Source organism: Nocardiopsis sinuspersici (assembly GCF_001998325.1).
GTDB lineage: Bacteria > Actinomycetota > Actinomycetes > Streptosporangiales > Streptosporangiaceae > Nocardiopsis > Nocardiopsis sinuspersici.
Genome location: NZ_MCOK01000001.1, coordinates 1 through 115,343, shown reverse-complemented (window position 1 = coordinate 115,343; position 115,343 = coordinate 1). Strand labels below are relative to the sequence as shown.

The 115,343-nt window shown below is 69.2% G+C and carries 103 protein-coding genes (1 of these 103 running past the window's edge); 45 read left to right on the top strand and 58 right to left on the bottom strand.

From position 1 onward, the window contains the following. Together NOSIN_RS00495 and NOSIN_RS00490 are read left to right on the top strand one after the other, a co-directional pair. Nucleotides 1-720, top strand: the 3' portion of a protein-coding gene (locus NOSIN_RS00495; RefSeq protein ID WP_077688845.1) for a class II fumarate hydratase. The gene continues 669 nt to the left of window position 1, outside the view; only the last 720 of its 1,389 coding nucleotides appear in the window; its start codon lies off the left edge, out of view; its stop codon occupies nt 718-720. Nucleotides 721-972: 252 nt separating this feature from the next. Continuing rightward, on the top strand, nt 973-2,913 hold the full coding sequence (locus NOSIN_RS00490; RefSeq protein WP_077688844.1) for a serine/threonine-protein kinase: 1,941 nt from the start codon (nt 973-975) through the stop codon (nt 2,911-2,913). Nucleotides 2,914-3,001: 88 nt separating this feature from the next. Here the strand turns inward: NOSIN_RS00490 and NOSIN_RS00485 are convergent, their stop codons facing one another. The 9 genes from NOSIN_RS00485 to NOSIN_RS00450 form a co-directional block, all read right to left on the bottom strand. Beyond that, on the bottom strand, nt 3,002-4,162 hold the full coding sequence (locus NOSIN_RS00485) for an IS30 family transposase (RefSeq protein ID WP_171986642.1): 1,161 nt from the start codon (nt 4,160-4,162) through the stop codon (nt 3,002-3,004). A 258-nt stretch (nt 4,163-4,420) separates the two neighbouring features. Then, nucleotides 4,421-5,389 carry a ParB/RepB/Spo0J family partition protein gene (locus NOSIN_RS00480; protein ID WP_170293756.1) on the bottom strand — a complete coding sequence of 323 codons (969 nt, stop codon included), beginning with the start codon at nt 5,387-5,389 and terminating at the stop codon, nt 4,421-4,423. Continuing rightward, a complete protein-coding gene (locus tag NOSIN_RS00475) occupies nt 5,386-6,543 on the bottom strand; it encodes a ParA family protein (RefSeq protein ID WP_077688841.1) in 1,158 nt (385 codons plus the stop codon). Before NOSIN_RS00475 ends, NOSIN_RS00480 begins: the two co-directional genes overlap by 4 nt. Before the next feature lie 733 nt (nt 6,544-7,276). After that, entirely contained in the window at nt 7,277-7,498 is a 222-nt protein-coding gene (locus NOSIN_RS00470; protein WP_077688840.1) for a type II toxin-antitoxin system HicA family toxin, read from the bottom strand. Then, nucleotides 7,495-7,731: a type II toxin-antitoxin system HicB family antitoxin gene (locus NOSIN_RS00465; protein WP_077688839.1), complete on the bottom strand. Its 237-nt coding sequence runs from the start codon at nt 7,729-7,731 to the stop codon at nt 7,495-7,497. The genes NOSIN_RS00470 and NOSIN_RS00465 overlap by 4 nt, the downstream gene beginning before the upstream one ends. Nucleotides 7,732-8,066: 335 nt before the next feature. Continuing rightward, nucleotides 8,067-8,228 (bottom strand): hypothetical protein, encoded by a 162-nt coding sequence (locus NOSIN_RS27070; RefSeq protein WP_170293755.1) that lies wholly within the window; start codon nt 8,226-8,228, stop codon nt 8,067-8,069. 152 nt (nt 8,229-8,380) lie between these two features. Next, the gene (locus NOSIN_RS00460; protein ID WP_077688838.1) at nt 8,381-9,829 is read right to left on the bottom strand and encodes a DUF2637 domain-containing protein; all 1,449 of its coding nucleotides are present in this window, start codon (nt 9,827-9,829) and stop codon (nt 8,381-8,383) included. 98 nt (nt 9,830-9,927) lie between these two features. Beyond that, entirely contained in the window at nt 9,928-12,063 is a 2,136-nt protein-coding gene (locus NOSIN_RS00455) for a tetratricopeptide repeat protein (protein ID WP_077688837.1), read from the bottom strand. 2 nt (nt 12,064-12,065) lie between these two features. After that, nucleotides 12,066-12,638 carry a hypothetical protein gene (locus tag NOSIN_RS00450; RefSeq protein ID WP_077688836.1) on the bottom strand — a complete coding sequence of 191 codons (573 nt, stop codon included), beginning with the start codon at nt 12,636-12,638 and terminating at the stop codon, nt 12,066-12,068. 601 nt (nt 12,639-13,239) lie between these two features. Here NOSIN_RS00450 and NOSIN_RS00445 point away from each other — a divergent pair. The 5 genes from NOSIN_RS00445 (at nt 13,240) to NOSIN_RS00430 (ending at nt 16,121) form a co-directional block, all read left to right on the top strand. After that, nucleotides 13,240-13,773 carry an RNA polymerase sigma factor gene (locus NOSIN_RS00445; RefSeq protein ID WP_170293728.1) on the top strand — a complete coding sequence of 178 codons (534 nt, stop codon included), beginning with the start codon at nt 13,240-13,242 and terminating at the stop codon, nt 13,771-13,773. Beyond that, the gene (locus tag NOSIN_RS00440; protein WP_077688834.1) at nt 13,770-14,285 is read left to right on the top strand and encodes a hypothetical protein; all 516 of its coding nucleotides are present in this window, start codon (nt 13,770-13,772) and stop codon (nt 14,283-14,285) included. Before NOSIN_RS00445 ends, NOSIN_RS00440 begins: the two co-directional genes overlap by 4 nt. A gap of 42 nt (nt 14,286-14,327) precedes the next feature. Beyond that, nucleotides 14,328-14,705: a hypothetical protein gene (locus NOSIN_RS26565; RefSeq protein ID WP_143832822.1), complete on the top strand. Its 378-nt coding sequence runs from the start codon at nt 14,328-14,330 to the stop codon at nt 14,703-14,705. Between the two features lie 593 nt (nt 14,706-15,298). Continuing rightward, nucleotides 15,299-15,499 (top strand): antitoxin VbhA family protein, encoded by a 201-nt coding sequence (locus NOSIN_RS00435; protein ID WP_077688833.1) that lies wholly within the window; start codon nt 15,299-15,301, stop codon nt 15,497-15,499. Next, entirely contained in the window at nt 15,486-16,121 is a 636-nt protein-coding gene (locus NOSIN_RS00430; RefSeq protein WP_077688832.1) for a Fic/DOC family protein, read from the top strand. Before NOSIN_RS00435 ends, NOSIN_RS00430 begins: the two co-directional genes overlap by 14 nt. A 161-nt stretch (nt 16,122-16,282) precedes the next feature. Here the strand turns inward: NOSIN_RS00430 and NOSIN_RS27550 are convergent, their stop codons facing one another. Further along, nucleotides 16,283-16,744, bottom strand: coding sequence for a tyrosine-type recombinase/integrase (locus NOSIN_RS27550; RefSeq protein WP_236743273.1), 462 nt, complete (start codon nt 16,742-16,744; stop codon nt 16,283-16,285). A 51-nt stretch (nt 16,745-16,795) separates the two neighbouring features. Then, entirely contained in the window at nt 16,796-17,044 is a 249-nt protein-coding gene (locus NOSIN_RS27545; protein WP_227015098.1) for a hypothetical protein, read from the bottom strand. Nucleotides 17,045-17,405: 361 nt separating this feature from the next. On the opposite strand from NOSIN_RS27545, the gene NOSIN_RS00420 reads away from it, so the two are divergent. Further along, complete coding sequence (locus NOSIN_RS00420; protein ID WP_236743272.1) at nt 17,406-18,419, top strand: tyrosine-type recombinase/integrase; 1,014 nt, start codon at nt 17,406-17,408, stop codon at nt 18,417-18,419. 38 nt (nt 18,420-18,457) lie between these two features. Here NOSIN_RS00420 and NOSIN_RS00415 read toward each other — a convergent pair whose 3' ends face one another. The 20 genes from NOSIN_RS00415 to NOSIN_RS00325 form a co-directional block, all read right to left on the bottom strand. Next, entirely contained in the window at nt 18,458-20,782 is a 2,325-nt protein-coding gene (locus NOSIN_RS00415) for a tetratricopeptide repeat protein (protein WP_077688831.1), read from the bottom strand. 366 nt (nt 20,783-21,148) lie between these two features. After that, entirely contained in the window at nt 21,149-23,113 is a 1,965-nt protein-coding gene (locus NOSIN_RS00410) for a tetratricopeptide repeat protein (RefSeq protein WP_077688830.1), read from the bottom strand. A gap of 495 nt (nt 23,114-23,608) precedes the next feature. Beyond that, nucleotides 23,609-25,228 (bottom strand): sel1 repeat family protein, encoded by a 1,620-nt coding sequence (locus NOSIN_RS00405; protein ID WP_193371938.1) that lies wholly within the window; start codon nt 25,226-25,228, stop codon nt 23,609-23,611. Nucleotides 25,229-25,546: 318 nt separating this feature from the next. Beyond that, a complete protein-coding gene (locus NOSIN_RS26560; protein WP_143832820.1) occupies nt 25,547-26,167 on the bottom strand; it encodes a hypothetical protein in 621 nt (206 codons plus the stop codon). A gap of 217 nt (nt 26,168-26,384) precedes the next feature. Then, nucleotides 26,385-26,948: an NUDIX hydrolase gene (locus NOSIN_RS00395; protein WP_077688828.1), complete on the bottom strand. Its 564-nt coding sequence runs from the start codon at nt 26,946-26,948 to the stop codon at nt 26,385-26,387. A gap of 146 nt (nt 26,949-27,094) precedes the next feature. After that, nucleotides 27,095-27,589, bottom strand: coding sequence for a hypothetical protein (locus NOSIN_RS00390; protein ID WP_193371939.1), 495 nt, complete (start codon nt 27,587-27,589; stop codon nt 27,095-27,097). A 204-nt stretch (nt 27,590-27,793) separates the two neighbouring features. Beyond that, nucleotides 27,794-29,992 carry a hypothetical protein gene (locus NOSIN_RS00385; protein WP_077688827.1) on the bottom strand — a complete coding sequence of 733 codons (2,199 nt, stop codon included), beginning with the start codon at nt 29,990-29,992 and terminating at the stop codon, nt 27,794-27,796. Nucleotides 29,993-30,268: 276 nt separating this feature from the next. After that, nucleotides 30,269-30,616 (bottom strand): hypothetical protein, encoded by a 348-nt coding sequence (locus tag NOSIN_RS00380; protein ID WP_077688826.1) that lies wholly within the window; start codon nt 30,614-30,616, stop codon nt 30,269-30,271. Nucleotides 30,617-30,685: 69 nt separating this feature from the next. Next, on the bottom strand, nt 30,686-31,402 hold the full coding sequence (locus tag NOSIN_RS00375; protein WP_077688825.1) for a hypothetical protein: 717 nt from the start codon (nt 31,400-31,402) through the stop codon (nt 30,686-30,688). A gap of 8 nt (nt 31,403-31,410) precedes the next feature. Next, nucleotides 31,411-31,827, bottom strand: a complete 417-nt coding sequence (locus NOSIN_RS00370; RefSeq protein ID WP_077688824.1) for a hypothetical protein — start codon at nt 31,825-31,827, stop codon at nt 31,411-31,413. Nucleotides 31,828-31,860: 33 nt separating this feature from the next. After that, a complete protein-coding gene (locus tag NOSIN_RS00365) occupies nt 31,861-32,523 on the bottom strand; it encodes a hypothetical protein (protein WP_077688823.1) in 663 nt (220 codons plus the stop codon). Between the two features lie 32 nt (nt 32,524-32,555). After that, nucleotides 32,556-32,744 carry a hypothetical protein gene (locus tag NOSIN_RS00360; RefSeq protein WP_077688822.1) on the bottom strand — a complete coding sequence of 63 codons (189 nt, stop codon included), beginning with the start codon at nt 32,742-32,744 and terminating at the stop codon, nt 32,556-32,558. Beyond that, a complete protein-coding gene (locus NOSIN_RS00355) occupies nt 32,741-33,157 on the bottom strand; it encodes an RRQRL motif-containing zinc-binding protein (RefSeq protein WP_236743271.1) in 417 nt (138 codons plus the stop codon). The genes NOSIN_RS00360 and NOSIN_RS00355 overlap by 4 nt, the downstream gene beginning before the upstream one ends. Nucleotides 33,158-33,481: 324 nt before the next feature. Then, nucleotides 33,482-34,753: a helix-turn-helix domain-containing protein gene (locus NOSIN_RS00350; RefSeq protein ID WP_077688821.1), complete on the bottom strand. Its 1,272-nt coding sequence runs from the start codon at nt 34,751-34,753 to the stop codon at nt 33,482-33,484. Further along, nucleotides 34,750-34,911 carry a hypothetical protein gene (locus NOSIN_RS27065; RefSeq protein ID WP_170293729.1) on the bottom strand — a complete coding sequence of 54 codons (162 nt, stop codon included), beginning with the start codon at nt 34,909-34,911 and terminating at the stop codon, nt 34,750-34,752. Before NOSIN_RS27065 ends, NOSIN_RS00350 begins: the two co-directional genes overlap by 4 nt. Nucleotides 34,912-35,017: 106 nt before the next feature. Then, nucleotides 35,018-35,410, bottom strand: coding sequence for a hypothetical protein (locus tag NOSIN_RS00340; RefSeq protein WP_077688819.1), 393 nt, complete (start codon nt 35,408-35,410; stop codon nt 35,018-35,020). A 96-nt stretch (nt 35,411-35,506) separates the two neighbouring features. Then, nucleotides 35,507-35,656, bottom strand: coding sequence for a hypothetical protein (locus tag NOSIN_RS27060; protein WP_170293730.1), 150 nt, complete (start codon nt 35,654-35,656; stop codon nt 35,507-35,509). A 111-nt stretch (nt 35,657-35,767) separates the two neighbouring features. Beyond that, nucleotides 35,768-36,136, bottom strand: a complete 369-nt coding sequence (locus tag NOSIN_RS00335) for a hypothetical protein (protein ID WP_077688818.1) — start codon at nt 36,134-36,136, stop codon at nt 35,768-35,770. Nucleotides 36,137-36,165: 29 nt separating this feature from the next. After that, nucleotides 36,166-36,543, bottom strand: a complete 378-nt coding sequence (locus NOSIN_RS00330; protein WP_077688817.1) for a hypothetical protein — start codon at nt 36,541-36,543, stop codon at nt 36,166-36,168. A gap of 33 nt (nt 36,544-36,576) precedes the next feature. Further along, nucleotides 36,577-37,167 carry a hypothetical protein gene (locus NOSIN_RS00325; RefSeq protein ID WP_143832819.1) on the bottom strand — a complete coding sequence of 197 codons (591 nt, stop codon included), beginning with the start codon at nt 37,165-37,167 and terminating at the stop codon, nt 36,577-36,579. A 277-nt stretch (nt 37,168-37,444) separates the two neighbouring features. Here NOSIN_RS00325 and NOSIN_RS00320 point away from each other — a divergent pair, with 277 nt between their 5' ends. The 5 genes from NOSIN_RS00320 (at nt 37,445) to NOSIN_RS00300 (ending at nt 43,418) form a co-directional block, all read left to right on the top strand. Continuing rightward, nucleotides 37,445-38,320: a sigma-70 RNA polymerase sigma factor region 4 domain-containing protein gene (locus tag NOSIN_RS00320; protein ID WP_143832818.1), complete on the top strand. Its 876-nt coding sequence runs from the start codon at nt 37,445-37,447 to the stop codon at nt 38,318-38,320. A gap of 1 nt (nt 38,321) precedes the next feature. Next, complete coding sequence (locus NOSIN_RS00315) at nt 38,322-39,143, top strand: protein phosphatase 2C domain-containing protein (protein WP_077688816.1); 822 nt, start codon at nt 38,322-38,324, stop codon at nt 39,141-39,143. A 383-nt stretch (nt 39,144-39,526) separates the two neighbouring features. Then, nucleotides 39,527-41,458, top strand: a complete 1,932-nt coding sequence (locus tag NOSIN_RS00310) for a hypothetical protein (RefSeq protein WP_143832817.1) — start codon at nt 39,527-39,529, stop codon at nt 41,456-41,458. Between the two features lie 1,133 nt (nt 41,459-42,591). Beyond that, a complete protein-coding gene (locus NOSIN_RS00305; RefSeq protein ID WP_077688814.1) occupies nt 42,592-42,930 on the top strand; it encodes a MarR family transcriptional regulator in 339 nt (112 codons plus the stop codon). A 32-nt stretch (nt 42,931-42,962) separates the two neighbouring features. After that, nucleotides 42,963-43,418: a replication/maintenance protein RepL gene (locus NOSIN_RS00300; protein WP_077688813.1), complete on the top strand. Its 456-nt coding sequence runs from the start codon at nt 42,963-42,965 to the stop codon at nt 43,416-43,418. Between the two features lie 383 nt (nt 43,419-43,801). On the opposite strand, the gene NOSIN_RS00295 is transcribed toward NOSIN_RS00300, so the two are convergent. Continuing rightward, nucleotides 43,802-44,944 (bottom strand): C40 family peptidase, encoded by a 1,143-nt coding sequence (locus NOSIN_RS00295; RefSeq protein WP_143832816.1) that lies wholly within the window; start codon nt 44,942-44,944, stop codon nt 43,802-43,804. 254 nt (nt 44,945-45,198) lie between these two features. Here NOSIN_RS00295 and NOSIN_RS00290 point away from each other — a divergent pair, with 254 nt between their 5' ends. From NOSIN_RS00290 to NOSIN_RS00250, 9 genes are read left to right on the top strand one after another with little or no spacing between them, the layout of a single operon-like run. Continuing rightward, entirely contained in the window at nt 45,199-45,759 is a 561-nt protein-coding gene (locus NOSIN_RS00290) for a hypothetical protein (protein WP_077688811.1), read from the top strand. 14 nt (nt 45,760-45,773) lie between these two features. Continuing rightward, nucleotides 45,774-46,088 (top strand): TrbC/VirB2 family protein, encoded by a 315-nt coding sequence (locus NOSIN_RS00285; protein WP_077688810.1) that lies wholly within the window; start codon nt 45,774-45,776, stop codon nt 46,086-46,088. Further along, a complete protein-coding gene (locus tag NOSIN_RS00280) occupies nt 46,088-46,858 on the top strand; it encodes a hypothetical protein (protein WP_077688809.1) in 771 nt (256 codons plus the stop codon). Before NOSIN_RS00285 ends, NOSIN_RS00280 begins: the two co-directional genes overlap by 1 nt. After that, nucleotides 46,840-48,906 carry a phage holin family protein gene (locus NOSIN_RS00275; protein ID WP_143832815.1) on the top strand — a complete coding sequence of 689 codons (2,067 nt, stop codon included), beginning with the start codon at nt 46,840-46,842 and terminating at the stop codon, nt 48,904-48,906. Before NOSIN_RS00280 ends, NOSIN_RS00275 begins: the two co-directional genes overlap by 19 nt. Further along, nucleotides 48,903-50,333: an SCO6880 family protein gene (locus tag NOSIN_RS00270; protein WP_077688807.1), complete on the top strand. Its 1,431-nt coding sequence runs from the start codon at nt 48,903-48,905 to the stop codon at nt 50,331-50,333. The genes NOSIN_RS00275 and NOSIN_RS00270 overlap by 4 nt, the downstream gene beginning before the upstream one ends. Further along, complete coding sequence (locus NOSIN_RS00265; RefSeq protein WP_077688806.1) at nt 50,333-51,847, top strand: ATP-binding protein; 1,515 nt, start codon at nt 50,333-50,335, stop codon at nt 51,845-51,847. The genes NOSIN_RS00270 and NOSIN_RS00265 overlap by 1 nt, the downstream gene beginning before the upstream one ends. Further along, nucleotides 51,837-53,624, top strand: a complete 1,788-nt coding sequence (locus NOSIN_RS00260) for a type IV secretory system conjugative DNA transfer family protein (RefSeq protein WP_143832814.1) — start codon at nt 51,837-51,839, stop codon at nt 53,622-53,624. The genes NOSIN_RS00265 and NOSIN_RS00260 overlap by 11 nt, the downstream gene beginning before the upstream one ends. Beyond that, a complete protein-coding gene (locus NOSIN_RS00255) occupies nt 53,621-54,073 on the top strand; it encodes a DUF4913 domain-containing protein (protein ID WP_077688804.1) in 453 nt (150 codons plus the stop codon). Before NOSIN_RS00260 ends, NOSIN_RS00255 begins: the two co-directional genes overlap by 4 nt. A gap of 9 nt (nt 54,074-54,082) precedes the next feature. After that, nucleotides 54,083-57,949, top strand: coding sequence for a DEAD/DEAH box helicase family protein (locus tag NOSIN_RS00250; RefSeq protein ID WP_077688803.1), 3,867 nt, complete (start codon nt 54,083-54,085; stop codon nt 57,947-57,949). 69 nt (nt 57,950-58,018) lie between these two features. On the opposite strand, the gene NOSIN_RS27055 is transcribed toward NOSIN_RS00250, so the two are convergent. Both NOSIN_RS27055 and NOSIN_RS00245 read right to left on the bottom strand, forming a co-directional pair. Further along, the gene (locus tag NOSIN_RS27055) at nt 58,019-58,180 is read right to left on the bottom strand and encodes a hypothetical protein (protein ID WP_170293731.1); all 162 of its coding nucleotides are present in this window, start codon (nt 58,178-58,180) and stop codon (nt 58,019-58,021) included. Between the two features lie 21 nt (nt 58,181-58,201). Then, entirely contained in the window at nt 58,202-58,717 is a 516-nt protein-coding gene (locus tag NOSIN_RS00245) for an RNA polymerase sigma factor (protein WP_170293732.1), read from the bottom strand. A gap of 462 nt (nt 58,718-59,179) precedes the next feature. Here NOSIN_RS00245 and NOSIN_RS00240 point away from each other — a divergent pair, with 462 nt between their 5' ends. The 5 genes from NOSIN_RS00240 to NOSIN_RS00220 all read left to right on the top strand — a co-directional run bounded on the left by NOSIN_RS00240 (nt 59,180) and on the right by NOSIN_RS00220 (nt 61,050). Next, nucleotides 59,180-59,416, top strand: a complete 237-nt coding sequence (locus tag NOSIN_RS00240) for a hypothetical protein (RefSeq protein WP_077688801.1) — start codon at nt 59,180-59,182, stop codon at nt 59,414-59,416. Nucleotides 59,417-59,908: 492 nt separating this feature from the next. Next, complete coding sequence (locus NOSIN_RS00235; protein ID WP_077688800.1) at nt 59,909-60,253, top strand: hypothetical protein; 345 nt, start codon at nt 59,909-59,911, stop codon at nt 60,251-60,253. Between the two features lie 40 nt (nt 60,254-60,293). Beyond that, nucleotides 60,294-60,596 (top strand): helix-turn-helix domain-containing protein, encoded by a 303-nt coding sequence (locus NOSIN_RS00230; protein ID WP_077688799.1) that lies wholly within the window; start codon nt 60,294-60,296, stop codon nt 60,594-60,596. A 14-nt stretch (nt 60,597-60,610) separates the two neighbouring features. Then, the gene (locus NOSIN_RS00225) at nt 60,611-60,805 is read left to right on the top strand and encodes a hypothetical protein (protein ID WP_077688798.1); all 195 of its coding nucleotides are present in this window, start codon (nt 60,611-60,613) and stop codon (nt 60,803-60,805) included. Next, on the top strand, nt 60,802-61,050 hold the full coding sequence (locus NOSIN_RS00220) for a hypothetical protein (protein WP_077688797.1): 249 nt from the start codon (nt 60,802-60,804) through the stop codon (nt 61,048-61,050). Before NOSIN_RS00225 ends, NOSIN_RS00220 begins: the two co-directional genes overlap by 4 nt. Nucleotides 61,051-61,195: 145 nt before the next feature. On the opposite strand, the gene NOSIN_RS00215 is transcribed toward NOSIN_RS00220, so the two are convergent. From NOSIN_RS00215 to NOSIN_RS00200, 3 genes are all read right to left on the bottom strand, one after another. Then, nucleotides 61,196-61,726: a hypothetical protein gene (locus NOSIN_RS00215; protein WP_077688796.1), complete on the bottom strand. Its 531-nt coding sequence runs from the start codon at nt 61,724-61,726 to the stop codon at nt 61,196-61,198. Between the two features lie 331 nt (nt 61,727-62,057). Beyond that, entirely contained in the window at nt 62,058-65,303 is a 3,246-nt protein-coding gene (locus NOSIN_RS00210; protein ID WP_206057651.1) for a type I restriction-modification system subunit M, read from the bottom strand. A 743-nt stretch (nt 65,304-66,046) separates the two neighbouring features. After that, entirely contained in the window at nt 66,047-67,981 is a 1,935-nt protein-coding gene (locus NOSIN_RS00200) for a pentapeptide repeat-containing protein (RefSeq protein WP_077688793.1), read from the bottom strand. A gap of 223 nt (nt 67,982-68,204) precedes the next feature. Here NOSIN_RS00200 and NOSIN_RS00195 point away from each other — a divergent pair, with 223 nt between their 5' ends. Further along, a complete protein-coding gene (locus tag NOSIN_RS00195; RefSeq protein ID WP_077688792.1) occupies nt 68,205-68,609 on the top strand; it encodes a hypothetical protein in 405 nt (134 codons plus the stop codon). Nucleotides 68,610-68,779: 170 nt separating this feature from the next. On the opposite strand, the gene NOSIN_RS00190 is transcribed toward NOSIN_RS00195, so the two are convergent. From NOSIN_RS00190 to NOSIN_RS00180, 3 genes are all read right to left on the bottom strand, one after another. Then, nucleotides 68,780-69,649 (bottom strand): DUF3800 domain-containing protein, encoded by an 870-nt coding sequence (locus tag NOSIN_RS00190; RefSeq protein WP_170293733.1) that lies wholly within the window; start codon nt 69,647-69,649, stop codon nt 68,780-68,782. 81 nt (nt 69,650-69,730) lie between these two features. Continuing rightward, nucleotides 69,731-70,564 (bottom strand): TIGR02391 family protein, encoded by an 834-nt coding sequence (locus NOSIN_RS00185; RefSeq protein ID WP_227015101.1) that lies wholly within the window; start codon nt 70,562-70,564, stop codon nt 69,731-69,733. Between the two features lie 57 nt (nt 70,565-70,621). Beyond that, nucleotides 70,622-71,548 (bottom strand): tyrosine-type recombinase/integrase, encoded by a 927-nt coding sequence (locus NOSIN_RS00180; RefSeq protein WP_077688789.1) that lies wholly within the window; start codon nt 71,546-71,548, stop codon nt 70,622-70,624. Nucleotides 71,549-71,728: 180 nt separating this feature from the next. Between NOSIN_RS00180 and NOSIN_RS00175 the strand changes: the two genes are divergently transcribed. From NOSIN_RS00175 to NOSIN_RS00145, 7 genes are all read left to right on the top strand, one after another. Next, on the top strand, nt 71,729-72,061 hold the full coding sequence (locus NOSIN_RS00175; protein WP_077688788.1) for a PadR family transcriptional regulator: 333 nt from the start codon (nt 71,729-71,731) through the stop codon (nt 72,059-72,061). Further along, nucleotides 72,058-73,461, top strand: coding sequence for an NB-ARC domain-containing protein (locus tag NOSIN_RS00170; protein WP_170293734.1), 1,404 nt, complete (start codon nt 72,058-72,060; stop codon nt 73,459-73,461). The genes NOSIN_RS00175 and NOSIN_RS00170 overlap by 4 nt, the downstream gene beginning before the upstream one ends. A 177-nt stretch (nt 73,462-73,638) precedes the next feature. Beyond that, on the top strand, nt 73,639-75,234 hold the full coding sequence (locus NOSIN_RS00165) for a Mu transposase C-terminal domain-containing protein (protein WP_077688786.1): 1,596 nt from the start codon (nt 73,639-73,641) through the stop codon (nt 75,232-75,234). Then, entirely contained in the window at nt 75,231-75,986 is a 756-nt protein-coding gene (locus NOSIN_RS00160) for an ATP-binding protein (protein WP_077688785.1), read from the top strand. Before NOSIN_RS00165 ends, NOSIN_RS00160 begins: the two co-directional genes overlap by 4 nt. Next, nucleotides 75,979-77,334, top strand: coding sequence for a hypothetical protein (locus tag NOSIN_RS00155; RefSeq protein ID WP_077688784.1), 1,356 nt, complete (start codon nt 75,979-75,981; stop codon nt 77,332-77,334). The genes NOSIN_RS00160 and NOSIN_RS00155 overlap by 8 nt, the downstream gene beginning before the upstream one ends. Before the next feature lie 22 nt (nt 77,335-77,356). Continuing rightward, nucleotides 77,357-78,085: a hypothetical protein gene (locus tag NOSIN_RS00150; RefSeq protein WP_077688783.1), complete on the top strand. Its 729-nt coding sequence runs from the start codon at nt 77,357-77,359 to the stop codon at nt 78,083-78,085. A gap of 188 nt (nt 78,086-78,273) precedes the next feature. Further along, nucleotides 78,274-81,726: an AAA family ATPase gene (locus NOSIN_RS00145; RefSeq protein WP_077688782.1), complete on the top strand. Its 3,453-nt coding sequence runs from the start codon at nt 78,274-78,276 to the stop codon at nt 81,724-81,726. A gap of 18 nt (nt 81,727-81,744) precedes the next feature. On the opposite strand, the gene NOSIN_RS00140 is transcribed toward NOSIN_RS00145, so the two are convergent. From NOSIN_RS00140 to NOSIN_RS00115, 6 genes are all read right to left on the bottom strand, one after another. Continuing rightward, nucleotides 81,745-82,662, bottom strand: coding sequence for a hypothetical protein (locus NOSIN_RS00140; protein WP_077688781.1), 918 nt, complete (start codon nt 82,660-82,662; stop codon nt 81,745-81,747). Beyond that, nucleotides 82,659-83,234 (bottom strand): RNA polymerase sigma factor, encoded by a 576-nt coding sequence (locus NOSIN_RS00135; protein WP_077688780.1) that lies wholly within the window; start codon nt 83,232-83,234, stop codon nt 82,659-82,661. Before NOSIN_RS00135 ends, NOSIN_RS00140 begins: the two co-directional genes overlap by 4 nt. A 432-nt stretch (nt 83,235-83,666) precedes the next feature. Further along, the gene (locus tag NOSIN_RS00130; protein ID WP_077688779.1) at nt 83,667-84,545 is read right to left on the bottom strand and encodes a hypothetical protein; all 879 of its coding nucleotides are present in this window, start codon (nt 84,543-84,545) and stop codon (nt 83,667-83,669) included. A 108-nt stretch (nt 84,546-84,653) separates the two neighbouring features. Further along, a complete protein-coding gene (locus tag NOSIN_RS00125) occupies nt 84,654-85,823 on the bottom strand; it encodes a zeta toxin family protein (RefSeq protein WP_077688778.1) in 1,170 nt (389 codons plus the stop codon). Continuing rightward, the gene (locus NOSIN_RS00120) at nt 85,820-86,092 is read right to left on the bottom strand and encodes a hypothetical protein (RefSeq protein WP_077688777.1); all 273 of its coding nucleotides are present in this window, start codon (nt 86,090-86,092) and stop codon (nt 85,820-85,822) included. The genes NOSIN_RS00125 and NOSIN_RS00120 overlap by 4 nt, the downstream gene beginning before the upstream one ends. Before the next feature lie 59 nt (nt 86,093-86,151). Then, nucleotides 86,152-87,054, bottom strand: a complete 903-nt coding sequence (locus NOSIN_RS00115) for a hypothetical protein (RefSeq protein ID WP_077688776.1) — start codon at nt 87,052-87,054, stop codon at nt 86,152-86,154. 1,643 nt (nt 87,055-88,697) lie between these two features. Here NOSIN_RS00115 and NOSIN_RS00110 point away from each other — a divergent pair. Continuing rightward, nucleotides 88,698-90,623 (top strand): DUF2075 domain-containing protein, encoded by a 1,926-nt coding sequence (locus tag NOSIN_RS00110; protein ID WP_170293735.1) that lies wholly within the window; start codon nt 88,698-88,700, stop codon nt 90,621-90,623. Nucleotides 90,624-90,902: 279 nt separating this feature from the next. Here the strand turns inward: NOSIN_RS00110 and NOSIN_RS00105 are convergent, their stop codons facing one another. From NOSIN_RS00105 to NOSIN_RS00090, 4 genes are all read right to left on the bottom strand, one after another. After that, nucleotides 90,903-91,739, bottom strand: a complete 837-nt coding sequence (locus tag NOSIN_RS00105; protein WP_077688774.1) for a hypothetical protein — start codon at nt 91,737-91,739, stop codon at nt 90,903-90,905. An 8-nt stretch (nt 91,740-91,747) separates the two neighbouring features. Beyond that, entirely contained in the window at nt 91,748-91,942 is a 195-nt protein-coding gene (locus tag NOSIN_RS00100; RefSeq protein ID WP_077688773.1) for a hypothetical protein, read from the bottom strand. 712 nt (nt 91,943-92,654) lie between these two features. Further along, nucleotides 92,655-93,401, bottom strand: a complete 747-nt coding sequence (locus tag NOSIN_RS00095) for a hypothetical protein (protein WP_077688772.1) — start codon at nt 93,399-93,401, stop codon at nt 92,655-92,657. A gap of 96 nt (nt 93,402-93,497) precedes the next feature. Next, nucleotides 93,498-93,692 carry a hypothetical protein gene (locus NOSIN_RS00090; RefSeq protein WP_143832812.1) on the bottom strand — a complete coding sequence of 65 codons (195 nt, stop codon included), beginning with the start codon at nt 93,690-93,692 and terminating at the stop codon, nt 93,498-93,500. A gap of 513 nt (nt 93,693-94,205) precedes the next feature. On the opposite strand from NOSIN_RS00090, the gene NOSIN_RS00085 reads away from it, so the two are divergent. Then, nucleotides 94,206-95,972 (top strand): hypothetical protein, encoded by a 1,767-nt coding sequence (locus tag NOSIN_RS00085; RefSeq protein WP_077688770.1) that lies wholly within the window; start codon nt 94,206-94,208, stop codon nt 95,970-95,972. An 864-nt stretch (nt 95,973-96,836) separates the two neighbouring features. Here NOSIN_RS00085 and NOSIN_RS00075 read toward each other — a convergent pair. Continuing rightward, the gene (locus NOSIN_RS00075; protein ID WP_077688768.1) at nt 96,837-97,346 is read right to left on the bottom strand and encodes a hypothetical protein; all 510 of its coding nucleotides are present in this window, start codon (nt 97,344-97,346) and stop codon (nt 96,837-96,839) included. A gap of 53 nt (nt 97,347-97,399) precedes the next feature. Next, complete coding sequence (locus NOSIN_RS00070; RefSeq protein ID WP_143832811.1) at nt 97,400-97,777, bottom strand: hypothetical protein; 378 nt, start codon at nt 97,775-97,777, stop codon at nt 97,400-97,402. 187 nt (nt 97,778-97,964) lie between these two features. On the opposite strand from NOSIN_RS00070, the gene NOSIN_RS00065 reads away from it, so the two are divergent. Together NOSIN_RS00065 and NOSIN_RS00060 are read left to right on the top strand one after the other, a co-directional pair. Continuing rightward, nucleotides 97,965-98,555 carry a hypothetical protein gene (locus NOSIN_RS00065; RefSeq protein WP_077688766.1) on the top strand — a complete coding sequence of 197 codons (591 nt, stop codon included), beginning with the start codon at nt 97,965-97,967 and terminating at the stop codon, nt 98,553-98,555. A gap of 104 nt (nt 98,556-98,659) precedes the next feature. After that, entirely contained in the window at nt 98,660-99,250 is a 591-nt protein-coding gene (locus NOSIN_RS00060; protein WP_077688765.1) for a DUF6199 family natural product biosynthesis protein, read from the top strand. Here the strand turns inward: NOSIN_RS00060 and NOSIN_RS00055 are convergent. Continuing rightward, on the bottom strand, nt 99,247-101,079 hold the full coding sequence (locus tag NOSIN_RS00055; protein WP_150285723.1) for a PQQ-binding-like beta-propeller repeat protein: 1,833 nt from the start codon (nt 101,077-101,079) through the stop codon (nt 99,247-99,249). The genes NOSIN_RS00060 and NOSIN_RS00055 overlap by 4 nt on opposite strands. 391 nt (nt 101,080-101,470) lie before the next feature. Here NOSIN_RS00055 and NOSIN_RS00050 point away from each other — a divergent pair, with 391 nt between their 5' ends. Further along, complete coding sequence (locus NOSIN_RS00050) at nt 101,471-102,394, top strand: ADP-ribosylglycohydrolase family protein (RefSeq protein ID WP_077688763.1); 924 nt, start codon at nt 101,471-101,473, stop codon at nt 102,392-102,394. Nucleotides 102,395-102,556: 162 nt separating this feature from the next. Here NOSIN_RS00050 and NOSIN_RS00045 read toward each other — a convergent pair whose 3' ends face one another. Beyond that, a complete protein-coding gene (locus tag NOSIN_RS00045) occupies nt 102,557-105,097 on the bottom strand; it encodes a M48 family metalloprotease (protein WP_170293736.1) in 2,541 nt (846 codons plus the stop codon). Continuing rightward, nucleotides 105,087-105,602 (bottom strand): hypothetical protein, encoded by a 516-nt coding sequence (locus NOSIN_RS27050; protein ID WP_170293737.1) that lies wholly within the window; start codon nt 105,600-105,602, stop codon nt 105,087-105,089. Before NOSIN_RS27050 ends, NOSIN_RS00045 begins: the two co-directional genes overlap by 11 nt. An 806-nt stretch (nt 105,603-106,408) precedes the next feature. Between NOSIN_RS27050 and NOSIN_RS27955 the strand changes: the two genes are divergently transcribed. Continuing rightward, nucleotides 106,409-106,543 (top strand): hypothetical protein, encoded by a 135-nt coding sequence (locus tag NOSIN_RS27955; RefSeq protein WP_255528311.1) that lies wholly within the window; start codon nt 106,409-106,411, stop codon nt 106,541-106,543. 621 nt (nt 106,544-107,164) lie between these two features. On the opposite strand, the gene NOSIN_RS00035 is transcribed toward NOSIN_RS27955, so the two are convergent. After that, nucleotides 107,165-108,295 (bottom strand): coiled-coil domain-containing protein, encoded by a 1,131-nt coding sequence (locus NOSIN_RS00035; RefSeq protein ID WP_077688760.1) that lies wholly within the window; start codon nt 108,293-108,295, stop codon nt 107,165-107,167. Between the two features lie 429 nt (nt 108,296-108,724). On the opposite strand from NOSIN_RS00035, the gene NOSIN_RS00030 reads away from it, so the two are divergent. Then, on the top strand, nt 108,725-109,075 hold the full coding sequence (locus tag NOSIN_RS00030; RefSeq protein ID WP_143832809.1) for a hypothetical protein: 351 nt from the start codon (nt 108,725-108,727) through the stop codon (nt 109,073-109,075). After that, complete coding sequence (locus NOSIN_RS00025) at nt 109,072-109,680, top strand: hypothetical protein (protein WP_077688758.1); 609 nt, start codon at nt 109,072-109,074, stop codon at nt 109,678-109,680. Before NOSIN_RS00030 ends, NOSIN_RS00025 begins: the two co-directional genes overlap by 4 nt. Nucleotides 109,681-109,933: 253 nt before the next feature. Here the strand turns inward: NOSIN_RS00025 and NOSIN_RS00020 are convergent, their stop codons facing one another. Then, entirely contained in the window at nt 109,934-110,341 is a 408-nt protein-coding gene (locus tag NOSIN_RS00020; protein WP_143832808.1) for a hypothetical protein, read from the bottom strand. Between the two features lie 227 nt (nt 110,342-110,568). Here NOSIN_RS00020 and NOSIN_RS00015 point away from each other — a divergent pair, with 227 nt between their 5' ends. Beyond that, nucleotides 110,569-112,656, top strand: coding sequence for a hypothetical protein (locus NOSIN_RS00015; RefSeq protein ID WP_143832807.1), 2,088 nt, complete (start codon nt 110,569-110,571; stop codon nt 112,654-112,656). 3 nt (nt 112,657-112,659) lie between these two features. Here the strand turns inward: NOSIN_RS00015 and NOSIN_RS00010 are convergent, their stop codons facing one another. After that, nucleotides 112,660-113,634 carry an outer membrane protein assembly factor BamB family protein gene (locus NOSIN_RS00010; protein WP_170293738.1) on the bottom strand — a complete coding sequence of 325 codons (975 nt, stop codon included), beginning with the start codon at nt 113,632-113,634 and terminating at the stop codon, nt 112,660-112,662. A gap of 293 nt (nt 113,635-113,927) precedes the next feature. On the opposite strand from NOSIN_RS00010, the gene NOSIN_RS00005 reads away from it, so the two are divergent. Further along, entirely contained in the window at nt 113,928-115,037 is a 1,110-nt protein-coding gene (locus NOSIN_RS00005) for a tyrosine-type recombinase/integrase (protein ID WP_077688754.1), read from the top strand. Nucleotides 115,038-115,343: the final 306 nt, after the last annotated feature.

The window sequence follows — 115,343 nt, the reverse complement described above, 5'->3', positions numbered from 1 at the left end:
ACCGCCGTCGGCACCGGCATCAACACCCCCGAGGGCTTCTCCGCCCGGGTCATCGCCGAGATCGCCGCCAACACCGGCCTGCCCCTGACCGAGGCCCGCGACCACTTCGAGGCGCAGGGCGCCCGCGACGGCCTGGTCGAGCTCTCCGGCCAGCTGCGGACCATCGCGATCGGCTTCGCCAAGATCGCCAACGACATCCGCTGGATGGGCTCCGGCCCGACCGCGGGCCTGGGCGAGATCTTCCTGCCCGACCTCCAGCCGGGCTCCTCGATCATGCCGGGCAAGGTCAACCCGGTCCTGTGCGAGGCCATGCTCCAGGTCTCCTCACAGGTCGTCGGCAACGACGCCGCGGTGGCCTTCGGCGGCGCGACCGGCAACTTCGAGCTGAACGTGCAGCTGCCGATGATCGCCCGCAACGTGCTGGAGTCGATCCGCCTGCTCTCCAACGTCTCGCGCGTGTTCGCGGACCGCTGCGTGGCCGGGATCGAGGCCAACGCCGAGCAGTGCCGCGTCTACGCCGAGTCCTCGCCGTCGATCGTCACCCCGCTCAACCGCTACATCGGCTACGAGGAGGCCTCCAAGGTCGCCAAGCAGTCGCTGAAGGAGAAGAAGACCATCCGCGAGGTGGTCGTCGAGCGCGGCTACATCGAGGACGGCAAGCTCACCGAGGCGCAGCTCGACGAGGCCCTCGACGTGCTGAGGATGACCAACTCCCGGTAGCCGGGCTGCGCGGCGGCCGGGTCCACCGGTCGCCGGCAGTGGTCACGGGGCACCCCGCACGCGTGTGCGGGGTGCCCCGTGTCGTGGGTCGGACGGGGCGGGTGAGGACCGGGCGAAAGCCGGTCGGAGCCGGTCGGGGCGGGGCCGGGCGGAGCCCGGCACGGTCTCCCGCTCCGGGAACCTTCCGCGCACGGAAGGCATCCGACATTCTTGGAAAGAGCACCGAAAAGCCCGCCTTCGAGAGGGCAGTACATGTCGAGCAACAGCGACCCCGAGCGCATCGTCGCGGACCGCTACGTCCTGCGCCGCGAACTCGGACGCGGCGGTATGGGTGTGGTCTGGGAGGCCTTCGACCCGTCCCTGGACCGCGTCGTCGCGGTCAAGCAGGTGCTTCTCCCCGACCACTTCACCGACTCCGAGCGCGCGGACGCGCACGGACGGGTCCGGCGCGAGGCGCGGTCGGCGGCGCGGATCAGCCACCCCGCGGTGATCACCGTCCACGACGTCTTCGAGTACGGAGGCAACCCGTGGGTGGTCATGGAGCTGATCGAGGGCGGATCCCTCCAGGAGCGCCTCGACGAGCGGGGCGCCCTGCCGGTGGACGCCGTCGCGGAGATCGGGGAGGCCCTGGTCAAGGCGGTGCGGGCGGCGAACGCGGCCGGAGTCCTGCACCGGGACATCAAGCCCGGCAACATCATGATGTCCCTGGACGGCCGGGTGGTCCTCACCGACTTCGGCATCGCCACGATGGAGGGCGGGCCGAGCATCACCCGTACCGGTGCGCTCATCGGTTCCCCCGAGTACATGCCGCCGGAGAGGCTGGAGGGCGCTCCCGCGGATCACCGGGGCGACCTGTGGAGTATCGGCGTGACCCTGCTCGCGGCCGTGGAGGGGGTGTCCCCGTTCCACCGGGACAGCCTCACGGCGGCGATCGCGGCGGTGATCTCCGCGCCGCTGCCACCCATGACGCACGCCGGCTGGCTGAAGCCGGTCATCACGGGGCTGCTGGAACGCGATCCGGACCGGCGGCTCACCGCGGACGAGGCGTTGGCCCTGCTGCGCGAGCGCGGCGGTCCGGGAGGCGGAGCCGCCGTGTTCGGCAGCGGTCCGCAGAGTGCCCACCACGCGCCGAGCGGTGGGCACACCGCGTTCGGCGGGCCGCCCGGCGGCCACCCCGGCACGGGGGCCCCTCCGCCGCAGAGTCCTCCCCCCGGCCACATGGGCCCCACCGGCCCCGGCAGAGCGTTGGGAACGAGCGGACCGAACGGGCCGGCGAACCCGGCGGCGCCGTTCCCGCCCGGCCCCGGACACCGGCCGGCGCCGTCCTACCAGCAGCAGCCGATGTACGCCGGAGGCTACGGCGGGCCGGGCGGCCCCGGAGGCCCCCACGCCGGTGGCCCCGGCCACGGTCCGCTTCCCGCCGGTGCGAACGCGCAGTCGGGTTCGGGGACCACCAGGGTCCTGCTCGGTGTGGGCGCGGGCGCGGTGGCGCTGCTGCTCATCGCCACGGTCGTGGCCGTGGTGCTCCTGCGCTCGGGCGGGGAACCCGCGAACGTGTCCGCCACGCCGGTCGACCCGCCCGCGAGCCAGGCCCCTCCGACCGAGTCCTCCGACGGCGAGGAGGCCGACGCCGGAAGCGGCTACGGCGGTGAGAGCGGGGAGAGCGGTGACGGCGGACAGGAGGGCGACGACGGGGAGCCGCCGTCCTACGACGAACTGGAGACCTTCAGCTCGGAGTGGTTCACCGTGGACTACCCGGCGGGGTGGGAGGTGGACGACAGCCAGATCGACAACACCCTGGCGGTGTTCGTCGCCCCCGGCGGCGACCACCAGGTGTGGGTGACCGGATGGACCGAGGAGGAGTTCACCGGGACGAGCGCCGAGTACCTCCGGGAGACCAAGGGCGGCACCGACGTCTCCGGAGACGTCACGACCGGCTTCACGCAGTTGGAGCTGAAGGACTTCGACGAGGACGACTTCGAGGAGGGGTGGGACGTCGCGCTGGTGGAGGCCGACCTCGCCAACGAGACCTGGGCCACCCCGGAGCGGCGCTTCTGGGCCTACGCGGTCAACATGGACTACGAGGGCAACCGGGTGTTCTACCTGGTCAGCGTGAACGTGCCGCGCGGGCAGGCCGACCACTACGACGACCTGCACGAGGACGTCATGGAGACGTTCACCCCGCACCTCTGAGCACGGGCGCCCGTCCGCCGTGTAACCGCCGACGAGGGAACGGCCCCCGCGTGATGGCGAATTCCAGGGGTCGTCGCAACACATGAGGTCAGTTGCTCGCCGCGAGCAGTTTAGCCAGGCGCTCGGCTGGGGTTTCCCAGCCGAGCGTCTTGCGTGGTCGGCTGTTGAGTTCAGCGGCGACGACGTCCAGGCGCTCACGGGTGTGGTCGGACAGGTCGGTGCCCTTGGGAAAGTACTGCCGCAGCAGACCGTTGGTGTTCTCGTTCGAGCCGCGCTGCCAGGGACTGGCCGGGTTGCAGAAATAGACCGGGACGTCGGTGGCGACGGTGAACGCGCGGTGGGCGGCCATCTCCGATCCCTGGTCCCAGGTGAGAGATCGCCGCAGGTGCGGCGGGAGCGTCCCAACGCTCTCGACCAGGGCATCGCGGGTGGAGGCCGCGCTGTGGCCGACGGGCAGATGAAGCAGCATCACGTAGCGGGTGGAGCGTTCCACCAGGGTGCCGATCGCTGACTTGCCGCCCTTGCCGATGATGAGGTCGCCCTCCCAGTGGCCGGGAACGGCCCGGTCAGCGGCCTCAGCGGGCCGGTCACTGATCATGACCATGTTCCTGATCGCGCGGGGCAGGCGCTTGTATGCGTGGCGGTGGGGGCGGCGACGTGTGCGTCCCGTCCGCAGGGCACGGGCCAGCTCTCGGCGCAGTTCACCGCGGCCCTGGACGTAGAGGGCCTGGTAGATCGTCTCGTGGGTCACGCGCATCTCCGGGCGGTCAGGGAACCGTCTGCGAAGAGCGTGGCAGATCTGTTCGGGGCTCCACCGCATCTTCAGGTGGTGCTGGATGAAGTCCCGCAGCTGTGGGCTCTGGCCGATCTTGTCGGGCTTGGGACGGGGTGTGCGCTGATCAGCTCGGCGCTGGGCGGCGTGCGGCCGGTAGGCCCAGCTTCCGTCTGGCAGGACGGTCCGGTTGCGGCGGATTTCCCGGCTGACTGTGGAGGGGCTGCGGCCCAGCTCGGCCGCGATCGCGCGGATCGTGGCCTTCTCCCGTAGCCGGTCGGCTATGTGGATTCGGTCCGCCTCGCGCAGATACCTGGACGGTCCGTCCAGGGGCGTCCCCGAAGGTTTCGGGGACGCCCCTGACGGTTCGATCGGCAATGCCTGGACGGTGCCACCGGACGCGGTACGCCCGTTGCGCCATCGCTTGCCCGTGCGCACGTTGATGCCCACGATCCGGGCTGCCTCTGCGTACCCCACACCTTGATCCACCAGCTGAAGGTAGACCCGGCGTTCTTCCACCAGGGCACGTGTCCCCGCGTTGACCGAGCGGTCCCGGATCTTGAATTCCATCGCTTCCCCTGAGGTGGGGTGTTGCGACGATCACTAGAACTCAAGCGGTAAGACGGGGCCGTTTTACGCGGTAAAAACCGTCGATGCTGTGCGTTCACTACGCCTTGAGGCCGGGCCCAGGGCTTCAGAAGTTTTACCGCGTAAAGCGAGGGCGGCAGGGATCCGCTACAGCCGGTCCAGGAAGGCTTGAGCGAAGCGCTGTAGTTCCTCGGGCCCCAGGCCGGAGGCCAGCTCCTTGTAGACCTGGCCGGCCAACACCTCGGGCTCGTCCCAGGACAGGTCCAAGGTCAGCTGCTCACCAGGCTGGGGCGAGCTCCTCCTGCTCGAGGTGCCCTGCTGCTTCTTCGCTGTGGCCGGTGGCTTCTCCACAGACGACTCCGCCTGTACCGACGGCGATGGAGGAACGGAAGGGCCGGCGGGTTTTACCGCGTAAAACTCTTCCTGCTGTTCCTGGTGCGCGGCCAGTTGTTCTTCGGCCGGGAGCTTGCCCAGCTCCCGGGCCTGAGCCAGCTTCAACTCCCCGTCCTTCAACGCCTGCTGCAGGTCCGGGTGCAGGCCCAGCAGGACGAGGCGCTGGGTGATCCACCCGTTGGATTTGCCCAGGAGCGTGGCCGCCTGCGATCGGTTCAGCCCGTGGTCGAGGAGCTTGCTGATCTCACGAGCTTCTTCCAGGGGGTGCAGGTCCTGGCGGTGGATGTTCTCCGCCAGCACCGCCGCCCGCAGCGCGACCTCGCCGTCGTCCTCCTCACCGCGGGAAGTGCGCACGTGTACCGCCACAGTCTCCAGACCCGCCAGCTGCGCGGCGGCCAGGCGGCGGTTGCCGTTGATCACGACGAAGACCGCCTCGGCCACCGCCGCCTCGTGCTCGGGGTGCACCTGCACGTAGGCGCGGCGGGGAATGACGTGCAGAGGCTGCAGCAGCCCGTGCTCTTTGAGGCTGTGCGCGAGCTCTGAGAGGTCCCCCAGGCTCTCGCGCGGGTTCTCGGGGTTGCCCACCAGCTGTTCCAGCGGCACCCGGCTCGGATCGGCGGGGGCCTCGCCGGCGGCCTGGGAGATGAGTTGGCGGCGGGCGCTGGTGGCCTGCCCGGCGGCACCGAAGGAGGCCGAGCGGCCCAGTTTGTCGGCCTTGCTCACGACAGCGTCCTCGCGATCTGGCGCATGGCAGCGGCCTGGTCGCACTTGGGGTCATACACCAGCAGGCCCTGCTTGCTGCGCACCGCCTCGCGCTGCTCCTTGCGGTCGGGCACCACCGCGACGACCGCCGGATCTCCGATGTCCTCCCACGCCTGCAGCGAGGAGGTGGCGATGAACCCGCGGCGGCTGTCGTACATGTTCACCACCAGCCCCAGGTAGTCGATCTCCAACCGCATGTCCTGGCGCAGGTCCTCGATCTGCCCGGTCAGCAGGGTGAAGGCGTCCGCGCTGGAGTCCTCGGCCTGCACCGGGATCACCACCCCGGAGGCTCCGGTCTTCTCCTCGTCGCGGCGACGCCCGTAGTAGATGGCGCTGTCCATCGACAACCCCAGGCTGGGCGGGCAGTCGACCACGATGACGTCGAAGCCCTCCTCAACCGGTTCCAGGGCCCGCTCCAGCGCCGCTTCGCGGGCGCGGATAGTGGAGAGCTTCACATCCAGGACGAATCCGTCGGCGCACGCCGGCAGCAGATACAACCGGTCGCCGAAGCGCTCATCCTCGATCGGCACGATGAGGTCAGCCAGGTCTCCCTTGGCCTCACCAGTCATGTGCTTGACCAGGCTGTCGCTGTCCAAAGCCAGGTTGTCCACGCCCAGCTGGGTGGTCAGGTGCCCTTGGGGGTCGAAGTCGACCATCAGCACGCGCCGGGCAGGCCCGTCGTGCTCGGTGCCTTCGGCGTAGGCCTGTCCCACTCCGGCGGTCAGGGCAGTCTTGCCCACGCCGCCCTTCTGGTTGGCCATGATCCTGCGCCGGGGATGTGGTGTTGCCACGTGTTCCTCCTGTGGGGAAGGGTGGTCGGCGAGCCAGAGCTCCAATGCCTGTGCCAGGCCCTGGATGTAGGAGACCTTGCGGTCGGCGCAATGCGCCTTGAAGGTGTCGTAGACGCCCAGCGGCAGCCAGGTGCTGAACGGCGGCGCGCCGGAGGTATCCACCACAGCCTGAGACCCGGCTTGTTGCCAGGCCTGGAGCGCTTGGGTCACCACATCCTGCATGTCGAACTGGTGCTCGGCAGCGCGGATTTTCACGCGGGCCCGGAGCTGTCCGGGCAGCTTGGAGGTGACCTTCTCCCTCTCGCCGGAGGTTGGTGATGCCATACGCGTTACCTTACTAACGCATCTGGACTGAGGGAATCTCCTCCCGTCGCGACACGGTCTTTTACCGCGTAAAACGAGAACTGCATGGCGACTTCAAGTGCGGCCCTGGCCTCGCTCGCGTGCTACGCGTACCACCCACGGTCGGGGCGGTAGGTGCTGTCGTTCTCGGCTTCGCGCAACCGGTCCAGCGTCATCTCCACCGGCGCCCGCCGCTCAGGTGCCAGCGCGGCGAGCCAGCTCCGTCCTCGTCCATGGAGTCGATGTACCCGCATCCACCCGCCGACCCCGACTAAGACTGCTCGGGCATGTCCACACCAGGGGTCGGCGCGGAGCGCGGCCACGGAAGCACCATGTCCAACCTCGCGGTTCTTTGGAGGCGCGAGATAGGGCTGAGGAGGCATGAGCGCTTGCTTAGCGTGGTGCGAACTGCTGGGGCCAACAGTGCCGACTCAACGGACCGGCTGCTGCGCTAGGACTACGTGTCTAGGAAGCTGGTCTGGCCGGTGCGAGACCGGCCCAGATGCCGACGGCAGGTGAGGGCCTGGTCGCTGCGCTGAGTCAGAGCGGACCCACCGCGGCGTGATAGGTGACCGCAGGCACCTCGATCCCGGCCTACATGTGACTGGTGAGTCCGTGCACCACCGCGCCCTACCCCATCCGCACCCAGGCTGCGTCGGCCAGATATTCCGTGGCGGAGCCAGTGGGCTCTGCAGAAGCTACTGCTCGGGCTCGCTCACAGCAGGTCGCGGAGTTCGTCGGCGCTGAGTCCAGCCTGCTTCAAGATCGAGGACGTGGTGCCGCGCTTCAACTCCTTGTGCAGCGGCACGATCACGGTTCTCTCCCCACGCCGGAGTTTGGCGTGGTCACCCTTGGTCCGGACGTGCTCGAACCCGACGCGCTTGAGCGCGGTGACGACCTGGGGGCCAGAAGCGATGGGGATGTGGGAAGGACTCACGCAGGCAAGCGTATGTCGATCTCCGCAGCCTTGCTGGGGCCTGTGGACAACCGGTGCACCGCGTCCTCGGCCTCGTCCTCGAAGTACAGCTCCAATGCCTCGGTGAGGGCGTCCAGGGCCTCCTGCTCGGTCTCGCCCTGGGAGGCGACCTCGACGTCCACCGCGCGCGCCACATATCCCCCGACCTCCAGGTCCGGGGTCACGGTGACGGCCAGATGCAGTGTGCGCTCCATGCACACCATCCTACCCAGTCGGACAGGTATGGACAGATCTGATGGCACTCCATGGCGGTGCATGGCACGCCATGGAGCTCTACTGCTGAGATGGCGTGCCCGATTTCCCCGGTTCATACAGACCACACACACCAGTACCCCGGCGTGGGGAAAGCAATGAACCGGCATACCGGCTTACCCGTGTACCGGTACACGGGTAAGCCGCCAGGGGTGTGAACTGCGAAAGGGCCTGTGCGGTCGGCTCCGCGAAGCCCCACAGGCTGACCGCCCATCTAAGCTGTTCAACCGCAGTCGGGGACGCGGACGAGGGTCAAGCCCTGCTCCTTATCCGCGTGCTACGCGTGCCATCCATGGCCGGGGCGGTAGGTGCTGTCGTCCTCGGCCTGACACAACCGGTCCAGCATCATCTCCACCAGCGCCCGCTGCCCGGGCGCCAGCGCGGCGAGCCAGGCTTCGTCGTCGGCGGCCTGGGCATCGGAGACCTCGTCCTCGTCCACGCTGTCGTTGTACCCGCATCTACGTCACCACCGCCCGGCCTCGCCCGGGTGGTGTCCTGCGTCCTGGCCAGGCGCCGCGGCGGTGTCTGCCCCGTGTCCGCGGCGGGGTTGGCCAATGCCCACCGGTGGGCCGGTGGTCCGGCTCTTGCGTGTCAGCGCCCCGGGCGGGCTGTGGCCAGTGCCGGTGCGGTGTCCGCCTGCTGTTCGCCCTCGCCGCGCCGGGCCGGGTCCTGTCCAGGGAGGTGTCCGCGGGTGTCTACCTCCAGGCGCTGGTGGGTGACCTCACTGCGGTAGCGGCGTGCGGTGCGCGGGTGGGCGTTGATGTACCGGGCGAGCTCGGTGTCGGTGATCGCAGGGAAGGCCTGCAGGAGTTCACGCACCCGCTGGCGCTTCTGTGCAGGTGAAAGCGGCTCTGCCGGAGATGCATCCTCCACCTGGGGGGCACGCCGGTCAGGGGAGAAGTGCGCGTCCTGGGCCCGGGGGGCGGGCCGGGTCTGCGGCGGCGCGGTGGCGGGTGTGCCGTCCACTTCTTGGACAGCGTGGGCGGCGGCGGTCTCGGCCGGCGCCGCGCCGGTTGCCGGGCGCCCGTTCCCCTCAACGGTGCCCATGTCCGGGCCCGGGGAGGGCAGGGCGGCGCTGTCGGGGACATGTCCGGGGTTAATGTCCGGGACCGGCGCCGACTCGTGGACAGCCACAGCCGGGGCGGCGGCGGTGGGGCGGACATGGCCAGTGTTGTTGTCCAGGGCCGCCACCTCCGCGGCGGTCATGGCCACCGCGTGCACGGTCATGGCCCGGGTCAGCTCGTAGGCGGTGTCGAGGTCGTAGCCGTTGTTGAGCATCCACCGCAGGTGCCGGGGGGTGTGGCGGCGCCAGGTACGGCCGTGCTGCTCGCGCAGCATGGCGTAGGCCAGCTGGCGGCGCTGCTCGCGCTCCAGGGCCTGGGGGTAGGACGTGATGCCCCAGCCCAGCATGAGCCGGGCCACCTTCATGGTGGAGAGCGGGTGGGCGATCCATCGCCCCACGGGAATACGGTCAGCGGACTGGCCGTGCGCGATCCCGGCCAGATGGCGCACCCAGGCCGCCACCCCCTCGGCGATGAGGATGATGACGATGGGCGGGCCGGCGTGGCCCAGGTAGGAGGCGGTGGAGCCGTCCCCCTGGCTCACGTTGAGGATGATGGTGATGGCCGACAGGGCGTAGGCCGCCCACCGGTTCAGGGGGTGGCGCCGGCCCTGCCACTCCATGAGCAGGTCCATGGCCAGGAAGTAGACGATGACCGCGTCGATGCCCAGCGGGAAGAGGAAGCGCAGGTCACCGCCGTTGATCGCGTCCAACTGGGTGCGGGCCAGCCAGGTGGCCGCCTCGTACAGGGCGGCGTAGCTCATGGTGAACGCGACCAGGATCAGTGCCAGCGCCACCACGGCGATGACGGCGGTGGCCACCAGGTAGCCGCCGTGCAGGGGCGCCGCCCCTGAGTCCCCCCGCACGCGCGCGGGTCTGCGGGAGGCCAGGCGGCGCATGCCCCACACCGCCAGTACCGTGACGGCCAGGGCGGCCGCGGCGATCAGCGACCACAACGGGAGGGGCAGGGACTGGGGCATGGGTTCTCCAGAGCAGGCGGGGACCCGAACGAGTGTGCCAGAGCTTCCTTGTAACCACCCTTCAGCACCGGTGTCTGTTACCCCTGGGAGCTTCGTGTTCAGGTGGCGGCCTCGTCCAAGGCTTGGCGGGCCTGGGCGTGCATGTGGGGGTCGTTGGTGGCTGCCAGCAGTTCGACCGCTTGCTCCAGCAGAGGGATGGCCTGGTCGGGGCAACCTGATCGGTAGTGGACCAGGCCCAGTTCGTAGCACGCTTGGCCGTGAGAGTGCTGATCGTGCTGCTCGGCGAAGAACTCCACAGACCACTCCAGGATCACGGTGGCCTCCTCCCAGCGCTGGATTCTTCCCAACGAGGTCCCCACTCCCGCGTAGGCCACCGCCTCGCCGTGGGCATCGCCGAGTAGGTGGAAGGTGTTGCGGGCATGGGTGTGGGCGTCAATGGCCTCATCGCACCGGCCCGTCTCGCGCAGGGCGAGGCCGAGGTTGTTCCACGCCATCGCCTCGGTGTGGGCGTCGCCCAGCTGCTGGGAGATGTTGCGGGCGCGGGTGTGGGCGTCAATGGCCTCATCGCACCGGCCCATCTCGCACAGGACGAGGCCGAGGTTGCCCCACGATCCCGCCTCGCGGTGGGCGTCGCCCAGCTGCTGGGAGATGTTGCGGGCGCGGGTGTGGGCCTCGATTGCCTCGTCGAACCGGCGCACCTCGTACAGGGCGAGGCCGAGGTTGTTCCACGCCGCCGCTTCGTTGAGGCGGTCGCCGATGCGTTGAGCGGTTTCCAGGGCTAGGCGGGTGATGGTGTTCTGGTCGCGAAACAGCCGACGCATATCCAGGTACTCACGCAGTTTGAGCGGCAGCTCAATGGTGGCGCGAATGTGGCCGGTTTGGTGGGCCAGGTGGGCGGTGTTGATCAGCACCGCCCGCTGGGCGTCCAACCACCCCAACGCCTCCTCCCTGTCGGCGAACGCCTCAGGGGGGTCGTCGCCGGGCAGCGCCTGCAGGTGCTGTGCGGCGGCAGTGACGTGGTCGGTGTAGTAATCGAGCAGACGCCGCCGGGCCCGGGTCAACCGCGAAGCGGGCCGGGGACCAGCCAGAGTGGTGGCGTAGGAGGCCACCAGGTCGTGCATCTCCCACCGGCCCTTGGAACCCGTGAGCAGGTGGGAGGAGGACAGTCCCCGCAAACGGGCCACCACCGTGGTCTCATCCGTCCCGGCCAGGACGGCGGCGGCCGTAGTGGAGATGTCCGGGCCCGGGAGCATCCCCAACAATGTCAGCAGGTCTTGCTGCTCGGCGGGGAGCCGGGCCAGGGAGGTGTCGAAGACCGCGCCGAGCTCGCGGTGGTCGGTGAAGCGGGTGATCCGGTCCGCTCCCTGGGTGAGGGCGTGGGCCAGGGGCTCGGGTTCCAGGTCGGGGGCGTTCTTCAATTGGCCCGCGGCGATCCGCAACGCCAGCGGCAGGCCTGCGCACGCCTTGGCCACCTGGGTGAGCCCTTCCACGTCGTGGGCGCGCTCATCGTCGGGGTCGGTCAGGCGCAGGTCGGTCGCCAACACCCGGAAGGCCTCCGCGTCGTTCAGTACCCCCACGTCCACCCGTCGCGCTGGGAGTCCGCCCAGGCGTTCACGGGAGGTGGCCAGGAGCCGGTGCCCGCCCGGGCCCGGCTCCAAGGGTGTGACCTGGTCAGGGGTGGAGGCGTTGTCGGCCACCACCAGCACAGGCCCGCCCCACTCTTGGCCCCGGGCGGCCAGGGTGGCGCGGTATAGGCCTGCACGGGCGTCACCGTCTTCGGGGATGCGCTCGGCTTCCACCCCCAGGGAGTGCAGGAGGGATTGCAGAGCGCGGTGGGCGTTGACCGGGGTGGTGTAGCCGCGCAGGTCCAGGAACAACGCCTGGGAGAACCACCCCTGGCCCAGGGTCTGGTGGGCTGCGGTCAGGGCGAGTTGGGTCTTGCCGACTCCGCCCATCCCCACCACCGACACCGCCGCCGTTCCCTCGGCGTTGGCCGGGTCCAAGGCGGCCAGAAGCCGTTCTAGGTCCTCTTCGCGGCCGGTGAAGCCCGCCTCCACCGGCGGTAGGGCCGCCGCCATCGACGCCGCACCCTGGGGCGCCGCATCTGCGTAGAAGTAGTTGATGTCGCCGCGGTGGTTACTGATGCCGACCACGTCCCGGTCGGCGTGGGCTCGGTTCTGGCCGACCCGGGTGCGGGGCGAGGGCTTCCTCTGCTTGTTCTTCTTTTTGGGCACTTTCAACTCTCCCGGCCCGAGCCATGGTCGCCGTGGTGGTTGTTCTGTGTCCCGATCACGTCCCGCCCCGCCCGGGCGCGGGATTGGTCCACCCGGGTGTTCTCGTGGCGTTCCACCTTCTTGCCGACGACCTCACCCTGGAAGGTGCCATCGGAGAAGTCGACGTGGTCGCCACCTTCGTGGTTGTGGGTGTTGGTGACCCCGCCGTGGAGCGTGTGGGCCTGCACCGCCGTCCCTGACACGGTCCCGCTGGACTGGTGCGATACTCCCGCCTGCGGGGCATTCGCCCCCAGTTCTCGGAGCAGGGCTTGCAGCCGCTCAGCCGCCTCGGGGTGGGTCCGCAGCAGGCGGCGCAGCTTCGGCTTCCACTCCCCGGCCGCTTCGGCGGCCAAGCCGGGATCGGCGACCACCTTGGCGCGGGAGCGTTCCAGCTCCGCGGCGGCCACGTGCGCGGCGGCGGTGAACAGGGCCGCGAATCCTTCCAGGGCTGAGCGCCACGCGGCCTCATCATGCGTGGTCATCGAACCGGCCAGGGTGGTAGCGGCTCGCTCCACCAGTTGGGAGGTGTCCTTCATGATGGCTGCACCTGCTCCTCACACCAGGGGGTGTGCGCCCGGGTACGGGTCACACACCGATAAGACACGCTAACCCGCGTTCGGGTCCCCCCTCCCCTGGCATCGCAGCGTGCGGACCCAGGGTCGTGCGCACAGGGGTCGCATAGCAGAATTTCTCGGGATGCTGGAGCGCACGCCCTCGCGGACGGAGCCAAGAACCGCACCTGTCTGAATCTCGCGGCCGCCGTTCCGCAGGCGAATTAGCAGCATGAGTTACTTATGTTGCCGATGTGCCCATTGGGTGTTTTGTTCACCTATCCAGTGATCACCGAACAGCGACAACAGCGGCAACGTCGACCGTCTTGCATGGCTCTGACCTGCATGAAGTAACGTTCACCACCGTTTTTGACTCATAATCACTGGAGGCACACCCCGCCTCCTGCCTGCCGTTTTGAGCGGCGCACCCAGATCCTCACCCAGGACTCCTTGCCCCCGAACACAGAGCCACAAGGTCGTGTGCTTGCCACTCCCCACCTCCCCACACCCCGTTTCCTCCCCTTAACACAAGGAAGTGTCTACCTTGCCCGATAACGGCCCCCTTTCCCCCGCCGTGACCTCGGACGTGCCTGAGATCAGGAACGCCCAGGGGCCTGAGGAAGTGAGCTGGGAGTACCTGGTCAAGTTCGAACTGCCCCGCGTCGCCACCCACCTTCAGATCGCCCACCGCGCTTCCCACGAGGAGGCCAAGGAGTGCGCACAAGAAGCCCTGACCACCTGCTGGAGCAACCGCGCCACCATCCAGAACATGAACGCCTACCTGCGCACGGTCGCGGCCCGACAGCTCTACAAGCGACCCGCCAAACCCATGCTCGTCCCCCTGGAGGACGTGGGCGTCGGTGAGGAACCCGTGGCCCACACCCCCTCCCCGGCGGCCGAAGCCGAGAACCGAGAGACCAACGCCGTGATCCTTCAGGCCATCGGCGCCCTCCCCTACCACCAGCGGGTGGCCATCGCCCTGGCCCTGGACGGCTACCAGCCCGCGGAGATCGCCAGCATCACCGGCAGCACCCCCCAGGCCGTACGCACCAGCCTCAGCCGCGCCCGAGCCACCCTCAAGACCAGCCTCGCCTCCCTGCGAAAGAAAGACGGCGCATGAGTCACCCACTCAACGACACAGAACTGGACTCCCTGCTCGCAGAGTTGCACCGCGACGTACTGCACCAGTGGTCCACCGACTTCGCCCAACGCGGACACAGCCGCCCCGAGCGGTGGTCGGACCGCCTCATGAGCGACCTGGACATGACAGACACCGACGGGCTCAACACCACCCGCTTCCTGCAGGTGACCATCGCCGACCTGCTCGCCCGGGTGACCGCGCACCTGGGCGCCGAGGGAGAGTTCGTCGCCCACGAGGCCACCGGGCACCTGTGCCGCCTGCTCACCGGACTCCAGCAGAGCAACCTCACCCTGGAGCAGGCCGATGTCCTGACCGCCGACCTGGCCGAGGCCGAGCAGCACCTACGCGCCATGGTCAACCTCGACTTCGCCGGATCCACGTGCCGAAGAACCCATGAGGCTCTGGATGAGCTCCGCGCCTCCATCACCTACCTGGACCGACACGTGCGTGCTCGCTTGCGGCGCGCCGGCCACGACCTCGCCGGGCGCTGACCCCCGCGCACGCAGGCCCGACTCTTCCTGAGGACGCCACCCATGAGAGCCCCCACCGCACCACTGCCGACCAGAACGGGTGACCTCTGCACCACCGGCTGCCGTTCCCTCCTGCTCGATCTCGACGCCGCCTCCGCGGTGGCCGCGGAAGACCATCACGCCTACACCTGTGCGCGTTGCCGTGGCCTGGTGTGTGCCTTGTGCGGCACCACACCCGTGCGCTGGGCTGGCTACATCTGCCGCCGCTGCGTGGCGCCCGCGCCCGCGCCGCTAACCGCAAAGCAGCTGCGTGCCGCGCTCAGCTGCCTTGCCGACGACGAAGTCGTCCTCTTTCACGCTCACGGAAAGACCTGGGCGGTCGCCGATACTCCCGCAGAGCGGCCCGGTGCACGCGAGGCGATGACCCTCATCGCGACCTGACCCCCTCCCCCCGCAGGCCGCCGGTGGCGAGCACACCACCACGGTGTCCTCGCCACCGGCCGGCCCACCCTGCTTGTGCCCGCACACGCAAGAGCTCCAAGACGTGCCCTGCCCACCGCGGCCGGCACCGCCCGCCCACCCGCACCTGCCGCGCACCCGCCAAGGTCGAGCCCGGTGAACGCTCTGGTTGCTGTGGCCGACGCACCGCCCCGGCGCTGGGCCTGCGCACCCTGCTCAGCGTCGTGCTGCTGTCCGCGCGCTATGCACCGTTGGCGGTACCCGAGTGGGTCAACGACACAATCTGCTTGCTCCTCGCTGGCGGGTGGTGGTAAGCCGGCCGCGCACAGCCCGGGCGGCACACTCTGGTTTCCCAGGTGCACCGGGGCTTCGATGCGCACCGGGTGAGGTCTGGACATGACCAGGGCCCGCATCTGCCAGATGGCAGGTGCGGGCCCTGGTCGTAGGCGGTGGTCGCTTGCTGGCAGACTCACCCCTGCTTGGAGCTGTTCGATGCGGAGCGGGCGCTCTGGAAAGCGGGGGTGATCAGCGGGGCTCAGGGTAGACTGAGACCAGCAGACGAAGGGAGCGCGGACATGGCCCTGACCACGACCGCCGCTATCGGCTTAACCGGTGCGCAGCGCCGCGAGCGTGTCGAGGAGACGATCCATAGCGGCGAGATGGAAGGCTTCACCGTCACTGCGGCGTTTCGTCGTGACGCCGATGCCTACGTTGCGGGTGCCATCGACGTAGACGACCTGGTGGAGCGTACCCGTAGGCGGTATGGCCTCACCTGAGCCCGAGGACCCCTACCTCCAGCCCGATACGGGGCGTCTGCGCAACAAGCTCGGCATCTACGACAAGGCCGCCTTCGACTCAATCGAAGGCGACCTTGTCGGTGTGCGTGCTCTGCAGCTGGAGAAGTATCCTCCTCCGCCCACTGGTGACCTGGCCGAACTGCAGGCCATCCATCGCCACCTGTTCCAGGACCTCTACGACTGGGCTGGGCACCTGCGCTGCATTGATATGCAGAAGGCAGCCGAGGGCGCCGAGATCTTTCTCCCCTTCTCCCAGATCGAGCGGGCCGCGTACTACGGCGCTGAACAACTCCGTTGGGAGAACATGCTGCGCGACCTGCCCATGCGCACGTTCATCGCCCGGCTGGCCTACTACTACGACTGGTTCAACCACATCCATCCCTTCCGGGAGGGAAACGGTCGGACTCAGCGCTTCTTCTGGAACCGGATCGCGCATGATGCCGGATGGGCCCTGAAGTGGAAGCCCGTAGTGGGAACGGTCAACGACCGCGCTTGCCAGCTCGCCTCCGAGGGGGACCTCGCGCCCCTGGAGGCGATGTTCACCAGGGTTGTGGCGCCCAGGACTCTGACCGAGGGAACCTGGGTCAACTTGAACTTCTGAAAGAGTCGGGCTCCACCTCGGTGCGCTCCTGAACCAGCTCGATCAATCGTGCCCAACGCGTGACTGCCAAGGCCGTTCCGACGACCATCGTTCGGGCCCTGGGTATCATGGGGGTTGAGGAACATCGGAACAGGATCCGGCGCTAAGGACGTGCGGCCCGTTCACAGGTCGGTGGTGAGTGCATCCAAGGCGCGGGTCTTGTCCACCTCAGTGGGCAGCGTGTAGCGGCGGGTGGTGTTGAGGCCGGCGTGGCCCATCAGCTCCGCCACCAGCACCACATCGACCGGTGCGGTGGCCACCTCGCCGCGGCCGCGCACGAGGTCGGTGCCGAAGGTGTGGCGCAGCACGTGCGGACCGAACGCCTCGCCGTTATCGGCCGGGCCGATCCCGGCTGCGGCGCCGAGTTCACTCACGGCGGTGTTGGCGGCCCGGGTGGACAGTGCTCCGCCGTCGCGGTTGCGGATCAGCGGCCCCGCGGCGGGGCAGCCGAGTTCGTCAAGCAGTTCCTCGAGGGTGGCGCGGGCCTGGGCGTGCAGGGGTACGTTGCGGTCCTTGCCGCCCAATCGGCCTTTGCCCCGCACTCGCACGCTGCCCTTCCGCGCCGAGAGCCGGATGTCGGCCACGTCCAGGACGACGATCTCCGCGACGCGCAGGCCCGTGTAGTAGCCCAGGTGTCAGATGGCCCGGTCGCGGGGGCCGGCGTCGCGGGCCACGGTGCGCAGGAGGCGCAGCAGGGCGCGCTGGTCCAGGACGCGGGGCGCGGAGGGGCGGGCCAGGTGTTCGCGCACCACGGCGGGCCGCCCTGAGCCGCGCAGGGCGAAGAAGGCATCCACGGCGGCCAGGCGGTTGTTGATGGTGGCCGCGCCCAGGTGAGTGCCCCGCTGGGTGCGGGCGTTCTTCAGGGTGCGGCGCCAGTCGCGCACCGCCCAGTCCCGGGCGTCGGGGTCGGCGAGGGGGTCGCCGTCCAGAGCGCCGGCCTCGCGGGCCTCGGCCAGCCAGGCGAGGAAGGAGGCGGCGCTGCGCCGGTACTTGTCGCGGGTGGCCGCCCCAGGTCGGTGGCCGAAGCCAGGCGGTCGGTGAACGTGGCGAGCTCGTCGGCCAGGTCTCCGGGAAGGTCGTAGGTACGCCGCGGCCGCCCGGTCCGTGTGTTTCCAGAAGTGGTTTCGCAGGGCTGCCGCGGGCCAGGGGTTGTGTTTCCAGAAGTCACCCCGGCAGTCTGCTTCCGGAAATGCTGACTTGCCGCAACCCAGAAACGGACACCAGGCACACGGGAACGAGGCGGGCGTGGCGAACGGATCCGAGCCGGTGATGCTCTTCGACGATGGCCGCACCCAGACCGGGGCTGTGCCCGCGGTGCGCCGCCCGGATCCCCCGGCGCCGGAGGCGGTGTTTCGCGCCCCCGACACCGAGCTGACCGCCTCGGCCGCGGCCCGCGTCGCCGACGGCTGGGCCCCTTCCACCCAGGCCGGCTACGCCCGCGACTGGAACTCCTTCACCGCCTGGTGCACGAGCGCGGGGCGCACCCCGCTCCCGGCCACAGCCGAGACCCTGGCCTCCTACGTCGACCGCTGCGCCACCGCCGGCCAGGCGGTGACCACCAAGGCCGCCCGGATGGCACTGCGCAGCTACTCGCGGGAGTGGGCGAAGGCGGGCGGGCGCCGCCGCCGCGCCCCCGCGCTGAGCGTGGAGGAGCTTCGGTCCATGCTGGAAGCCGCAGGGGAGAGTCTGCGGGGGCTGCGCGATCGCACTCTGCTCCTGCTGGGCTATGCCATGATGGCCCGCCGCTCCGAGCTCGCCGCCCTCAACGTCGCCGACGTGCGCACCGTCCCGGACGGCCTGGAGGTCTTCGTGGCCACGTCAAAGACGGACAAGGATTCCGCCGGTATCACGGTGGCGGTCCCCTACGGCACGCACCGGCTCTCCTGCCCGGTGCGCACGGTGGCCGACTATCTCGCCGCCCTGTCTGAGGGCGGGGTCACCGCAGGGCCACTGCTGCGCTCGGTGGACCGGCATGGCCGCCTCGCCGGCACCCCGGAGGCCGCTGGACGCGGCACGGGACGGATGTCGGGGGCCGGGATCAACCTGGTCGTGCAGAGGCTCGCCGAGGACGTCGGCCTCAAGGGCGTCACCGCGCACTCGTTGCGGGCCGGGCCCGCCACCGCGGCGGCCGCCGCCGGAGCACCACGGGCGTGGATCGCCCGTCAGGGGAGGTGGACGGAGAAGTCGACGGCCGTGGACTCCTACATCCGCCCGGCCGACGCCTGGCGTGACAACCCCATGCGTCGTGTGGGGCTGTAAGACCTGCTCACGACCCTCCCGGGGAGTGAGCCCGGCAATCAGCTCCCGCTGCCAGAATCAGGGGCTTCCTGGACCCGGGCGAGGTTCACCCGCGTGATTGTGGCCAGGTGGTCGTCTCCAGTGGCCTCGAACAACTCCAACGCTCTCGTCAAGGCCTCGACCGCCTCCACGATCTGATCGGCGCTCAGGAGGGCCGCGCCGATCCCCATTAGATTTTGGGCCTCACCATGGGTATCGCCCGCCTGCCGGCAGTAGTCCAGGGCGTGTTGACAGGCCGCGAGTGCTTCCTCAGATCGGCCCATTAGCTGCAGCGCGGAGCCGAGGTTGGTCCATGCCGACGCTTCTCCGTGGGCGTCATCGGTCTGCTGGTAAAGGTCGCGTGCGCGGGTAAGAGCGTCGATCGCCTCGCCGAACCGGCGCACCTGCCGCAGCGCGATGCCCAGGTTATTCCACGCCGACGCTTCTCCGTGGGCGTCATCGGTCTGCTGGTAAAGGTCGCGTGCGCGGGTAAGAGCGTCGATCGCCTCGCCGAACCGGCCCATCTCCTGCAAGGCGATGCCGAGACTGGTCCATGCCGACGCTTCTCCATGAGCGTCACCTATCTGGCGGAAAGCCTCATGTGTGCGGGTGAGGGTGCTGATCGCCTCGCCGAATCTGCGTACCTGCCACAACACGGTGCCGAGGTTGGTCCATGCCGACGCTTCTCCGTGGGCGTCATCGGTCTGCTGGTAAAGGTCGCGTGCGCGGGTAAGAGCGTCGATCGCCTCGCCGAACCGGCGCACCTGCCGCAGCGCGATGCCCAGGTTATTCCACGCCACCGCCTCATTGTGGACGTTTCCGACCTGCTGTGCGCTCTCGAGAGCCAGGGCGTGGACTTCGACGGCGTCGTCTAAGCGGCGCCGCAGGCCCAGGTAGTCACCAAGGAGCGAGGGTAGAAGCATGGCTATCTGTATGCGGCGGGTGTGGTGGGCCGTGCGAACGCAGGCCAGAAGGTTGTCGATCTCGGTGTCCAACCACCACAACACCTCCTTCTTGTCCGAGAACACCTGGAGTGGGGGGCCACCCTTACGCGCCCGCAAGTGCTCACCGGCTGCTACGGCCACGGTCGTGTAGAGAAACAGCACCCGGTCCAGGGCTTGCTGACGAGCATCGGCCGTGGCGTCGTGTCCCTCTCTGCTGGCTTCGTTGTCAATGTCGGGTGGTGTGAGGGTGCAGGCGTGCTCGGCTAGTAGGTCGTGCATCCCCCACCGGCCGGGGCCAGTCGAGGTGATCAGGTGCGCGCCCGCCAACTCCTCCAGCACCCCCTCTACCTCGCCGCTCTTCTCGGCATGTGCCGCGACCATGACAGCTGCCATAGCGGTAGAGATGTCAGGACCGGGCTTGGAGCCCAGCAGAGCGAACGCCCGGACCCGGTCGGCGGGCAGATGCTCCAGAGAAGCGGTGAACACCGCCGACAGGTCGTGCTCGTCATCGGCGAACCTCGACAGCTCTACCAACCGAGCCACTAACCGTTCCGGATCCAAGCGGAGTGGACGGGCCAGTAGAGCGGCGGCAATCTTCAGCGCCAGCGGTAGGTACCCGCACCGCTTTGCCAGCCCTTCCAGCTCCTCCTGCTTGTCCCGGCGGGGGTCGGCCGGGTCCAGGCGTGCCCGGAGCAGCGCCAGGGCCTTGTCGGGGGGCAAGGTGTCCAAGGTCAGAGGACTGTGGCCATCGATGGCCAACGCCTCCCGGGAGGTGACCAGCAAACGGTGGCCGCCCGGGCCAGGAAGCAGGGGTCGTACCTGGTCCAGGCAACAGGCGTTGTCGGCCACCACCAACACCGGACGGTGCCGCTCATCGGCCCGGGACAGGGCCTGCAGCCCGGAACGATAGAAACTCGCCCGCTGGCCTACCTCAGCCGGGATGTCTTCGAGGTCCACACCGACCTGGCGCAGCAGTACGTCCAGGGCGGATGCCCCGGTCAGGGGCGGCGTGTGGGGGGTGTAGCCGTGCAGGTCCACGAAAAGGTGTGCACAGAACCAGTCGGCCTCGGAGGCTGTCTGGGCGGCTTTGAGGGCCAAGGCGGTCTTGCCGACCCCACCCATCCCCGACACTGCGGAGACCACCACCGCACCCGAACCACCATCCTGTGCGACCTCAGGGTTCAGCCTCTTCAGCAGCGCGGCAAGTTCGTCATCGCGGCCCACAAACCCGCTTGGAGGGGCTGGGACCGCGTCCTTCGCCAAAGGCAGCGAACGTTCCTGCTGGACTGTGGTCAGGTGGGTGGTGTTCGTAGTGTTACCGATCCCGCCCTGGACGGTACGGGCCTGCACGGCGGTACCCGAGTTGTTCGGGCCAATCCTGTTAGTCGTGATGTCCTGCACACCGGGCCCTGCGTTACCGGGTCCGCTCTTCTCCGGACCAGGGGAGCACGTGGCCGGGGCGGCTGCACCCAGGAGCCTGGCCCAGATTCCCTTATGTCCCATGGCGAAGATTGTGCCTCGTGCACAAAGGGGACGGACAGGTTCCTGCTAAAAACGGCCACGCCCGTTCACCCCTGGCCATGGCCGCGCACCCGGCGTCTGCTCTTATCGGCGGCCAGAAAACCCTGCTTGACGGACGCGGACACGAGACGACCCCTGGGCAACGCCGCGTTGCGCGGGGGTGTCGTGACCTAGTCATAATGTTCCGGCGGTGGGCGGCTTTCAATCCTGGAGAGCCCCTCTCTAGCTCCAGAAGCTACTCGTGGCTCAGCCGTCCGGTTGTCCGGCCTCCGGAAGAACCAGGTCGGTGGCTTCCGTCTCGGCCACCCGACGCCGCCACATCTCGGCCTCTTCCGACTCACCTCGCTTCTTCAGCAGGATCCTGAGACCGATCATGGCGATGGTGTCGCCCTCTTCGGCACTGCACCGGTACCAGGTCTCGGCTTCCTCTTCCTCACCCCGCGCCACAAGCAGGATTCCTAGGCCAACCATGGCGGTGATGTCGCCCTCTTCGGCGCCGCGACGCCACCAGATCTCAGCTTCCTCCTGCTCACCCCGCTCCTGAAGCAGGATTCCGAGGTTAACCATGGCGCGGATGTCGTTCTCTGCGGCCGCACGCCGGTACCAGGTCTCGGCTTCCTCCTGCTCACCCCGCCCCTTGAGCAGAGCCCCAAGGGCGGCCATGGCGAGGGTGCCGCCCTCTTCGGCGCCGCGCCGGTACCAGGTCTCGGCTTCCTCCTGCTCACCCCGCCCCTTGAGCAGAGCCCCAAGGGCGGCCATGGCGAGGGTGTCACCCTCTTCGGCGCCGCGCCGGTACCAGGTCTCGGCTTCCTCCTGCTCACCCCGCCCCTTGAGCAGAGTCCCGAGGTTGACCATGGCGCGGGTGTCGCCCTCTTCGGCGCCGCGCCGGTACCAGGTCTCGGCTTCCTCCTGCTCACCCCGCCCCTTGAGTAGAACTCCGAGACCGAACATGGCGAGGGTGTTGCCGCCCTTGGCGGCGCGAGACCAAGCGGTTTCCGCGGTGGCCCACAGCTCGGCCCGGTAGGCGGCAATACCGAGGGAAGAAAGGCCGACCGGGTCGGTGGTGTGGGCTAGGGCGGTGTCCCACAAAGGGGCGGGGATGGGGGTGGCGGTATCGAGAAGGTAGTCGAAGGGCCGCCAACGGGTGTTGTCGGTGGTGGTGGGAATCAACAGGCCGCTGGCGCCGAACCGCACCGCGCAGGCCCATTCCAGGGCCCGGGCGAAGGGCTCCGGGCGCGAGGACGCGGGCAGAGGGTAGTGGGTATGGGCCGCTTCGAGCAGGTTCGCGTCGGCCGACTCCACCCCGATGCGGGCCAGGTCCACTGACGCGGCCACCAGACGGTGCCCGCGCGGATGCCCACCCTCGATGCCCAGGCTGTCCCTGGCGCGCTGCCACAGGGCCACCAGGTCGGGGGCCGCCGCCAGGTACTCGGCTACCCCGTGCTCGGCCACCCCGTCTGCGCCACCGCGCAACTGGCGAGCCACGGCGTCGGCCAGCACCACATCTGCTCGCTCGGCTGCGATGCGGGTGCCGTTGGCCAACTCGTCCTGGGTCCACACCCGTTCCAGGCGCACCGCTTCGACGCCGCGCACCAGGTCCTGCCCGGCCTGAAGCCGTGCCAGCTCCTCGGCACCGCCCTGGCCGATCGGGGCGGTGCCGCGGTAGGTGTCGTAGGGTCCCTGGCGTAGGGTCGCCACCACCACGACCCGTTGCTGGGTCAGGGTGTGGACCAGGGCGGCGGTGAGGTTGCGGCCGGTGTTGAGGTAGCGGTCCATGTCGTCCAACCACACCACCACCCCCGCGCAGTCAGCGGCCTCGGCCCGGGCCCGCGCGGGCAGGTGCGCCAGGTCGGCGCCGGCAGCCGGAACAAGTAAGCGGTGGTCGGGTAGCTGGGTGGCCACCGCCTGCCAGGCCGCCCGGGTCTTGCCGGCGGCGGACCCGCCCACCACCAGGACCAGCCCTCCTTCGCGGCCCGCCGCGGCCACTCTCGCGTGCAGGTCCGTGTCGATGTCGCGGTCCACGTAGGCGGTCATAATGTCTGGGTCCTGCGGGCCGTTTGTGGAGCGGGAGCGGTGCACCCCGACCCGGTAGAGGTCGACCTCCGTCACCGGTGCCGCCCACGCCGATGCGCTGCTGGTCGTCTCTAGCTCGCCCTGGTAGATCGTGACCGGGGAGAGGAAGTCCCGCCCCTGCACCGCGATCCCCGGCACGTTACCTGCGACGCTATTGTCGACCTGCGCGCCAGCAGGCACGGGGGCTGGGGCGGGTTGCTCACGGCGTAGCGCCCACACCCACACCGGAGCACCCAGGAAGAGGAAGACTCCTACGGCAGAGACCCACGAGGTGGCCTCCCAGCCTTGCCAGGTGGACACCCCTCCGCCCCACCACAACCCCGCTGCGACCACTGCTCCCAGCAGCACCGTGGCCGCGACTGCGCAGGCAACTTTCCTCGACCGGCTCATAACCTGTCATCCTGACGCAAACCCCGGCTCAAAAGGGCTTTGCGACTGGTCCGATGGCCCCGACATGGGGTCCGAACAAGGTAAGACCGGAAGGGGCAACGGGCCTTCGTCAGATGAAGTCAGGTGCCCTGAGGGCTTCCCCCTGACCACACTGATGGCCCACTTATCGGAACCCAGAAACCCCGGTTCAGGGCGAGAACAGCACCGGCCAAGCGCCGTCTTGCGACCGAGCCGCGGCGGCACTCACTCAGACCCCACGGCATCCCGGTACCGCTTCCACCATTGTTTGGCTTCCTGGACCCGGTCCTCCTCCGCCAGCAGGTTCCCGAGGTTGTACATCGCGCCGAGGTTGCCTTGACCGGCGGCCTTGCGGTACCAGCCTTCGGCCTCCTCTGCCCGGCCCTCCCCTGACAGCAAGGCCCCGACGTTGGACATCGCGCGGGCGTCGCCTTGCTCAGCCAAGGGGTGCCAGGCTGTGTGTGCGATGTCGACCTGTTCGGCCGTGTAGGCCGTGGCGCCAATAGTGAGGCGGTCTTCATCCGTGGCCACATCCAAGGCCGCGCGCCACACGGCCTCGGGCAGGGGGCCCTGGAGGTGGAGGTAGTCGAAGGCGCGCCACCGGGTACCTTCGTAGTCGGTGGGCACCAGTAGCCCGGCCAGGCCGCTGCGCTGTTGGGTGGCCCACTTCCAGGCCTGGTCGGTCTCCTCGGGCAAAGGCGGCGGGGTGGGCAGGTAGAGGATGTGGGCTGCCTGGAGTTGGTCTCGGGTCAGCGGGCTGGACAGTCCGGCCTGGGCCAGGGCCACCGCGGCGGCTACCAGCGCATACCCGCGCGGGTGGCCGCTGTCGGGGCTCTCACGCCAGGCCTGTTGCAGCAGGGGGCCAGCTGCCAGCTGCTCGGCCACACCGAAGCGCTCATCGTCCGCAGCCCGTACCAGGCGCTCATCGCTGCTGGCGCGGGCCCGCTCGCGCTCGGGCGGGCTCCACTCGCGTCGGAGGGTGACCGGTGGGGTCTTGAGAACCGCGTACCCCACCCTCTCCAAGGCGGGGCCATGGTCGGTGGCGCTCGGGCGCAGGTCTTTGAGTCGTTCGCTGCGAATGGTGGCCGCTACCACTGCGTCGGCCTGGCCCAGTTCGGCGACCAGGGTCGGGGTCAGTCCCGAGGCGCTCAGGTGGCGGTCCACATCGTCCAACCACACCACCCACCCCCGCGGGGCGCGCGCGGCGCTCTGTTTGAGCCAGGCGGGCAGGGGGCGCAGGTCGGCGTCCTCGGGCGGGGCCACCAGCATCCGCTCGGGCAGGGTACGGGCCAGCGCCTGGGCCAGGGCCCGGGTCTTGCCCGCGGTCGAGGCCCCGGCCACCAACACCATCCCGCCGCGCGGCGCGGCCGCGGCCGCGGCCAGGCGCCGGTCGAGTTCGGCGTCCACATCCCGGACCACATAAGGAGGCAGGCCTTCGGCCTCAGGGCCGGGGAGGGCGTCGTGGACGCCCAGTTCATGCGCATCGGCCTGCTGGGCGGGCAGGGCCACCTGCACCCATCCCGGCACGGGCGAGGCCGCCGGGGCGGGCAGGGAGTGCACGGTAACCGGGCCGTGGATGGCCCTGGCCTGGACCGCGGTGCCGTGGATATCGCCCGTGCGGTTGTCCACCGGCGTGCTCGCCGGGGCAGGTGAGGGTGCCGGCGTCGGGGAGGAAGGGGTGCGGTGTGGCCAGGCCAGGGCCAGGGCCGCGGCGGCCAGGACGAAGGATCCGGTCCCCGCGGCCCAGGAGAGTTCCTCCAGCCCGGGCAGCAGCAGGGAGGCGCCCAGCACCGCCAACGAGGCCGCCCCCACGGCCACGAGGACCCACACCAACGTTCGTCGCATACGCCGAGTCTGCCGCCTGAGCGGCGTTCTCGGCCACGCCTGCCAGGATCCGCACTCACAGGCCGCGCTAGCCAGGACTTTCTAGAGCCGAGACGCATCGTATCGCCATGCGGGCACAGAAAAGCCCCCGGGCAACGGAGCGTTACACAGGGGCCGTCGTGATCTCGGCGTGACCTCAGTCGGGCTTGCGCTCGATTCCCGGCTTCTCCTGCTCCGGCTCGGGGGCAGGCTTGGGAACCGGATCCAGGGGGTCGTACTCGCGGCTGCCGACACCGGGAGCCCTTGGATCTGTGCACGAGGCACGGGGGCCTCGCCTCGTCAGTCTTCAGGTGGCGGCGGGTCCGCCTCGTCGGAGATTCGCTGCACGGAAAACGGCCCACAGGTATCGGAGCCCATCGCTCCGGTCAGAGTGTCGGCGTCTTCAAGTTCACCGTTCAGGCCGACCATCCGATAGCCCGGATTGTCGATCCAGTAATCGGGATCCAGCAGCAGGTGTCCTGCCTGGTAGTTGCCAGTAAGCGCGTAAGAACCGGAATCAGCCCCGAGGTTCTCGGGCGTGGGGTAGAACTTGAACGTCGCTCGGACTCGGTCTTGGTCGTCGGTGTCGTGGACGATCACCAGGGTCAGTCCAGTTTCGCCTTGACTGCACTCGTATGTGCCTTTCCATGTCCCCGTCAGGTCTTCGTCCACAACGGCGGCACCGGTCCCGGCCTCGGAGGTCTGCGGAGGCGTTTCCTTGATCAGATCCGCCCCTCCCCCCTGGTCAGGAGAGGGAGCGGGTGCGGAGTTGGCGGGCGGTGAAGCATTCCTTGGAAAAACGTAAGAAACCACAGCGAACCCTCCTCCTCCGAAGACGAGGGGGAAAAGCGTGAGACCGAGCATCCAGGTCAAGGTTGGATGCCTGTGTACGAAGCTCTTATCTTCGCGCTCGTCGTACATGAGGCCCTCTCTAGGACTGGAGAGAAAGTGGGAGGCGGCTCGCTGCCTCCTCTCGTACGACGTGGCACGCAAACCAGCCGTTCCAAGCAGCCGCGCCGCCCCTGAAACACAGAAAGCCCTGCACATCGATCGGTGTGCAGGGGGGTGAACCAAGTACGCCGGAAAGCGGGGTCCACCGAGATACGTGTAAAAGCTGCTGTAGACCGCTGATCGACGGCTACCTACCCGCGCGGACCACCGCAGGTTCGCCACCGGCCACCAGTTCCCCCAGGGAGAGCGCCACGCGCGAAAACTGCACAGGACCGCAGTCTCGGTGCAACTGCGGTCCTGTGCAGCCTCTGGCGTCGGGCTGGTCGGCCGGGAGGCCGCCGTTCCGGTAGTGGGCCAGGGTGGTCCGGGCCATGGTCCGCACCTGGCGCCGGGTGTACCAGGCGGCGCCCTTCGTCTCGCCGGGGGCGGGGGTGAGGGTGCCTTCGGCGGTGGCGGCCGCGACCCACCAGTAGTGGCCCGGGTCCGGCAGCGCAGGCAAGGACGCGCACAGGTTGGGCAGGTGGCCCTCCCACAGCAGCCCGGAACCCGTGACGTGCAGCCCGGTCTCCTCCTGGACCTCCGCCACGAGGGCTTCGGCGACGGAGGTGTGGGCGTCGCGGACGTGACCGGCGACGGGGGCGGTGCCCTTGGGCCACCAGCCGCGGGTGACCATGAGTAGCCGATCGGCCTGGTCCTCGATGAGGATGCCCACGGACGTGCCGCAGCAGCGCTTCGCGGTCTTCGTGCTCATACTGGAGACGCTCCTTCGGGAGTGAGCGCGGCCCGCCCCTGGGTCCTCGGCAGGAACGGGGCGGGCCGTCATGGTGTTCGGACCGGGCGGTCCCCCCGCCCACCAGACCCGGCAGGGGCCTGGTGAGCAGAGCGAGCAACCGGGGGTCAGGAGCGGACGGTGCTGCGACGGGCTTCGTTCCAGCCCAGCCGGGAGAGTTGGTCGGCCAGCAACAGCAGCACCAGGCACAGCCCGGACAACGCCAGGGCGGGCACCAGGTCAGCGCTAATGATGAGCGCGGCCGGGAGCATCCACCCCATGTGCCAGGCCAAGTCCAGGTGCGGGGCGCCGCCGCGCGTGTAGTAGCCGTGCTTGCCCAGCAGGTGGGCCAGGCCCTCCAGGGTCCGGCGCCGGTCGGCCCAGTAGTGGGTAGCCGCGTTCACGGCCAGGCCCAGGGCGGCCTGGACGGGAGCGAAGCCGCCCTCGGACACGACGACCAGGGCCAGGGCCACCATTTGGCACAGGGTCAGGGTGGCCACGTGCGCAGCGCACACCTGCCGTCCGGTACGGGTGCGTTCGCCCTTGGTGGTGGCCTGGTGGTCGGTCTGGGCCCAGTGGTCCCCGACCCAGTGGCCGGACAGCAGGGCGGCGTAGATCAACACGGCGTCTCCTCACGGTGGGTGGTCTCGCCCCGTCCCGGGACGGGTTGTCTCGTTGTCTCGGCAGGAGTCCGGGCCCCGGGGTTCCGGGGCCCGGCGGGGGTTTGTCTCGCCCCAGAATCGGGATGAACCTCGCTTTGAGGCATGAAGCGGGTGAGACTTCGGGGTGGAAGTCTCACCCGCCTACGCGGTGACGGAGTGTGAGAATCAGGCGCAGAGCTGCCAGCCGCCGCGCTTGGGCAGCGGCTCGATGACCTCGGCTTCGGCCAGATCGTCCAGGGCCCGCGAGACCGTGGCCCGCGAGCACTCCTCGGTCTCCATGACGTGCTTTTCGATATCGCCGCGCTTGACGACGCCGCGGTCGATCAAAAGCTCCAGGACCCGCTTGGCCGCGCCCGACCACCTGGCCAGCAGCGACTCGTGCGGGTCGGTGTTGACCTGCTTGAGGATCCCCAGACCGAGGTCGGTGTCGGCTAGCAGCGCCGGGTCGATCGAGGCGGGCAGGTCGTCCAGGGACGGGTTGACGAAGTTGGCCAACGCGACCTGGGGGGCGGTGGCTTCCCGGGCCGCCGGGGTGCGCCCGGCCTCGTAGGCGGCCAGGCGCTCCTCGGCGTCGAGGATCTGCTGCTCGGCGATCTCGTGGCGGCGGCTGTACAGACCACCGGACCCGGCGTCCAGGGCGCCGGCCGCGAGCGCGTCCAGTTCCTGGGGCGCCCCGTCGAGCGCGGCGTCCATGAGGGCGGCCGTGGTCTCGTTGGGTGCCCACGCGGCCCGGAAGGCCACGTCGCGCCCTTCGGCGGTCAGGCCGACGCCGGTGATCTTGGGCAGCGCGGAGGGGTCCAGCGTGATGTCGGCGATCATGCTGGCCTGGTTGCGGCTCACCCGCAGGGCGACGGTGTTTCCGGCGGTGACGTTGGCCCGGACCGCGTCCGAGCCGCCGAAGCTGTCGAGTCCGTAGATCTGGGAGGCCAGCACCATCGCGACCCCGGCCGCGCGTCCCTCGCGGGCGATCCGGCCCACCCGGTAGGCGTTGTCGGAGTTGATGACGGCGTGGCACTCGTCCACGATCACCAGCACCCCGGGGCGCTGTTTGCTGGGGGTGAAGCCGGATGTCTTGAGCCTCGCGGAGTTCTCCAGGCCGCGCGCTTCGACCAGTTCCACCAGGCCGTCGATCAGCTTGTCCCAGGTGTTGGGGTCGTTGGGGATGGCCCAGTGCGCCCGGTCGAAGATCCGCGGGCTCGATCCGCCGTTCTTGGGGTCCAGATAGATGACGATGGTGTTCTTCGTTTCCCACGCCGCCAGGGCGAGGTTGTCGATCAGCCCGCTCTTGCCGGATCCGGTGGACCCGGCGACGAACCCGCCCCACATGGAGTCGGCGGTGTAGAGCCGGTATCGGGCCTGGCCGTCGCCGTCGGCGTAGGGGCCCAGCCGGATGTGGACCTCCCCGTCCTCGTTCACGTCCAGGCGGCCCGCCTCCAAGGGCACCTTCTTGTTCAGCAGCCCCACGGTCACGATCTTGACGTCCAGGATCGAGGAGTCGGGCTTGGGCTCGTCCTCGGTGGGCTCCACGTGCTCGATGAGGATGTCGGCCTCGTCCACCCCCAGGCCGGTGGCGACGTAGCCGAGCGCGGCCCGCACCGACCCGATCGTCTGACGCCCCGGGACCAGGTGCAGGCGCCCGCGCACCCCGTAGGGCTCCTCGGTTAGGTCGGTGAGCTTGGTTCCCGGCAGCGACCCCTGGCCGGAGGCCACGCGGGTGCGCCACTTGCGGGCCATCGGGTGCTCTCCCAGCGGGGGCGGCGGTGCCTCTTCCTCGACCTGGGCCAGGACGCGGGGCAGGCGGTGGTGCGCCCAGAACCGGCTGCCCAGGGCGAGCAGCGCCAGCAGGCCGACCAGGCCCGACCACCACCACACGGGCAGCGTGCTGGGCTGGATGAGGATGACGGCGGTCAACCACAGCCCCGCTGCCCAGGAGCACACCCGGGCGTGGGCGGGGTCGATCTCGGCCCACTCCGAGGCGAGCTTGGTCGCGCGGTGCTTGCGGGCCTTGGTGGTGCGCAGTACCCGCAGCGCCGCCCACGACCCGGCACCGGCGGCCAGCGCCATGAGAATGGCGTGGGTGCCCGACACCTCAGCGATGCGGGCGGCGACCACTCCGGCCGCCAGCACGGTCGCGCCGACCTTCCACGGGTAGAACTGGGCCGCCATGTGGCGGCGCAGGCTGTTCTCCCCGGGGCGGAAGGCCAGCTTCCATCCGGCGGCGATGATGGCGCCCACGCCCTCGGTCTTGAAGGTGCGCGGCTCCTCCCGCGTGGGCTGCTGTCCGAGGGCGGCCAGCACCTCGGGCGGCAGGGCGGGCGCGACCGGGGCGGGCGTGGGCGGGGTCTTCTTCGACTTGCGGGCCACGACGGGCTCCTTCCAGATCGGTTACTGTGCGTGCCCGCGTCCGGGGCGGGGGCGGGATGTCTCGATGTCTCACCGGCCGCCGCAGAGCCCTGTCTCCGGGCTCGTGGCGGGGTTTTGTCTCACCGAGAATCGGGAGGAACTTCGCGTTCGGGAACAAGCGTGATGAGACAACGGCGGCGGTTGTCTCACCGCTGTCTCATCACGTTCAGTCACCGAAAACGGGCAAGAAGGGGGCCGCCCCCGCGTGCGGGAGCGGCCCGGAGAACGGCTACCGGACTACCGGCCGCCCATCTGGTAGCTCTTGTCGGCGGCCTGTCCGCGGCTGGCCTCGTAGGCCTCCTGGACCGCGCGGTTGACCTCTTCGAGCTTGGCGCGGGCCCGGATGGCCTGGTTGACGTAGGCGGTGCCCAGGTCCCGCAGCGTCGCCAGCTCGGAGGTGACCTCGGCGCCCATGTCGGCCGCGCGCATCTGGCCCTCGACGATCTCCAGCATCTGGTTGGCCTGGCCGACCAGGGAACCGACCCCGGTGATGGTCTGGGCGTGGGAGTCCAGACCCGAGACGTCGGAGTAGCGCAGTGTCGAGTTGGCGTTGGTGGCCACGGAGTTGCCCATGTTGTGAGCCATGTGCGGTGTTCCTTCCAGGGTGGGGAAAAGGGGTCAGGCCGGGCGGCCGGACCCCTGCGAAACGGGTGGTCAGTAGGTGGTCGTGGCCGCGCGGGTGGCGCGCTCGTGCGCGATGAGCGCCGCGATCGCGCCGTCGACCTCCTCAGAGGTCATGCGCCCGATCGCCTCGGTGTTGGGGGCGAAGCCCGCGCTGGCGAGCATGGTCATCAGCACCATCCGCCGGTGCGGCAGCGGCGGCTTGACGGTCTCCTCGTCGGGGTTGAGCAGCACGACGTCACTGCCGGGCTCTTCCTCGGTGACCGTGGACGTCGTCGTCGTGGTCGTGGTGGTCCGGGAGGTACGGCCGGGCCGCGCGCCCCCGGTGGCCGCCGCGGGCGGCGGGTCGGGGGTGAAGCCCTCGTCCTCGTCGACGATCTCGGCGTCCACGATGTCCTCGGGCATCGGGTCGCCCTTGCGCCACCCCCACCGTGCGGTGAACCCCTCACGCTCAGCGCGACGTGCGCGAGCTGCGGCTTTGCGCTCGGGCTTGGTGGCGTGGCGGTGGGCCCGCCAAGCGTCCAGGTCCTCGCACGCGTCCAGGTAGCAGTGGCGCAGCACCATCTTCAACCCGCCCCGCAGGTCGGAGTCGGAGGCCAGGCGGCGCCGCTCCTTGGCGGCCTTTTCCCGCAGCTTCGCCATCCGGTACGCGTGCGAGGGAGGGGTCCGACCGGTGGCCATCGAGGAGAAGTCCAGGGCCACGTTCTTGACCCAGAAGGCGGCGACGGCCGCCAGGATCAGCATCTCCACAGGTCACCTCACCAGCCCAGCACGGGGCCGAAGATGTCGGTTCCGGCGCCAGCGACGGAGTAGACAACGTCGCCGCCGACCCCGCCCATGGCACCGCCGGCGGCCAGGAGCAGGACCGGCAGGCAGATCGCCGCCCACTGGCCGGACTCGTCCAGCTTCTTGTCCCGCCAGACGTCGACGACGACCATGACCAGCGCGAAGACGCAGATGGCGGCGATCGCGCTGCCCGTGTTCACAGGCTCGGGGATCAGACCGAGAACGAAGCCCTCAATCCAGACGACCACCCCGGCCACGAGGCCCCCGAAGAAGCCCACGGCGAAGAACGCGCCGCCGATGACGGCGAAGAATCCGCTGATGAGCCAGTGGGCCTTCTTGCGCAGGAACCAGAACAGACTCAGGCACAGCGCGGCGCCGATGGTGAACATGACAAGACTCCTTTCGAACGATGTTTCGGCAGTTCAGAGCATGAAAGCGGCGGAGATGACGGCCACCAGGCCCAGCGCCCACGCGGTGGCGTGGCGGGCCGGGGACCGCAGGATCCAGATGGCGAAGTGCAGCACCGTGATCAGGCCGATCGCGGGGGCGGCGTAGCCGCGTGCGGCGGCCCGCCACACCTCGGACTCGGGCAGGTGGGAGCCGTCCATCACGAACGCCCACTCCTCTGCGAGGCAGGGCTGGCGCTCGCGCCACACGTCGGGGGGCCGGAAGGTCACCCCCAGCCAGCGAATGGCGCGGTCGGCCTCAGCAGCGCTGCGACTCTCCACAGCGACCAAGGTGGCCTCCCCACGGGTCTCGGCCGGGGTGTCGGTACTGGTCGGGGCAGTGTCGGAGGCCGTGGGCTCCGCGCCCTGCTCCCCCTCGGGAGCGGGCGCCGGCCGCGCGACGGACGTGTCCGTGCGCTGCGGTGCAGGCTCGGCACTCCGGGCCGCGGGCGCCTTGGGCGGGGCCTGAGTGCCCAGGACCGCCCCGGCCAGCGCGTCAGGCAGCTCGGCCGGGGCCGTCGCAGCGGCGGCACGGTCGGAGTTCGAGTCGGGAGCGGAAGGCACCGCGGCCAGGCGCGGGGCGTCCTCGGGTCGGCGGCCGCGCTCAGGGGCGCGACGACTCTCGTTCGGCAGGGCCATCGGCCCCTCCCATCAGGTGGTGTGTGTGCAGGTCAGGAGTCGAACAGCGTGGGCTGTGCGACGTCATGGGTCGTGGTGTTCTCGGCCAGGTGCTCGTTCACCTGGTCGTCAGCGAGCGGGCGGGTGCGCACGATGTCGCCGCGCCATCCGCAAGAGCACTGGGGCCAGTGCAGGACCCACTCGGGGACCGGCACCGGCCTGACCTCGATGCGGTGGCTCATGCGGCCACCGCCAGGAGCTCGTCGGCGTTGGCGCACCCGGTGGGGCACATCCGCCCGTTCGAGGTGGGCAGACACACGTCCCACAGCCGCCCGCACCCGCTACAGGTGCATCGGGCCAGGTAGGCGCGGGCCAACGACCGCTCCCGGGCCGGGGACAGCGGGCGGACCGGGCGGGCCAGGGAGCGCCGGTAGAGGTTCGCGGTGCGAACCCCGCCGATGTTCCCGGCCCGGTTGGACCGCCACTTGACCTGACCGACCACCTCCAGACCCGCGATGGACAGCCCTTCGGCCCTGAGCTGGGCCTTGGTGCGCAGGTCCGCGTCAAAGAAGCGGCTCCAGCCCCACGGGAACGTGGGGACGCCGAAGCGCTCTCCGGTCGGATCGAGGAACGGGTGCATGGAGGTGGCGGCCACTCAGGTCTCCTTCCTGGTCAAAGAGGGGGAAGGGCCGCCACAGGGATGCTGTGACGGCCCCGGTTCAACCCCGGACGGTGGGCGGGGCGCGGCTTCGAGGCGGCGGTGGGTCGATCGGGATCTCCTTCGCAGGTGAGGGATGAACAGGGACGTGGGGTCGCTCGCAGGCGGCTCGCAGGCGCTCTCGCCGTGCGTCACCGGTAGCGGCACAACCCCCGGAGTGGTGAGCACGCCCACCCGGCAGGACGGGCCGGGTGGACGTGCTCACCCGCCGGGGCGGGTGGCCCCCGGCCCCGCGTTCAGCGGGACCGGGGAGAGGGTGGGTTACTCAGAGTCGGGGTAGACGCGGTGCCCGGCGTCCCGCAGGGCGTTGCGGTGGTCGCGGACCGTGGTGCGGCCGATCCCCAGCAGGCGGGAGAGTTCGGCGTTGGACACCTGCACGCCCGCGTAGCCGATCTCCTCCAGGACCCGCTGGCGGGTGTCGCGTCCGACCGCCACCCGCGCGGCGTGGTGCGGGGCGCGTTCTGCCTGGTCAGCGCCAATGTCGCCACCCTGGTGGCCATTCCCGCCACCCCCGACGGTCGGGGAGGGGCGTCCTCGCAGGTCAGGGGCAATCCCGCCAGGGTGGCGGCCAATTCCGCCACCCCTGCCGCCACCCTCGGAGCGGGCCTCGCGCAGCCCGGCGCCGAACCCCGCCGCCGCCCCACCCACGGGCGGGACACCGAACCCGGACGGGTCATTGGGCACCGGGGAAGCACCGGCGGGCAGCTCCTGGGCGGTGTAGAGCGGCGCCGCCAGGTGGATCCGGTTGCGCAGCTCCGATCGGCGCACCTCGATGTCGGCGGAGGCCTCGTCCACCGTCATCTGCTGCTCGGCCCGGCGTCGGATGTCGGCCAGGACCCGCTGCTGCTCGGCGTGGGCGCGGGCCGCTTCCAGCGCGAGCTCCTTCTCGGTCTTGGCGGTGACGTAGGTGGTTTCGCGCTCCAGGGCGGCCAGCTCGGCCTGCTGCTCCTCGGTCAGGTCCGCCGACAGCTCCCGCTCACGCTCGCTCTTGGCGTGGGCGGCTGCGGCGGCCGCGGCTTCCTCGCGCTTGCGCACGGCCAGCACTGCCCGAGTCCGCTGTGCGCGCGTGTGGGTGATGACGTGCCAGGCCGTCTTGGAGATCAGCGGCAGGAGCCCCAGCAGGGACCAGGCCAGGTTCTCGGCGACGACGCCGTGGATGGCCAGGAGCAGGGCGGCACCGATGGCCAGCACCCACCCGGTGACGGTCCTCCACCGGGCTACGTAGCCGTCGCGGGCGGCCTGCTGGTAGTTGGAGGCCAGCACCAGCAGCCAACCGCCCTCCACGACCAGGCCTGCGGACAGGCCCACGAGGTGCACGGCCATGTCCGCCCCGTCACCGGTGAACAGGTCCCACAGCGCCCACACGGTCGTGATCGCGGACGCGACGGTGATCACCCCGGAGATGAGGCGGACCGGGTCGGTCCATCCCGAGGGGATTTTCTCCAGCGGACGCGTCGTGGGAGTGGAGGTCGGCCGGGTGACAGCCTCGGTCGGCGATTCGGGGTCGGTGGTCTTCTTCCACATGAGCTTCATCGGTCAGCCTCCTTCGGGGCACGGCGGGAGTAGCGGGTGGGGCGGGGCAGGTCGTGTTCGGCGAAGATGACGTTGGGGCCGCCGGCGACGGCCAGGAGCAGCACGGGCACCGCGACGGTCAGGACGATCGCGATGGTCACGAGCGCGGCGGTGCTCATCGGGAACCCCCGCAGGACCAGCACACGTAGGAAGCGCGGAAGACGTCCCAGTCCATGGGCTGAGCGCAGCACCGGGGGGCGTGACCGATGGGGATGAGGCGGAGGCTCAGGCGGCCCATGCCGACACCCCCTGCTCCCCGTCGATCTCGGCCACCAGGGCCAGGAGGTGGGTGTGCAGCTCCTCCTCGGGGGTGGGCCGGTCGACCAGGACGGCGTCGACCGGGCGCACGCGGGGGCGGCCGGTGGGGGTGTCGGCCAACGGGGCCAGCCGAATGTCGTCGGCCAGCAGCTCGCGGACCTCGATCGCCTCGGCCGGGTCGTCCCAGCCGTCCTCGGCCAGGGCCTCGTACACGTCCCAGGAGGGGTGCTCGAACGGGTCGGCGCCGGTGACCTGCTCGGCCGCGTCGGCGTCCCAGAACCGCGGGGAGTGCTGCCGGGCAGTGAGCAGGTCCTCGATGTCGGACAGCGCATCGCGGGTAGGCTCGAAGTCGTCGTACATCTGCGTTTCCTCCTGGTCAGGATGGGATGGGTGTGCGAGAGCCCCGCCAGGGCCGTAATCCCGGGCGGGGCTCGCTGCTGTGTGGGGGGCTGTGAGCTACTTCTTCTTGGAGTCGACCTTGGTGCCCTTGACGACCTGGCCGTTGACGACCGTGGCGCCCGTGCCCTGCGCGCAGTTGGTCATCGTGTTCTTGCCGCCGCGGTTGATGATTCCGGTGTTGACCTGCTCGTTCTTGTGCTCAGCCACGGTTGTTCTCCTTCTTGGTGGTGGTGCGGTCCCGGCTGGGGCCGGGTGGACCGGTCGGTCCCCGCGCCCCGCCCGCAGGACGGGCGGGCGGGACACAGGCACCGACCGGGTCTAGAACGGCACCCCGGTCAGCCGCTCCAGCATCTGGCTGCGGCGGTCCTGCAACCGCTCGATCTGCGCCTCCAGGAGCTCGACCGGCTCCTCGGCCTCGGGCAGGGACACGGTCAGCACGCCCAGGAGCGGGCCGCTCTGGTAGCTGGAGCCGCGGGTGCCCGGGACGCTGGCGTGCAGGGAGCCCTGGGCCGCGTCGGGGTGCGCGTCCACCTGCACGGTGGTGGTGGGCGCGAGGTAGCGCTCGGCGTAGATGCTGATCGCGGCCTCGAAGTCGAGCGGGCTGTGCGCGGTCACGGTCAGCGGTCCGACTTCGGTGTGCAGGCCGATCCGGTCGAAGGACACGACGCGGGTGAAGGCGTTGCTCATGGGTGTTCCTCTCGTGTGGCTTGTGCTGGTCAGACGGCGTTCTTGTGGGTGTCGCGGCCCTCGCGGGTGTAGTCGCACACGTCGCAGACCCGCAGGGTGTTGGAGACGTAGGTGGCGCACGCTCTGCACCGCCAGGTGGCGGAGACCAGGGCCTCGCGCTCGGCGGTCAGCGTCGCGATCTGCGCGTCCAGCAGCGCCACGGGGTCCACACCGCCGACCAGCAGGGTCCGGCCCTGGAGCGGGGCGACCGTGTAGCCGCTGGCGGCGAGGGCCCCGGCGACCGGGGGAACCGGGGTGTTGTCCGGGCTGAGCGTGACCAGGAGCCCGGCGGGGACCTCGGTGATCGACCCCGGGGCCGATCCAACCGAGCGGATGATCTGGGCGACGGTGTTCTCCATGCTGTCCACGGGTGTGTCCTCTCGCGTGGGTGGGTGTGCTGGTCAGGCGGCGGTGGCGTAGGTGGCGAGCTGTGCGCGCACCCTGGGCCGGTGCTGGGCCTGGCGGACCAGGAGGGCCTTGGCGCCCTTGAGGGCGGCCCGGGCGGTGGTCCACTTCGCAGTGATGCGGTCGACCACGTGCTTGGGGGCGCCGGTGGTGCGGGCCACGTCGGGCCAAATGCGGGTGTGGAGCAGCTCGCGCCACTCGGCCGTACCGGAGGCGGTCTCGCCCTGGTCCTGGTTGGTGTCCTCGGGCTCGGGGGTAGCGGTGGCCTGGTGCTCCTCCTTGCTCTCCACGACCGCGGGGAGGAGGGGCTCGATGTCGTAGACCCCGGCGTCGGCCGCCTTCTCCCGCAGGAACTCGACGTCCTCCTCGCGGGTCTTCTCCCACAGGGCGCGCTGGAGGCGCACGTGCTCGGCTCGCCAGACCCGGTCGGGCTGGGCCATCAGGTCCGTGGCCTTGCGGCCGCCAGCGGCCTCGATCGCGGCGGCGATGTCCCAGTCGCGGGCGGTGGTGCCGCCTTCACGGGCCACACGAAACACGTCTTCGCGGGTGACGCCGAGCTTGTGGATGACCTCTGCGATGATGGACATGCCGGGCCTTTCTTGGTTCGGTGTGCGCCCCGACGCGGCGGTTTCTCAGGCCGAGCCGCGTCGGGGTTTTCGTATGTCCGGCGGTTTCTCAGGCCGAGCCGGACGCCAGACCAACTGCAATGGCCGTTACGATTGGACTGTCAACGGCCATTGCGGTTGCCCGCAGGAACGACTCTAGAGGAGGGAACCCCTACCGTCAATGCCTATTTACATATAGCGTGTCAATGGGCATTGCGCTTGAGGATTCGGCCACCACAGACACACACCGAGGAGACACATGAGCAGCGACGAAGCCCAAACACCCCTGGACTTCGAGTGGATCGAGGAGATCACCGACGCCGAACAGCGCACGAAGACCGCGCACGAAGAACTGACGCGCGTCCAGGAAGCCGCAGATGACCTCTCGCGTGTCCGCCGCGAGGGAGCGGAAGAGCTGCGTCGCCGGGGAATGAAGCCAGCCGACATCGGCCGGCTGCTCGGGATGTCCCGCCAGCGGGCCAGCAAGATCCTCAAAGACGGACCGCCACCAGAACGGGCCTTCCTCGGACGCGGGCCGCTGATCATCGCCGTGGGCGAGAAGAAGGAAGCCGACAAGGAGCACGGCCCTCCCGGCCCCGCGGTGGCTGCGGAGGATCTAGCGGCCTACGACATGCTGAGCCGTCTGGCCCGTGACATGGGTCTGGACAGCAGTTTCGAGACGGTGCGCCCTCCGGGGCTCATCGACACCAACCGGGACAACCTCGCCGTAATCTGCGGTCCGCGGTTGTCGCCGATCGTGGGCCAGCTTTTGGAGAGCGATCGCAACATCGGGTTCGAGCGCGACGAGCACGGCTGGTACTTGCAGGACAAGCAACAAGGGGCCATGTTCCGCTCGCCCATGGACAGCGGCACCGACGCCGACTTCGCCTACCTCGGCAGGCTGCCGCGCCTGGATGGCCAGGGGATGTTCCTCTACATCGCCGGGATCCACGCCGTGGGGGCGCCGGGAGCCGTGCACTGGCTGAGCAACCATCTGGGGGAGATCTACGAACAGGTCGGACGCACCAGGAGGTTCTCAACGATCATCCGGTGCGGCTTCGAGCCCCAGAGCATGCAGATCGTGGATTCCGAGCGGGCGACCCCGGTGTACCTGGAATCGGGGAGGGCGGCCTGACATGTGGCACATCACCAGCGCTTCCCAGCCCGGTGGGAGCAAACCGAACGAGGACTGGACAGGCGCCCGCGGCGACCTCGTCGTCGTACTGGACGGCCTGTCCGCCCCGGAAGGAGTCGGAGGATGCCAACACGGCACCCCTTGGTACGTCGAGCACCTGGGGGAGCGTCTACTCACCCAGGCCCGTTCGGAGCTCCCGCTGCGCGAGGTCTTGAAGAAAGCCATCGCCCAGGTAGCCGCTCTCCATCAGGGCACCTGCGACCTCGCCGATCCGGGCACCCCGTCATCGACTGTGGCGCTGGTGCGCACCGGCGAGGAGTTGGTGGAGGCGCTGGTGCTGGCTGACTCACCGGTAGTCATGGACCTGCCGTCCGGTATCGAGGTGTTCACCGACCATCGGGTGAACGAGGTCGTCCATCAGGAGCGTGAGGCGACCCTGGCGGCGCCCACGGGGTCGGTGGAACAGCAGGAGCGGCTCGCAGAGATGGTCCGCGTCCAGCGCATGGTTCGCAACACCGAAGGCGGCTACTGGGTCGCCCAAGCCGACGGAGAAGCCTCCGAACACGCATTGGCCACCTCGTGGCCTGCGAGCAGCGTGCGGCGTTTCGCCGTGATGTCCGATGGAGCTTCGTGCCTGGTGGAGCAGTACCAGGACATGTCCTGGCGGGGCCTGCTGGACCTAGTGGAGCGTTCGGGGGCCAGCGCTGTCCTCGATCGGGTTCGCGAGATCGAGGCCGGCGACCCCGAAGGAAAGCGATGGCCGCGGTACAAGCGGGGCGACGACGCGACCATCGCCTACGGCACCCCCCGCTCATCCGACTAGAACCATGGCCGTTTTCGGCCACACCGAAGCTTCTCGCAACCGCCTACGGAAGCGAGACCACGTGCCGGGGAGCCCGGAGCCGCAGGGCTTTTAAGTACGTGAGAGACCGAGCGGAAGCTTCGTTCGCTCAGCCTCTCCTCCCTCTCGGCTGTGATTCGGGAGGACAGTGTCACCCACAGAGACCAAGATGGTCGCTGTGGTACGCGGTACCCATGAAAACGACGAAGGCCCGGGCGGCAACCCGGGCCTTGTCACAAGATCAGATGAGCTGGCCGACCGTGACCGGCGCCAAGGGCTCACCCCAACACCTCTCATATTACCCGCTTAGGGAGATGAGACACGAACCCTTGGCCCACGCGGTCGACCTAGAAAGGTCGACCCCCGTGTCGAGATACACCGTCCAACAGCCCGTCGACGACGACGGGCGCCCCATCATCGGCCCTGATGGCCGCCCCCTGTTCCTGCCGCACTTCCAACTTCCGTCCTTTGTGGTGTTCGACCACAAGGTCAACGTCCGCGCTCTGGGCGCCTACGCCTTCCTCCAGGCCTTCGTCGATCAGAGCGAGGGCGAGCTGTCGTCCAGCATCACCGCGGCCGACGTGGCCGCCCGCTTCAGCGTCTCGGAGGAGACGGTGATGCGACAGACCGACCGACCGAAGAATCCGCTGGGGCTTGTGCCCCGCCTGGCCCAGACTCACGCCCTGGTCGTGGGCCCGAACTCGATCAAGACCCGCGACTGCGTGGACTGCGGCACGCCGATGGCCACCCCGTGCCCGAGCGCCTGCACCTCCCGCAAGGGACGGCGGCGGATCAAGCCGCGGTTCGAGCTGGCGACCCACCCCCCGGAAGGGTTCTGCCACCCGGGGCCGCTGACCCGCTGGGAGTACTACAAGCCCAAGCTGATCGCCAAGCGCTTGCGTGAGAACGGACAGGGCCGCGAAATCGTCCCGTTCACGCAGGTGCTGGCCTGGCCCGCTCTGGACCAGACCATCGGCCTCATCGAGCTGGGCACGTACGTGTTCATCGCCGCACATACCAGCCTCGCCGACGGTGCCATGGCCACCGGGGAGGACCTGTTCCGCCACGCCATCGCCCGCCGGTTCGGCTGGACCGAGGGGCACGTCAGCGAGGTCACCGCGAAGCTGGAGCGGCGCCGACTGATCTCCAAGGCAGGCCTCATCGAGGGGCACGGCCACCGGCACGGGTACACCGGTGAACCAGCCTCCTACGTGGTGCGGGTGATGCCCCCGGCCGGCCTGATGCACCCGGGCCCGATCCGGGTGTCGGAGTACCGCGCCCCCGAGCGGATCACCGACCGCCAGGAGGCCGTGCGATCGGTGCGCTCGGTCAGCCTCCAATTCCCACGGGTGCCCTCTGACCTGCTGATTGTGGATAACTCGGATCTTCCACAGAAGAGCACCCGTGCAAATGAGGGGCTGTGGACGGGCGAATCCGGGGCTGTGGACGGGGAAATCGGAGACCTAAGGACACACCCTCCTACACACCCCACGACACACCCTTCTCCGTCCGCGCAGGAGCCGCAGTGCGGCTCCCCGGTCCCGCAGGGCGGGGCCCTGGCGGACGGAGACGAGGATTCCCGAGCAGGGTCAGGACACGGCCTGGGGACGCCTGTGGCGTCCCCAGCCGCGCCCGACCCGCTGATGGCGTTGGTCGAGCGGCACGTACCACGCTCGATGTGCAAGCACGGACAACAGGACCAGGAGGCCCTGGCTGCGCGACTGCGGACCCTGGAGCGCTACGGATTTACGTCCGAGGAGATCAAGGTGGTCTTCCACCGGGTGAACCCGGAGAGCGTACTCAACCCCTACGCCGTGGTCGCCGACCGAATCAAGTCGATATCCAGGCTCCGTGAGCACCTAGAGACCGTTGCCCGGCTGCGGGCAAAGGCTGCTGAGGCCTCCCAGCCTGGGCTGAGCAAGCCTCAGCGGTGTCCTGTGCACCGCACCGAGTACGTGCCCGAGTTGTCGACCCCGGCGAAGCCGTTTTGCCTGCTGTGTGACCAGGAGGAGCGTCGGGAGGCAGAGGAGGCACTCGGGAAGCCGACCACAGACGGAGAGACTCCTGGGCCGAAGGAAGAGCGGAAAGCTGTGCCGCCCCCGAGTGGGCTGAGCCTGGTCCTGGAGGAGGAGGCTCCGGACCCGCAGATGCCTGATCTGTGCGGTCGGTGCCATGCCTGGACCCGCAGTGTCATCCAGATCCGGTTCGAAGGTGACCAACAGGTGGAAGACATGCTGCCTTGTCCTCGGTGTCACCCGAGTATGGTGAAAAACCAAACCAGTGCCTTTACATTGTAAAGCTAGAGCGAGGAGACGTATCCACGTCGGGTTCCCGACCGGCGTAGGAATCTCGGGTGCGCAAGCCTTAGGTACCACCTATCAGTGGCCACCGAGTTATCAGCGGCATGGCCACGATCCGCGGCCATCAGATCGCGACAGAGTCGCGAGCGGGGGGGTGTACCTGGAGAGAGAGTGCACTCAGGCCATCGGGGCATGAGGCCTCCTCCGATCGGAGGACGACCATGATCGATGTACGAGCAGGCCTGACCCTGCTGGCCGGGGGCGCAGGCGCGGGCGGCGCCATCGGAGTGCTGGAGCTGCTCCTGTAGCCAGTGGCACGGATGTCAGCGGCCCCGCCGACAACAACTGACCCGGCCGGGGTTCCGGCGCGTGCAGCGGACTGCTGAACACGTCCTGTCCGCGCCGGGTTCCCGGTCGGCGCGGGGGGTCCCGGGGGCGCGAGCCCCCGGGTACCACCAGTCGGTGGCCGTCTCGGTTATGGCCTTTCGGTGACGAGGGAACCGGCCCGCAGGGGCGATGATCCGCACCATCCACCTCCTTTGTAAGAGGCGCACACGCGAAAAATGCCGTTGACCTGCATGAACGCTTCGCAGAGTGTGGGCTGTAGCGCACATTCCGCATCCAAGATGTGCGCTACAGCCCTACATTCCGCACACGGCTCGCGCGTCCACCTTGCGACGAGGTATCGACCGGGCCGTCCTGTCCGGGTCGGCCGCCTCAAGGTGCGCCACAGCGCACACAACGGGGGTCAATAGGGGGACTTTTTGCTGATGCGGCGCTGTGCGCAGCCCAGACAGGCCGCTCGGCTGGCCGGAGTCGGACACCAAGGTGCGTTCCAGCGCACATAACAGGGGCCAATAGATAGACTTTCCGAACGCTGGTGCTCCACCGGTATCACCAGGACCACCCACAACGAGATTGAGGACCACGTGGCCGAGCCAGCCAGGCAGCCGGGTGAGGAGTCACCCGCACCGCGCCCACCACGTCGCGGGGCCTCGGAGCCCCTGCCTGCCTCACCTGCCGATCCAGGGCGCAACTTCACTACTCTGAGCCTGGATCCTGGTGCCGAGCTTCAGGTCACCCGCGCTCGACGCTCCCGGTACAGCTTCGAGGGCGGCAAGTTCTACCAGATGTCCCTGCCCATGTCCGACTACCTGGGCAGACTTCGCCTCACGGGCGCCGAGTACGCCCTGTTGCTGGTGCTCAACGGCAAGCAGAACCGCGGTGGTCTGATCGAGATGACGCAGGGGCAGCTCGCCGCAAGGGCCCGGCTCGGCCGCACGGATGCCTCGCGGATCCTGAAGAAGTTCCGTAGCTGGGGCCTGGTCATCAAGGTCGGTAACGGGGCCTACCGGATCAACCCGCGCGTGGCCTTCTACGGCACCAGCGAGGAGCAGGAGGCCGTTCTCAGCGAACTGGATGAGGACCTGCCCGCCCTGAACCTTCCCAAGATCCCTGGCGACGGCTGACATACAATGCGTTATCGGAAGGGTGGGGACAGATGAGCGAGAACGCACCAGAGACACCTGAGAGCGTTTCCGAGAGGGTCGGCGCCTACGGCTTTTTCATGTCGAGCGAGTTGATGCGCGTGCTGCCGAACCTGCACCTGACAGCCACTCAGCGTGACGTCCTGGACCTGATTCTCGGTGAGATGCAGGACGGTGGCGTGGTCCCGCTCTCCCGGACTCAGATCGCCGACAAGCTCAACATCAACGTCAAGACCGTCAGTACCACCACCAGGATCCTGACTGACATCGGTCTGCTGTGGCGCACTAGTCGACGCGCCATCCAGGTCAACCCCACGGCCGCGTACAAGTCGGCCACCGGAGACCCCGAAGAATGGCTGCGCGCGGTGCAGCGTTTCCAGGGCAAGGCCCCGGAGATCACCCTCCCCGACTATGAGCGCAGGCCCCCACGGCGCGTGGACGACAAAGGCCGCCACCTCAAGGCTGTCTAAGAGTTTGGCGCCGACCTTGCCCGGACGAGCACTTCACGAGCGGCCGCGAAGGCCTCACGCCCTAGATGTGCTGCCCCGGCACGTTGGAATGACCGTCACGGTCACCAAGGGGGCACTCTTCTCCCTGAGTCCCAGGCCGTTCAGCCACGCATGGAGTCGGTGTGTCAGTGCCGGGGAGCCCGCACTTTAGCAGGCGCCGCGCCAGGCGCGCCCACGCTACAAGGTCCGGCCGCCCCAACGCTCGGACCGAGGCCTGCGTTCATGTCGGTTTGAGCGCCACCCGGCCGAAGGTAGCTTCCACGCCACCAAACCTTGAGTTTTAGTACCAACTTCCGGAGGGGTCCCGCAGCACCATCTGCGGGCCCCTCCGGCATGAACCATGCTCAGTTCGCCACGCGGCGGGCCCCGTAGTACAGGGCGCCGCCGCCCATGTAGTAGCCGCCGCGGTCGGCCTGCATGTCGATGATCTCGATGTCACGGTCGGAGTTGGGGGCGTGGACCATCTTGCGGCCGCCTAGGTACATGCCCACGTGGGAAGGAGCACCCCCAGGGGCGCCTTCGGAGAAGAAGTAGAGAAGGTCGCCGGGGAGGAGCTGGGCCAGGTCCTGTTCACTCAGCGCGCTGCCACGGCCATTGGCCGGCTCGATCCTCTGCAAGTCGGTTTGGTTGAACTGTGTCCAGGTGGTGCGGGTCAAGGTCACCCCGGCCTTGTCGTATGCCTGTTGCACGAGCGAGGAGCAGTCGCAGTTGTTGCGCTGATCGGCTGGGGTGGGTGCCCGGCGGGCGCCCTGCAAGGTCTGCTGAGGATTGAGGCAGGACCCGCCCCAGACATAGGGGGATCCCACGTGCTGGGTGGCCCAGGCGATCGCCGTGGCGGCCGCCCCCGTGGCGCCGGCACCGAATGACCCTGCGGCCGAGGCCACGGGGAGGGCGTCGTAGGCGGCGATGTTGGCCATCACCTCGTCCACGTAGGCCTGGCTCTGGTTGTAAGCCATCAGACGCGTTTCGAGGGTGGCCGGGTCGCTGAGGTCGGTATGGCCAGTACCACAAATATAGGAGGCAGCGGTGAAAGTCGCGTCGAAGGCATTCTGGGGATCGAATGCACCGTCGCCGTTACCGTCGATCTTGTAGGCCTCCCACGTTCCAGGGATGAACTGCATCGGTCCCACCGCCCGGTCCCACGCGGTGTCACGGTCATAAAAGCCCTGGTCAGTGTCAGGAATGGAGGCGAATCCGTCACCGTTGAGTGGCGGACCGATGATCGGCGGACTGGCGATGCCGGCGGGGCCGATACTGCTGCCATTCAGCGTGCCGTGTAGCGATTCCATCTGGCCGATTCCGGCCAAGATGCTCCAGCGCATGCCGGTGCAGTCGGGTGCCAGCTCCGGTGTGGCGGCCGCCGCCTGCCCGTAGGCGCGCAGCAGAGTGTCCGAAATGCCGTCTACCTGCTCCGGGATGCCCAACGTGTTGGCTGATGCGCCTGCACACGCCGTGGTTGCCAGTACCAGAAGGGTTGCAGTCGCCACAAGGGGAAAGTGCTTCGGGGGTGTTTTCACCTGCGCTTTTGTGCTCTCTGCTGGTTAAGTGGTTTGGGTTTCCGTCGGTGACCGATGGTATAAACAGGCCTGCCTGTCCGAAACAGGTGACGGGGCGGATCAGGCGGGTTGACCGCCGGTGTCCGGAAAGGGGCCATCGTCCATTGGATATTTCGGAGAATGATGGTAAGAAGAGCGGCCACTCGCCGTGGCACTCGGGAGCCGGCCTGCGACACACGGTCGTGATGATCCCGGCCTCCCTGGAGCACCTGGGGGAGGCGACCATGGTCGGTGACCTGTTGGCGGCCGTCGATGCCGGTACGCACCTGCACGTACGCGTACAGCGCGGCTTCGACTCTGCGCACGAGCGGGTGCAGCGGGTGGTGGTCGCTCCCTCGACCATGCGCGGCCTGGACCACGCCTCCGCGTTGATCGGAACTTGGCGGCCAGGCGTGGCACGCCCGGTGCTGGTCGTGGTCCGCGATGCCCCGCTGCCGCCACCACCAACCGTGGTCGACCAGGTCCACGCCCTGAGCGGGCGGGTGGAGCACGTGATGGAGCTGCCCTTCCTGCATCAGATCCGCATGGTCTTGCACCCCCGCCAGGCACTGGAGAGCAAGGGGCGGCAGGTGCGGCGGATGCGCAAGGCCCTGGAACGGCTACGCGGGCTGCTCTACGCCGATACGTTCCTGGCTGCCGGACCTCCGGCCTGGCCTGAGCCGGTGTCCACCCCTGAGTTCGTTCCGCCGCCAGTGACGTCGATGGCGCTTCCCTCTGTCCCGACTGGTGGCACCCCCACCCCGTGAGAAAGACCCCGAACATGCCCTTCGCGAACACGACCGAGAACCAGGGCGAAAAAGAGAGCACCGGTGGCTACCCCGACTGGTCGCAGATCGGGCCCGAAGCGCCTCCCGGCCTGGAGACCTACGCCGCCGACTGGATCGGCTGGGCGTTCTGGATCAGCGCGGTCATCGCCGTCATCGCCCTCATCGGCGCCGGAATCATGATGATGATCGGCCGGTTCACCGGCCGCGGCGCCGTGTCCGCCGACGGTCTGCGCCAAGGCGTGTGGGTGTGCGCCGGCGCTTGTGTCGTGGCCACGGCCACCAGCATCATCACCGGAATCCTGTCCTGATGTCCACGCCCGCACAGGTCGCCGAGCACGCGGCCAGGAACCGTCGCCGTCTGCTGATCGGCGGAGCTGCGGTGGTGGTGGTGATCGCCATGCTCGTGGGCTGGATCATCGGCCGGGGCTCGTCCGGTGATGCCGAGGCCCCGCCGGAGGCCTCTCCGTCGGCGTCCCCCAATCCGTTGGCGGACCCGGATTCGTTCATCCCCGACGGCGGCCAGGAGCTGATCGGTGGCCAGTACCCCGCGGGGTTTCCCCACACCCCTGAGGGGGCGGCTTCGGCGGCGGTGCACGAGATCCGGTCGATGTCGACCAACGACCCCGAAGCCTTGGCTGAGATCGCCACCATCTACTACGGGAACAACGTCACCATCGAGGCTGTGGAGAAGGACCTGCTCTGGAATCGGGCCCGGGAAATCGAGATGACCAAGCCATCCGGGGCTCCCTTCGATGTCGAGCTCTTTCCCGCACCTGGCTCGTACTACTTCATCAACCCCATCGGCGTGGGATGGGAAGAACTTGAAGACGGAATCATCGAGGTCCACGTCCTATCCGAGGACGAGATCGGCGATGGGATGGGGTTGGCATTCACTCGCACCTACATCCACGGCCGACGGATGAAGTGGGATCCTCAGGTGCGCGGCGGTGACTGGGTGGTCGAACAGGTCAAGGACCCTATCTTCGAGGACTTCTACGTCTTCGATGCCGACGAATATGACCTGGATAACCCCATTTGGACGCCGATCGCGTTCCCCGAATGGGACGAAGGCGAATGAGGAGGATGCGCCGGGCGGTGAGCACGGTGGTGCTCGTCTTGGCCGTGCTTGGCCTGACCGCCTCCACTGCTTGGGCTGACCCCTACGACGCGGACTCGGTTGCCAACCTGGAAGCGGCCGACTGGAAGGCTTATGAGGCTGAAGCCGTTGCGTTTGGTCCTCTGCCCAACACCGATTTCACGACCTACTGCAAGCCGGTTTCAGAGGCCACCGAGGATGATCACCACTCCCTGCCTCTGAACGAGCCTGCATCACAGCAGGCGGTCAAGAAGATCAGCGGCCACTACGCCGAGGTGTTCGAGGGCACCGAGCACGAGCAGGACAACGCGGACGACTACGTCATGTACTGCGTTTCCCCCGAAGGCCCTGAGGGTTCGTTCTTCTGTGTGGGCCGTAACCAAGAACTGCCTGACCAAGGCAGTCTCGTGGGCCGGGGCGCGGAATTGCCCATGGAGTGCTGGGACCGGGACAACAACCAGAGCCGCTCCCTGGGTGAGGACGTTTCCGAGTTCCTCGACAACCCCGTCGGTACCGCAGTCGGATCCGGCATCGGCGAGTTCGCCACCAGCCTCAACCAGGGGTTCCGCGAGTTCATCGCGCAGATCCTGTACTGGTGGGTCATGGTGCCCCACACCGATCCCACCCGGTGGGGCGCCGGATCCTTGTGGCCCATCATGACCGGGCTCAGCATGCTGCTGGGGAGCTTGTTCCTCATCGGCCGCGGCGTCAAGCTCATGATCACCGGCAAGCCCGAGATCCTGGTGACCACGATCAAGGGTCTGGCCAAGTACGTGCTCGTGTGCGCCATCGGCATCACCGTGCTGACCAGTGCCCTGCACTTCTCCGAGTGGCTGACCGGCTACTTCCTGGACGTGGGAACGCATTCGGACGGGTGCGCCGCCTACCAGTCCGGGCAGCCCGACGGGCTGGAGATCGACTACGCCCAACTGGAGACCGAAGGGGCCCAGGCCGAAGCCCGGGCTGAACTCGGCCAGGCGTTCGGTAACTGCCTGGCAGGCCAGTTCGCCGCCGGCACCCTGTCCGCCGGGCTCGTCATCGTCCTGTTCGTCCTAGCGCTCATCGTCGGCCTGATCCAGGCCCTGCTCATGTTCGTGCGCGAGGCCGCCCTACCGATCATGGCGCTACTGCTGCCGATCGCGGCCTCCGGGCAGATCGGCGGGTCCGCCACCAAACGGTGGCTGCCCGGCCTGATCGCTCTCATGGCCACGGTCGTGCTGTACAAACCCATGCTGGCCTTCGTCTTCGCGGTGGGCTTCACCCAGATCATCCTGGGAACCGAACTCATGAGCATCATCATGGGCTTCATCACCCTGTCCATCGGGGTCATCGCCCCCGGCGTGATGCTCAAGGCGTTCAAACCGATGATGACCATGGGTGTGGAGGAAGGCGCCTCCCCAGGATCGGTGATCAACAACGCCTTCCTGGGCTCCCAGCTCGCAGGCAGCGCCTCCCAGTGGGCGGAGAAACACTCGGGAGAACAGGCCGCCCGGTCCGCCCGTACCCAGGCCGCCCAGCACGCAGCCCACGCCGGTGGCGGCCTGACGCTGAGCGCCACCAAAAACGCCGCTCAGGGCGCCGCCTCCACCGGCGCGGCGGTCGCCGGCGGCCCCGCGGGCTTGCTCGCCAAGGCCGGCCAGGCCTTCAAGTCCGTCATATCCGGGCTCGGCCGTAACGGGAAAGGCCCCGAGGGGCAGATCGCTGCGCGCAGCCACCCCCACGCCGGCGAACCCCACGGCGCCGGACCTCAGAGCGGGCTGCACCTGCGCCAGCCCGGGCAGGGCCAGCCACCGCCCTCGGGACCCAACGGATTCGGGCCGCACCCGACCGATCCACCGCCCCCCGGGTCGAACGGGTCTGGTCTGCACCCGGCCGACCCCGGCTCCTACGGGGGACCCGGACACGACCCGGCAACGACACCGTCCCTGCGTGAGCCCTACGACCCGGGCCCGGGGCCCGGGAACTTCAGACCACGCCTGGACGACCTCGGCCCCGGCGCCACTGACCACCGACAGGAGGATGACCAGTGAGCGCCCAGCTCTACGGCGGATGGCGGCGGGTGCGGTCCCTGGGCCTCTCCGGCCTGGACGGCCGCCAGACCCTCACCGTCGCCGTCGCCGTGGTCGTCCCGCTGGTGGTCGCCCTGTTCGCCGGGGTCGGCACGGCAGCGTGGCTGCTACCCGCCTCCGCCCTGGTCGCCCTGGCTGGCCTGATCCGGGTGCGCGGGGTGTGGATCGTCGACCTCATCATTGCCTGGCTCGGGTTCACCCGCGCCCGCCTGCGCGGCCAGACCACCTACCGGGGCCAGTGGCTGGCCCCCTACCCCCGCAAGTGGGACCTGCCCGGAGTGCTGGCCCCCACCCGGCTGCTACACCTGTCCGACCCCGGCCGCGGCGGTGCCGGCCTGGTGTGGCACCAGCGCAGCGGGAAGATGACCGCGACCTACCTGCTCTCCCCCACCGGGGCACTGCTCGCCGACTCCGGCACCGTCGCCTACCAGGTCGGCGCCTGGGGGCAGACCCTGGCCTCGCTGGCCGATGAGACCGCTGTCTCCCACGCCGCCGTCACCATCGACCTGACCCCTGCCCGAGGCAGTCACCTGCCCGGGCACGTCGCCGATCGCGTCGACCCCACCTCCCCGCCCCTGGCACAGCAGATCATGGACGAGGTCGTGGCAGCCGCCCCCGACACCACCACCCGTATCCGGGCCCGGCTGAGCCTGACCGTGGACACCGCCCGCACCGGCGCCCGCGACGTCACCGGCGCCGTCGCCGAGACCCTGCGTGCTCTGGGCGGGCTCTCCCTGTCCGCCGCCGGGGTGGACGTGCTGCGCCGCGCCAGCGCCGACGACATCGCCGCGATCATGCGCAACGCCTACGACCCCGACAGCGAGACCGTCACCGACCCCGCCCGCTGGGGCGAACTGGACTGGCCCGACGTGGGACCGATGGCCGCCCAGGAGGAATGGGGCCACTACGTCCACGACGGCGCCTATTCCATGACCTGGTGCCTGGTCGAAGCCCCCCGCCAGCTCGTCTCCCACGACGTACTGCTGCCCCTGTTGCTGCCCGGCCCCTACCCGCGCCGACTGACCATCCTGTACCGCACCCTGTCCCGGGAAGAGGCCGGAACCGTCCTCAAACGCGAGCGCGACGCAGCCACCGCCCGGCGCATCTACGACCACAAGACCGGCCGCGATCCCAGCGCTCGGGATGAGGCCGACGCCGCCGACGCCGAACGCGCCGCAGTCGAGGAGGCCCGCGGCGCAGGCCTGACCGAGTTCAGCCTGTTCATCACCACCACCGTGTCGACCCTGGAGGAGTTGGTCGAGGCACGCCGCCACATCGAGCAGGCCGCCTCCCAAGCCAGGCTGCGCATCCGCCCCTGCTGGGGCGGCCAGGCGGCAGCTTTCGCAACCGGGCTCGGAGTCGCCGGCCTCTACCCCCCGGATCTGTGATGCGCTACCACGCCCCCGCCTCCAAGCCCACTCGCGCGGCCGCCGCACCGCGCCTGAACGCCGACGTCATCGCCCCCAAACGAGGCTGGCCCCAGCCAGCCGCTGGGCGGGCCGGACACGTGGAGGCCGGACACCGGTACCTGTCCACCACCCTCCAGCTCGGCGGCCTCTACCCCTGGCTACAGGCGAGCGGCCTGCCCGCCGAGGGCGTCCCCCTGGGGCCGAACCTGTTCACCCGGTCGATGGTGGCCATCGACCCCGCCGGGTGGGTAGGCCGGTTGACCACCAACCCCGGCATCTGGATCCAGGGCCAACCCGGCGTGGGAAAGAGCGCGATCGCCAAACGGCTGTGCATGGGGTACGCCGCCTACGGCTACCAGCTCCTGGTACCCGGCGACGTCAAGGGCGAGTACACCTCCCTGGTGGAACACCTGGGCGGGCAGGTCGTGCGGGTCGGGCGCGGCCTGGACCGCATCAACCCCCTGGACAGCGGCCCCCTGGGCCGAGGGCTACACACCCTGCCCGACGCCGACCGGGAGCGGCTGCGCGCCGAGATCAACGGCCGCCGCTCGGAGTTCCTCCACGGCCTACTCGCGGGCTCCTACGGGCTGGGCCGACGCTCCACCGCTCCGGAGGCCTCTGCCCTGTCCGAGGCGCTGCGCACCGCCACCGCCCGCGCCACCACCGACCCCACCATCCCTGACCTGGTGCGGGTTCTGCGCAATCCGCCCCAGGAGATCTACGACCGGCTCCTGGTCACCGACCACGCCCAGTATGTGGAGTTGGCGCGCGAGGTGATCACCGCGCTGACCAACCTCTGCGACGGCCCCTTGAGCGGTCTGTTCGACGGGCCGACTACTACCCCGTTGGACCTGGACGCCCCGGCGGTGTCGGTGGACCTGCGGTCCCTGCTGACCGCCGGAGACCAGGTGGTGGCCGCCGGACTGCTGGCCACCTGGTCCTACTCCTACGCGGCCGTTGACACCGCACGCGCGTTCGGGGCCGCTCCCCGGCCGCTCATCCTGCCCCTGGACGAGATGTGGCGGGCGCTGCGCGCCGGGCCCGGCATGGTCGGTGCCTTGGACTCCATGACCAGGTTGAACAGGTCCAAGGGCGAGATCAGCCTGATGATCACCCACAGCTTGCGGGACCTGGAGGCGCTGCCCACCGAGGAGGACCGGGCCAAGGCGGCCGGTTTGATGGAGCGGTGCGACACCCTGCTGCTCGCCGCGATGCCCATGTCGGAGCTGGACCGGGTCTCGGTCCAACGACCTCTGACCGCCGAGGAACGCCACCTCGTCGCGTCCTGGGCCTCCCCCTCCTCCACCGGCGCCGACAGCGCGCACACCGTCCACCCCGGCCGGGGCCGCTACCTGGTGCGCATCGGTTCTGGCGAACGCATCGGCGAGGCCGTCCACCTCCAGCTCACCCCCACCGAATTGCAGTTGTACGACACCGACGCGGCCATGCGCCGCAAGGTCCAGGAGGAGCGGAGGAAAGACCGTGGCGCGTAAAGACCGCCGCCGCCAGGTAGGCACATTTACTGGTGACCCGCTGCCCTTCGTGGTCCTGGGCGGGTTCGTGCTGGTCTTCATCCTGTCGGGTGCCGCGTGGCTGGGCGGCACCCTGGGCGCGTGGGCGTCCGGCGCAGGCTGGCACCCGCCCTCCTACGGGCCCGGGATGATCTTCACCGCCTTGCACGGGCAGTTGTGGCCCGGCGTGGCCACGCCCTGGATCGCGGGCGGCATCGCCGTCGTCGGCGGCGTGGTGGTCGCGGCCGTGACCGTTGTCGCGTTCCTGCTCATGGGGCAGTTCCGGGCGTCCGTGCCGGGCCTGGCCACCCTGCGCGACGTACGCGACTTCACCTACAGCCCTCGCCTCAAGCAGGCCCTGCGGCTGCGCCCGGACCTGAAGGACAAGCCTCGCAAGGAGGTCGCCGGCGCCGACGTCGGCCTCATCCTGGGCTTCCTCGAAGGCACCAAGGCCCTGCTGCGCGCCAGCTTCGAAGACGTCATTCTCATCCTGTCAGGCCCGCGCTCAGGCAAGACCTCCAGGATCGTGGCCAAGCAGGTCCTGGAGGCCATTGGATTCGTCCTGGTCACCAGCATCCGGGCCGACGCCTACGCCATCACCGCCCGCGCCCGCGGCCGCTGCGGCAAGGTCTTCCTCTTCGACCCCCAGGGCATCGCCCACCGCCCCCAGGAGACCTGGTGGGACATGCTCGGCTGGGCCGGACGCAAGCTCGACAACGCCCGTCGCGTGGCCAAGAACCTGTCCAAAACGGTCGAGGACCCAGACAAGCGCGGCGGCGACGCCTACTTCACCGCCGCCGGCCAAGCCACCCTCACCAACCTGCTCTACGCCGCCGGGCTCGGCGGCCGCCCCCTGCAGGACCTGCTCGCCTGGTCCACCGACCACCTGGACTCCGCCCCCGTCGACATCTTGCGCGAGCACGGCCTGGGCGCGCTGGCCGACAGCCTGCGCGAGACCACCGAGCTGCCCGATGAGACCCGACGCGGCATCTACGGGCACGTCCAGCAGGCCCTCATGCCCTTGTACGACCCGCAGATCGCCCGCTGGGTCACCCGCCGAGATGACGCCAAGGAGTTCGTGCCCGAGGACCACGTCGACCGCACCGACTCGCTCTACCTGCTGTCGAAGAAGGGCGGGGGCGGGGCGGCCGGAATCATCGCCTCGCTCACCGACGCCTGCATCGACGCCGCCGTCACCGAGGCCGAGGCCACCCGCGGCGGACGCATCCAGCCGCCGCCGCGGCTGATCCTGGACGAGGCCGCCAACGTGTGCAAGATCGAGGACCTTCCCGACCTGTACTCGACCCTGGGCGGCATGGGCATCCAGGTCACCACCATCCTGCAGTCCTACGACCAGGGCGTGGACGCCTGGGGCAAGTCCGGGATGAAGAAGCTGTGGGGTGCGGCCACCGTCAAGCTGATCGGCGCCGGCCTGGACGACTACTCCTTCGTCGACCAGGTCTCCCAGCTCGTCGGGATGCGCGCCATCGTGGAGGAGTCGCTGTCCACGTCCCGCCAGGGCGCCTCCACCACCCGCTCCCGGCGCCGCGAGCGCATCATCGACGCCGCCGAGGTGCGCGAGCTGGAGCGGTCCACCGCTTTGATGTTCGCCACCTCCACCCGTCCGGCCATGATCCGCATGCCCGCCTGGTTCGAAGGCCCCGACGCCGACCAGTTGGCCAAGGACAAGGAGTTCATGGACTTGGAGACCGAGCGCCTGGCCGCTGAGAAGAAGACGACGAGGAGGCGTCCCGCGTGAGCGACACCAACCCCACGTCCACCAGCCAGGAGAAGGAGCCCGCCCAGCCTGGGCCACGGGCGGATCTGCAGCATGTGGACTCGCCCTACTTCCCCCACCATCTCCTGGGCGCCGAGCAGGCCGAGGTCGACAAGCTCGTGACGTGGGTTGAGGAGTACCTGGTGCCGACCTTCGTCTACGCGGTCCGCCAGGACCAGCCCTGGTGCCCGCAGTGGATCGAGCACGACGACGCTGTCACCTTCCTGCATGCCGCGTTCCGCGCCTTCCAGGACCAGATCAACACCGAGGGCAGAAGCGGGCTGACCGGGCCCTCCACGTGGCTGCACCACCACCTGCTGCCCACGCTCAAGTACCTGCGCGACCCCCAGGGGCCCTTCAAACGGTGCGCTCGCAGCACCTCCAAGGTCGAACACCAGCTCCCCGAGCAGGCGCCGGCGGCCGCCGAGTAAGGAGGCCACGTGGACCAGCCCGAACTGGACTTCGACAACCCGCCCGCACCGGCCCCGGAACAAGCCGCCCCGCGCCGACGCCGAGGGCGCCGCTCTGGGCCGCGTCCGATCGCGGTCCCCGAGCCGCCGCCGGTGAACCCCAGCCTCTCCTTCGAGGACCAGGAACACCTGCGCGCCGGAGCGGGAACCTTCGAGGCCCCCTACATCTTCCGGTCCCCGGACGAGTACTGGATGGTGGTCGCTTCCGACCCGCGCACCGGCCGCCACGCCGCCGCACGCTTCAACGCCGACCTCGGCGACGACACCGCCCACGGCCACCGTCAGCGCGTCCAAGAACTCAAGGACATGATGGGCCTGACCGGCTACACCGCCCGGGAGCGGGCCGTGGCCCTGGCCAAGGCCTGGAAGAGGATCCACCGTGAGGTCAACGGGCCCGCACGCCCGGCCCGCCGCGCACCGCGGCGGCAGTGGCCCTACGAGCCCAAAGAGAACGGCGTCGGCGCCACGGTCACCTTCGAGGTCGACGGTGAGCAGCTCACCGGGCAGGTCTGGGCCACCTCGCCCCGGGCCCGCTCCCGCTACGTCGCCACCGACGACCAGCGCCTGTTCCACGTCCACATCGACACCCTGACCGGGCATCGGGTCAACCCCCACACCGACCTGAACACCGCCTACAGCGAGAACGCCCCCACCGCCGTCCCCGCGCCGGCCCCGCAGGAACCCGCGGCGGCCGCCGAACCACCGGCGATGGAGAAGCCGGATCCGCTGGCCGATGAGATCCGCCCCGGCTCCAACTTCGAAGCCGTCATGCGAGCCGAGGACCTGCTGCGCCAAGGCGAGTTCCAGTTGGCCCGCGCCTACGCCCGCCGCGAGGCCAACGATCCGATCCTGGGCCCGGACCTGGACAAGGTCCAGCGCCTGCACCGCCGCCTGGACCCGGTGGAGTCCCTGCAGGCCCTGGTCGACCGGGAAGCGGGTGAGGTCTACACCCTGGCCCGGCGCGCAGGAGCCCGCACCGACGAACAGGTCCGCGCCCGCCGCCGCCAAGCCCACGAGGAGCACGTGAGCTGGCTGCTGGACGTGCTGCCGCCCGGGAGCCTCCACCAGGCCCGGGCCCGACGACTGGAGGCCGAGCTGCGCGCCGAGGACCACACCCACATCAACGACCAGATCCGCACCCTGGCACAAACAGAAGAAGCCGAGCGGGGGCCGATCCGCACCGAGCTGCTCGATGACCTCTACGCCTTGAGCCGCACCGCCCCCGCCGAGGACGTCGCCGCACTGCTGGCCCGCGCCAACCTCAACGACCCCACGGAGGCCGGGGTGCGCGAGTCCCTGCGCGCCCAGCTCACCCTGCCCGCGGCCGATGCCCCCGCCTTCGCCGACGTCATGGTCATCGACCACGACACCCGCACCTGGCACCTGTCCCCCACCACCCCCGGCAGTGTCCGCAGCGTCCTGGCCGAGCACGGCTTCTCGGGGACCTACAGCCGCACCGACCCCTGGCTCACCCTCACCGAAGACCTGGGCATGGAGGCCCTGCGGGAGCGCATGGGCAGCCTCTACACCACCCTGGACCAGCTCCCCGAGGCCCCGCCCCGGGCCAGCGCCACCCTGTGGCGGGCGCGCGTCAGCGCCACCCTGGACGAGCACGAGAGCGTGCGCCGCGCCCGCATGGACGAAGCCCAAGCGCGCGCCCAAGAACGCATCGGCCAGCTCATGGGCGAGGGGGAGATGCGCCAGGCCTTCGCGGTGGTGCACGAACACATCGCCGAGCTGCGCGCCAACGCCTTCCTGCCCGGGGTCCTCGAACGCTCCCCGCAGTTCGAGGACCTATACCTGGAGGTGTTCACCGAGGCCGACCGCCGCCGGGAGCTGCTCGACGTCGAACTGGCGACCCTGCCCGACGACGAGACGACCCTGGAGCGCATGGCCGCCGAGTACCGGCGCCAGTGCCCCCACCTGGACGAGCAGACCATCGCGGAAACGGTCGGACTGGCCCCGCCCGACATCATCAGCCTGACCGGAATCCTGCACGCCGACCAGGAAGCGCCGGCGATCGAGGCCGCGGCCGCGCCGCCGCGCACGCTGACCCGCGAGGCCCTGCGGGAGATGGACCGCCTCTCCGCCCCATCGCCCCCGAGTCCGGCCCCCACACCCGAGACGCCCTCCGTTCCCTCCCGGCAAGGAGACACTCCCGTGGCCAACGACGAGCCCTCCCTGTTCCCCGACCTGGACACCCCCACCCCTGAACCGGCGCAGAGCCCAACCCCCGCCCCGGCGGCCGCCGACGACGCCGCCCAGCAGGACACCACGCCCGAACCCGAGGCCCCGCAGGCCGACACCGCCGATGAACCTGCCCCGGCGCAGGAGAGCCCCGCACCCGAGGAGCCCGAGCCCGCGACCGAAGACGCTCCCTCCCCTGAGGAGGAGGCTCTGGCCGAACAGGAGCGCCTGGCCGCATGGGAGAGCATCGCCGACGCCGAGGACGTGGAGGAGGCTCCCGCGGCCGCCGCACCTGTACCTCCCCAGGAGGAGCCCGCCCCGGCGCCGAACCCGAACCCGGAACCGGATTCCGCAGCTCAAGAGGCATCGGAAGCGGCCGACGAATCGACCCCTGAGCCCGACCTGGACATCGAACGCGAGCGGCTGGCCGCCAACCTGGGTACCGGACCTGGCCGCCGCGCCACCATCGGGCTGACCGACGACGACACCGGCTCCGAACCCGACGGCCCCGCGCAGGCCGCCGCTGGCCGCCGCGCCACCATCTTCGTCCCCGGCGACGCCGACACCGGGCCCGCCCCCGACCCGGTGCGGGTCCAGGAGGTCGAGCGGGAAGAGCCTCCGGCCATGGAGCGCATCGACGGCCGCCAGCTCCGCGCCGCCCACTCCGCATGGGGCGACCTGTACCGCCGCCGCGGCTGGAAAGCCGCAACCGACCGGGTCGATCCCGACGTGTACGCCAAGATGCGACGCGACTTCGAGAAGGTGCTCAAGCGCGGTACCGACGTCCAGCTCGTGATGCCCACCAACGACCCCGAGCGGGTGGTGGAGTTCGCCGCCATGGCCCGCGAGCACGGCTACGAGATCACCCTGGCCGCCCGCATCACCCCCGACGCCCAGCGCAAGCTCAGCCAGCTCGAGGCCCTGGACCAGCACCTGCACGCGCGCACCATCCACCAGGCGGTCCACCCCGACCACCATCAGCGCGAAGCCCAGAACCTGGAGAAGATCCTGACTCAGGCCCACGAACAGAAGCTGGTCAACCGGATCGCCCTCTACCCCCGCGAGGGCTCCCAGCCCGCCTGGGGCACCCACCTCATCCACGACCCCGCCGCCGAGAACCCCGAGCGGGGCCGGGTATGGAGCAGCAGCGAACCCGTGCTGGCCGGGATGCGCCGCCTCCAGGGCGCCGAACTCTCCGACGGGGAGAAGTCACGGCTGCGCGAGAGCGTGGAACAACTCACCCGGCGGCTGCCTGGCACAGACCAGGTCGCCGGCGACTACGCCCACGCCCGCACGCACCTGGCCGACGGGCTCAACGACCTGCGCAGCGAACTGAAGATGCCGCCGGCCGACGAGGACCGGGCCCGCCGCGTCACTGTCCAGACCAACGAGCGGGAAGATCTTCGGCGGGAGCCCACGGCCGAGAACGGCAAGAGTGCCCCAACCCGGAACCGTGTCCGGGGAGCCCGGACCGGGGCGGACGGTGAGGGTGCCCCAGCTCCAAGTCGTGTCCGGGGACCCCGCACCGGGGTGAGCGGCGCGGCCATCGACGGGCCCGTCCCCGAGGGCTCGCCCCACCCTGAGGGGCACACCCAGGCCCCGCCCGCACACACCGAACAGCAGCGCAGGACCATGACGCGCACCCCGTAGCCAATCCCGCACAGCGCGGAGGGCGCCGCCCCCACCAGGGGGCAGCACCCTCCGCGCTGATACATCACGTCACTGCGAGGTCTGCTCCGGGAACCACCGGTCGAACAGTTCCCCCAGGGCCTGGTGGCGCTCCTCGTCGGTCACCGGCCGATCGACACCGACCAGTTGCTGAACCCACGCCTCTCCAGCCGCACGCGCGACCTCGGAATTGGCCTGCTGCAGATCCTCCATTTCACTTCCCTCCCCTGCGCCTCACCCCGTCAGGAGCGAGCGCAGCGCCTGGACGGCGCGCGCATGGTGCTGGCGTACCGTGCCCACCTTGCGCCCGGTCCGCTCGGCGATCTCCTCATAGGTCAGGTCCTCCTGGTTGTGCAGAACGAACGCCTCGCGGTGCGAAGCGGGCAGCCGCTCCAGCGCGTTCTCCAGGTCAGCCCGAATCTCCGCGTTCAGGATCCCCCGGGCAGGGGAGCCGTCTCCCGACACGACCACGGGGATTCCCGAGTCCTCGTCGGTGACGCACTCCTTCTTCTTCTGCTGATCCTTCAGTCGAAGGTAGCTGTTGCGCGCCGACCTGATCAGATAGGCCTCGTAGTTCTCGATCCCGCGATCCTTCTTGAGGATATTCGCGAAGACCTCCTGCAGCACGTCCTCCGCCTCATGGTGGGGCGCGCCGAGAGAGACCAGGTATGCGTACACGCTCTGCCCGTGCTCGGTGAAGGCCTCGCGGACCTTCGCCCGGTGGTCGGACCCGTTGTGCGCGTGAGTCACGTTGTGCTCCCATTGGGACTTGAAATGCCCGGAACCGCCACCCGGAGGCGACACGTTCCCGACGGTTCAGAACCGTCGGCTCCCCACCTCTGTATGGAGAGCAGATCATTTCACAACCCAACCTTTAGCGATTTCAGGTCATGAGGCACCTGAAACCGCGCCGGGTTGACAGCGGGTTGTCCCATTTCCCCCGCTTAGAATTGTTGCCATACATCCACCTCAATTCCTTCTTGTCTTCCTGCTCGCGAAGCGAGTTCCATTTCCTATCTGCGCAAGGCTGAAAGAGAAGACCCTCTGCCTTGGTGCCGCGCGGCGGTGTAGTCCCGCGCGGAACACCTAGAAGACCCTGGAGGCCCCATCGGCGTTACAGCCGGAACATATGACGCAGCTCATATGTTCCTGGTGTCGCAGTCGACGCCTCCGCCTCTTCTTCCTCGTGCAACGACGAGGACAGGAGGTCCAGTGCAGGCCGATACCTTCCAGGTGGGCGCGGCGATCATCGCCGGGCCCGCGCTGCTCTTGGCGCGCACTTTCATCACGGCGCTCGCGCCGATCTGGCTCGAAACGGTCCGGCTCCGCTACCGGCAGCGGCTCGCGCAGTCCCTGCCCGCGGGCAGCACCATCGACGAGCGCCCCGCCGGCGGCGGCTCGCTCCACATCGAGATCGTCCGCCCCTGGGCCGGGCTGGGCGAGAGGTGAACCCGCAGGTGTGAGGCGATGACGACGGGTCGCGGTGATCGTCGGCCGCGGCGTCGGCGCAGGCCGCGACGAGTGCCTCCGGCGGGGAATTGGGGCTCGCGGATGGGAGGGGAAGGCAGTCGAGTGCACCTCTGCTGTGGCGGGCCCGCCACATCCCCTCACCCGGCATCCGGTCACAACCCAGCACACCGTGCGGCGGCCCGCCAACCCCTCCCGCACACCGGGAGCTGCGGCCTCCACGGTCCGCCGCTCGTGCCTCGCGGCGACCCGCTCCCCCCGGTCACCCGGCGCGCTCCCGGGGTCGAGCCGGACTTCGTCCGGTGACAGACCACCCCACGGCGCGCTCGCCCTACGGGCGGATGCCGGGTGAGGGGATGGAGCGAACCCGGGGTAGAAGAAACCCCCTGGAAATCAGGTAACAGATCAAGGGATTCCTCCGCTCTGGAAATCCTCGACCCGCCGACCCGGAGCGGCTCCGGCCGGGAGTCGGCAGTGTTCTCAGCCGCGAAGGACTACGCGGCGATCCTCCGCGGCCGCCAGACCGACGAGGCCCTACTCAACCGTCGGGCCACCCAGAGCGAGCCGATGCCGCTGTTCGGCATCGCCACCGCCCTGGGCCTGCACCACGAGACCGTACAGGCGGCGCGCAACGCCAGCCTCGATCGCCTCGCCCAAGGCGCCGACCCCAAATGCGAAATCCCCGACCCCGTGACCGGCGAGCACCACGGCTACGGAGCCCTCTACGACCCGAAGGCCTTCGCGCACTTCTGGCGCAGCCGCCCCGGGCAAAGGCGCAAGACCGGCCGGACGAAGAAGACCCCGAAAGAGCAGGCGTGATCCACAAGTCACAGACGGGACTATTTGATACGGTCGCTCCATGAGCGCACGCCAACGCCGCTCCGAGCGCCACGAACAGATCAGCGACACCACTCTGCTGCTGCTGCGCCGATGCGGGGAGACCGTCACCGACCTGGCAGCCTCCCTCGGCCAGGACCGCACCAACATCAGCGCCAAAGTCCACGGCAACAGGCTGTGGACCGTGGACGACCTCGACCGCATCGCCGTCCACTTCGGCATCTCGCTACTGGAGCTACTCTCGGGCACCCAAGTCGCCCTGGACGCCCTGCCCCACGAGCGCCACGCCGCCACCGCGCGCCAGGCCGCACTGCCCGCCGCATGACCAAGGAGGACCCCGTGCAGAACCACGCTTCCGGCGCCGGACTCGAGTCCGGCCTGGATGAGCACGTCCAGCGGGCACTAGAGCGCGCCCACACCGACCTTCCGCCGGAGGGCGTCACCGTCCAAGCCTCTGACGAGGCGACCATGCGCGAGGAGCTGCTCGCGGTGCTGCTCGACGACGCCGAGCACCACCGGGGGCACGCCGCGTGAAACGACGCGACATCACCCTGTCCGACGCCATCCGCGACCAGATGGCCGCACTGCCGCCCCGGGTGCGCATCCGCGCGGGCGAGGCCCTGCTCGCCCTGGCGGCCGCCGACGACCCCGACGTGCTCGCCCAGCCCCACCCCGACTACGACGATGAGTTCGTGCGGCGCATGAGCGGACTCGGCTACAACATGACGCTGCTCGTCTACAGCCACCGCGTGGTTGCTCTGGACGTGCGCTCCGACTGACCCGCCCAGCGCGACGGCCCCTCTCCGGAGGGGCCGTTTTCGTTGAGGCGCCCAGGCCCGGAACCGTTACCGCGGTGATCCGCCCCCTCGGGCTGGCCCCACGGGTGGCCGGCGCGCGCTGCGCACCGGCGACAGCCGCGCCGGGTCAGGGGCAGTAGTGCAGCGGCCCCTCCTCCACCCTGCTGATCACGATCAGCGAGGTCATCCCCGGGAAGTGTGTGGAGCAGCACGAGCACACCGACATCACCAGGTCGTCGGCGGCCAGCGACGCGGCCGCCGTGGCGAAGTCCTCGGCGGCGACCTCACTGTAGGGCTCCAAGGTCAGCGCGACCCGCTCGCGATCGCGTATCCAGCTCCGCCCGTGGTCGACCATGCCACCCGTGGTGTGGCCGCCCCCGAAGTCGTAGCAGATGCCCCCCAGGTTGTTCCGCTCCTTCTCGCGACGCCGGTGCAGGTGCCCGCGCGAGTCACGCAGATAGCAGGGGCAGCGCCACTCGGGCGAGACCTTGATGCCGTGCTTGGCGAGCCGCTCGAGTCGCTGCTGGGCCATGGCAGCGGCCACCACCCGCTTCAGAAGGTCGGCGTCGCCGATCTCCTCCAGCGCCTGGAGCGGCCTCAAGAGTTCGGGGTACTGCTTGGGATCGAAAAACCGGCGAAGCAAGCTGAGGTCGTTCATGGGCCCATCGTGCAGCTCCTCTCTCGCCCGCGGGGCCGGAATCGAAGAGTTCCCCACGCAGACTCCCGCAGGCGGCCTTCTCAGGCCTGCGGCGAGAGTGCGCGGGAGCATGCCAGCGCATCACGGGCGCTCTCCAGTGCGACTCAGGGGTCGTGGAGTCGGTGTTGGTGTCCGCTCGAAGGCGGCCATGGTAGCTCTAAGGGGTCCGCGCAAGGGCCTCTGTTGAGCGCAGTGAAGTTGGCAGTGGTCAGCACAGCGGGGATGTCAGCCTTCAGTGTTCTGTCTTCTGCCCTGATCAGTGTGGTTCTGTGATCGTCGAGTGAGGTAGAAATCAGGTCTCCCCCGATGCCGAGTATCGGATCTCCAAGGGATGCTCCTCCAGGCTTCGAAGGATCGCCTGGCCGCTAACCATTTGGTCCAGAAGAAAAAGTTCCTGCGTCCGACACTCCTGACACAGCCTGACCATGGCCAGCGGCCAGAGATCGACAGGCTGCCTGGAAAGTCTGCTGTCAACATAGATCCGGCCGGGGCGTAGGGGGTAGGTTTCCAGCTGCTCCAGTGGCTCCCAGCTTGGATGACTCCCGCGCAACTGAAGCCCTACGATCCGGAAGGATGACTCGTTGAGATACTCACAACGCTCCACCCAGAACCAACGGATGCTCGACAGCCAATTGACCGAGTTAATGACCGAGAGCACCCGTGGTTCAAGCTGCTCGACGTCTTCATGAAGCTCGTGACTGAAGCGGACTCCGTGAGCATGATGTGAACGGTTCCGGAATTCCTTGATCCTCTCCAATGTTTGAGTGATGGGGCTGTCTCGGAGCGCCGTCAACTCCTGGATACGGGGACTCTCAACCTTCGCCAAGAACAGATCGATGAGGGAGATCCAGGTGCCGAAGGAAGCTCCCTTGCGGAACTGAGAGCGGAGTTCTTTGTTGAAAGTTTGGCGTGCGATGAGTTCGGAGAGGGCAAGGATGCCCAGTATGCGCGCCGTGCCTTCGGCGAGCTTGAGCAATCCGTCCTTCCGCTCAGCAGGATGAGTGCTGACGCGATAGCGGCGGGCGAGGGCTGCCACATGGAAGGGGTAGCTCGACTCTACCCGCCATACCGGGTCATCGAAGGGACGGATTAGCCGGTCCACTAGCCGCGCTTCGTGGGCGGAAGACCGTACAATCCTGCGGAGCTCATCGTTGGATCTCTTGCTGCCCGAGAATATGTTCGGTAGGAGGCCTGAGTTCACCATTTGGAGGGTACGGCGACCTTCCTGTACCTCCTCCAACAAGTCATCTATCTCCGAGTCAGTAACCAGGTCCAAAGGGACGGGAGTGTCGAGCAGGTCGCGGGCGTGCAGGAGGCGTACGTTCTCCTTACGCAAGTTGAGCCATTCGCATAGTGCTCGTCCACTTCCTGGACGCGGATGTAGAACAAACATTGAGGTAACAGCGGTGCCGAATCCTGGGGGCAGCAGGCGCCAGTTGTCGAAGTGTCCCACCAGATCACCGCCCGAGCATGGGGTTAGGGTGACCATGTAATCTTTGCGATCTGCGTCTGGCAATTCCAGAGCTGATTCAACATCATGCAGATCCGCAGCTGTGAGGTGTTTGGGTATGGACGCTTCTTCTTCATCAGGATCTGAGTGGGGCAGTTCGACGCGCGCCGTCTCGAGTTGGGCAAACTTCCGCAACGGCTCGAGCTGCCCATCCATTGCCATAATGAAGAAGATCCAGGGTCGAATTTCGCACCCCAGTTTCGTCTTTTCGTGTTTGATCCAGGCATCAGGGGATCGAGGGAGGATCTCGCGCCTAAAATATTCCTCTGGATCGTCCAGAAATGGTACGGACAGTGTCTCACGTAGCTCCAGGTCGGGTTCCTGTGCGCCCTTGTGCTTCTGCAGCTCTCCCTTGTCATCACGTACGCCGATCGCATTGCGGACAGCCTTTTCGAAGTTAACTCCACCCGGCCAGGCCTGTCCAGCGGACTCGGCAGCATGCCGTAGTGCACGGAACGCCTTGGACTTAGTGCTCCATGTTGTTCCGATGAGATTTCGGAGTGCTAACACTAGCGTTTCCGTGTCGTCCAGTAGCTGTATCGGCCGCAGCGCAGTAAGACGGTCAAGACTCTCCTGGGTGAGTTCGAAGCGCAGTCGAAGTGGGTGTTCGACGAGTATCTGGCGATACATCAGGTCATCCGCCCGGACCACTGACACCTGATCATTCAAATATTGATTAGGGGCAGCGGAAAGCGCCTCACCATAGAGCTGGACGATCTCAGTGAGCTGGTCGGGTCCGAGATACTTCCTCTTATTGCCCACTGAATGTCGTACCTTTTGCCAGTGATCCTGTGCCTTGATGAGTACGACTTTGCCCTGGCTTCCAGCGCTCTTGCGATTGCTTAGAATCCAGATGTACGTGCTGATGCCAGTGTTGGTGAATAGTTGGTCGGGAAGAGCAACAATACCTTCGAGCCAGTCGTTCTCGATGATCCACTTTCGGATCTCTGATTCCCCTGATCCGGCTGCACCAGCGTTCATCGGTGACCTGTTAAATACGACAGCGATGCGGCTTCCACCGTGGCCGGAAGAATCCACGGGCTTCATCTTCGATATCATGTGCTGGAGAAAGAGCAGGGATCCGTCGTTAATGCGAGGCAAGCCAGCCCCGAAGCGTCCTTCGTGGCCGAGATCTTCGTGCTCGGCGAGTACGGCGTCCTTGCTGGATTTCCAATCGGCACCAAATGGAGGGTTTGCTATGAGGTAGTCGAATTGCTTGTTTGGGAATCCGTCCTTTTGAATTACATTGTGGATTGCTATCTGCTCAAAGTCGCGACCGCCCAGTAGCATCCGGGAACTGGCGATCGCCCAGCTTTGGGGATTTAGATCTTGACCGTATAGGAAGACGCGCGCATTACGATTGACGTTGGCGAGGTGGTCGGCCATCTCGCTGAGTAGGCCGCCCGTGCCGCAGGCTGGGTCATAAATCGTTCTAGTTATTCCGGGGGCCGCGAGCCGATCCAGGTCGGCTTCCGCTGCGAGAGCGGCCATTAGGCGAGCGACGTCACGCGGCGTAGAATGCTCACCGCTGGCCTCTGAGGTTAAATCCGAAAAGCGTCGCACGAGTTCGTCGAAGACGCGTTCCATATCCTGCGGAGAGAGGGATGTCCCCAGATCTAGGTCGAGGAACTTAGCGACGATCGTGTACAGCAAACCGGATTCGGACAAACGCTGAGAGGTGGAGGAAAAGTGGAAGCAGTCGAAAATCTTCCTTACGTTTTGCGAGAATCCACCCACGTAGTCGCGCAGCTTGCTGTCGACGCACTCTGGAGAGTTAACTATATCCGTCAGTCTAATGTGGCTCGTGTTATAAAATGGAAGACCAGTGGCGCGCCAGAGTATGGTGTCCAACATAGGGTGGTCGGCGGATTTTTCCGCAGAATCGAGCACGTTTTCTCGATGAGTCGAAAGTACGCAGTCAAGTCGGCGCAATACAGTGAACGGCAGTAGGACCTCACCGTACTGATGCGTCTTGAAGTTACCGCGGAGCAGGTCAGACACCGACCAGATAAGCTCGGACAGTTGCATTGTCGTGTCCCGCATTTGTTCGCCTTCCGCACACACAGCGTCTCCGGTCTCTCCTCAAGGGCGCCCACAATTAAGTTCAGAGGGATCTTACGCGTAGGACGGGGATGCCGCGAGCGCTTTTTAGGAACGCCAGGGGTTCGCCCTGGTCGGGCGTGGGGACGTTTCGGTAAAAGGTGAGGAGCGAGTTTGCGTTCTGCGTTGATGAGGTGGTCTCTCTTACGGATCGCCCCTGAACCGCTACGGTGGCGAGCACTTGGCCATTCCCAGACGGGGATCGGTATCGTCGAGCGCCGACAGGCGTCGACCGCGCTCTCCCCACCACTGTGGGCCCCTACCGGTTTGTCACCTCCACCGCGCACGTCATCGGCCACCGCGCCGCCCGCCTGGAGTGAGTGCGTGCGGGCGCCCCGGTGTATCTGGCGATGGAGCGCACCTGGGCCGTTGGCGTTGCGCCGCATTGGAGCGCACATCTTCACCCTGGGGACGCGGATGGACGTGCTCACCGTCCCGCAGCGCACCACGTTGGACGGCGCCGGCGGCCTGGGAGTGGCCAGGCTGGCCGTATGCACCGTCGACGGCGAGCTCGCCCTCTACCCGGCTGTGCCATTCAGTCTTCTCCCGAGCGCTCGCCGTCAGCGCAAAAGGAGTACTGACATCCCCGTGCTCGTCAACAACTTTGTTGAACGCAGTGAAGGTGGCAGTGGTTAGCGCAGTGGGGATGTCAGTGCCCGGGGCTCTCTCAGTCAGGGGTTGCTGGGCGCAGGTGGTTCTGTGACTGAGGCGTTCGAATCCTCTTGCCCAGGACGCTGTCCCCAAGCTTCGGGAAACAGCAGGACCCCAGGAGTCGCTTGCGTCTGGGCTTCTCGCAGACCGACAGGGCATGTGCCCCTAGCGTGCTCGAAGTCGTCCAGGTCACCGGAGAACCCAGCCCAACCGAAGTCCACTGCCCCTCCGGAGGACTGGGCCCCGAAGAAGTCCACCGTCCATCCGGAGAACTCGGCCGTGCGGAAGTCCACCGTCCCGCCGAAGAACCGGGCCCCGCTGAAGCCCACCCTCCCGCTGAAGAACCGGGCCCCGCTGAAGTCCACCGTTCCGCCGGAGAGCTCGGCCGTGCGGAAGTCCACCGTCCCGCCGGAGAACCAGGCCCCGAAGAAGATCACCATCCCGCCGGAGAACCGGGCCCCGGCAAAGTTCACCGTCCCGCCGGAGAACTCGGTCCCGAAGAAGTCCACGGTCCCGTCGGAGAACCGGGCCCCGCGGAAATTCACGGTCCCGTCGGAGAACCGGGCCTCGCCGAAGTCCACCATCCCGCCGGAGAACTGGGCCCCGATGAGGATCACCTCCCCGTCGGAGAACTGGGCCCCGATGAAGTTCACCGTTCCGTCGGAGAACCGGGCCCCGGCAAAGTTCACCGTCCCGCCGGAGAATCGGGCTCCGCGGAAGTCCACCGTCCCGCCGGAGAACCGGGCCCTGCGGAAGTCCACCGTCCCGCCGGAGAACTCGGTCCCGAAGAAGTCCACCTCCCCGCCGGAGAACCGGGCCCAACCGAAGTCCACCGTCCCGCTGAAGAACCGGGCCCCGCTGAAGTCCACCCTCCCGCCGGAGAAGTGGGCTCCAGATAGGTCGCCGCCGTCGAAGACGACGCCGGTGAAGTCGTAGTTCTTGCCGCGCCAGCGGGTGGGCTCGCGCAGGTGGTTGCCGATGATGCGGATGATGGTGTGGCGGACCTGCTGAAACGACTCGAACTCCAGAACCTGCCTTCGGTGCTCCTCCTGGGCCGTCTGTTGTTCCTCGCGTTGGGCGTCGTGTTCGGTGTTGCGGAGACGGCCGAGGTCAGCGGTTGTGGTCGGGGATGCCGCTGGCAGGACGGACTGGTCGGGTGGTCCGGAAGGCTCATCAGGGCGAGATGTGTAGGGCATGCGCAGGTAGGCGCACAGCACGTCGATGACCATCTGCACCTCCTTCTCGGAAGGGGCGTCGTCGGCCAGGTGGGCCAGGGCGTGGACGGCGCCCAGCCGTACAGCGGCGTGCTCGCTGCCCAGTTCGGTGTAGGCGGCGGTGAAGCGCTCGTTGAACAGTTTGGTGACCTCGCGCTCAGCCGCCTTCTCAGCGCGTACGTTGGCCGCTTCGGCGCGTATGGCGTCGGCTTCGGTGGTGCGTTGGCGCCGGTAGTGGATCACCAGCAGGGCGGCTGCGCCGAGTCCGGCCACGATCGCGAAGGCCCGGGTGGCGAGCGCGTCTAGGGCCCGGGGCGGCAAAGGGTCCGGGAAGGTGGGTGTGGGGGCGCCCATCACCCACCACGCGCCCGCGACCAAGAGACCGACCACCGCAATGACCACTGCCCAGGCGACGGCGATCACCGATCCCAAACGTGCCTGTTCGGCTCGTTGGCGTATCTGCAGCCGTGACCGGCGCATGGTGGCTGTGACGATCACGACTAAGCCGACCGCGCACAGCACGAGACGCCCGGCGTGGGGCCGAGACCAGAACACCTCCCAGGCCCGGTCCACCAACGGAGCGCCGGCCACCCCGATCAGCAGCAGGGCCCCAAGGACGGCGCCGCTGCGGACCGGGCTTCCTCGGACCAGGGCCAGCAGCCGATCGGCGCCGTCGCGTACGGACTGGAGGGCCCCTGCGTGGGAGGGCGGTGTGGTGGGGGGCAAGCCGTCCGAGGTCATGCCGAAACAGTAGGTCCACGACTTGTGGGGGCTCGGATCTGTTGCCGGATCTGGCCATCAGGAGCACTGACATCTTCATGACCGATGCTCACTGACAAGTTAGTTGTTGACGAGTACGAACATGACAGTGGTCGCGAGCGCGAAGATGTCAGTACTCGGGTTGGCACTGTGTGCCTGTCCGCTGTGGGACCGTGGGACGGGGTAGCGCCCCGCCGACGAAAGGATGACGTTGCAGACCGCTCAGGGCGGCGGCCGGATGGCCGTGCACGTGTACACCCAACAGGACGGCACTTACGACCTGCGGATCGTAATCTCCCGGCAGGATCGCGAAGCGACCATCGCTGCGTTGAAGGACGCCGGGGTCGAGCGTTCCCTGGACGGTCTCCAGGAGGGGCCTGTCACCTCGATCGCGACCCTCGTCGCATCGGTGGCAAGCGCACTCGGGTTGAGGAGCGTGCTGGTCGCGCTCATCAAAATCAATCAGGGTAAGAAGGTCACGTTCACCTCGGAGAACAGCGAGGTCGTCCTCGACGGCTATTCAGCCAAGGACGTGTCCCGCATTCTCAAGGATCTGGGACTGGGTGCGGCCCCCGCGCTGGAGAGCGACGACACCGTAGGGCCTTCCTGACCGCTGCTCGGCACCGGGCGGTAGTCACTCGTCGGTGGGCAGGGTATAGCGGCGGGTGGTCTCCAAGCGCTTGTGGCTCACGAGCTGGGGCACAACCACCACGACTGCCTTGCCGCTGCGGGTCAAGGCGATGCCGGAGGTGTGTGCGCTGGGCGGCCATCCTCGTCTACCTAAACCGTTTCTGGCCCACAGTCGCACGGAGCGTCATCGTGTCGTAGTCCGCAGTCCTCCGCGAAGTCGTTGCCGGAGCTAACGAAGGGATCTCCTTTGGGGGCGATCGACTTGCCGCGATAGGTCACGTCCCTGGCGATCCAGTAGTGCAAACCGACCAACGGCGGTGGCCACAACAGAAGTCCATAGCCGCCGACCTGCCCGAAGCCGTTGCTTCGCATGAGCGGTCGCAGCAGGTCAAGCAACGCTAGGCCGCGCGGATGCCCGGCCAGCGCTGCGGTGGTTGCCGCCGTCACCAGGTCGGCGAGTTGCAGTGGGGCGACGTGCTCTGAGGGTGCCGTCATGAACGGCAGTAGGATGCGTTTCCGCTGAACGTACTCGGTTCCTTCTTCGAGCAGGGTCCGGCAGTCGGCAAGAAAGCTCTTGATCTGCTTGGATCCGCCACCGGGTTCGTCGCATATGACGATTCCGAGCTCTTGTTCAGTGTCGAGGTGGCGCTCGATCCTTTCGAAGAGCATGCGCCGACAGATGCTCTCGGTATCGTCCTTGTTCCAGCCGGTTCGCCCCTGATCCCAGACCGCCACGACCGATACGACGCCGCAGTCGGCGGCGATCTTCAACATGCCTTGGGTCAGTTCATTCACCACGTCGCCGCTCGCCTTGGCAAGGAAGCTGCCCTTGGGTGGTTTCCACTTGAACTCGACCTCGGCCGAGACTTCGAGGCGTGATCGCAGGTCTTCGACTCTGGCCGTGTAGTCCAACATGCGTTCTTCATGCATGATGACGGCGCCCAACGCCACCAGATCATCTAGCCCTTCCCGTGGAAGTGGCCCTCGCTGCTGACTGTCGTCCACGAACACCAGATACACCACAACCCCCTCGTCTCTCGCGGGTTATGCAAATAAGCCGGCCTGGAGTGACCCCGTTCCGCTCCGTATGTTCCCAGGCTGTCAGGGAATGCGGTTGAGGATGGCCATGTCGAGCCGCCTATGCATGAACGACAGGGTGGAGAACAGGTCGAGGGCGTCCGGTTCGGGGATACGCCATCCCGCGGTGGCGCGGGGGGTGTGCGCCGGCGGGTTGCGGAAGGTGCCGAACACTCCCTTGAGGAGGTTGGCGAACCCCTTGTGCTCGCTGATCTCGCTCTCGGTGGTGAAGCCGTTGATGCGGACCAGGGGTGGTGGCCTCCTCGTGCTGAAGCAGTGGTCGACCAGGTCGGCTCCGTCGAGTGTGGATCCCGACATCTCGCGCAGTCGTTCGGCCAACCCCTTGGTGGCTTCGAAGACTGCGTGGAACACCGACTGGCGCAGGATCTCCTCCTCGCAGTACCTGATCACCTGGGGGTGGGCCCCACGGCGCCGGAGTTCGCTCTGGAGCCGTCCTGCCAGTCTGGCGACCTCGTCAAGGTTGGTCGCTCTGGCCCCGCGGGCCAGTTTTCCTGCCTCGTTGACCCGCAGCCCCAGTAACGCCAAGGGCTCGTTGAGCGCGTCTTTGAGCGCTTCGAAGCGGGCGCGGTCCTGGACGTAGCGCCCCGGGGCCATGACTTCGGTGATGAACCTGATGATGCAGTTCGCAGCCTGGTCCCGTTGTTGCTGGGTCATCAGCGCTGCCCAGAGCCGCTTCCTCTTGTTGCTCGCGTTGGGGTCCACGTCGGGGACTCTCGACACGCTCAGAAGCGTGGTGATCTCCGAGCCGGAGAGCCCCGGGGGATCCGTGCTGGCCAGGACTGCGCAGACCGATTCCACTGCCGCGCTCTGCCACATGGGGTGCCGGATCTTCGCCATGAGGACCATCATGGCGGTCGTTCGGCGGTAAGGCGGAGGAAATGCCCCGAAAAGGGGTCACTCGTCGGTGGGAAGGTGGGCCACGGCGGCTTCCATGTCGGCCTGGGTGGGCAGGGTGTAGCGGCGGGTGGTCTCCAGGCGCTTGTGGCCCATGAGCTGGGCGACGGTGACCACGTCCACTCTGCTGCGGGTGAGGTTGGTGCCGAAGGTGTGGCGCAGGGTGTGCGCCGACAGCGCCGGGCGGCCGTTCTCGTCGACCAGGTCGGCGTCGGCGGCGATTTCGTCCAGGAGCAGGTTCACCGCCCGGTCGCTCAACCGGCCCCCGCGGCGGTTGAGGAACAGCGCGGCGGTGTCGGCGCCGGGCCAGGCGGCGCGTTCGCGCTTCCAGTCGGCCACCGCCTTGCGGGCAGAGGCGTCGGTCAGGGGCACGGTGCGCGAGTCGTCGTTCTTGCCCGCCCGCACGATCACCGTGCCCTTGCGGGCCGAGAGCGGCACGTCGCCCGTGTCCAGGGCGACCAGCTCGCTGACGCGCAGTCCGGAGTAGAACAGCAGCCTCCCGATGGCCCGGTCCCTCGGGAGGGGGCGTCTTTCCACCGCGCGCAGGAACCGCTTCTGCTCGCGCGGGGCCAGCGCCCGCGGCGCGGTGGCCGGCGGCTCGTCGCGGCCCACGTTGGCGGGACCGAGCCCGAGGTGGGTGAAGAAGTGGTCCAGGGCGACCAGGTGGGCGTTGGCGGTGGCCGCCGAGCGCTTGAGTACGGTCTTGAGGTGGGCGCGGTAGTCGCGGGCGGCGAAGTCACGGCCGTGGGGGTCGGTGAGCGGGTCGCCTCCGGCCGGGGCGGCGTCGTCCAGCCAGGCCAGGAAGGACCGCACTCGGGAGGCGTAGGCGCGTCGGGTGTGCTCATCCAGCGGAGCCCGCTCCAGTGCGGCGGCGTAGGAGGCAAACACCGGGGTGTGGACGGCCGGGACGTCCTGGCGTGGCGGCATCGGGCGGCACCTTCCTGATATCAGAAGTGGTTCCGGGCCCCTGAACCTACCCGGGCCCCGCGATATCAGAACCCGGCACGGTTCTTGGCTTCTGATACTGCTGGGTATCAGAAGTAAGGACACCAAACGGTGTCCCCAGGGCTAGCTTCGCCTCTAAAGCTATATGTGTAGAGTTAGAGGATGCCGAGATTCCGAGTCACCGACGCCACCCTGGACGTTCTGGAGGTGCTGCTGTCCGGCGACGATGAGCTGTACGGACTCAAGATCGCCAAGCAGATCCAGCGCCCCACCGGAAGCGTCTTCCCGATCCTGGCCCGCCTGGAGGACCATGGCTGGGTCGTCTCCGAGTGGGAGAGCGGCGATCGCACAGAACGCGGAGCCCGCCGACGCCTGTACCGGCTCAACCCCGACGGGCTCTCCCAAGCCCGCCTCCTGCTGGCAGAACGCCGCGGCGAACGAGCAACCATCCGATGGAATCCGGGCCTGCGCCCCCGATGGGAAGGCCTGACATGACCATGGCTCTCCTCCTCTTCCTCGCCACGGCGGTCGCGCTCCCCCTGCTGCTCAACGAATTCGGGGAGTGGGCTCCTTGGCTGGCCGTGCGGATCGTGCGCTGGACCGCGCGGAGACTCGGCAGCCGAACCGATGCTGATCGCTACACCGAGGAGTGGGAAGGCAACCTCAACGAGGTCCCGGGCAAGCTCGCCAAGCTGGCCGTCGCCATCGGAATCATGGCTTACGCCCCCCGACTGCGGGGATCGCTCAGGTGGAGCCGTGCACGGCGGCTGGAGTCCAGAGCTTCGATTCCAAGCCCGCTGACGGGGGCTTTTGTGGGGCGCGAAGCAGAGCTCGAAGCCATCGTAAAACACCTCCGACGCCGTTTTAGAAGCAGGAGAGGAGCTGTACGAGTGTCCGTGCTCGCGGGAATGGGCGGAATCGGTAAGACGACCCTGGCCGCTGCCTGCGCCACCAAACTTGCTTCTTCCTTCCCTGAAGGGGTGTTGTGGCTCTCCCCGGCCGAGCGCGCTGATCTCGCCCCCGTCCTCACTCTGCTAGGGCTCGCCAAGGTCGATATCCCCCAGAGCCAGACCGAGCAGATGTCGTTGCTGTGGAGGCACACAGCAGGTCGACGCGTTCTGGTGATCCTCGATGGTGCAGGAGAAGGCAGAGAAGAGAACCAAGGCCTGGGCCGCCTGCGGCTGATGGAAGCCCGGTGTTCCGTCCTTGTCACGACACGCGACACTCGATTTCTACAGGCGGACAGCCGCTGGTGGAAGGTGGTGCCGGTCAGGCAAATGACCCGACGTGAGAGCTTCGAGTTGCTTCGTGCACAGGGCCTCGCCGAACTGGGCCACTCAGACCTCAACCTGGTCTCCGCGAGGCTGGGGGACCTGCCCCTGGCTCTGGTGCTGGGCGCAGCGTGGATGCGTGCCTGCAAGATGCCAGTCTCCGAGTACATCAAGCGCTTCGATCAGGCGTATGAGGCACTGGAAAGTCAGCCGCGTACGCCCGATACAGCCCGGCCTGCATGGGATACCACGCCCATAGTCGGCCCTACGTGGGAGATCTCGCTGGCAAGCCTGAAGAAGCACGATCCTGCAGCGCTCGCGCTGCTGCAACTGTGTTCCTGCACCGATGGCAGCCCGCTCCAGCGTCGACAACTGGCCTACGATGACGCGCTCCCGCTCCCGCCTGAACTGAAGGCCATCGTCAACGTTCCTGCTGCCTACCAGCAGATGCTGCGCAGCATCGCACACCACTCGCTGGCCGAGGTCAACTACGCCGATGAGTCGATCCATCTGCACCGACTCCTTCGTCTAGTAGTCGCGGATCGGATGTCCAAAACCGAACGATCGCTCTTCGAGGAAACCGTGTTTCGGATGGGAACCTCAGGTGATGCGCTTGGGGGGTAGTGCTTTGCCGAGGTGGGACACCCCACCTCGATGGTTGGGGAAGTACCACCACAACGATCCACAGCCACCGCGCACGCTAAGCCCGTCCCAGAGAGGGTGGGCTTTCGTGTTTCCCGGACACACCACCGCTGGTCGGCGCATACTCGACTCGAAGGTCGCACGCTGGAGGTGGTAGCGGTGGGCCGAGTCGATCCCGAACAGCGCCGTACGGCGACCGAGCGGTTGCGCCAGCTCGCCGACTCCGGGCAGCTCACCGCCCGGCACGTGCGCCTGGTCGCCACTGGCTGCGGGGTCAGCGAGCGCACCGTGTGGTGGTGGATCGATCCCCACGCGCCGCGGGCCGACGGCCGGGCCCGGTCCGGGTACCGGCTCACCGACATCGACCGCGCCGCCTACGCCTTTTACCGCGGCAACGCCACCGCCGTGCACCGCGCCCGCAGCTCCGTCATCGGGGGCACCGCCCCGTCGGCGGGCGTCCCGATCCCCGACTCCCTCGCCCAGGGGTGGCAGAATGCGCGGCCGGTGTCCGTGCACACCCTGCGCCGCGCGTTCGCCGACCAGCTCACCCCGGCCGAGGTGGCGTTGTGGCGCTCGGGGGAGAACGCCCGCCGTAACGCCGACGTGTACCTGACCCGCCCGCCCTCGGTGCGCAACCAGGTCTGGGAGGCCGACCACAAGCAGCTCCCGATCCTGGTCATGCCGCCCCGGGGCGCCCCCGTGCGGCCGTGGATGACCACGGTCCTGGACGACGCCACCCGCGCCCTGGTCGGCTGGGCGATCACGCTCACCCCGCACGCGGGGACCGTGCTGACCGCGATCCGCATGGGCCTGGTCCACGACGCCGAGCGCGGCCCGTTCGGCGCCGTCCCGGCGATGGTGCGCATCGACCGCGGCCTGGAGTTCGCCTCCGCCGCCGTGTCCGAGGCGCTCAAGGCGCTGGGGGTGGACGTGCACCGGCTCCCGGCCTACACCCCGCACCGCAAGGGCAAGGTCGAGCGGTTCCATCGCACCCTCGAACAGATGCTGCTGACCACCCTGCCGGGGTTCACCGGCGGCCCCCGCGACGCTGCCGGGCGCCTGCACGGGCCCGTGGACGACCGGCCTGCGGCCCGCGCGGCGGCCGAGACCGCCGACGTGCGCCCGATGGGCATCGACGTCCTGGTCGAGCGGGTCCGCGACTGGGTGCGCTGGTACAACACCGCCCACGAGCACGCGGCCCTGGGCGGGCGCTCCCCGGCCCGCGCGTGGGAGGCCGACCCCACCCCGCTGGCCAGGATCGACCCCGAGCGGCTACGCCACCTGCTGCTGGCCGGGGCCGAACGCACAGTGGTCAAGGACGGCATCCACTTCGCCAACCTGACCTACCTGGCCCCAGAACTCCAGGGCCGGGGCGGCGAGCGCGTCCAGGTCCGCCACATGCCCCACGACAACCGCTCCATCGAGGTCTACGCCCGCGGCGAGCACCTGTGCACCGCCTACCCCCAGGCGCACCTGACCCCCGAGCAGGTCGAGGACTTCCGCGCCGCCGCCCGCGCGGAGGCCAAGCGGCTGCGCGCGGCCCAGCGCCGCAGCACCCGGCACTCGCGCGCCGAGCTCGCGCCGATGACCGGCGCGGCCCCGGCCGCCGAGTCGCGGCTGGTGCCCGCCGCCGACGGCGACGAACTCGCCCGACGGCGCTCCGACCAAGCGCTGGCCGCCAAGTCCAGCACCAGCCTGCTGGGCCTGGTTGACCCCACCCTCCACCCCGTGGTCGAAGAGAGCGAGAACCCGTGAGCGCACCCGCCCACTTCATGGGCCTGACCGGCGCGGCCACCCTCAACACCCGCTACTTCCAGCTCACCCGCCGCGCCGTGGCCGACCTGGTCGCCCACCAGGCCACCGGCGTCATCTACGGCCCCGCCGGGACCGGCAAGACCTTCGCCGTCACCGCCACCGTGGCCGAGCACGCCGACACCCAGCCGGTCGTGCTGGCCTTCCCCTCCCACCCGTCCATGCGCGTGGTCGCCGACGAGCTGCTGTTCGCCCTGACCGGGGAGCGCGCACCCGCGCGCCGCAACCGCTTCCAGCTCGTCAACTCCCTCATCGACCACCTGTCCGGCCTGTCGCGCCTGGTCGTGGTCGACGAGGCCCAGCGCCTGACCGGCGACTGCCTCGAACTCCTGCGCCATCTGCACGACCACCCCGACACCCGCTTCGCCCTGCTGTATGCGGGCGGCAACGGCTGCTGGGAGGTGCTCTCGCGCGAGCCGATGCTGCGCTCGCGGCTGTTTCGGATGGTGCCCTTCAAGCCGATCCCGCGCCGCGACGTGGTCGCCCTCATGCGCGCCTACCACCCCATCCACGCCCAGGCCGCCGAAGAGCTGCTGCTGGAGGTCGACGACACCTTCGCCCACGGCACCCTGCGCGACTGGGCGTCCTTCACCCACACCGCCGCGGCGCTGTGCGCTGAGGAGGGCACCGACACCCTGGACGCCGCGGTGCTCGCCAACGCCTACGCCCTGCTGGGCGGAGGCGTCGATGGGTGAGCTGACCCTGGTCCACAACCCAGGGGACGAACCCCTGCCCGGCATTCACGACCAGCGCACGAGCGCTCCTCCAGACGACCTCACCTACCTGGTCATCCGCCCCACCCCTCAGGCCACCGGCGCCCGCTCCCTGATCCGCGACACGATGCGCGCCCTGGGAAAAGACCCCCACACCCTGCCCGCCGGCGCCCACCGTGACCTGTGGCGGCTGGTGTGGGCCTGGATGCGCGCCCACGGCGTGCGCCACGTCGTCGTGGACCGCGCCCACCTGCTCACCGGCGAACAGATCCGGGCCCTGGTCGAGCTGGACTATGACCTCATGCTGATCTGGAGCGCCTCCCGGGCGCCCCGCTCCCTGCCTCTGGGGCAGGGGCGGCAGATGCGCGTCCTGGGCACCTACGCCTTCGCCATGACCCTGGGCTCCTTCCTGAGCCACAGCCCCGAGCCCGCCGCTCACCACCCCACGCTGGACGTCCCCGACCTACCCCAGGTCGACTTCCCCCGCTTCCGCGCCGCCTGCCGCGACCGGCTCGCCCCCGCTGCCTTCGCCCGCGTGGACCAGGTCTACCGCGCCGCCCACGCCCACACGCTGGAGTGGGAGCGCACCGTCCGAGGCACCGGCGACTTCCACACCCTGCTCACCGCGCACCTGCGCGACGACCTCGTCGGCGACCTGGTCGATTCCCGGCTCGTCCTGGTCCGGGTGCGGGCCACCCAGGCCGCCCTGTTGCGCGCCGGGTGGCTGCTGCGCTGGAACACCACCCGGCTGGGCCCCGACCCCGCCGCCGCGCTGCGCGCCCACCTGGGCCGATTCCACGCCCGCAGGCTCTACCGCCACCACCGCACCGACCACGTCGCGGCCACCGTCCTGGCCCTGCACCTGGACCAGCCCCCGCGGTTCTTCGACACCCTCACCTGCCAGGACGTGGACTTCACCGGAGCCCTGCGGTGGCGGCACACCCCCACGGTCCCCAACTACCCGCCGCGCTACTCCGCCCGCCCTCGCCGCGCTCCCCGCTTCCCGAGCCGCTGCGCGAGTACAACAGCACCGAGTACGCCGAACTCACCAGCCCCGTGCGCCTGCCCGAGCACACCCGCCTGTTCCTGGCCGCCCATCGGGCCCACCGCCACCTCCAGGGAGCCATCGACACCGACCCGTTCTTCGTCCACCCCGACTGCGTCAGCTACCCCCGGCACAGGAACCCCATCCCGGTCCTGCTGGCCGGGGTACGCGCGCTCTGCCGCGACGTGGGGGCCGACCGACCCTGGCTGCGCACCGTGCGAGACCACCACGGCGCCGTCGCGCCCCGCCTGGGCGGGTGGATGCGCAACCGCGGCCTGTCCCTGACCCGCCTGACCACGGGGCAGGGATGAACACGCTGCTGATGCGCCAGCGCATGGCCCAGTGCGGCGCGACCCTGACCGAGATCGCCGACCTGCTGGGCGTGCACCCCCACCACCTGGACGACGACTCCCTGAGCCGTCTGCCGGAGTTGCCCACGCGGGCGCTCATCGAACTCGCCCGCTTGTTGGACCTGCACCCCGCCGACCTCGTTCCCGGCCTGGAGCCAGTGCTCTCCCACACCCGCCAAGGCGCCAGGCCCGAGCAGGACCCCGCCGTCGGCGAGGACGCACGGGTGGTGCTGGCCGCGTTGGTCCACGCCGGGGCGCCGTTGCACACCCACACGCTGTGCCAGGCGCTCGACTGGCCCCAGGACCGGCTCCGGGCCGCGCTCGACCACCTCCAGGACCGCCCCGAGGCGGCCGGGCCGCTGGCGCTACGCCGCACCGGAGCGCACACCTACGTGCTGGGGGCGCGGATGGACGTGCTCACCGGCCAACAACGGGCCGCGCTCACGAGCGCCGCCGGGCGGGTGCACCCGATCGGTGTGCAGGAGGCCGCGGTGCTCGCCGCGCTGCTGGGGTTCGGTCCGGCGCCGCGCGGCGCCGACTGGAGCGCGGGCGCCGAGGGCCTGGCCGACGCCGGACTGACGGCCGTCACCGTCGAGGGGGAGCTCGCCGTCGACCCGGCCGTCCGGTTCAGCCTCCTCCCCGAGCACGCACCGTCAGCACAGGAGGAGACGGAGGACGAGTACTGACATCCCCATGCTCGTTGCTCACTGACGTGTTCGTGCTCGATCCACTGACATCCCCGTGCTCGTCAACAGGTGGGCCGGGGTTGTCTGGAGGTGACTCCTCTGAGAAAATCTGGGTCTGGGTGAGCCTTGGTATCTCTACGAGATACGGCGGCACGGCCGCCGAAAAACCGACCCGGGAGGAGGGGAAGATGTCCGCGATCGTCGACATCGGCCCCGGCACCCGCGTCGGTATCGAGAACGAACAGGTCGACTACCGGCTGGCGGAGGCGTGCGGGGAGAAGCACGCCCACGACGCCGCCCTGGACTACCGGCTGAACCGCCCCCGCGGCCAGTACGGGGTGGAGCGGATCGGGCGCGGCTGGGACGCCGAGTTCGACCGCCGGCCCGGCACCACCCTGGACAGCCAGGCCGAGGTGGACGAGGTCCGCGCGATCATGGCGGGCATCCACCCGCAGACCGGCCAGGTGCTCCTCAAGCCGAAGCTGGCCGTGGCCCCCGCCGCCAAGCTCGGTGGCCGCGAGTTCGTGGAGGCCGTACACGAGGCCGCCAGCCGCAGCGGCATCACCGTCGAGCAGATGCTCGCCCACGACGAGAAGGCGGCCGAGCGCTTCGCCCGCCTGGAGCGGGTCCTGGCCCGGCGCGGGCAGACCCACCGCGCTCCCGTCGCAGACCTGGAGCAGGTCGCCGCCGCAGCCGGGGTGGCCATGGAGGAGGTCTATGACGCCGAGGAGCTGGCCAAGGCCCGCGCCCACGCCGACGACCGGGTAGAGGTCGGTTGCAAGGGCCGCGACCTGGTCCTGACCCGTCCCCGCACCCCCGACGCTCTGGGCGGCCTCTTGCCCGAGGAGATGGCGCTGCGGATGGACGAGCTGTGGATGGACAGCGTCCGCCGGGGTGCGCGGTTGCTCGAGGACTGGTGCGCTTACGGGATGGCCGGCCACCACGGCGACGGCCAGCGCGCCCGCAGGGTGGACACCACCGGTTGGGCGGCCACCATCACCTGGCACCGCACCACCCGCTCCATCGACGGCGGTATCGGCGACCCGCACTTCCACGCCCACGTCATGGTTCCCAACCTCGTGCGCTGCGAAGACGGCAAGTGGCGGGCGGTGGCCAACGGCGGCCGCGACCTGTACCGGCACTGCCAGGCCATCAGCGAGCTGGTCCTGGCCCTGTACCGGCACGAGGTGAGCGCCGAGTACGGCATCGGCTGGGAGTGGCGCGAGAAGACCCGCCAGTGGGAGATGAAGGGCTTCCCCGAGGACCTGCGCCGCCTGTACTGCCGCCGCTCGGCCCAGATCGAGGCCGAGGTCGGCGCCGAGGCCACACCGGGGCAGCGCCGCGCCGCAGGCAAGCGCACCGCTGGGGCCAAGGTCCATTCCACCCGCGCTGAGGAGCGCGCGTTCTGGCGCCAGATGGCCGAGCAGGGCGGGTTCAACGTCGACCAGGTCATCCGTGACGTGCTCGGCTACGAGCCGCCCGAGGACGGGCTGGGGCCCGCGGGCACCCCGCCGCCGGACGAGCCCGATCTGGACCAGGTGTGCGCGCGGGTGTGGGATCCCGAGACCGGCGCCACCTCCTCGGAGAAGACGGCCTCGGAGGCGCAGCTCCTGGCGCGCGTGGCCCGGGCCTGCCCCACCGGGCTGTCCGACGCCGAGGCGCTGCGCACCCTCACTGACCGGGTGCTGGCCTCTGACCACGCGGTCGCCCTGCCCCACGCCGAGGGCGGGCCGCTGCGGCACACCCGCCGGTACACCTCCTCGGTGATCGTCAAGGCTGAGCGCACCATCGTGGCCTCGGCCACCGAGCGCCTGGCCGAGGGCGTGGCCACGGTGCCCGCCCACCAGGTCCAGGAGGCCATCGAAGCGTTCACGGCCGACCGTGGCCACGGCCTGGACGAGGAGCAGGACGCGCTGGTGCGCCGCCTGGCCGGCGCCGGCCACGGCGTGGAGGCCGTCGTCGGCATCGCCGGGAGCGGCAAGACCACGGTGATGGACGCCGCGCACCGCGCCTGGGCGGCGGCTGGCCTGTCCGTGCACGGCGCGGCCACCGCGGCGGTGGCCGCGGCGAAGCTGCGCGCCGAGTCCGGGATGACCTCGAGCACCGTGGCCGCTCAGGAGGAGCGCATCGCCCACGGCTCGGGCCTGGAGGGCGTGGACGTCCTCGTTGTGGACGAGGCGGCCATGCTCAACGACTTGGCTTTGGCTGACCTAGTGGTCGAGGCCGGGCGCACCGGCACCAAGCTCGTCATGGTCGGTGACCCCAAGCAGTTCCGCGCGATCGGCCCCGGCGGGGCGTTCAAGCGCGTCCACAAGCTGGTGGGCGGGCTCACCCTCACCCAGAACCGCCGCCAGAAGGACCCCGTCGAGAGGGCCGCCCTGCGGATCTGGCGCGAGGGCGAGCACGCCACCACCCTGGCCATGTGGGCCGAGACCGGCCGCGTGGTGGCCACCGACACCCTGGCCGAGACCTACGCGGCCATGGTCGCCGCTTGGTGGACCGACCGGGCCGCCTACGCGAACGTCCACGACGCCCTGGACGGCGTGCTCATGCTCGCGGCCACTAACGACCAGGTTGACGCCCTCAACGAGCGCGCCAGGGTCGTGGCCCGCCAGGACGGCCACCTCGAGGGCGCCGACGTCGAGTTCTGGTTGTCGCGCGGCGACCGGCTGGACCTGGCCGTCGGCGACCTGGTCCGGGTCCGCAAGAACGACTACCGCCAGGGCGAGGAGGACGTCCTCAACGGCTACCGCGGCCGCATCCTGGAAGTCAACGCCCGCCGCGGCGCGCTCGTGGAATGGCGCCAGGGCTCCAAGACCACACCGTCGTGGATCCGCCCGGAGCAGATCGCCGACGGCGGCCTGACCCACGCCTACGCGCTCACGATCGCCGCCGCCCAGGGCCTGACCGTGGACACCTGCCACACCCTGGGCCTGGGAGCCGACGCCCATGCCGCCTACCCGGCGATGAGCCGGGTCAAGAAGCGCAGCACCCTGTACCTGCCCGCGGCCGAACTCGAGTCCGAGGAGGTGCACCGCCAGCTCGGCGAGGCCCGCACCGGCGAAGAGCGCCTGGACCGGGTGATCACCGCCTACCATGCCACCCTGGTGGACGAGGACCAGGGCATGGTCACCGACCAGCTCGACGGGCGCTCCCCGCAAGACGCCGCTCCCACGCCGGTGGTGCGTCTGACCCTGGAGCAGGCCCACGCCGGCCGGGGCCCCACCGCGGCCGAAGCCGCCCCGCGCATCGAGGAGCTGCGCCGGGAGCTAGCCGCCGCCCAGGAGCGGGTGGAGGCCGCCCACACCGACCTCGTCCAGGCCGCCGCGCAGACGCCGCGGCGGTGGGGACGCCACTCGGCCGAACGGCGCGTGGACGACCTGCAGGAGGTCCTGGACCGGGCGCGCACCCACCACCAGGACCTGGCCTGCCAGCTCCAGCAGGTCAAGGCCGAGGCCGTGGCCGCCGACGTGGCCATCGCCCGCCGCTCGGCCGCCGCACCCCGGCGCCCGGTGGTCCGGCCGCGCGGTGGAACTCCGCTGGATCCCGCCGTGCAGGGGGCACCCGGGCAGCACCCCGCGCAGACCGCCCCGCCGGTTGCGGCGGAGCGGTCAGTGCGGCGGCCGCGGCACGGAGGCTGACACTTCTCGTTCTCGGGATCAGCAGAAGATCCCCAGGCCGAGTCGATCGCGTTCGTCCCCTCCCCGGACCTGGTAGACGCCGGGCTGGATCTCCCTGGACAGCGCACGGAGTCTCACAGCGATGTCGTGCGGCCAGCAGGTCTCCCGTGTCCACACGACTCCGGCCAAGTTCGCCAGGTCCTCATGTTCAAGGGCGAGATGGGACAGATCTGCCCCGGAGACGTCCAGGATGGCCGCGTCCTTGCTGCGAGCCAGCGCAAGGCCACGAGCAACATCGAGAGCTTTCCCAAGGACACGTCGGAGATCGACAGCCCCGGAGAGGGCGTTCGCGAGCGCACGGGCGTGGCCCCGGGCCCGCTTGGACCCGCCGGCGCGGGGGCTGTTGCACCCGAGGTCGAACAGCGCAAAAGAGAGATCACGACTGTGAGCGGCTGCCTCGGACAGATGACTGCTGAACTCGCTGCAAAGAGCAGCAATAGGGGGATCGAAAGCGAGAACGCCAGTGAGCTGGCGGATGAGTGTGCTGGCGCCCTCGAAGTTCTCGGTGGAATCCCGTGTGAGGTAGCAGGCGAAATGGAGGGAGCGCTCATGGTCAGAGCCCAACCATTTGGTCTTGTCGAGGGTGCGGGCGAGGAATGTCGCCCGGTCAGAGTCGATGAGGGCATCGAGGCTTCCCACAGCTTGGATCGCTGCGGTGAGGAGGCGGGCGCGGTGGCGCTGCATGATCGCCTCGACCGCGATGTCGCCGCGTAGCACCCGATCGGCGGGAACTTGCTCGTGTGTAGGGACGACCTCCTCCTGCGACATGATCGCCAGGAGAACGTTGGTAGGTGTCGTGGTGGCACTGACGTGGTCCAACAGCTCAGCGTCAGCGGCGGCCAGCGCGGCATCTAGCTGGTCGTCTGTCAGTTCTCGGTTCGTACCGAAGACACTCATGGGTTTCCTCCTTCCTGCAGCGCGGCGGGGGCCAGCTCACGAGCCAGCCGCCGGCGGGCGCGTTTGAGCGCATCCCGGGCCTGTTGCGGTGTGAGCCCCAGATAGTTGGCCGCTTCGACCGAGGTGAAGCCGTCCATGCAGAAGGCGATCACAGCGCGGTCCGTCCTTTCCAAGCGATGGATCACCTGCAGGACATGGAGCGTCTGCGCGGTTAGCTCCGCGTGGCCGGGGTGGCACTCCGGCCGCTCCGGGAGCGGTGTCTCAGGGGCAGTCAGCGGCCGTTTCCTCGGCCCGGGAGGGCGGCGGTACTTGTTCAGGGCGACCTGGCGAATCCACCCGTGAGGATTGTCGATCTTCTGTCCGGGAAAGTGGATCTGCCTCCATGCCTCCAAGAAGGCTTCCTGTGTCGCGTCCAAAGCGTCGTCCTTCGTGGCCCCGTAGCGAATTAGAAACCGGATGACCTGGTGGTACTGGTCATCGATGAACCATAGGAAGGCCGCCCGAGCCGATTCGTCTCCCGTGCGGCTGCTGAGTTCACTGAGAGCATCGGTGTTGTGCTCATCGTGGGTCATCGAGGCGCTCTCCCCGGCAGCCTTGCGCAGGGCCAGCGATATCGATCACCAATCCGCGGCTGCCGAAGTCGATGACCCGGCTGCCGGGCGGGAGACGGCGTACGTGGTCGCCTCGAACCTTTTCCCGAGCCTGGCGGCGGAGTCGGTGCTCTCTCAGCGCTAGGCCCATACACGTGCCGCCCATCCCCGCAACGGCGGCAACTACGGAGGCCACTATGGTCGGGTCCACTGCCTCACCCCTTCTACTCATGCCCACCAGCAAGGCGTGATCTGGCGGCTCCGTTCTCTTCATCTTGGTAGTGGCCGAACGCGGGGTCGATCGGGAGGCTACCCCTGAAGTTTTTGAAGAAGGTGGCCCGCGCTGCGCATTCGCAGGACAGGCCACCTCCGGGAGCCGGTCGGGCCAGGGGCGCTCCTGGCCCGCTGCGAAGGTCAGGCGGTGGGCCGCATGCGGCCGCCCCGACGCGGGCGCGGGGCGGTGGCCGGGTCCTCGACCACCGTGAACCTCTTCAGACACAGTCCGCACAGGATGGGGCCCGCGTCGAGCTGGGCCGGGGTGACCGAGAGCCTGCGCGGCTCGGCGCAGGAGCACTGGGTACTGAGGCGCGCCCCGGAGCGAGCCGGGGCCGGCTCGGGTTCGGGGTCCTCGCCCGGGCCGGGTGGGTCCAGCTCCACGCGGGTCGTCTCCCCCGGGTCCTCGCCCGGCACGATCTCGGGCAGATCCGGTAGCTCCGGCAGATCGGGGAGTTCCCACCCCTCCAGCGGTTCGGCCAGGTAGGGCAGAGCCGCGGCGTCGAGTTCCTTGATCAGGTCGCGGTAGCGGTGCACCGTGGCCTCGGTGATGGTGCAGGCACTGAACCCGCGCTTCTTGTCCCGCTTCTTCGGGCGCTGCAGGCCCAGCTCCTGGGCCAACTTCAGGAACTCGCCGTTGTGGTACCGGTTGCCCTCGTCGCAGGTGTCGACGATCCTGCGCACCTTGGCCAGGGCGTGAGCCGCTTCGTGCAGCATCGTCTGCAGCAGTCGGTCTCCCCCGTCGTTGAGGAGTTCCCCCGCGATGAACAGCTCGGCGCGCGGCCGCCCATAGGCGTCGTGGCGCCAGCGGCCCGCCCAGTGGTGCCCCCACGTGATAGTGCCGGGCTCTGAGACCAGGTAGCCCGAACCGGTCACGACCGTCACCTCCGGCACCTCGGGGTGGTCGTTGCGGATCCGCTCCCAGGCCCGCTCCAGAACGGTGACGATGCCGCTCCCGGTCAGAGCCGTCGCAGGCGGGGAGTTGGTGTCCTGCTCAGCGGTGTCGGTAGTTGCGCTCATCGTTCCTTCCTCGAGACGAAGTTCCCATGCACATGGGAACACAGTGGCGATGAGAAGAGCGGCTCGTCAGGGTGGCGAGCCGCCGGTGAATCAGGGCTTACGTGCAGGTCAGGGTCGGAGACCGTGGCCGGGGCGGCGCTGGAGGTTGTGCTGCGGCGGAGGCTCCGCCATGTGCGGCGTATCCGACCGGGTGGGGGTCGGGGGGTTCTCTAGCCGCGCGGCGGACAGCCCCGCGCGGCGCCGCCGGGGTCCGGTGACGGGCTCGGGTGCGGCTGCGGGCAGGGAGATGTTCGGCAGCTCTCGGGGGGTGTCGTGCGGGGTCGCCTCCAGGCGCGCGGAGTGCTCGCTGATGGCTTGGCGGGCCTCGGGTGCGTGGGGGAAGGCGATGTGGGCGGCTTCCTGGGCCCGTCCGGCCAGGCGGTCCAGGGTGGGACGGGTCGGCTCGGTGACCTGGCCGCGGTGCGCCAGCTCACGGGTGTGCTCGACGTACAGACGCAGCCAGGCGCGAGCGACGCCCGGGGAGGGGAGCGCGTCCCGCTCGGTCTTGGCCGCAGCGACGGCCGCGCCGGGGGTCGGGTCGGTCCACCGCCCGTCCGGGCCCCGGGTGTTGGTGTGCAGGTCCTCTCCCGAGCGGGTGGTGACGTGCAGCCGCTGGGTGCCCTCGGTGTCCTCGGCGGCCTGCAGTGCCGAGGGCACCATCCGGTAGGCGCTGTCGTGCGCCGTGGCCGGTGTCCACCGGGGCGCAGCCCCTTCCTCGGGGTGCAGGAACCGTCCCAGGCTGGCCAGCAGGCTGTCCCGGTAGGAGGTGGCCACCCCCACGACCTCGACCCGGTAGCCGGCCGCGGCGAACCGGTCGATGGTCTGGGCGACGGTGAGCGGGTCACGGAAGACGCCCTCCAGCAGGAGGCTGTGGCGGTTCTCGAGGGCGTAGTCGATGCAGCGCCGCACCCACGCGCCGGAGGCCTGGGATGTGGCGTTGGGCATCAGCCAGGGGTGGTCGCGGGCGAGCATCTCGAAGTCGTCGTGGAACGGCCGCAGGTCGTCCCCCGACAGCGGCACCAGCTCTCCCGCGCGCTCACGGGAGACAGCCGCGATGGCGCTGCTCTTACCCGCCCCGGGCTGACCGCCCAGCAGCACCAGGGTGGGCTCCTCCAGGTCGGAGGGGTAGCCGCCGAAGACGGACTCGCGGACCGTCTGGGAGCGGTCCTCGCTGTCGGCGGGGCGGTCGAAGATGTGGTCGATCCGCTCCTCCGGCAGATGGAAGTCGGAGGCCTTCACCCCTCCTCCCGTCGTAGCTCGCGCAGCTCGGTGCCGTACCGCTCGGTGAGGTCGGTGACCGCTTGCAGGTCACGCGGGTCGACGCGCAGCACCTCATCGCGCACCTCACGCATCCGCGCGTTGTACTGCTCCTGCGCCTCGGGGTCTCCGACCGCCGCTCGGCCGAGCGCGATGTAGCGGGCCTTGAGGGAATTGACCGTGTCCTTGAGGACGTCGTAGGCGACGGTGGTCCGGTGCTCGTGCAGGTACTCGTCTTCGGTTTTCTTCATGTGCTGTCTCCGGTCTCGAGGCGTGGTTCCGCAGGTGGGTGTACGTGTCTCTCGGCTCGTCAGAACGGGGGATCGAGGGGTAGGTCGGTGGACGACACCTCAGCGGGAGCATCCTGGGAGGTGAGGGCGGCCAGGGCCCCGGAGACGGTGTCCCCGCTCCCAACGGCGATGCTGGCGTCGGTGGCGTCGAAGGCCCGGGCCGTGACGAAGTAGACCGGCCCCTCCTCGGGAGTGCGAGCGGTCTCGTCCAGGACCAGCTCGATGCGACCTCCCCAGTCCAGGACCTGGTTGGAGTCCACAGTGGCGGCGCCGCCCTGGCGAGAGACCTGCCGATGGGCCATGACCATCGCGTCCTCCAGATGAGCGGCAGCGGTGGACAGGTCGTCGGACAGGTGCCAGGACTCCTCGGGGGTGCGGGCCAGTGCGGCGGCGACCTGCTCGCCGGCGGTGACGATCCCGTAGAGGATCTGGATCTCGGGACGGGCATCGTCGTGGACGTCGACCACCGCGGCGAGGTGGGACAGGGCGCCGCGCAGTCGCGCCAGGTCGGCTGAGGGGCCGCCCGTGGTGATGGCGGCCAGCTCGGTCTCGACGTGGCGCCAGCGCCGGTGGGCGCTCTGGCGGGTGATTCCGACAGCGGTGGCGATGCGCTCCCAGCTCACGCCCTGACTACGCAGGACGCGGACTTCGGTGGTGAGAGGGCCGCTGTCGTCGGACTCGGCGGCGATCTCGTGTAGGCGCAGCTCGGGCACCTCGCGGCGCACGTGCTCGCCCCACGCGCGAGCGAGGCCGTGCTCGGGCGGGTGGTAGTGGTTGCCGCTGGCCCACCCGCAGGTGCAGACGGCGGTCCAGACAAAGCCGCTCGCCCCCATGTCCGGGGACCAGGGAACGGAGTCGCCGCCCACTCGGGCGTAGACGATGGCGGTGTGCGCGGCCGCAGGGCCGGGACCCTTCCACTCCATGAGCATCCTCCGTGTCAGCTTTTTGCTGACACAAGTCTGTCAGCAAAAAGCTGACAGGACAAACTGCCTGGACATGCTGACTCACCGGATCGCCGTGATCCCAGGCAAACTGAGCGGTGGAGCTCAGAGGGTGTCGTGCGTACGGGGCGACGTGGTCGGCTAGCGGTCCGCTGGGAAGATTTCTCGAAGGATTCCAGGCACGGCGGAGTAGGACACGAGCTGGCCATCGCGACTGGAGCACTGACCCCGTCACAGGCGCCGGGCGCAGTCAGGCACTCGTGACGCCCCAGGTCAGCCGAGCTTGGCGTGACAGGTTCAGCATCGCCGTTGCCACACTTAAACAGTCTGATGCCGACAATCCGAGAGCAATCCGCGAAACAACCAACGGTACGAGATAAGTTTTCCAGTCTTCCCAATTCCCGAATCCCGCTCGGACATAGTTTTCTATAGATTGCCCATCGTCTATACTCGAGCAGAAACACAAAGAGGGGCCCGTGGCGGCTGGTCCGGCAAGACAGCGCCGCCACGAACCCCTTCACCGCCTCGTGGCGGCCCCGCTGTAACTAACAGCTGGGCCGTCTACGAGGGGTCACCCGAGAACCACCTGGCTACCCAGAGGATGAACCGGCCTACGGCCAGCACGGCTGCCAGAGCCCTGATGGCTTCGATCGCCCTCTGCCGCCAACTCCGTGGGTCCTCGGTCACACCCGTGTTCATGGGTGCGCTCCTCTCGTTCGGCCGCCTTAGCCCCGGATGGGCATCGGTCGACTCGCGACACCGACCGATCGAGCCGAGTTCGAGGAGAATTTAAATATACCCACCGCTAACGCGGAAGACAATTTCCGGTGTGCCAGAAATGGTCTGCTGCATTATCCGACATATTCGCTCGACGTAACCCCAGGTCACAGCGCTCACCCGCATCGGGGTCCGGCCGATGCGGTGGCAGCATCGACCTCCACCCACGAGCGAACACTCCCGATGTAGTTGCGGTTCGTCCTGCTGGGCGACCCTGCACAAGAACCTTGGAGGGCATCCACCGGATCGCCGATCTCTGGCGACGTCCCGGCCTGCAGACCCTCCCTGCGCATGGGGTTGTGCTCCCAGTCGTCGGCGGGGCGGATGTAGGCGTCCACGGCGGTGGAGGTGGGCTCCCACCGTTCCTGGCGGGCGATCTGGGCGCGGGGGACCCGGCCATTGCTGAGGTGGTGGCCGATCCGGCCCGCAGGGAGTGAGCGGTGACGCCCTTCAATTCAGCGGCCGCGGCCAGGCGCTGGACGATGAGGTTGATGCCCGCCCCACTCATGCGCCCGGTGCCGCGCAGGGTCGCCCCGGGTATTCCGGCCAGGCGGCCGCGGCGGTCCACGCCGCACAACAGCGGCCCCGCGGTGAGGCCGTGCTCGGCCAGGGCCTGGATCCAGGCGCAGGTGGTGCGCACCGTGGCGCCGGCCGAGTCCTGGTCGGTCTTGGGGGTGGCGATGAGCACCTCCAGACCTTCGCGCGAATCCGCAGACAGAAGTGTCAACCCTGCGTGGCAGAGTGACCGCATGCCCGAGTCAGCAGGCGGTCGCCTCTCCCACATGTCCCCCTCTGCCGACGACAGCAGCGGCATTCCCGCTGTGCCTGGCCAAAAGCCGCGCTACCTCATGGTCACAACAGCAACCGAGCTCCACACCATGGACACCGGCGATCTGGTCGCGACCCTCGAACATCGGGCCAAACGCCTGTACACGACCATCACCAAGAGCGCCGAACGCACATCGTGGAGCGCCAGTATCAAGACGGTGACCGCCGTACTCCTGGAGGCCGGCCTCGACGACGTGCTGGTGCTGCTGGAAATGAGCACCCTCATCAGCCACAAGCGGATCGACATGGTCCTCCTCGGCTCCCACCCCCGGACAGGGACGATTTCCCTGGTGATCGTGGAGAACAAGCAGTGGTCGTGGATGCGGCCGAACACCGACACAGGACTCGTCGACCACCCCGGATCCCCCGCCCAGGGCAGTCTGCACCCCCTGGACCAGGCATGGGACTACGGCATGAGTCTGGCCCGGAACCTTCCCATGCTCAGCGACAACTGGACCTGCGTCGCCAACCTGCACAACGCGCCGCCCGAGCAGATCACCAGCCCCGCCCTCCCCGCGGACATCGATCCCGACCGGGCCAAGATGTTCGGAGCCGGCCCGCAGCAGAGAAGGGACCTCGCTGAATTCCTGGCCTCGGTCATCTCAGGCCGCCGGGCGACCACGCACCTTCGCGCACTCAACGCTGCCCACGTGCGCCCCACCGACGAGCTGATGCGCTCCGTGCCCGCGATGGTGCGGAGCAGGGGCGCGTTCTTCCCCCTCCTCGATGAGCAGCGCGAGGCCTTCCGCCGCATCGCCCACGTTCTGGACCAGAAGTTCACCGAGAACGACAAGAACGTCTTCATCGTCATCGGTGGCCCGGGCACCGGCAAGAGTGTCCTTGCCCTGGAACTCCTCGGTCACTTCAACCACATCGGCAGCGCCGCCGTCCACGCCTCGGGCAGCAGCGCCTTCGCTAAAGCACTGCGCAGCCACGTCGCCGGCGCTCGCGGGGAAGCCGAGGAGATCTTCACCTACTTCAACCAGCACCGGCACCGAATCCGCAACCAGCTCAACGTCCTGCTGTGCGACGAATCGCACCGGCTGCGCAAAGACTCCAACGGCCAGTACATGGCCAGGGAATACCGCTCGAACACACCGCAAGTACACGAGCTCATCGACGCAGCACGGGTGCCGGTGTTCTTCCTCGACCCCTACCAGGTCGTCCGACGCGACGAGGTCGGCACCCCCGAGACCATCCAGCAAGCCGCGATCCAGCTCGGCATCCGCGAAGACAACATCCACCAGATCGACCTCAAGACCCAGTTCCGCCAGAGCTCCTGCCCGGAGTACCTCGACTGGCTCGAGGACCTGCTCGGCTACCGCGACGCCGCACCGGGGCCGTGGGGCTACCAGGGCCCGTTCCAGCTCCTGGCCGCCGACAACCCCGCCGAGATGGAGGCCTACCTGCGCCTCCAGGTGGCACGCGGCCGCACAGCGCGGATGGTGGCCGGATACTGCTGGCCCTGGACGAAGAGGGCATCCCCCGACGGAGGCCTGGTCGAAGACATCAAGATCGATGACTGGGAGTGTGCCTGGAACTCCCACGCCCCCCGGAAGGGCATCCCCGGCGCGGACACGTGGGCGACCGATCCCCGAGGGTTGGACCAGGTCGGCTGTATCTACACGGCCCAAGGCCTCGAATGGGACTACTGCGGCGTCATCATGGGGCACGACTACACCTGGGCCGGATCAGGATGGCGAGTTCAACGGGGAGAGGACCGCATGATCTGGGGGGACAACCTCCACGCCATGGTCCGCAACATCTACCGCGTCCTCGCCACCCGCGGCAGAGACGGCACGGTGCTTTACTCCACCAACGCCACCACACGGCAGCTGCTCACGTCTCTGGGGGTTCCGCCCCTCGCACCCGCACTGAAGAGGCTGAAGGAACAGAATCCTAACGTCGCCGTACGGCGACGAGCGCAGAGGCTCACCTTGTTCTAGGTGGTGCGCCACTCGTGCAGCTACGGTGAGCCGCCACGTACTTTTCAGTGTTCGCCGATGGCGCCATCGACTGCGGGTGGCAGCCCTCAGGCTGGTAGCCGCAGCCAGGTAGTAGTAAACGTGGCGAGCTCCTCCGTCAGGTCACCGGGATGGTCCAGGGCGGGCCTATCAGGGTGAGCCGAACGCTTCTTCGTGCCGGTGGCCTGGAGTGATACGCCTCGCACGGATATCACGCCAAGGTGGCCCCGCCAGGCTGACGCCGGCGGGACCACCTTCCTGTCAGGCCATCGAGGGGTTGGGGCCGGACGGGGCTCGCCACCCCTGCTGGTCGCCAGCCTTCCGCGATGCGGGCGCCTTGCGTTTGGCGATGGCGATCCGCGTACAGACCGCCTCCCACGCCGCCAGCTGCTCGGGGTCGGTAACCCCGCAGCCGCGCACGAACGCCAGCACCGGGATCAGCGGCGGGCCCCCGGCCTCGGCTTTGAGGACCTTGTTGATCGTGTTGTAGGACCGGTGCTCGTGCTTGGTCGGATCAACTCCTTTGGGGATGTGCGCGGACCGGTCGGCGATCTCGCGCAGTGAGGGGTTGCCGGCGCGGATGCGCAGGCACTCCAGGGCCTCGATCAGTTCCAGGTGCGTGCGAGCCTGGCGCGGGTCGGTCGCGGCTTCCGTGGGATCTTCCAGGAAGGACTCCGCGCTGTGGGCGTACCCGCGCCGCTCCAGCATGGTGCGGCTCACAGGCAGCAGGCGCCGGTCCGCCACAGGCATCATGATCTCCTCGTACTCGGCCAGCGCCGCAGCCAGGGAGCCGTAGTCGGCGGCCAGGCCGCCGCCGTAGGCGAACAGGGAGGCCAGTATGGGCCACCTGCCGTGGTCCTTCGTCGCGGCGCGCAGGGCGTGGATGTCGCCGTGCACGACCGCGCTCACCACCGGCTCGGGGATGCCCAAGTCGACGGTGCTGGTGCGGCGGAAGGTGTTCTCGTCGGCGCCGGCTCTGGCGCGCATGTGGAACAGGACCGCCCGAAGGCGGTCCTCGCAGGAGAACTCCGAGAGGGGATGGGTCTGATCGAGGATCGTCTTGGTGAGCTCGGGGCCGCGTGCGGCGTGCTCCCCCACGGGCCGCTCTAGCGGACGTAGAGGCGGCGGGCGGCTCTGACCGATGCGTAGGCCAGTGCTGATGCCGCGGCCACGGCAACGGCGACGTCATGGCCTGCGTGGACCGCGTAGACCGCAAAGCAGACGATCACGATGACCACGATGATCTTCAGTGCCGGGCGCCCCTGGTCAGGGGGCGCGGGCATCGGGTGGGAAATGTCCACCAGTGTGTCTCCTCATTGAGAACGTCAAACGCAGGGGCTGACCACTGACACGTCGGTGGCTTCGCCGCCTGGCGACCGGGTGAAGGACGTTTCGGGAGTCGCGGTCCCGAAAGCGCCGTTCCCAGAACTATGCCAGCTCCCAGAGTCACAGAAGAACATCGCGGACATCAGACGCATCATGCGCCACTCATATCTTCGATACACCCGTTCTGAAATGCGCAAACGTACTTCAGGAGATGGTTGTGGATAACCATTATTTCTTGTCACGCACAGCATCATGACACCGGATAGCTCGCAGGTGTGTTTTACTGCTTTCGGGTACCCAGAAGCGTCCGCTATGCCCGTTTTAAGGGCCTTGGGTGCTTTGAGAGTGTCATCTCGACCGGGTGATATCTCGAAGGCGTTGTCAGCGATCCGTCGCGGGGGAGCTGACGTTCTGCGGGGCCGCCAGGAGAGTCCCCCGACTCCTGGCGAGTCCCCGCGGCGTGTGATCAGCGCTGTCACACCGCGCCCCTCGGCACCGTCGAGGCGGGCGCGTGACATCTGATGACAGCTTCTGCACAGGTCATAGTGCTGCGGTCCGTTCAATGCGAGCCTGCGGAGCGGCAAGACCAGGGCACAACGCAACTCACAGGTATTCGGCGATGGCCTCCAGATCACGGATGCGGTCCTGGCACCGACCGATGTCGTCGGCGGGTTCCGGCCGCTGTGGCTACCAGTCTCGGTAGGACAGAGCCTCACGGGCACATACGAGCGCGTCGGCGGCCGCCGGGGACCGAGCAGCGTCCTCGCCGAGCGCAGCCAGAGCCAGGGACAGATGAGCGGCCATCGAGGACATCCCGTCGGGCTGCAACGAATCCTCCTCCAGGAGCTGGCTCAGGCCGTGCAGCCAGTCCTGCGCGTCCTCAGTCAGGACGAGGTCGTGTACTACCTCCAGCAGGCCGTGAGCTGCTGCGCTCACCTGCCGGTGGTGGCGCCGGGCCCGCTCCACCTCGACCACGCGTCGGCGTGTCTGGGCCTCCCGCTCGGCCATCAGCTGGCGTCCGTGCCACGGGGTGCGCGGCCGTTGGTGCCGTGCGGCGTAGAGCCGGTCGCGCCGGTGGTTGACCGCCCCGGGTGTGTCGAGCCCCAATACCTTGGCGACGCCGGCCAGAGTCAGCAGGTGTCTGCCCCGTCGTCCACCGGGCGGGCGGGCCTGGTCCAAGGCGCCGAGCTGCTCGGTGTCGATCAGGCTGTAGAGCAGCCGCACCAGTTTCAGTCGGAGTTCGACTTGCTCACGGCGGGCCGGGCTCGCCTGGGCAGGAGGCAGGGCGTTGTGGTGGGTGCGGGTGTACTGGAGCACGCCGATCGCGTCCTCGGGCCACAGTTCCAGGTAGGGGTCTCCGGCGCGTTCGTGCAGCTGGTAGAGGCGCGCGAGCAGATCGGACAGTCGCTCGGTGGGTTCGCGGTCGGGTGCCATGAGGCCACCTTGCTTGGCTTTGACAATTTGTCAAAGTCGCATCGAGGGCGGGAACTGGCCGTAGACGCGCGCGAGGTGCCGGTGCGACGCCTGCCGTCAGCCACCCCAGATCACGACAGTGCGCCGAACACCTGCGGCGAACATCGCGTGGGTGCTGTGGCGCCCGTCATGGTGCTGCAGCCCGCCCTCGGTAGCGCTGACCTCGATACCAAGACCAGGCACGAGCAGGCATTCCACCGCTTCGCGCTGGGAGGCCAGCCACTGTTCCTTCTCCGCCAGGTGCTCGACCACCTCAGTGTCATGGCCGTCAGCCGAGCACTGAAGCATCGCAGGCTACGGTGGCGGCGTGAACCCCACCGACCTGATCGCTGCCGTCGGCGTTATCACCGCTATGGCCTCGGCCTTGGCGACTTCCTGGCATGGCGGGCCGCTGAGCAGATGGCCGCCATCGAGCCTAAATCGGCCTTCCTACTCAAGCCTGCACGGATTCTGTCGACGGCTTCGTGGCCATCGCGGTGGCCAACGGTAGGGCTTCACAGCCCAGCGCCGTAGCGGCGTCCTCGGTGAGTCCGGCTCCAACCAGGCGGCGCAGCACGGTCGCGGGCAGGGGCCCCTCGGGGATGAGGCTGCCGTGGTGGTCGACGGCCACGGCGATGTCGGACCAGCCCCAGCCCTGAACTGGGTCCGGCGGCCGCCGTCAGCAGGTGGTCGGCCTCCGCGCGAGGATGAGCTGTGGGTGGCCATGTCCGGCCAGTTGTCGCGAACTGCCCACGCGGTCGGGCGCCGCGTGTTATCAGTGCGCATATGCCCACCGAGGATCGCCGCCTAGTCCAGACGGCCGTGACCGGCCACGCCGAATCCGCCGAACCCGCCTACATGCCCATCGACCCCGACGAGGCCGAGAAGTTTCGCGACCAGGCACGCGCGCTCCAGAAGTCACACTGGTGCGGTGTCCTGCTCGGCGGGTGCGGGGGCCAGCTGTCCCTGAAGATCGTCCGCGAGCGCGACACCGTGCCCCACTTCGCCCACCGAGCTGGAAGTAACCTCTGTGCTCGGCTGGCCAAGGGCGCAGAGGCCACGCTCGGCGGGCACAGCGCCGACCACCTGTACGCCCACCGCCACCTGCGCACCTGGATGCGCGACCATGAGGACGTGGGCGTGGCCGCCGAGGCCCCGCCCACGTTTGTGGGTCTGACCCCCGGGCGCGCCTGCACCGAGCTGATCGTGCCCACCGGCGGCAAGCCGTTGCGCCTGGTATTCACCCACGACCTGGACCATGAGTTGTTGGCCGCGGCCAAGTCCCCCCAGGCGCGCGAGTACATGTGGTTGGTGCGCGCCAACGACGCCGTCACCCGATCCCTGGTCGCCAACGGGGTTTCCTACCGGCCGTTTCGCCTTGCCGACGACGCTCACCACGAGCGCGCCCTCCAGGTCGGATTCCGTGACGGCTCCGGTGAGGTCGAGTGGGTGCCGCTGGCCGAGTGCGCCCTGCGCGGCGACAGCCTGACACGCTCCCGGCCTGTGGCCCGGAGCCCCCTCACGTCTGCCCCGCGGGAAACCACAGTGACCGAGGCCGCCCAGACGCCCGATCCCTTGGAGCAGGCGATGGCGTCCCTGCGCCAGGTGCTGGCTCAGGGCGATGCGGCGAACGTGCGCGCCCTGGCCGAGGTGCTCCGCAGGCGGCTCAACCAGCAGGGCGTGCACAGTCTGCCCCGGGATCTGGTCACCGACGCCCACGCTCTGCTGCGCGAGGCCGCCCAGGCCCTGCCCCCGCGCTCGAGGACCATCGCGGCACCGCGCCACGTGCCCATCGTGGCGCCCTACCGGCGCACCAGTCGGCCCCAGGACCCCCTTCGCGATGACGTTGACCGCCACATCGGCAAGCTGGTGTGGGCTGAAGCCAACGGTCGGAGCCGGGCCTATGAGGACAACCGCGCCGCGTTGGTGGAGTTGCTCAACCGCCCCGACACCCCCAGGGACCTGGTGGATCGGATCAAGCAGCAGCTGCGCGTCTGCCCCAAGGACCGGTTCCGCCGTTCCGCGCCCGCCTCGAAGAAGCCAGAGCGGCGCTCACGCCAGCGCGGGCAGACCGGGAGCGGCCGCCAGCCTGGGCCCTCCCGGCGCGAAGTACGCCAGCACGCTCTACTGCGGGAGTCACTGGAGACCCTGCGCTGGGCCCAGGAACGCAGGATGGTCGACACCTACACCCACACGCGCGCCCAGCTGGTGCAGGTCCTAGAGGAGCGGACCGACATCCCCCAGGGTCTGCGGGAGCAGATCGAGGCGCAGCTACTGCGCTCCCCCCAGGGGTTGTTCGACCGGCCCATTCCTGCACCCGGCCCGCCGCCCGCCGCGGCGCGGTCGCGCCAGGCCAGCAGGAAGCCGCGTGCAGGGCGCGGCCGAGGCCAGCGGGCCACCCAGCAGCGACGTGACCCGGTGCCGCCAGCGGAGGCCGAGGGCGGGTTGCTGGCCGCCGCGCGCATGGACGAGCGCAGCCGCGCGCTGCTGGAGCAGATGCGCCAGGCGCATCCGGGCGAGGCCCGGCCCGATCGCGAGCAGCCGACCAGCTGAACACGCCGCGGCCCGAGCCCCAGCACGGGGGTGCGGGCCGCGGGTCAGGCCCGCGCCCTCCACCGCGATCACCCCGACGATCCACAGCAGGACCGCGAGCCAGGGCCGGCGGTAGAGGAAGCTGCCGGGGATTTGCTCGGAGTTCGTCATGCCCTCAGTCTGGGCTGCGCCCCTCGCACCCGCATGAGTATGCGTATTCGGAGCCGCCAGCAGGGGGCTAAGGCGCCAGCCCGTACAGGTGGTCCTCCACGTAGGCGAGCCCCGGGCCGGTGGTGCGCGATATCGCCCTGTTCGGCGCCGCCGAACAGGGCTCGGCCGCCGCGGTGTTCGCCGGAGGGGTGCTCCTTGCGCGCGCCCGGGGCCCTGCCCATCGTCGACGCCACCGAGGTGCGCCTCTCACATGAGGTGAGGGAGCCAAGACTGGCGGGCAGAGACCCCCTCACGCGGGCTGGCGTTGTGATCCACACCCCTGCGCGGCTCCCGAATCGGGCCAGGGGACGTCCGTGTCGCCCTCCCACCGTGTAGCGCGCACAGCGTGCTGCACGCGTTCAGGGCTGGTGAATAGGTCCACCCGCAGGTGAGGGCCCTCCAAGACAGAGCCTGTGTGTTCGACGGCGTACCCCGCATCGCCCAGGAGCGTGGCCATGGCGTTGACCATCACCTCGCGGCGCCTGTCACAGGCGAGAGTGCCGTAGTCGCGTTCGAGCATCGACCAGCGGATGGCGAGCTTGAAGTCGCCTACAGGGATGAGCGCGTATCCCGCCCGGTGCCGCGCCGGGGGTGGGAGTTCCTCACTAGCGAGGAGCCCAGCACAGGTCAAGACCTCATGGACGTCCGCGACGAGAGGCGTCAACGCAGGGTGCATCAGGCACCGGCCTTGCTCAGGTAGAGGGCGAAGCGCACCTGCGGGCCTTCGGGCGCCTTGCCCTGGAGGATGTGGCGGGCGGCCACGACGTCCCAGTTCTGCATGCCGGTCTTCAGGTGCGGATCGAACAGGGCCCGCAGCGGCACGTCGTCGCCCACCCCGGCGAGCAGGGCCCGCATCTGCCCGGCGGTGATCGGCGCGTAGGCGGGCACCTCCACGTCCTCGGCGCCCATACTCGCGTAGTTGCCCGCTTGGGCGTTGCCGTAGGGGGTGCAAAACAGCGGCCCGCTGACCACGGGGGTGGTGCGGCAGCCGATGCACACCGCACCGCCGCACCCGTGGCAGAGGAAGGAATGGGAGTCGGTGTCGGAGCTGATGCCGCGGGTGTCCTCGATGGCCACGCATCCGGTCCGGCAGCGCTGCACACCGGTGCGCGTGTCCTGTCGGGCGACCATCTCGGGGTGGTCCTCGGCGGTGGGCTCGGGCGGGGTGCCCCAGGTGCGGATCACGGGCTCGGTGTCCTCTCGGTGTGCTGGTCTGTACCGGCCAGGTCCAGAGGACGCTAGGCCGTCTTGGCCTGGTCCTGCACGATGTTTCGCAGCGCCCGCGCCAGCAGAGCGACCTCCTGCTCAGCCCGGCGCAGCTGGTCCTGCGGCGCGCTGATCAACCACGTCAGGCAGTCCCGCCGGGTCGTGGCGCTGTCTGCGAAACGAGAAATCCGGCGGACGATCCCGTCAGCGAGGCGCCCACACGCCGCCGCCGAGGCCCCGCCCTGGTTGGCTCGGCCCAGGAGCGCGGTGTAGGCCGTCAGGAGCCGCTGCTGAGCCAGCTCTGCGGTGAAGCACAACACGGAGTCGCGTAGCCGAGGGTGCACTGGCCCTTGCCCGAGGATGTGTGCTGCCTCCTCGTCGATCCCCTCATCCAGCCTGCGCACGGTCATGGTTCTCCTCAGGTTGGCCATCGTGCCTATCCTGCCCCGAACCCCACGACTCTGAGGTGGGTTCATCAACTCGTGACCACCCACCACCGGGACAGGTCCACGGTCGGCGCGTACGGCGTGCACCGCTCAGCGTGATGTGAACATCCCCGTGACGTGCCTCCTGCGCACCGCCGCCTAGGGTGGAGGTGTGGACACCCTCACCACTGTGCTCATCCCCCTGGCAGCCATGGCCGTCGCCGGCATCAGCGCCAGTGCTGCCTGGGCCGCGGCGCGCGCAGCCCACCGCTCGGCTGACAGCGCCGCCACCCTCGCCACCAACGACGCCCAGCGTCGCCGCGACGAACTGACCCCCGCCATCGACCTGGCCTGCCAGGCCCAGGGCCAGCGTCGCGCGGTGCTCACCCTGACCTTGACCGGCCCGCCAGGTCTGGAGAGCCTGGACCGGGTGGAAGTCACCATCGCCGACCCGCTCCCCGACCGGTCCCCGGTCATCGCCGGAGGCCCGACCCAGCCGGAGTTGGACGCCCAGGTGTGGGGCCCCTACCGATTCGTCACCTCCACTACCGGTGTCACCGGCCACGGCACCGCCCAGGTCGAGCACGTGCGCCCCCACACCCCGATCCACCTGGCTTTGGAGCAGACCCCCGCACCGGCGTGGGCGGCCGACCCGGCCGAGTGGCAGGAGGAGCGCGCCGGCCAGCTGCTGATGACGCTGGTGTGCCACCGCGCCGGATACCGGCCCTGGATACGTGAGCGGCAGCCCGTGGCAACGCACTGATATTCGCGCAGTGCAGCGGCACCCTTGCCTGTGCCCCGCCTCCACCCCCTCGTCAACGCCCCTCTCACCCCCAGACCCCCGCACCTGCCAGGAAAGGATCACGTGTGCTCGCCCTGCACGTGTTGTTGTTCGTGATGGTCATCGGAGCCGTCGTGGTGCTGATCTACCCCCACGTGGCCTGGCACCTGATGTCCTGGCAGTACCGCGACCCCGAGGCCAACTACCCTTCCGATGCCTGGTTCGCCATGCAACGCGTCGGCGCCGCGGTGATGATCGTGATCTGTCTCGTGATGTGGGCGCAGACGTGGCAACCCGCCCCCTCCCCGGACGCCGAGGAGCGGGTCGAGGCCTCCGCGGTCGAGGAGGCCGAACCCTCACCGGCGTTCTCACCGGAGGAGTTCACGCTCACCACCACGTTGACCATCCAGGGCCGCATCCACGGCTACACCACCACCGAGTACGGCCTACTGGTCTACGTCGACACCGGCCACTGCACCATGGCCCCTTCCGTGCGCGCCACCGAGAACACGGACACCATCGAGCTGCTGGTGCGAACCGAGAAGCGGCCACAGTGGTGCGGCCACGAGCCCGACACCCTCGTGGAGCGCGTCGTCAAGCTGGAGGAGCCGCTGGGCGAGCGCCGTGTCCTGGACAGCGAGGGCTCGGCCGTGCGCCACTGCCAGGAGGAGTGCTAGGGCACCAGGCCGTGCAGAGGGTCGAGCCAGGGCCCGTCTGTTCCTCCCAGATAGGACACCACCGCGCCGGGGACAGGGAGGGCGCTGTGCCCGTCATCTCCGAGCCGGGCCTCTGCGGACTCCGGGACCGGCCCCTCGCCGAGACCGATCCGCGTCCACGCCCCCTCCGCCTCTGCGCCGTCCAGGGGCAGGACCGCGAACTCGCGCAACCTATGGTCGCCGTCGTAGGCGATGTAGGGCATGGCCACCTGCCCGTCCAGAACGGCGGCTTCCCCCATACCCCACCACAGTTGCAGGTTCCGCTCGATTCTCGTGCGCTGGACGACCTCGCCGGAGGCGTCGGTGCGCAGAAGCAGAGCAGGCTCCTCGTCCCCTTGGTCGCGCAGCACCACCGCCCCCTCGGTGCTGAGCGCCAGGGTGCGGTCATCAGCCCTCTCGGGTGTCGGAGGCAGGGGCTGGACGGGTTCACCGTCGGACAGGGCGAACGTGCCGCCCCGGGTCACGGCCACCGGCGCACCGACGCTGGCCCCTCCGGAAGTACGCACCCCGGGCGGGTAGTGCAGGCGCAGGTCCTCAGGAGTCCAGTCGTGGCGCCACACCTGCTCTCCGGTGGTGGCGTCCAGCGCGATCACGCTCTCCACCGCACCCTCGGGCACGTCCATGTCCACGAGAGCGGCGCTCAGGTTGTACTCCACCTCCGGGTCCTCCAGGCACAGACGGGCCACCAGCACCCGGTCGCCGTAGCCGCGGACTCCGCCTTCGTTCCCCCACAGGCACAGGTACCCCTCAGGCGTGTCCAGCGCGAACTCCCACAGGCGTTCGGTGGAGTCCGTGGCGTGGCCGGCCACGCGCTCCCCCTCCTCCTCGCGCACACGCACGACCCGCACGTTGGGGGTGAGGTAGAGGACGGCCGCGGGATCCTCCTTCCCTTCCGGCACCACTGGGGGCATGGGTGCGTCGTGCACGATCTCGCCGGTCGCGGTGTCCAGCACGACCATCGTGCGCGTCTCGGGCTCGGGCTGAGCCGCTGCCACGTGCGACAGGTAGGCGTAGCGGTCCTGTCCCGCGAACACCCCGGTCCCCACGTGGCGGCCATAGGGAAGCCGGTAGGTCCACAACTCCTTCCCGGTGGCCCCGTCCAGGGCCACGAAACCGTCGGCGTAGCGCACCAGGGGGCCGCGCGGCCCCCGCTCCACGCCCACCACGGAATGCTCGGGCTGCCAGGTCCACCCCACCCGGCTGACCGTGGCCGGAACCGGTGCGGACTCACCCGCCGCCTCGACCACAGCGTGCTCGACCAAGAGGAACCGGGTCACAGCCATCGGAACCAGCGTCCAGACCAGGACCACGGCCAGAGCACCCGCCGCCAGGCCGGCCAGCACCCGCTTCCACCGATGCAGCGACAGGACGGCGGCCAGGCACAGCACCAGCGCCATGCCCAGAGCAACGAGGCCGACCCCGACCCACAGCCCGGTCACCGCCTCGGGGAACATCCGGTAGCGCTCGTTGTCGACCGCCAGGACCAGGTGCCGGGTGGGGAAGGTCGCCCACACCAGCACCAGCCCCGCCAGGGCGATCGCCGCGCGCCCCAGCACTCCCACCAGGGACGCGTGCGCCGAGACATCGGCGGGGTCACGCGTGGCGGTCAGGGACACGAAACTGAGCACCGCAACCGCCATGAGCAGTGTCGCCCCCACCAGGAACGACAGGTTCTGCCCAGATGCCGCGTACTCAGAGAAACCGAAGACACGAGGCGCGGTGAGGGCCAGGGCGCCCACGAGTACCGCGACCCCGCTCCAGCCGAGCACGTCCCTGAGCCGTCTACCCATCGATCCCACGTCCCGTCCATGCCCGGCCCACTGTCAGCCCAGGCAGTTTAGGGACCCGGCCTCCGTCGCCTCACAGCGGACGGACCGTTGGTGTACAGGAAGGCAGCCAAGCACAGCATGGCTCGCGAAAACGCACACACCGTGAGGAGCGCTCTCCGGGCTCGAATCAGTCCTCAAGGCCAGGCAATCCGGCGAAGTCGGGGACCCAGACCTGGTAGTCGGTCAGCAGGCCGGATCGCCGATCACCAGGGCTGGGCGGCCCGCGCCCTCCCACGGTTGTTCCGGTCTCTTACCTCGGCGGTGTCCGTCGGGGTGACATCATGCCGCCCGGGAAGGGCCTGGCCGCCCTCGTATAGACGCCAGCGGTGCCCCCGGGAAAGGATGACGGGCAATGAGTATCTCTCCCTCTCCTACCTCTTTCGTTCCCTCCATCCCGTCCGAGAACGCCCGGCGCGCCCTCGCCAGCCTGTCCGCCCTGGCCGTCGGCGACGCCTTCGGCTCCCAGTTCTTCGTCCCCGACAACCGATCCCGGCACCGTGACCGGGAACTGCCCCCGGGAGTGTGGGAGTGGACCGACGACACCGAAATGGCCGCGTCGGTGTACCGGGAGGTCGTCCGCCACGGGGAGGTGGACGCCGACCGGCTCGCCGCCTCCTTCGCCGACCACCACGACTTCGATCGCGGCTACGGTCCGGCGACGGGCCGCATGCTTCGCCTGGTGCGTGAGGGTGCCGATCACCGGGACCTGGCCTCGGGGTTGTTCGACGGTTCCGGCTCCTGGGGCAACGGGGCCGCGATGCGGGTGGCGCCGCTGGGCGCGTTCTTCGCCGACGACACGGTGGCGGCCGCCGAGCGGGCGGCGGTGAGCGCGCGCATCACCCACACCCACCCCGAAGCGGTGGACGGGGCGGTCGCGGTAGCGGTGGCCGCCGCCCTGGTGGCACGGGGCGAGGTTGGCACACCGGGGACATTCCTGGGTCGGGTGGTCGACCACCTGCCCGAGGGGGCGCTGCGCAAGGGGGTGCGCGCCGCGCGGGCCCTACTGATCGTTCCCGAACCGGTCGGGGCCGCCCACCAGCTGGGGAACGGGTCACGGGTGCGGGCCCTGGACACGGTGCCGTTCGCCCTGTGGGTGGCGGCCAAGCACCTGCAGGGAACACTGGAGTCGGCGCTGTGGGCTGCGGTCACTCCAGGCGGAGACATGGACACCGTGGCCGCGATCGTGGGCGGAGTGCTGGGCGCGGGCCCGGCCGGGGCGATCGACCCGGAGTGGGGCGGGCGCACGGAGGCGCTGCCGGGATGGTCCCTGGACTGAGGCGGGGACAACCGCAACGCAGCGGACCAGGAGCGCACGAACACAGCCAGACCGCCGTCCGCCTCGAAGGCCGCGAGGGCGACGACCTCGCGCAGTCCCCGTAGCCAGGGAGCGGGCATTGCACACGACGCCTTCCCTTCACGGCTTCCGGCGTCCCGCCGTTCAGGCCCTGGGCCCGCCCGCGTCCTGCATCGGGGATCCCGGTGTCGTGCAGTAGTTGTCCACCAAGTGGAAGAACCTCGTGGGGGAGTGGTCGGTGCTTTCGAGCATGGCCCGCCCGAAGGCGGCGAGGGTGGGGTCGTCGCTGGAGGCGAGCGTGACCAGCGTGGACGACCGGCTCTCGCCGGACATGTCGCCGCGCGCTTCCGCGTCGAACACGTCGAGCACCGCCCGGCACGCTTCGTCGCCGTCCGTGCCGCCGGGCACCACCGCCGCCCGCAGTTCCCGGCGTTCCTCCGATCCGAAGGCGTCGAGCGGGGCGACCACCGACGCGGCGTGGAAGGCCGCGACGAAGGCCGCCGCCACCACGACCGCCGCCACCGCGACCGGCTGGCGGCCGGATCGCGGCCGCCCGGGCCATGCCCCGGTCTCCCTTCCACGACGCCGGTCGACGCGTGCGCGCACCGCTGATCCCACCACGGCGACCGGTACGCAGACGAGCAGCAGCGCGGACACGGCGAGTGTGGCCATGCCACCGCCCGAGCTGTACATGGCCAGCGCATAGTCCCACGCGGCGGCCGAACACGGGCGTACCCCGTCCCACGGCAGACAGGCCGCCCATTTTCCTGACGCGAAGGCGGCGGATTCGAGGAACCCCGCCACACACGCCATCGCGCCCGCCGCGCACGCGACGGCCCCGGTCCGTCCCCGGCCGCCCCGGCGGACGCCGAGCACCGCAGCCGCACCGGCGGCTGCACCGGCGGCCACCAGCAGCATCAGTGCCACGACCAACGAGAGCGAAACGGACCGGACATCGGCCGCCGCGATGGCGAGGGCCACCAGGAGCGCGTAGACGGCGGTGACGCCACCGGAGGCCCTGAGCACCCACACCGCCGCGAGCCGGGTCTCCTGAGAGGGGACGGCGAGGACGCACACCGCCATGAGGCCCGCGGCCAGTGGCAGGGGCCACACGGATCCCACACCGAACAGGCTCATCGCCACGGTGGTCGGCCCCGGAACCACGAACGTGCCCAGGAACCCTTCGAAGGACACCCACAGCGCGAACAGGCACCCGAACACCGGCCCCGCGCAGCCCAGCCCCAGGACGCCCGCCAGACGCGGCGGTACGGGGCAGGACAGCCAGCGGCGGGCGCACAGCGCACTCCACGCCAGGAAGAGCAGGCAGGTGAGCCACAGCGCGAGGACCGAGACGGCGGCGGTGGCCACCGGCGCGGCACTGGTGGCGGACCATCCTGAGGGACCGTAGGGATGCGGCACCCATCCGCCCGCGGTGATCCCCCCGGCGAGGAGCGCCGCGCACCACGCCAGGCGCGGTGGATCACCGGCCGATGCGCGGACCGCGTTCCAGACGATCGCGGCGACCACAACACCGACCACGGCGCCCAGGAGGACCGCCACCGCGAGCATCCCGAGCCTCGCCTCGCCCTCGGTCACCAGCCTCCCGGCCGTGCCCAGGTGCGGCTGTCCGACGCCGAGGACCAGACCGGCGACCAGCAGGTCGGCAGGGCGGACCCGGCTGAGGCGCCGTGGGTCGCGGAGCACTCCGGCCCTGTCCTGCGGCCGGGGGTGGTAGGAGCGCAACCGCCGCCATACGCTCTCCCGTGGCCGCCCCGCGGCCATGGCGGCGAACGCGGTCTGGAGCGCCGAGGCTGTGTCCGGGGAGTCGGCGGCACGGACGTCGGCGTAGTGCTCGCGGGTACGCAGGACCAGGGCGCGCGCCGGATGGAGCAACAGGAGGGGGACGACCGCCACGGCGAGCGGGAGCAGGATCACCACGATGAAGTCGAACGCCTCACCCGCGCTCCGCACCGCCGCGAGCACGGCGGCGTAGACGGTCATGGTGGGGACCAGCAGCGCGAGGAAGCTCCACCAGGCCCCGATGGTCAGGTACGTGATGTCAATGTCGCGATTGCGCAGGTGGGCGGCCTCGTGCCGGAGCACCGCCGAGCACTGCCGGTTCAGATCGGAGTCGCCCCGCGCGGCGAGCAGAGTGCTGTCGACGGCGATCGAGTAGCGGCCGAAGGCGCCGAAGGCACGGGCCCCGTTCGCCGTCCCGAGCGTGACCAGCACCCGGACGCGGTCGCGCCCGCGGTCACCGAGCACCGCCCGCAGGTCGCTCTCGGCCCGCTGAAGCCGGGGATCGTCGTCACGGACAGGGACCGGGCGCAGCCGGCGCCGCAGAAACAGCGGGTAGACGGCGTACACGGCCACGGTGAGCGCGGCCCAGGCGGGAGCGCCCCCGAGCATGATCGCCGCGAGACGCTTCTCCTGCCCCGCCGAGCAGGCCAGGTAGTCGTCCAACAGCACCCCGTCCGGAACGGCCCCCGCGTCGGCGCGGGCACGGGCACGGGCCGAACATACGTCGGGGTCGAAGATCGGCGGGAACCCGGCGAATTCGAACAGGACGACCTGCCAGAACGTGATGTACATGGCTCCGACCGCGGCGCCGATGATCAGCAGGGCGAAGCGCAGGCTCGTGGCGGACGGCAGGACGAACGGGTCGAAGCGCGTGTCAGGCCGCATCCTCCTCCCCGTCGTCCGGCTCCGAGTCCCGCCCGCCCTCGACGAGTTCGGCCACCAGCTCGCGCGTGAGCCGCGCCGCCTCCTCGGGCGAGAGCCCCGAGCGCACGGCGTGCTTGGTGATGGCCGCGGCCACATCGGGGACGCTCGCCGCGGAGAGGACGGGGAGTTCGGTCTCCGGGGTGAGGCGTGTGGCGGCCCCCGGCCTCAGGCGGCGCAGCGCGGCGCGCCACGCCCGGTCCCACCAGGGGCGCAGCACATCGGTCAGCGACCCGACGACCAGCTCGTTGAGGACCGTCAGGACGATTCCGGCGACCACGCCGACGGCGACCGCGCCGAACCCCAGGGGGTCGTCGCCCGGACGGCGCGGCGCCGCGCCGCGGGCGAAGAACTCGTCTCTGACCGCGGGATAGTAGGCGGACTCCTCGGGGGCGCATCGGGAGATGATCCGCGCGGCCGTGCTGTCGAGGGTCCGCGGACGGTGGGCGTCCGGAGGGACGGCGTTCATCGGTACTCCGTGCTCGGGGAGAGAGGGAGGCGGTCCACGCTGTTCGTGTGGCTCCGTAGGGAATCTAACCGCTCACCGATGTCCTGTGTGGCGATTCGTGAGCATTGGGTGAAGGTGAGGCGAGGCCGCGCACGGGCTCCGGTGCGAGCGTGTGCGCGGCTCCCGGCTCAGCGCCAGCGCGGGAAGCGCTCGACGGCCCGCCCAGGGCCCGAATGGGGCCTGGGCCTGGATGCCGATCCGCTGTTGGCCCTGTGGGCCTGCGAGGCCGGAGACAGCGCCACCCTGGAACACCTCGCGTGGATGCAGGAAAAGGCCGGGGGCCGGGACGGAGCCGAATCCGGCCAGAGCGGTGATGGTCTCCTGCGAGGGCAGCGGCCCGGTGCTATCGAGGGCGTTGCTGACCGTGGTACGACCCAAAGTGGCGCGGGCGCTCAGCTGACCCTTGTTCAGCCGTGCTCGCAAGCGGGCGGTCTCCAAGCGCTCGCGCAGCTCCTCGCGTGCCTGCGCCTGCTCCACACCGTCTCCCGCCCCACCTTCGCCTAGGCCCCGACCGCCGCACCCAGCAGCAGCGGTTGAAGGAAACATTCTTCCCGGCACGACGGAGAAAATACGCTGGTCAGCCCGCCTCTGAATGGCTCCAGAAGTTTCCTTATGTTTCCCTGGCGCACGTTGGTATTCCACCAAGCAGGGAAGGATGCGGTACCTTTGAATTCTTCCTCCGCGACGGCCCGGCAAGGGTCGCTGTCCCGGGAGGCGACCATTCCCGTGCCCACACGGGGCGCGGGCGGCTCCACGGAGGAGGGCCTATGGGTGACCGACCTGAGCGACGGCGAGCGATCGTCGTCTTCGAGGTGATCAGGACACTGCTCGCCGGAGTGCGCTTCGTACTCTGGTTGACCAGGTTCTTCGGTGATCCCCCGGCCAACGGGCCCCAGCTGTAGACGTATAGCTGGCGGCCCGCGCCGGACGAGCGGGGCTGTGGTGTTGCGTCCGGCAAGATCGCACCATGGCCCCGTTTTCATGTCTGAGTATAGGCTACAACATCATCGGTTTGCACTTCGGTTACGGGTTTCGGCAACTAGTTTTCTTCTCGGATTCGTTTCGCTCTTCTTGTCATTCTTTCCGCGCTGGCTTTCCGGTTGGTCTTTCGGAGTCTCATCATCGGGTGGTTGATTCCGGTCCCGGTTTGGTCGACCAGACTTCGACCACGAGTCGGGTCTTCGACCACCCGTCAGGCGGTCCATCGCCGCCCGTCCGATGTCAGTGAGGTGGGATTCGGGCTCTGACCAGGCCTGGTGCACGTGTCGGTACTCGATCTGGGCCCGGTTCCGACCAGTCGACCACTTGGTCGACCAGGCCCAGCGAACTCCGACCGCCTCGCGCGGGTGTCGACCGCACCATCCTGGGCCCGCATGCCCTCGGACCAGCATTTCTGCGCTGCCCGCTCCTGCGGTCGCACGCGGAAACGTTCCGTCGTCGGTCGGCGGGGTCGAGTTCGAAAGCGCTTCTCGGGCAGCGCCAGCGCCTGGCCTTTCAGGGCTGTATGAGTTCGAGGCACAGCCTCACGAGCGGCGCTCCTCACCGGTCGGCGGCACGAAGGCGTCATCGGTGGAGGTGGATCCCGTGTCTTGTGCTGCGGGCTCCGCTTGGTCGAGGTGGCGCTGAAGGATGTCGCGCACTTGCTGGGAAGGCTGGCCCGCGTCCAGTGCCCTCACTGCCATCTGCAACCCGCGCCGTGCGTCGCCTCGGTCCAGGCGCAGCAGCTGGCACTGCTCCTGCAACTGCGTGTGCTGCTCAGCGAGTAGCTCGCCTCGGCCCGCCTTGCGTTGCAGGTCGGCGACCTGCTCTGCGTGGGCGCGCGCCGCCCGGTCTTGGGCGTCGGTGTGGGCCTGTTGGAGTTCGTCCAGGCGCACGGCGTAGTCGGTGCTCAGCCGCTCGGTCTGGGCGGTGAGCCGGGTGCGCTCGGCGGCACCCTCGCGTCGTTCGGTGTCCAGCTGGGTGCGGAGCCGGTCGCGTTCCTCGGCCGCGGCCTGGTGCTGGGCCTGGGCGCGCTCGGCTTGGGCCGCCGCGGCGTTGGCCTGTCCCTGGAGTTCGGCCGCCTCAGCGCGCAGCCGCTCGGTCTCCTGCTCCAGGCGCTCGGCCGCGCCGCGGGCCACGGCGGCGCTCTCGCGGTCGGAGGTGGCCTCGCGCCGGGCCCGGTCGGCGACCCTTTCCGCTTCGCGGGCCTGGGTCTGGGCCGTGTCCCGGTCCGTTTCGGCTTTCTGCTGGGCCAGGCGGGCGGCGTCGGTGGCGGTCTCGGCCGTCTGGGCGCGGCCCTCGGCCTCGGCGGCGGCCGCGCGGGCCTGCGCAGCCTCGGCCAGAGCAGTGTCGGCGTGTTCGCCCACTTCGGTGCTCACCCGCTCCAGGACCGCGGTCAGGTCCCCGAGGGGGTCTCGGGCGGTGGCCACGGCCGCGCGCAGGTCGGCCAGGACGGTGTCGGCCGGGGCGCGGCCGAACACGGTGGTCCACTTCTTCTCGGCGTCACCTAGCTCGCGGCAGGTGAGGGCCTTGCCGTCGTAGTCCCAGGTGCGGTCTTGGCAGTACTCGTAGCGCGGGCCCCGGCCGATGCGGGCGGGCAGGGGGCGGCGGCACTGGGAGAGGCCGCACAGGTCCCCGGACAGGGCCGGGGCCAGCGGGGCGGGTTCGTGGTCCATCCCCTGACCCTAGCAATACTTCCATGTGGAAGCAGAATCTTTCCACTTCCAATTGGAATCTAATGGGTATGCTCAACTTCCGATAAGGTGCATTATCGGAAGTTGATGGAACGCCTGCGGAGCGGGTGTTCCCGGCCCCCGGTTCCCTGGCGGAGTACGGGCCCGGACAGACGACGCGAGGGGGGCGGAGGGAGGCGGCAGTCCCGAGCCCGCGAACCGGCCACCGGGTGAGCCGTGTTCCCCCGCCTCTTCGCGCGATTGGAGCGCCCGTGACGGTCGATGTCCCCTCAATCTCCGGCGAGGCAGCCCGATGACCACGGGGGGTCGCTTCGGGCCGGTCCGGCATCGCACCGGATTCGCTTGCTGATCAGGAGGGCTGAGCGGCGCTCGCCTTCCCACGGTCCCCTGCGCGTCGTGCAAAATCGGTTCATGACCCTTTTGGAGCGCAGCCTTTACATCATGGGCGGGGCCGGGATCGTGGCCGTGCTGGCCTGGATCGGGCTTACCCGCGAGCTGAGTGTGTGGAACTCGGTGGCTGGCGTGCTCAGCTGCGCAGCAGTTGCGGCCGGGTGGATCATGCACGCCGCCTTTGCCCGCCGTGTCGCCACTGATCAGAGCGGTGCCGGCGATGTGGTCGAGCAGCACGGAGTACATACCACCGGCTCGGTCACCGGCAAGTCGGGCTGGCGCCGAAGTCGCGACCGCATCAGCCAGCGCCGAATCCGCGCCGGTGGCGACATCATCGGCAAGCAGGAGAACCCGTCCGGGGAGCGGTCGTGACCCTCCAGGGAGGGGACGAAGTCACGACCGGCGACCACATCGAGCTGGACAGGGTCAAGGCTGGCGGCAATGTCATCGCAAAGCAGGACAATTCAACCCACTACCACCTCGCGTCCCGTGCGCAGGCGGACAGGATCGAGGAGGTCGGTCGGGCGTTCCACGAAGCTGCTTGCCGCTACCGGTCGCAGACCGCAGCGCCCGTCACTACCCTCGGTCTGATCGGCGCCATTTCGTTGACCGGAAAGCTGGTCGATACCGACGCCAAGCGGCAAGACGCTGAGCAGCTGGTCGGCCACATCAGCCGTGCGCAGCTCGCCGGTCTCCGCGCTTTCGAAGATTCGCCTGCTGAACTGGCCCCCGCAGAGCTGCGCCCGGCCGCCGACAACCTGCGTGCCGTATGCGCCCCGCTGTACCCGGCTGCCGACGAGGTCTGCCGGGCCGCCGTCAGCCTCCACCTGGCGCTGATGAAGGGCGCCGAGACGCTGCGCGAGCCGCCTCACCCTTTCGTCTGGCGCGAGCCCGATGAGGCCGTGACGAAACACGAAGCGCTGAAGGAGAGCATCGGCAGGTTCGCCGACGCGCTCAGTGCCCGACTGGAGGGCTAGATCCAATGCCATTCAGGTAGGGCTGCGCGGGGGGCAAGGACCGTCCACGGCCAGGATGTCGATACCGACAGTGGCCTTGTAGCTGGATCTCCCACGGTTTTTCCGGTCTCCGCTTCCGGCCCCGCAACCCCGCGGCGGCGCGAGCCGGGGCAGACTGGGCCCCGGCCCCCACCCTGACCCGCTCCGTCCCGTCCTGCTCTGGCCTACGCCCGCGATGGCCGCGGCTGAACCCGGTCGCCGGCCCGTGGTCGGCCTATCCGGTGTGCCGCGCGGAGAACCGCGCACTCACCCAGGCTCCTGTGAGCGCGCTGGTGGGGATCGCGATCAGCACCAGCCAGGTCAGGCGTACCGAGCGGCGCTGGTCGCAGATGGCGGTGATCTGCAGCTGTTCCACGTCGTGGTCGTAGTCCTCCCACCCCTCCAGGGGCTCCCACACATCGGTCCACTGATCGCCGTGGTAACTCAGGCGCAAGGAGGGAGCCTCGCCGCCCAGCAAGGGGGCGCAGACGATCTCGCCGCCGGGCCGGTACAGACCGTGCGGCGGGAGGAGCACCAGCACGGTGATGATCAGGTAGCCGAACGCAAGGGCACAGCGCATCCACAGGCGCATCAGCAGGGACTTCCAAAGAGACGACGACCGAGAGTCGTTGGGCTTTGTCATGCCTTTACCTTTGCACCACGCCACCGTGTCGATGGTGGACGACCTGGCGGCGGCCGTGCGCAAGGACGCCCACCAACCGCGCCACCCCCACCGGGCGGGGCTGATGTGGCTCGCGCCCAGGCGTATCCCACGCTCCTACGCAGCCCCGGGCTCCCTGGCCGACCCGGAACGGTGTCCCGCTATCGTCGTCGCGGACATACACCGCGTAGCGACCAGATAGGCACCCCATGCAAACCGAGGCCGCACCCAGGCCTAGATTCGAACCGTCGGCCCCGTTCAACGAACGGCTCCACTGGAACCTCTACCCCCTGGTGGCGAGCGCCTTCTTCCTCCCGATGCTGCCCGTGGCGCTTGCGGCGGCCGTGCTGGTGCCCTGGTTCGTATCGGACCACGGCCTGGTCGTCAACGGTCAGCCCTGGCTGTACGCACCGCTGCTGGACCTGGTGCCCTCCTGGGCCCCCTGGGCCGCCGGGTCCGTGCTCGCTCTCGTGGTCGCGGTGTCGTGGGGCATCGCCGTGCACCTGATCGACCAAGCGCTGCGCGGACGATCCGTCCAACCGACAAGGGCCCTGGTTCGCTCCGTGATGCGCTCGCCGTGGACCCTGGCCGCCGGCGCCGTGGTCGCGGGCGTGGTGTTTGCGGCGGACACGGCCCTGCTCCAGGTCTATGAACAGGCCCACCCGGCGCTGCGTTTCGGGCTCGGCGCCGTTTTGTTCGCGTCCCTGACCCCGCTCTGGCTGCCCCTGGCCGGGGTCCACGTGCACGAGCGCCCCGGGGATGTCCTGAAAAGGCTGCGCGGACGGGGCCTGCTCACCGGTCGCGGCCAGTGGGGGCCGGTGTCCATCGTGGTCGGGTGCGCGGCTGTCTTCGCCTACCTGGCGTGGATGACCATGATCGAGAACACTCTGGTGCTGGCAGTGATCGCCGCGCTGGCGGGGCTCACTGCGATGGCGGTGGCGCTCACCCTCGCCGCCACCGGCCAGGGTCCGATTCCGCAGGAGCGGCTCGCGCGCCCCTACCTGGCCGTGGGGTCGACCGTGGCGATCACCGTCGGGATCACTGTGCCGCTCCAGCTCTACCAGGACCTGCTCACCGACGGCCCGTGGCCGACGCTGCGCTATGAAACCTCCTCCGTGGAGCCGTGGGACCGGCGCGAAGCCAACCCTCAGCCGCTGATCCTGCCCGAGGACGGGGCCTCGGTAGTGCTGGGCACAAAGGAACAGCTGTGTGAGGAGGTGGCCTGCCTGGATCTGGACGAGCCCCTGGACGGCGCGGGCCCGGTGTTGGGAGCCACCGACATGGCGGGAGGCGCGGTGCGCACCGTCCGCGCCTCCCTGGATTCGACCCTGGCGCAGGGAAGCATCGTGGTGCACGATCAGTGCGTGCGCCCCGGCCAGTGCCGCGCTGGGACGTGGGAACTGGAGCCGCAGGTGGAGCCCGGCGGACAGTGGGACGCCCGAGAGGACGACCCCGCCAACCAGGCCACCACCCTGGACCTGCCTAGCAGGATGGCGGTCTGGGGAGGGGCCGGCGGTGGCCGCCACATGGTCGTGACCGCCGCCCCTTCCGTGGGGTTGGGCGAGACCCTGCTGACCTTGTTCAGCTGCGGCACCGACCGGTGCTCAGATCCCGCCTCCACCCTGCTAGTCCGCGAACCCAATGCGACGTTTGCTTCCACCGTCCACCCTCGCCATGACTACCCGTCCCTGATCAGCGTCACCGCCACCGACCAAGGCGTGCCGCGGGTGAGCGTGCACCACCCGGGCAGCGGCGCGTTGACGCTGTATGCCTGCCACGACGTGCCGTGCACCGATTTCACCACCACCGAGCTTCTCCCACCGACCGGTGTGCTGCGGATGCAGCGGTGGGACAACAGCCGCTACACCGGTGCGACCATGCAGGTGAGGCCCGACCACACGCCGGTGATCGTCTACCGCGACACCCGGGACGGCTCCGTGCAGCTCATCGACTGCGCCGACCAGATGTGCCAGGACCGCGACACCGTGCAAGTGCTGGGACCGGACTGGCAGCGCACCCCGCCCGCCCTGGCCCTGGACGCGGCCGGCCTGCCCCAGATCGCGGCTTTCGACGTATCCACCCACGAGGTGCTCTACCTGGCCTGCGCCGATGAGCGATGCCAAACCTATGACCGCACCGTGGTGGGCGTCTACGACCACACGCCGGGGTGGATCGACCTGGAGCTGGACGGCGCCGACCGCCCGCACCTGGCGTGGCACCGGGTCGCCGACGAGAACGTGGAAGAGGAGCACGCCATCGAGCTGGTGCGGTGCGCCACCGCCCACTGCGCATCATGAGAGCTAGCCGGTGGTCACCGCATACAGGCGCGGCTCCAGGCAGGCCACCCCGGGCGCGTGGGGCTCCGAGCGCAGGGGCCCCAGACCGTCGGGGGCGCACGCCAGCGCCACCGCGATGTCGCCGATGCGGTTCAGGCCGATCGTCCCCAGGCCAGCGGGCCCCAGGTAGTCGTCGGTCTCCACCGCGGTGGCCGGACCACCCTCGACGTCGCTGACCCGTACCCAGGAGGAGCCAGTGCGCAGCAGGTCGCCGGCCACCTCCTCCGGGTCGGCCTCGCGGAACTCGCGCAGGACCCGGCCCGTGGACAGGTCCAGGGCCAGGTAGGAACCCTCATCCCCACCACAGCGCTCCAGGACGACCTCGTTGCCGTGGATGGCCATCAGGTCAGCGGAGCACTCCGCTCGGGGCGCGACGCTGGATACGCTGCCGTCCTCAGCGTCCACCTGCACGAACCCGTCCTCGAAGCGCAGCACGATCCGGTCATCGTCGGCGTGCAGCGACCACAGACCCGAGTGCAGGAAGTCGAGGCCGGGGTTCTCGCGCAGGTCCGTGGTCCACAGCAATTCACCGGTGTCGGCGTCCACCATGCGCAGTAGGGAGTTCTCGGCGTAGAACACGCCGCCCTCGCCGGCGTCCACGGCCTTGAAGGCGGAGTAGGAGTAGGCGTCGCGTAGGAGCGCGCCGGTGTCCAGGTGGTGGAGGGCGAGGTTGCCGGTCAGGCGATACTCGCCCTCCAGGGGCAGTGACCAGCGCACCTGGCCCTGGTCCGCACAGTCAGGAGCCCGCTCACCGCCGGGGGTGCACAGCAGGTGCTCGCGCGGGCTGATGTCGGAGGCGGTCGGCTCGTACCCGGCCTCTTGCAGGTGCACCACGGTGGTGTCCGGGGCGGGTTCGCGAGGGCTGGGCGCCACCGTGCACGCACTTGCGGTCAGGATGGTGGCGGCCGCGGCGGCGGATCGAAGGAGAGGGCTGCGCATGCATCGCAATCTAGCGAAACCCTCACACATGGTGACCGTCGGAGCTACGGCTTGAGCACCCGGAGCTTGGCTGTCGCACCTCTAAGACCCGGCCACTGGGAACTCGTGAGAGGTACCGACCAGCGAGTGAGGATAAGGAGTCCGACAAGTCCTAGAGCACTTGATCCAGCCCAGCCGGCAGTTCGGTCCGTGGTCTTCCCTAGCTGTAGGTCCCGGTCGGTGTGGAATGGCCTTCGTGTAGGAGATCATGGGCCATACCTGGCCCAGCACGTGAGGTCGAAGCAGGAGATACGGTGTCTCACACACAGCAGGAGAACGAACCCGACCTCCCGGCCCTGATTCAGGACCACCCCTCTGTGCAGGTACGGGACCGCATCCAGGGGCTGCATGAGGCGGCGGCCGCCAAGATCGCCGACGCGGTCCCGGAGAACACGCGTCGGGCCTACGCCACAGACCGCGCCGACTGGGCGGCGTTTTGCGCCTCGTTGGGCATCGAGCCGTTGCCGGTGCGCGACGACGTCCTGGCCTGGTACGTCACCGAGCTGCTGGAGCGCGGCTCGGCGTCCCTGCCCGAGCAGCGTCGTCGGCCCCTGGCGGCTTCCAGCGTCGAGCGGCGCCTGTCCGCGGTGGCCACCATGGCTCAGGAACACGGCGACCCGGCCCCCAACCAGCGTGCCGCCCGCAAGGCCATCGCCGGACACCGCGCCACCCGCCCGGCGCGACCCCGCCAGGCCGCGGCCGCCGGGGTAGAGGAGCTGCGCACCCTGGTATGCGCCGCCCGCGCCCAGGAGCGGCCCGGCGGGCAGTCGGCACAGCGCCTGCGCGCCCGGGATGCCTGTCTGCTGCTGGTGGCCTGGGATCTGATGCTGCGCCGCTCGGAACTGGCCGGGCTGTGCCTGGGGGATGTCCGCTGGCACCCGCTGGGCATGGAGGTCGCTGTGCGGCGCGCCAAGACCACCAGCGAGGAGGTGTGGCAGCCGGTGCGCTACCGCCTGGACCGTGAGCTGTGCGCGGTGCGTGCGGTACGTGAGTGGACCGAGATTCTGGCCCAGGACGGCCACACGGCGTCGCGCGCTCCGCTGTTGTGCCGTCTGACCCGCACCGACGCGCTACCCAAGCACCCCAAGGCCCTGAGTGCGACGGCCATCAACAACACCATCAAGGACCTGGCGGACCAGGCCGGTCTCACCAAGCGCGATGGGGGACCGGCCACGGACGCTGCGGTGCAGGCCTACACCGGGCACTCGCTGCGCCGAGGCCCCATCACCGCGGCCGCGCGCGGCGGCCGCTCACGCGAGCAGATCGGCCGTCGCAGCGGTCACGTCCCCGGATCGCCCGTACTGGGTCGCTACATTGCGGAAGGCAACCGGTGGGAGGAGGACCCGTTGGAGGGCTTGCTCTGATGAGAGTGGTTCCCGCCCAGCTTCGAGTGTCCGGCCGGGACCGGCGTTTTCAAGGTCATCAGCCTTTGCGAGTAGCCGCGAGGAGCCCGGATGTGGCAATTCCGGTTCCACCTGGGCGGCCGGTGGGAGGCCGGGCGGCTCACGTCGGCGTTGAACATGTAGGACGGCCCCGCCTTCGGGGCGAATTCCAGGGGTCGTCGCAACACATGAGGTCAGTTGCTCGCCGCGAGCAGTTTAGCCAGGCGCTCGGCTGGGGTTTCCCAGCCGAGCGTCTTGCGTGGTCGGCTGTTGAGTTCAGCGGCGACG

What these genes read in the sequence shown, in the direction of transcription:
- NOSIN_RS00490 (WP_077688844.1), top strand. Translation starts at nt 973, where the DNA reads ATGTCGAGCAACAGCGACCCCGAGCGCATCGTCGCGGACCGCTACGTC.
- NOSIN_RS00475 (WP_077688841.1), bottom strand. Translation starts at nt 6,543, where the DNA reads ATGGCATCACCAACCTCCGGCGAGAGGGAGAAGGTCACCTCCAAGCTG.
- NOSIN_RS00465 (WP_077688839.1), bottom strand. Translation starts at nt 7,731, where the DNA reads ATGGAGCGCACACTGCATCTGGCCGTCACCGTGACCCCGGACCTGGAG.
- NOSIN_RS00460 (WP_077688838.1), bottom strand. Translation starts at nt 9,829, where the DNA reads ATGCCCCAGTCCCTGCCCCTCCCGTTGTGGTCGCTGATCGCCGCGGCC.
- NOSIN_RS00450 (WP_077688836.1), bottom strand. Translation starts at nt 12,638, where the DNA reads ATGAAGGACACCTCCCAACTGGTGGAGCGAGCCGCTACCACCCTGGCC.
- NOSIN_RS00440 (WP_077688834.1), top strand. Translation starts at nt 13,770, where the DNA reads ATGAGTCACCCACTCAACGACACAGAACTGGACTCCCTGCTCGCAGAG.
- NOSIN_RS26565 (WP_143832822.1), top strand. Translation starts at nt 14,328, where the DNA reads ATGAGAGCCCCCACCGCACCACTGCCGACCAGAACGGGTGACCTCTGC.
- NOSIN_RS00435 (WP_077688833.1), top strand. Translation starts at nt 15,299, where the DNA reads ATGGCCCTGACCACGACCGCCGCTATCGGCTTAACCGGTGCGCAGCGC.
- NOSIN_RS00430 (WP_077688832.1), top strand. Translation starts at nt 15,486, where the DNA reads ATGGCCTCACCTGAGCCCGAGGACCCCTACCTCCAGCCCGATACGGGG.
- NOSIN_RS00405 (WP_193371938.1), bottom strand. Translation starts at nt 25,228, where the DNA reads ATGCGACGAACGTTGGTGTGGGTCCTCGTGGCCGTGGGGGCGGCCTCG.
- NOSIN_RS26560 (WP_143832820.1), bottom strand. Translation starts at nt 26,167, where the DNA reads ATGTACGACGAGCGCGAAGATAAGAGCTTCGTACACAGGCATCCAACC.
- NOSIN_RS00395 (WP_077688828.1), bottom strand. Translation starts at nt 26,948, where the DNA reads ATGAGCACGAAGACCGCGAAGCGCTGCTGCGGCACGTCCGTGGGCATC.
- NOSIN_RS00380 (WP_077688826.1), bottom strand. Translation starts at nt 30,616, where the DNA reads ATGGCTCACAACATGGGCAACTCCGTGGCCACCAACGCCAACTCGACA.
- NOSIN_RS00370 (WP_077688824.1), bottom strand. Translation starts at nt 31,827, where the DNA reads ATGTTCACCATCGGCGCCGCGCTGTGCCTGAGTCTGTTCTGGTTCCTG.
- NOSIN_RS00365 (WP_077688823.1), bottom strand. Translation starts at nt 32,523, where the DNA reads ATGGCCCTGCCGAACGAGAGTCGTCGCGCCCCTGAGCGCGGCCGCCGA.
- NOSIN_RS00360 (WP_077688822.1), bottom strand. Translation starts at nt 32,744, where the DNA reads ATGAGCCACCGCATCGAGGTCAGGCCGGTGCCGGTCCCCGAGTGGGTC.
- NOSIN_RS00350 (WP_077688821.1), bottom strand. Translation starts at nt 34,753, where the DNA reads ATGAAGCTCATGTGGAAGAAGACCACCGACCCCGAATCGCCGACCGAG.
- NOSIN_RS27065 (WP_170293729.1), bottom strand. Translation starts at nt 34,911, where the DNA reads ATGAGCACCGCCGCGCTCGTGACCATCGCGATCGTCCTGACCGTCGCG.
- NOSIN_RS00340 (WP_077688819.1), bottom strand. Translation starts at nt 35,410, where the DNA reads ATGTACGACGACTTCGAGCCTACCCGCGATGCGCTGTCCGACATCGAG.
- NOSIN_RS00335 (WP_077688818.1), bottom strand. Translation starts at nt 36,136, where the DNA reads ATGAGCAACGCCTTCACCCGCGTCGTGTCCTTCGACCGGATCGGCCTG.
- NOSIN_RS00325 (WP_143832819.1), bottom strand. Translation starts at nt 37,167, where the DNA reads ATGTCCATCATCGCAGAGGTCATCCACAAGCTCGGCGTCACCCGCGAA.
- NOSIN_RS00320 (WP_143832818.1), top strand. Translation starts at nt 37,445, where the DNA reads ATGAGCAGCGACGAAGCCCAAACACCCCTGGACTTCGAGTGGATCGAG.
- NOSIN_RS00315 (WP_077688816.1), top strand. Translation starts at nt 38,322, where the DNA reads ATGTGGCACATCACCAGCGCTTCCCAGCCCGGTGGGAGCAAACCGAAC.
- NOSIN_RS00305 (WP_077688814.1), top strand. Translation starts at nt 42,592, where the DNA reads ATGTCCCTGCCCATGTCCGACTACCTGGGCAGACTTCGCCTCACGGGC.
- NOSIN_RS00300 (WP_077688813.1), top strand. Translation starts at nt 42,963, where the DNA reads ATGAGCGAGAACGCACCAGAGACACCTGAGAGCGTTTCCGAGAGGGTC.
- NOSIN_RS00290 (WP_077688811.1), top strand. Translation starts at nt 45,199, where the DNA reads ATGATCCCGGCCTCCCTGGAGCACCTGGGGGAGGCGACCATGGTCGGT.
- NOSIN_RS00285 (WP_077688810.1), top strand. Translation starts at nt 45,774, where the DNA reads ATGCCCTTCGCGAACACGACCGAGAACCAGGGCGAAAAAGAGAGCACC.
- NOSIN_RS00280 (WP_077688809.1), top strand. Translation starts at nt 46,088, where the DNA reads ATGTCCACGCCCGCACAGGTCGCCGAGCACGCGGCCAGGAACCGTCGC.
- NOSIN_RS00275 (WP_143832815.1), top strand. Translation starts at nt 46,840, where the DNA reads ATGGGACGAAGGCGAATGAGGAGGATGCGCCGGGCGGTGAGCACGGTG.
- NOSIN_RS00265 (WP_077688806.1), top strand. Translation starts at nt 50,333, where the DNA reads ATGCGCTACCACGCCCCCGCCTCCAAGCCCACTCGCGCGGCCGCCGCA.
- NOSIN_RS27055 (WP_170293731.1), bottom strand. Translation starts at nt 58,180, where the DNA reads ATGGAGGATCTGCAGCAGGCCAATTCCGAGGTCGCGCGTGCGGCTGGA.
- NOSIN_RS00230 (WP_077688799.1), top strand. Translation starts at nt 60,294, where the DNA reads ATGAGCGCACGCCAACGCCGCTCCGAGCGCCACGAACAGATCAGCGAC.
- NOSIN_RS00215 (WP_077688796.1), bottom strand. Translation starts at nt 61,726, where the DNA reads ATGAACGACCTCAGCTTGCTTCGCCGGTTTTTCGATCCCAAGCAGTAC.
- NOSIN_RS00210 (WP_206057651.1), bottom strand. Translation starts at nt 65,303, where the DNA reads ATGCAACTGTCCGAGCTTATCTGGTCGGTGTCTGACCTGCTCCGCGGT.
- NOSIN_RS00200 (WP_077688793.1), bottom strand. Translation starts at nt 67,981, where the DNA reads ATGACCTCGGACGGCTTGCCCCCCACCACACCGCCCTCCCACGCAGGG.
- NOSIN_RS00195 (WP_077688792.1), top strand. Translation starts at nt 68,205, where the DNA reads ATGACGTTGCAGACCGCTCAGGGCGGCGGCCGGATGGCCGTGCACGTG.
- NOSIN_RS00185 (WP_227015101.1), bottom strand. Translation starts at nt 70,564, where the DNA reads ATGGCGAAGATCCGGCACCCCATGTGGCAGAGCGCGGCAGTGGAATCG.
- NOSIN_RS00180 (WP_077688789.1), bottom strand. Translation starts at nt 71,548, where the DNA reads ATGCCGCCACGCCAGGACGTCCCGGCCGTCCACACCCCGGTGTTTGCC.
- NOSIN_RS00175 (WP_077688788.1), top strand. Translation starts at nt 71,729, where the DNA reads ATGCCGAGATTCCGAGTCACCGACGCCACCCTGGACGTTCTGGAGGTG.
- NOSIN_RS00170 (WP_170293734.1), top strand. Translation starts at nt 72,058, where the DNA reads ATGACCATGGCTCTCCTCCTCTTCCTCGCCACGGCGGTCGCGCTCCCC.
- NOSIN_RS00155 (WP_077688784.1), top strand. Translation starts at nt 75,979, where the DNA reads ATGGGTGAGCTGACCCTGGTCCACAACCCAGGGGACGAACCCCTGCCC.
- NOSIN_RS00150 (WP_077688783.1), top strand. Translation starts at nt 77,357, where the DNA reads ATGAACACGCTGCTGATGCGCCAGCGCATGGCCCAGTGCGGCGCGACC.
- NOSIN_RS00145 (WP_077688782.1), top strand. Translation starts at nt 78,274, where the DNA reads ATGTCCGCGATCGTCGACATCGGCCCCGGCACCCGCGTCGGTATCGAG.
- NOSIN_RS00140 (WP_077688781.1), bottom strand. Translation starts at nt 82,662, where the DNA reads ATGAGTGTCTTCGGTACGAACCGAGAACTGACAGACGACCAGCTAGAT.
- NOSIN_RS00135 (WP_077688780.1), bottom strand. Translation starts at nt 83,234, where the DNA reads ATGACCCACGATGAGCACAACACCGATGCTCTCAGTGAACTCAGCAGC.
- NOSIN_RS00130 (WP_077688779.1), bottom strand. Translation starts at nt 84,545, where the DNA reads ATGAGCGCAACTACCGACACCGCTGAGCAGGACACCAACTCCCCGCCT.
- NOSIN_RS00120 (WP_077688777.1), bottom strand. Translation starts at nt 86,092, where the DNA reads ATGAAGAAAACCGAAGACGAGTACCTGCACGAGCACCGGACCACCGTC.
- NOSIN_RS00115 (WP_077688776.1), bottom strand. Translation starts at nt 87,054, where the DNA reads ATGGAGTGGAAGGGTCCCGGCCCTGCGGCCGCGCACACCGCCATCGTC.
- NOSIN_RS00110 (WP_170293735.1), top strand. Translation starts at nt 88,698, where the DNA reads ATGGTCACAACAGCAACCGAGCTCCACACCATGGACACCGGCGATCTG.
- NOSIN_RS00095 (WP_077688772.1), bottom strand. Translation starts at nt 93,401, where the DNA reads ATGGCACCCGACCGCGAACCCACCGAGCGACTGTCCGATCTGCTCGCG.
- NOSIN_RS00085 (WP_077688770.1), top strand. Translation starts at nt 94,206, where the DNA reads ATGCCCACCGAGGATCGCCGCCTAGTCCAGACGGCCGTGACCGGCCAC.
- NOSIN_RS00070 (WP_143832811.1), bottom strand. Translation starts at nt 97,777, where the DNA reads ATGACCGTGCGCAGGCTGGATGAGGGGATCGACGAGGAGGCAGCACAC.
- NOSIN_RS00055 (WP_150285723.1), bottom strand. Translation starts at nt 101,079, where the DNA reads ATGGGTAGACGGCTCAGGGACGTGCTCGGCTGGAGCGGGGTCGCGGTA.
- NOSIN_RS00050 (WP_077688763.1), top strand. Translation starts at nt 101,471, where the DNA reads ATGAGTATCTCTCCCTCTCCTACCTCTTTCGTTCCCTCCATCCCGTCC.
- NOSIN_RS00045 (WP_170293736.1), bottom strand. Translation starts at nt 105,097, where the DNA reads ATGCGGCCTGACACGCGCTTCGACCCGTTCGTCCTGCCGTCCGCCACG.
- NOSIN_RS27050 (WP_170293737.1), bottom strand. Translation starts at nt 105,602, where the DNA reads ATGAACGCCGTCCCTCCGGACGCCCACCGTCCGCGGACCCTCGACAGC.
- NOSIN_RS27955 (WP_255528311.1), top strand. Translation starts at nt 106,409, where the DNA reads ATGGGTGACCGACCTGAGCGACGGCGAGCGATCGTCGTCTTCGAGGTG.
- NOSIN_RS00035 (WP_077688760.1), bottom strand. Translation starts at nt 108,295, where the DNA reads ATGGACCACGAACCCGCCCCGCTGGCCCCGGCCCTGTCCGGGGACCTG.
- NOSIN_RS00030 (WP_143832809.1), top strand. Translation starts at nt 108,725, where the DNA reads ATGACCCTTTTGGAGCGCAGCCTTTACATCATGGGCGGGGCCGGGATC.
- NOSIN_RS00020 (WP_143832808.1), bottom strand. Translation starts at nt 110,341, where the DNA reads ATGACAAAGCCCAACGACTCTCGGTCGTCGTCTCTTTGGAAGTCCCTG.
- NOSIN_RS00015 (WP_143832807.1), top strand. Translation starts at nt 110,569, where the DNA reads ATGCAAACCGAGGCCGCACCCAGGCCTAGATTCGAACCGTCGGCCCCG.
- NOSIN_RS00010 (WP_170293738.1), bottom strand. Translation starts at nt 113,634, where the DNA reads ATGCGCAGCCCTCTCCTTCGATCCGCCGCCGCGGCCGCCACCATCCTG.